Source organism: Ruegeria sp. H6 (assembly GCF_056532975.1).
Window position 1 is genome coordinate 1 of the sequence record NZ_JBQFOA010000015.1, and the last position, 102,413, is coordinate 102,413.

General features: G+C 55.1%; 115 protein-coding genes and 1 pseudogene. 67 read left to right on the plus strand and 49 right to left on the minus strand.

Annotation, left to right across the window (positions count from 1 at the left end; translation table 11 throughout):
- Positions 1 to 266 precede the first annotated feature (266 nt).
- Genes ACR0AG_RS19210 through ACR0AG_RS19225 form a run of 4 tightly spaced genes read left to right on the plus strand, consistent with a single transcriptional unit; the run spans position 267 to position 4,184 of the window.
- Positions 267 to 1,322: an ABC transporter substrate-binding protein gene (locus tag ACR0AG_RS19210; RefSeq protein WP_170602122.1), complete on the plus strand. Its 1,056-nt coding sequence runs from the start codon at positions 267 to 269 to the stop codon at positions 1,320 to 1,322.
- A 60-nt stretch (positions 1,323 to 1,382) separates the two neighbouring features.
- The gene (locus tag ACR0AG_RS19215; RefSeq protein WP_170417835.1) at positions 1,383 to 2,471 is read left to right on the plus strand and encodes an ABC transporter ATP-binding protein; all 1,089 of its coding nucleotides are present in this window, start codon (positions 1,383 to 1,385) and stop codon (positions 2,469 to 2,471) included.
- Complete coding sequence (locus ACR0AG_RS19220) at positions 2,468 to 3,370, plus strand: ABC transporter permease (RefSeq protein WP_170417832.1); 903 nt, start codon at positions 2,468 to 2,470, stop codon at positions 3,368 to 3,370. Before ACR0AG_RS19215 ends, ACR0AG_RS19220 begins: the two co-directional genes overlap by 4 nt.
- A gap of 10 nt (positions 3,371 to 3,380) precedes the next feature.
- Entirely contained in the window at positions 3,381 to 4,184 is an 804-nt protein-coding gene (locus ACR0AG_RS19225; protein ID WP_170417829.1) for an ABC transporter permease, read from the plus strand.
- Positions 4,185 to 4,192: 8 nt separating this feature from the next.
- Here ACR0AG_RS19225 and ACR0AG_RS19230 read toward each other — a convergent pair whose 3' ends face one another.
- Positions 4,193 to 4,900 (minus strand): IclR family transcriptional regulator, encoded by a 708-nt coding sequence (locus ACR0AG_RS19230; RefSeq protein ID WP_170417827.1) that lies wholly within the window; start codon positions 4,898 to 4,900, stop codon positions 4,193 to 4,195.
- 178 nt (positions 4,901 to 5,078) lie between these two features.
- Between ACR0AG_RS19230 and ACR0AG_RS19235 the strand changes: the two genes are divergently transcribed.
- The 8 genes from ACR0AG_RS19235 to ACR0AG_RS19270 are packed head-to-tail and all read left to right on the plus strand — an operon-like array spanning position 5,079 to position 12,459.
- The gene (locus tag ACR0AG_RS19235) at positions 5,079 to 5,756 is read left to right on the plus strand and encodes an arginase family protein (RefSeq protein WP_170474326.1); all 678 of its coding nucleotides are present in this window, start codon (positions 5,079 to 5,081) and stop codon (positions 5,754 to 5,756) included.
- A complete protein-coding gene (locus ACR0AG_RS19240) occupies positions 5,749 to 6,423 on the plus strand; it encodes a hypothetical protein (RefSeq protein WP_170417821.1) in 675 nt (224 codons plus the stop codon). The genes ACR0AG_RS19235 and ACR0AG_RS19240 overlap by 8 nt, the downstream gene beginning before the upstream one ends.
- The gene (locus ACR0AG_RS19245; RefSeq protein ID WP_170417818.1) at positions 6,423 to 7,298 is read left to right on the plus strand and encodes an arginase family protein; all 876 of its coding nucleotides are present in this window, start codon (positions 6,423 to 6,425) and stop codon (positions 7,296 to 7,298) included. Before ACR0AG_RS19240 ends, ACR0AG_RS19245 begins: the two co-directional genes overlap by 1 nt.
- Positions 7,295 to 8,305 (plus strand): agmatinase family protein, encoded by a 1,011-nt coding sequence (locus ACR0AG_RS19250; RefSeq protein ID WP_170417815.1) that lies wholly within the window; start codon positions 7,295 to 7,297, stop codon positions 8,303 to 8,305. Before ACR0AG_RS19245 ends, ACR0AG_RS19250 begins: the two co-directional genes overlap by 4 nt.
- Positions 8,302 to 8,997 (plus strand): hypothetical protein, encoded by a 696-nt coding sequence (locus ACR0AG_RS19255; protein WP_170417812.1) that lies wholly within the window; start codon positions 8,302 to 8,304, stop codon positions 8,995 to 8,997. The genes ACR0AG_RS19250 and ACR0AG_RS19255 overlap by 4 nt, the downstream gene beginning before the upstream one ends.
- A complete protein-coding gene (locus ACR0AG_RS19260) occupies positions 8,994 to 10,439 on the plus strand; it encodes an aldehyde dehydrogenase family protein (protein ID WP_170417809.1) in 1,446 nt (481 codons plus the stop codon). Before ACR0AG_RS19255 ends, ACR0AG_RS19260 begins: the two co-directional genes overlap by 4 nt.
- Positions 10,439 to 11,635 carry a CaiB/BaiF CoA transferase family protein gene (locus tag ACR0AG_RS19265; protein ID WP_170417806.1) on the plus strand — a complete coding sequence of 399 codons (1,197 nt, stop codon included), beginning with the start codon at positions 10,439 to 10,441 and terminating at the stop codon, positions 11,633 to 11,635. The genes ACR0AG_RS19260 and ACR0AG_RS19265 overlap by 1 nt, the downstream gene beginning before the upstream one ends.
- Positions 11,632 to 12,459, plus strand: a complete 828-nt coding sequence (locus tag ACR0AG_RS19270; RefSeq protein ID WP_170417803.1) for a citryl-CoA lyase — start codon at positions 11,632 to 11,634, stop codon at positions 12,457 to 12,459. The genes ACR0AG_RS19265 and ACR0AG_RS19270 overlap by 4 nt, the downstream gene beginning before the upstream one ends.
- A gap of 464 nt (positions 12,460 to 12,923) precedes the next feature.
- On the opposite strand, the gene ACR0AG_RS19275 is transcribed toward ACR0AG_RS19270, so the two are convergent.
- A complete protein-coding gene (locus ACR0AG_RS19275) occupies positions 12,924 to 13,835 on the minus strand; it encodes a homocysteine S-methyltransferase family protein (RefSeq protein WP_170417800.1) in 912 nt (303 codons plus the stop codon).
- Positions 13,836 to 13,919: 84 nt separating this feature from the next.
- Here ACR0AG_RS19275 and ACR0AG_RS19280 point away from each other — a divergent pair, with 84 nt between their 5' ends.
- Complete coding sequence (locus ACR0AG_RS19280; RefSeq protein WP_170417797.1) at positions 13,920 to 14,219, plus strand: MBL fold metallo-hydrolase; 300 nt, start codon at positions 13,920 to 13,922, stop codon at positions 14,217 to 14,219.
- Positions 14,220 to 14,701: 482 nt separating this feature from the next.
- Here ACR0AG_RS19280 and ACR0AG_RS19285 read toward each other — a convergent pair whose 3' ends face one another.
- The 4 genes from ACR0AG_RS19285 to ACR0AG_RS19300 all read right to left on the minus strand — a co-directional run bounded on the left by ACR0AG_RS19285 (position 14,702) and on the right by ACR0AG_RS19300 (position 17,317).
- Positions 14,702 to 16,108, minus strand: a complete 1,407-nt coding sequence (locus ACR0AG_RS19285; protein WP_174819503.1) for a DUF7986 domain-containing protein — start codon at positions 16,106 to 16,108, stop codon at positions 14,702 to 14,704.
- Between the two features lie 115 nt (positions 16,109 to 16,223).
- Positions 16,224 to 16,334, minus strand: a complete 111-nt coding sequence (locus ACR0AG_RS19290) for a DUF6429 family protein (protein ID WP_371732129.1) — start codon at positions 16,332 to 16,334, stop codon at positions 16,224 to 16,226.
- Positions 16,335 to 16,519: 185 nt separating this feature from the next.
- Positions 16,520 to 16,822, minus strand: a complete 303-nt coding sequence (locus ACR0AG_RS19295; protein WP_152460662.1) for an SH3 domain-containing protein — start codon at positions 16,820 to 16,822, stop codon at positions 16,520 to 16,522.
- Between the two features lie 102 nt (positions 16,823 to 16,924).
- On the minus strand, positions 16,925 to 17,317 hold the full coding sequence (locus tag ACR0AG_RS19300) for a GFA family protein (protein ID WP_152460663.1): 393 nt from the start codon (positions 17,315 to 17,317) through the stop codon (positions 16,925 to 16,927).
- Between the two features lie 251 nt (positions 17,318 to 17,568).
- Between ACR0AG_RS19300 and ACR0AG_RS19305 the strand changes: the two genes are divergently transcribed.
- The 10 genes from ACR0AG_RS19305 to ACR0AG_RS19350 all read left to right on the plus strand — a co-directional run bounded on the left by ACR0AG_RS19305 (position 17,569) and on the right by ACR0AG_RS19350 (position 26,839).
- Positions 17,569 to 17,820 (plus strand): WGR domain-containing protein, encoded by a 252-nt coding sequence (locus ACR0AG_RS19305; RefSeq protein WP_170418006.1) that lies wholly within the window; start codon positions 17,569 to 17,571, stop codon positions 17,818 to 17,820.
- Positions 17,821 to 18,347: 527 nt separating this feature from the next.
- A complete protein-coding gene (locus ACR0AG_RS19310; protein ID WP_152460664.1) occupies positions 18,348 to 18,752 on the plus strand; it encodes a DUF3768 domain-containing protein in 405 nt (134 codons plus the stop codon).
- Positions 18,753 to 18,970: 218 nt separating this feature from the next.
- A complete protein-coding gene (locus ACR0AG_RS19315) occupies positions 18,971 to 20,836 on the plus strand; it encodes a ParB/RepB/Spo0J family partition protein (RefSeq protein WP_480588532.1) in 1,866 nt (621 codons plus the stop codon).
- 115 nt (positions 20,837 to 20,951) lie between these two features.
- Entirely contained in the window at positions 20,952 to 21,245 is a 294-nt protein-coding gene (locus ACR0AG_RS19320; protein WP_170417791.1) for a type II toxin-antitoxin system RelE/ParE family toxin, read from the plus strand.
- A 5-nt stretch (positions 21,246 to 21,250) separates the two neighbouring features.
- Entirely contained in the window at positions 21,251 to 21,541 is a 291-nt protein-coding gene (locus ACR0AG_RS19325) for an addiction module antidote protein (protein ID WP_152460667.1), read from the plus strand.
- A gap of 22 nt (positions 21,542 to 21,563) precedes the next feature.
- Positions 21,564 to 22,106: a hypothetical protein gene (locus ACR0AG_RS19330; RefSeq protein WP_170417788.1), complete on the plus strand. Its 543-nt coding sequence runs from the start codon at positions 21,564 to 21,566 to the stop codon at positions 22,104 to 22,106.
- A 683-nt stretch (positions 22,107 to 22,789) separates the two neighbouring features.
- Positions 22,790 to 22,990, plus strand: a complete 201-nt coding sequence (locus tag ACR0AG_RS19335; RefSeq protein WP_170417785.1) for a hypothetical protein — start codon at positions 22,790 to 22,792, stop codon at positions 22,988 to 22,990.
- Positions 22,991 to 23,462: 472 nt separating this feature from the next.
- The gene (locus tag ACR0AG_RS19340) at positions 23,463 to 23,882 is read left to right on the plus strand and encodes a hypothetical protein (protein WP_170417782.1); all 420 of its coding nucleotides are present in this window, start codon (positions 23,463 to 23,465) and stop codon (positions 23,880 to 23,882) included.
- Positions 23,879 to 25,714 (plus strand): relaxase/mobilization nuclease domain-containing protein, encoded by a 1,836-nt coding sequence (locus ACR0AG_RS19345; protein ID WP_170417779.1) that lies wholly within the window; start codon positions 23,879 to 23,881, stop codon positions 25,712 to 25,714. Before ACR0AG_RS19340 ends, ACR0AG_RS19345 begins: the two co-directional genes overlap by 4 nt.
- An 87-nt stretch (positions 25,715 to 25,801) precedes the next feature.
- Positions 25,802 to 26,839 carry a hypothetical protein gene (locus ACR0AG_RS19350; RefSeq protein ID WP_170417776.1) on the plus strand — a complete coding sequence of 346 codons (1,038 nt, stop codon included), beginning with the start codon at positions 25,802 to 25,804 and terminating at the stop codon, positions 26,837 to 26,839.
- A 619-nt stretch (positions 26,840 to 27,458) separates the two neighbouring features.
- Here ACR0AG_RS19350 and ACR0AG_RS19355 read toward each other — a convergent pair.
- Positions 27,459 to 27,692 (minus strand): hypothetical protein, encoded by a 234-nt coding sequence (locus ACR0AG_RS19355; protein WP_480841935.1) that lies wholly within the window; start codon positions 27,690 to 27,692, stop codon positions 27,459 to 27,461.
- A 135-nt stretch (positions 27,693 to 27,827) separates the two neighbouring features.
- Between ACR0AG_RS19355 and ACR0AG_RS19360 the strand changes: the two genes are divergently transcribed.
- From ACR0AG_RS19360 to ACR0AG_RS19415, 12 genes are all read left to right on the plus strand, one after another.
- Positions 27,828 to 28,580 carry a Crp/Fnr family transcriptional regulator gene (locus ACR0AG_RS19360; RefSeq protein WP_170499212.1) on the plus strand — a complete coding sequence of 251 codons (753 nt, stop codon included), beginning with the start codon at positions 27,828 to 27,830 and terminating at the stop codon, positions 28,578 to 28,580.
- A gap of 445 nt (positions 28,581 to 29,025) precedes the next feature.
- Positions 29,026 to 29,334 (plus strand): hypothetical protein, encoded by a 309-nt coding sequence (locus tag ACR0AG_RS19365; RefSeq protein ID WP_170499210.1) that lies wholly within the window; start codon positions 29,026 to 29,028, stop codon positions 29,332 to 29,334.
- A gap of 3 nt (positions 29,335 to 29,337) precedes the next feature.
- Positions 29,338 to 29,691 carry a hypothetical protein gene (locus tag ACR0AG_RS19370; protein ID WP_010442293.1) on the plus strand — a complete coding sequence of 118 codons (354 nt, stop codon included), beginning with the start codon at positions 29,338 to 29,340 and terminating at the stop codon, positions 29,689 to 29,691.
- Positions 29,692 to 29,770: 79 nt separating this feature from the next.
- Complete coding sequence (locus ACR0AG_RS19375; protein ID WP_480841938.1) at positions 29,771 to 30,535, plus strand: hypothetical protein; 765 nt, start codon at positions 29,771 to 29,773, stop codon at positions 30,533 to 30,535.
- Positions 30,536 to 30,627: 92 nt separating this feature from the next.
- On the plus strand, positions 30,628 to 31,827 hold the full coding sequence (locus ACR0AG_RS19380; protein WP_480841940.1) for an N-acetyltransferase DgcN family protein: 1,200 nt from the start codon (positions 30,628 to 30,630) through the stop codon (positions 31,825 to 31,827).
- Positions 31,824 to 32,945: an alanine/ornithine racemase family PLP-dependent enzyme gene (locus ACR0AG_RS19385; protein WP_480841942.1), complete on the plus strand. Its 1,122-nt coding sequence runs from the start codon at positions 31,824 to 31,826 to the stop codon at positions 32,943 to 32,945. The genes ACR0AG_RS19380 and ACR0AG_RS19385 overlap by 4 nt, the downstream gene beginning before the upstream one ends.
- 165 nt (positions 32,946 to 33,110) lie before the next feature.
- Entirely contained in the window at positions 33,111 to 33,245 is a 135-nt protein-coding gene (locus ACR0AG_RS19390) for a hypothetical protein (protein WP_480841945.1), read from the plus strand.
- Positions 33,246 to 33,324: 79 nt separating this feature from the next.
- Positions 33,325 to 33,897 (plus strand): hypothetical protein, encoded by a 573-nt coding sequence (locus ACR0AG_RS19395; RefSeq protein ID WP_170743321.1) that lies wholly within the window; start codon positions 33,325 to 33,327, stop codon positions 33,895 to 33,897.
- 556 nt (positions 33,898 to 34,453) lie between these two features.
- Complete coding sequence (locus ACR0AG_RS19400; protein WP_170743320.1) at positions 34,454 to 35,086, plus strand: tyrosine-type recombinase/integrase; 633 nt, start codon at positions 34,454 to 34,456, stop codon at positions 35,084 to 35,086.
- 1,463 nt (positions 35,087 to 36,549) lie between these two features.
- Entirely contained in the window at positions 36,550 to 36,804 is a 255-nt protein-coding gene (locus ACR0AG_RS19405) for a hypothetical protein (protein ID WP_480841947.1), read from the plus strand.
- Complete coding sequence (locus tag ACR0AG_RS19410; protein ID WP_480841949.1) at positions 36,804 to 37,493, plus strand: hypothetical protein; 690 nt, start codon at positions 36,804 to 36,806, stop codon at positions 37,491 to 37,493. Before ACR0AG_RS19405 ends, ACR0AG_RS19410 begins: the two co-directional genes overlap by 1 nt.
- Before the next feature lie 74 nt (positions 37,494 to 37,567).
- Positions 37,568 to 37,816 carry a ParB N-terminal domain-containing protein gene (locus ACR0AG_RS19415; RefSeq protein WP_170452343.1) on the plus strand — a complete coding sequence of 83 codons (249 nt, stop codon included), beginning with the start codon at positions 37,568 to 37,570 and terminating at the stop codon, positions 37,814 to 37,816.
- Here the strand turns inward: ACR0AG_RS19415 and ACR0AG_RS19420 are convergent.
- The 3 genes from ACR0AG_RS19420 to ACR0AG_RS19430 all read right to left on the minus strand — a co-directional run bounded on the left by ACR0AG_RS19420 (position 37,808) and on the right by ACR0AG_RS19430 (position 39,994).
- Positions 37,808 to 38,875, minus strand: coding sequence for a fatty acid desaturase (locus tag ACR0AG_RS19420; RefSeq protein WP_480841951.1), 1,068 nt, complete (start codon positions 38,873 to 38,875; stop codon positions 37,808 to 37,810). The genes ACR0AG_RS19415 and ACR0AG_RS19420 overlap by 9 nt on opposite strands.
- Before the next feature lie 18 nt (positions 38,876 to 38,893).
- Complete coding sequence (locus tag ACR0AG_RS19425; RefSeq protein WP_170430361.1) at positions 38,894 to 39,100, minus strand: cold-shock protein; 207 nt, start codon at positions 39,098 to 39,100, stop codon at positions 38,894 to 38,896.
- Positions 39,101 to 39,604: 504 nt separating this feature from the next.
- Positions 39,605 to 39,994 carry a MerR family transcriptional regulator gene (locus ACR0AG_RS19430; RefSeq protein ID WP_170499190.1) on the minus strand — a complete coding sequence of 130 codons (390 nt, stop codon included), beginning with the start codon at positions 39,992 to 39,994 and terminating at the stop codon, positions 39,605 to 39,607.
- A gap of 98 nt (positions 39,995 to 40,092) precedes the next feature.
- On the opposite strand from ACR0AG_RS19430, the gene ACR0AG_RS19435 reads away from it, so the two are divergent.
- Entirely contained in the window at positions 40,093 to 40,416 is a 324-nt protein-coding gene (locus ACR0AG_RS19435; protein WP_170499188.1) for a hypothetical protein, read from the plus strand.
- 4 nt (positions 40,417 to 40,420) lie between these two features.
- Positions 40,421 to 40,639: a GDCCVxC domain-containing (seleno)protein gene (locus ACR0AG_RS19440; protein WP_480841954.1), complete on the plus strand. Its 219-nt coding sequence runs from the start codon at positions 40,421 to 40,423 to the stop codon at positions 40,637 to 40,639.
- 233 nt (positions 40,640 to 40,872) lie between these two features.
- On the opposite strand, the gene ACR0AG_RS19445 is transcribed toward ACR0AG_RS19440, so the two are convergent.
- The 19 genes from ACR0AG_RS19445 to ACR0AG_RS19535 form a co-directional block, all read right to left on the minus strand.
- Positions 40,873 to 42,765, minus strand: coding sequence for a type IV secretory system conjugative DNA transfer family protein (locus ACR0AG_RS19445; protein ID WP_170474331.1), 1,893 nt, complete (start codon positions 42,763 to 42,765; stop codon positions 40,873 to 40,875).
- A complete protein-coding gene (locus ACR0AG_RS19450) occupies positions 42,758 to 42,916 on the minus strand; it encodes a DUF4177 domain-containing protein (RefSeq protein ID WP_152460674.1) in 159 nt (52 codons plus the stop codon). The genes ACR0AG_RS19445 and ACR0AG_RS19450 overlap by 8 nt, the downstream gene beginning before the upstream one ends.
- 12 nt (positions 42,917 to 42,928) lie before the next feature.
- Complete coding sequence (locus ACR0AG_RS19455) at positions 42,929 to 43,942, minus strand: ATPase, T2SS/T4P/T4SS family (RefSeq protein WP_152460675.1); 1,014 nt, start codon at positions 43,940 to 43,942, stop codon at positions 42,929 to 42,931.
- 205 nt (positions 43,943 to 44,147) lie between these two features.
- Entirely contained in the window at positions 44,148 to 44,981 is an 834-nt protein-coding gene (locus tag ACR0AG_RS19460) for a TraB/TrbI/VirB10 family type IV secretion system protein (RefSeq protein WP_170575215.1), read from the minus strand.
- Positions 44,982 to 44,992: 11 nt separating this feature from the next.
- Positions 44,993 to 45,673 carry a hypothetical protein gene (locus tag ACR0AG_RS19465; protein ID WP_152460677.1) on the minus strand — a complete coding sequence of 227 codons (681 nt, stop codon included), beginning with the start codon at positions 45,671 to 45,673 and terminating at the stop codon, positions 44,993 to 44,995.
- The gene (locus ACR0AG_RS19470) at positions 45,673 to 46,488 is read right to left on the minus strand and encodes a TrbG/VirB9 family P-type conjugative transfer protein (RefSeq protein WP_152460678.1); all 816 of its coding nucleotides are present in this window, start codon (positions 46,486 to 46,488) and stop codon (positions 45,673 to 45,675) included. Before ACR0AG_RS19470 ends, ACR0AG_RS19465 begins: the two co-directional genes overlap by 1 nt.
- Positions 46,488 to 47,123 (minus strand): VirB8 family type IV secretion system protein, encoded by a 636-nt coding sequence (locus ACR0AG_RS19475; protein ID WP_170624898.1) that lies wholly within the window; start codon positions 47,121 to 47,123, stop codon positions 46,488 to 46,490. The genes ACR0AG_RS19470 and ACR0AG_RS19475 overlap by 1 nt, the downstream gene beginning before the upstream one ends.
- Before the next feature lie 26 nt (positions 47,124 to 47,149).
- Complete coding sequence (locus ACR0AG_RS19480; RefSeq protein ID WP_152460680.1) at positions 47,150 to 48,205, minus strand: TrbL/VirB6 family protein; 1,056 nt, start codon at positions 48,203 to 48,205, stop codon at positions 47,150 to 47,152.
- Positions 48,202 to 48,702: a hypothetical protein gene (locus tag ACR0AG_RS19485; RefSeq protein ID WP_152460681.1), complete on the minus strand. Its 501-nt coding sequence runs from the start codon at positions 48,700 to 48,702 to the stop codon at positions 48,202 to 48,204. Before ACR0AG_RS19485 ends, ACR0AG_RS19480 begins: the two co-directional genes overlap by 4 nt.
- Positions 48,699 to 49,445: a type IV secretion system protein gene (locus tag ACR0AG_RS19490; protein WP_152460682.1), complete on the minus strand. Its 747-nt coding sequence runs from the start codon at positions 49,443 to 49,445 to the stop codon at positions 48,699 to 48,701. The genes ACR0AG_RS19485 and ACR0AG_RS19490 overlap by 4 nt, the downstream gene beginning before the upstream one ends.
- On the minus strand, positions 49,445 to 49,582 hold the full coding sequence (locus tag ACR0AG_RS19495) for a hypothetical protein (RefSeq protein ID WP_170425207.1): 138 nt from the start codon (positions 49,580 to 49,582) through the stop codon (positions 49,445 to 49,447). The genes ACR0AG_RS19490 and ACR0AG_RS19495 overlap by 1 nt, the downstream gene beginning before the upstream one ends.
- Complete coding sequence (locus tag ACR0AG_RS19500; protein ID WP_170797136.1) at positions 49,579 to 51,945, minus strand: VirB4 family type IV secretion/conjugal transfer ATPase; 2,367 nt, start codon at positions 51,943 to 51,945, stop codon at positions 49,579 to 49,581. The genes ACR0AG_RS19495 and ACR0AG_RS19500 overlap by 4 nt, the downstream gene beginning before the upstream one ends.
- Positions 51,938 to 52,216: a VirB3 family type IV secretion system protein gene (locus tag ACR0AG_RS19505; protein ID WP_152460684.1), complete on the minus strand. Its 279-nt coding sequence runs from the start codon at positions 52,214 to 52,216 to the stop codon at positions 51,938 to 51,940. The genes ACR0AG_RS19500 and ACR0AG_RS19505 overlap by 8 nt, the downstream gene beginning before the upstream one ends.
- A 3-nt stretch (positions 52,217 to 52,219) precedes the next feature.
- A complete protein-coding gene (locus ACR0AG_RS19510; protein WP_152460685.1) occupies positions 52,220 to 52,501 on the minus strand; it encodes an HAD family hydrolase in 282 nt (93 codons plus the stop codon).
- Positions 52,498 to 53,142 (minus strand): lytic transglycosylase domain-containing protein, encoded by a 645-nt coding sequence (locus ACR0AG_RS19515; RefSeq protein ID WP_152460686.1) that lies wholly within the window; start codon positions 53,140 to 53,142, stop codon positions 52,498 to 52,500. Before ACR0AG_RS19515 ends, ACR0AG_RS19510 begins: the two co-directional genes overlap by 4 nt.
- Complete coding sequence (locus ACR0AG_RS19520; protein ID WP_152460687.1) at positions 53,139 to 53,564, minus strand: TSCPD domain-containing protein; 426 nt, start codon at positions 53,562 to 53,564, stop codon at positions 53,139 to 53,141. The genes ACR0AG_RS19515 and ACR0AG_RS19520 overlap by 4 nt, the downstream gene beginning before the upstream one ends.
- Entirely contained in the window at positions 53,561 to 54,193 is a 633-nt protein-coding gene (locus tag ACR0AG_RS19525) for a hypothetical protein (RefSeq protein WP_170686497.1), read from the minus strand. Before ACR0AG_RS19525 ends, ACR0AG_RS19520 begins: the two co-directional genes overlap by 4 nt.
- Positions 54,194 to 54,657: 464 nt before the next feature.
- Positions 54,658 to 55,071, minus strand: coding sequence for a thermonuclease family protein (locus tag ACR0AG_RS19530; protein ID WP_170417964.1), 414 nt, complete (start codon positions 55,069 to 55,071; stop codon positions 54,658 to 54,660).
- A gap of 48 nt (positions 55,072 to 55,119) precedes the next feature.
- Complete coding sequence (locus tag ACR0AG_RS19535) at positions 55,120 to 55,476, minus strand: hypothetical protein (protein ID WP_142638830.1); 357 nt, start codon at positions 55,474 to 55,476, stop codon at positions 55,120 to 55,122.
- 419 nt (positions 55,477 to 55,895) lie between these two features.
- Between ACR0AG_RS19535 and ACR0AG_RS19540 the strand changes: the two genes are divergently transcribed.
- The 3 genes from ACR0AG_RS19540 (at position 55,896) to ACR0AG_RS19550 (ending at position 59,152) form a co-directional block, all read left to right on the plus strand.
- Positions 55,896 to 56,354 carry a hypothetical protein gene (locus ACR0AG_RS19540; RefSeq protein ID WP_170624892.1) on the plus strand — a complete coding sequence of 153 codons (459 nt, stop codon included), beginning with the start codon at positions 55,896 to 55,898 and terminating at the stop codon, positions 56,352 to 56,354.
- 367 nt (positions 56,355 to 56,721) lie between these two features.
- Positions 56,722 to 58,011, plus strand: a complete 1,290-nt coding sequence (locus ACR0AG_RS19545) for a helix-turn-helix domain-containing protein (RefSeq protein WP_170417959.1) — start codon at positions 56,722 to 56,724, stop codon at positions 58,009 to 58,011.
- Positions 58,012 to 58,198: 187 nt separating this feature from the next.
- A complete protein-coding gene (locus ACR0AG_RS19550; RefSeq protein ID WP_480841961.1) occupies positions 58,199 to 59,152 on the plus strand; it encodes an autoinducer binding domain-containing protein in 954 nt (317 codons plus the stop codon).
- Between the two features lie 463 nt (positions 59,153 to 59,615).
- Here ACR0AG_RS19550 and ACR0AG_RS19555 read toward each other — a convergent pair whose 3' ends face one another.
- Positions 59,616 to 60,488, minus strand: a complete 873-nt coding sequence (locus tag ACR0AG_RS19555) for a bile acid:sodium symporter family protein (RefSeq protein WP_170642022.1) — start codon at positions 60,486 to 60,488, stop codon at positions 59,616 to 59,618.
- Between ACR0AG_RS19555 and ACR0AG_RS19560 the strand changes: the two genes are divergently transcribed.
- The 5 genes from ACR0AG_RS19560 to ACR0AG_RS19580 all read left to right on the plus strand — a co-directional run bounded on the left by ACR0AG_RS19560 (position 60,472) and on the right by ACR0AG_RS19580 (position 63,963).
- The gene (locus tag ACR0AG_RS19560) at positions 60,472 to 60,696 is read left to right on the plus strand and encodes a hypothetical protein (RefSeq protein WP_480725150.1); all 225 of its coding nucleotides are present in this window, start codon (positions 60,472 to 60,474) and stop codon (positions 60,694 to 60,696) included. The genes ACR0AG_RS19555 and ACR0AG_RS19560 overlap by 17 nt on opposite strands.
- Positions 60,684 to 61,694, plus strand: a complete 1,011-nt coding sequence (locus ACR0AG_RS19565; RefSeq protein WP_170642018.1) for an AraC family transcriptional regulator — start codon at positions 60,684 to 60,686, stop codon at positions 61,692 to 61,694. Before ACR0AG_RS19560 ends, ACR0AG_RS19565 begins: the two co-directional genes overlap by 13 nt.
- A gap of 161 nt (positions 61,695 to 61,855) precedes the next feature.
- Positions 61,856 to 62,722, plus strand: a complete 867-nt coding sequence (locus ACR0AG_RS19570; protein WP_170642016.1) for a cysteine hydrolase family protein — start codon at positions 61,856 to 61,858, stop codon at positions 62,720 to 62,722.
- A 48-nt stretch (positions 62,723 to 62,770) separates the two neighbouring features.
- A complete protein-coding gene (locus tag ACR0AG_RS19575; RefSeq protein ID WP_170642014.1) occupies positions 62,771 to 63,256 on the plus strand; it encodes a YHS domain-containing (seleno)protein in 486 nt (161 codons plus the stop codon).
- A gap of 137 nt (positions 63,257 to 63,393) precedes the next feature.
- Entirely contained in the window at positions 63,394 to 63,963 is a 570-nt protein-coding gene (locus ACR0AG_RS19580; RefSeq protein WP_170642012.1) for a carboxymuconolactone decarboxylase family protein, read from the plus strand.
- A 30-nt stretch (positions 63,964 to 63,993) separates the two neighbouring features.
- Here the strand turns inward: ACR0AG_RS19580 and ACR0AG_RS19585 are convergent, their stop codons facing one another.
- Positions 63,994 to 64,911, minus strand: coding sequence for a LysR family transcriptional regulator (locus ACR0AG_RS19585; RefSeq protein WP_170642010.1), 918 nt, complete (start codon positions 64,909 to 64,911; stop codon positions 63,994 to 63,996).
- A 118-nt stretch (positions 64,912 to 65,029) separates the two neighbouring features.
- Here ACR0AG_RS19585 and ACR0AG_RS19590 point away from each other — a divergent pair, with 118 nt between their 5' ends.
- Genes ACR0AG_RS19590 through ACR0AG_RS19600 form a run of 3 tightly spaced genes read left to right on the plus strand, consistent with a single transcriptional unit; the run spans position 65,030 to position 67,664 of the window.
- Entirely contained in the window at positions 65,030 to 65,656 is a 627-nt protein-coding gene (locus tag ACR0AG_RS19590) for a pyridoxamine 5'-phosphate oxidase family protein (RefSeq protein ID WP_170642008.1), read from the plus strand.
- Between the two features lie 60 nt (positions 65,657 to 65,716).
- The gene (locus ACR0AG_RS19595) at positions 65,717 to 66,697 is read left to right on the plus strand and encodes an alpha/beta hydrolase (RefSeq protein WP_170642006.1); all 981 of its coding nucleotides are present in this window, start codon (positions 65,717 to 65,719) and stop codon (positions 66,695 to 66,697) included.
- Positions 66,698 to 66,752: 55 nt separating this feature from the next.
- Positions 66,753 to 67,664 (plus strand): PhzF family phenazine biosynthesis protein, encoded by a 912-nt coding sequence (locus ACR0AG_RS19600; protein ID WP_170642004.1) that lies wholly within the window; start codon positions 66,753 to 66,755, stop codon positions 67,662 to 67,664.
- Positions 67,665 to 67,954: 290 nt separating this feature from the next.
- Here ACR0AG_RS19600 and ACR0AG_RS19605 read toward each other — a convergent pair whose 3' ends face one another.
- Positions 67,955 to 68,848, minus strand: a complete 894-nt coding sequence (locus ACR0AG_RS19605; RefSeq protein ID WP_170642003.1) for a LysR family transcriptional regulator — start codon at positions 68,846 to 68,848, stop codon at positions 67,955 to 67,957.
- 108 nt (positions 68,849 to 68,956) lie between these two features.
- Here ACR0AG_RS19605 and gstA point away from each other — a divergent pair, with 108 nt between their 5' ends.
- Genes gstA through ACR0AG_RS19620 form a run of 3 tightly spaced genes read left to right on the plus strand, consistent with a single transcriptional unit; the run spans position 68,957 to position 70,171 of the window.
- The gene (gene gstA / locus ACR0AG_RS19610; RefSeq protein ID WP_170642001.1) at positions 68,957 to 69,565 is read left to right on the plus strand and encodes a glutathione transferase GstA; all 609 of its coding nucleotides are present in this window, start codon (positions 68,957 to 68,959) and stop codon (positions 69,563 to 69,565) included.
- On the plus strand, positions 69,565 to 69,945 hold the full coding sequence (locus tag ACR0AG_RS19615) for a nuclear transport factor 2 family protein (RefSeq protein ID WP_170642061.1): 381 nt from the start codon (positions 69,565 to 69,567) through the stop codon (positions 69,943 to 69,945). Before gstA ends, ACR0AG_RS19615 begins: the two co-directional genes overlap by 1 nt.
- A 4-nt stretch (positions 69,946 to 69,949) precedes the next feature.
- Complete coding sequence (locus ACR0AG_RS19620) at positions 69,950 to 70,171, plus strand: tautomerase family protein (protein ID WP_170642000.1); 222 nt, start codon at positions 69,950 to 69,952, stop codon at positions 70,169 to 70,171.
- A gap of 314 nt (positions 70,172 to 70,485) precedes the next feature.
- Here the strand turns inward: ACR0AG_RS19620 and ACR0AG_RS19625 are convergent, their stop codons facing one another.
- Genes ACR0AG_RS19625 through ACR0AG_RS19635 form a run of 3 tightly spaced genes read right to left on the minus strand, consistent with a single transcriptional unit; the run spans position 70,486 to position 72,847 of the window.
- Positions 70,486 to 71,304 (minus strand): NmrA family NAD(P)-binding protein, encoded by an 819-nt coding sequence (locus tag ACR0AG_RS19625; protein WP_170641998.1) that lies wholly within the window; start codon positions 71,302 to 71,304, stop codon positions 70,486 to 70,488.
- Between the two features lie 18 nt (positions 71,305 to 71,322).
- A complete protein-coding gene (locus tag ACR0AG_RS19630) occupies positions 71,323 to 71,940 on the minus strand; it encodes an isochorismatase family protein (protein WP_170641996.1) in 618 nt (205 codons plus the stop codon).
- A 40-nt stretch (positions 71,941 to 71,980) separates the two neighbouring features.
- Positions 71,981 to 72,847, minus strand: a complete 867-nt coding sequence (locus ACR0AG_RS19635) for a pirin-like C-terminal cupin domain-containing protein (protein ID WP_170641994.1) — start codon at positions 72,845 to 72,847, stop codon at positions 71,981 to 71,983.
- Between ACR0AG_RS19635 and ACR0AG_RS19640 the strand changes: the two genes are divergently transcribed.
- Positions 72,846 to 73,877, plus strand: coding sequence for a LysR substrate-binding domain-containing protein (locus ACR0AG_RS19640; protein WP_480841978.1), 1,032 nt, complete (start codon positions 72,846 to 72,848; stop codon positions 73,875 to 73,877). The two genes, ACR0AG_RS19635 and ACR0AG_RS19640, sit on opposite strands and share 2 nt — an antisense overlap.
- A 738-nt stretch (positions 73,878 to 74,615) precedes the next feature.
- On the opposite strand, the gene ACR0AG_RS19645 is transcribed toward ACR0AG_RS19640, so the two are convergent.
- From ACR0AG_RS19645 to ACR0AG_RS19675, 7 genes are all read right to left on the minus strand, one after another.
- Positions 74,616 to 75,146, minus strand: a complete 531-nt coding sequence (locus ACR0AG_RS19645) for a gluconokinase (protein WP_170641990.1) — start codon at positions 75,144 to 75,146, stop codon at positions 74,616 to 74,618.
- 11 nt (positions 75,147 to 75,157) lie between these two features.
- Positions 75,158 to 76,291 (minus strand): Gfo/Idh/MocA family protein, encoded by a 1,134-nt coding sequence (locus tag ACR0AG_RS19650; RefSeq protein ID WP_170641989.1) that lies wholly within the window; start codon positions 76,289 to 76,291, stop codon positions 75,158 to 75,160.
- Between the two features lie 12 nt (positions 76,292 to 76,303).
- Entirely contained in the window at positions 76,304 to 77,044 is a 741-nt protein-coding gene (locus ACR0AG_RS19655; protein WP_170641987.1) for a sugar phosphate isomerase/epimerase family protein, read from the minus strand.
- Between the two features lie 63 nt (positions 77,045 to 77,107).
- Complete coding sequence (locus ACR0AG_RS19660) at positions 77,108 to 78,187, minus strand: ABC transporter ATP-binding protein (protein WP_170641985.1); 1,080 nt, start codon at positions 78,185 to 78,187, stop codon at positions 77,108 to 77,110.
- A 5-nt stretch (positions 78,188 to 78,192) separates the two neighbouring features.
- A complete protein-coding gene (locus tag ACR0AG_RS19665) occupies positions 78,193 to 79,098 on the minus strand; it encodes a carbohydrate ABC transporter permease (protein WP_170641983.1) in 906 nt (301 codons plus the stop codon).
- Positions 79,091 to 79,981 carry a carbohydrate ABC transporter permease gene (locus ACR0AG_RS19670; RefSeq protein ID WP_170641981.1) on the minus strand — a complete coding sequence of 297 codons (891 nt, stop codon included), beginning with the start codon at positions 79,979 to 79,981 and terminating at the stop codon, positions 79,091 to 79,093. The genes ACR0AG_RS19665 and ACR0AG_RS19670 overlap by 8 nt, the downstream gene beginning before the upstream one ends.
- Before the next feature lie 94 nt (positions 79,982 to 80,075).
- Positions 80,076 to 81,302 carry an ABC transporter substrate-binding protein gene (locus ACR0AG_RS19675; protein WP_480725144.1) on the minus strand — a complete coding sequence of 409 codons (1,227 nt, stop codon included), beginning with the start codon at positions 81,300 to 81,302 and terminating at the stop codon, positions 80,076 to 80,078.
- Between the two features lie 162 nt (positions 81,303 to 81,464).
- On the opposite strand from ACR0AG_RS19675, the gene ACR0AG_RS19680 reads away from it, so the two are divergent.
- The 3 genes from ACR0AG_RS19680 to ACR0AG_RS19690 are packed head-to-tail and all read left to right on the plus strand — an operon-like array spanning position 81,465 to position 84,711.
- Positions 81,465 to 82,517 (plus strand): LacI family transcriptional regulator, encoded by a 1,053-nt coding sequence (locus tag ACR0AG_RS19680; protein WP_170641979.1) that lies wholly within the window; start codon positions 81,465 to 81,467, stop codon positions 82,515 to 82,517.
- A gap of 23 nt (positions 82,518 to 82,540) precedes the next feature.
- Entirely contained in the window at positions 82,541 to 83,596 is a 1,056-nt protein-coding gene (locus ACR0AG_RS19685) for a sugar phosphate isomerase/epimerase family protein (RefSeq protein WP_170641977.1), read from the plus strand.
- Complete coding sequence (locus ACR0AG_RS19690; RefSeq protein ID WP_480725143.1) at positions 83,593 to 84,711, plus strand: Gfo/Idh/MocA family protein; 1,119 nt, start codon at positions 83,593 to 83,595, stop codon at positions 84,709 to 84,711. The genes ACR0AG_RS19685 and ACR0AG_RS19690 overlap by 4 nt, the downstream gene beginning before the upstream one ends.
- 413 nt (positions 84,712 to 85,124) lie before the next feature.
- On the opposite strand, the gene ACR0AG_RS19695 is transcribed toward ACR0AG_RS19690, so the two are convergent.
- Entirely contained in the window at positions 85,125 to 85,829 is a 705-nt protein-coding gene (locus tag ACR0AG_RS19695) for a helix-turn-helix transcriptional regulator (RefSeq protein WP_170641975.1), read from the minus strand.
- 107 nt (positions 85,830 to 85,936) lie between these two features.
- Here ACR0AG_RS19695 and ACR0AG_RS19700 point away from each other — a divergent pair, with 107 nt between their 5' ends.
- From ACR0AG_RS19700 to ACR0AG_RS19710, 3 genes are all read left to right on the plus strand, one after another.
- Positions 85,937 to 86,374, plus strand: a complete 438-nt coding sequence (locus ACR0AG_RS19700; protein ID WP_170641973.1) for a VOC family protein — start codon at positions 85,937 to 85,939, stop codon at positions 86,372 to 86,374.
- Between the two features lie 40 nt (positions 86,375 to 86,414).
- A complete protein-coding gene (locus tag ACR0AG_RS19705; protein WP_170641971.1) occupies positions 86,415 to 86,771 on the plus strand; it encodes a VOC family protein in 357 nt (118 codons plus the stop codon).
- 228 nt (positions 86,772 to 86,999) lie between these two features.
- Positions 87,000 to 87,476 carry a GNAT family N-acetyltransferase gene (locus tag ACR0AG_RS19710; RefSeq protein ID WP_170641969.1) on the plus strand — a complete coding sequence of 159 codons (477 nt, stop codon included), beginning with the start codon at positions 87,000 to 87,002 and terminating at the stop codon, positions 87,474 to 87,476.
- Between the two features lie 212 nt (positions 87,477 to 87,688).
- On the opposite strand, the gene ACR0AG_RS19715 is transcribed toward ACR0AG_RS19710, so the two are convergent.
- Positions 87,689 to 88,684, minus strand: a complete 996-nt coding sequence (locus ACR0AG_RS19715; protein ID WP_170641967.1) for an AraC family transcriptional regulator — start codon at positions 88,682 to 88,684, stop codon at positions 87,689 to 87,691.
- 137 nt (positions 88,685 to 88,821) lie between these two features.
- On the opposite strand from ACR0AG_RS19715, the gene ACR0AG_RS19720 reads away from it, so the two are divergent.
- Together ACR0AG_RS19720 and ACR0AG_RS19725 are read left to right on the plus strand one after the other, a co-directional pair.
- Positions 88,822 to 89,649: an NAD(P)H-binding protein gene (locus ACR0AG_RS19720; protein WP_170641965.1), complete on the plus strand. Its 828-nt coding sequence runs from the start codon at positions 88,822 to 88,824 to the stop codon at positions 89,647 to 89,649.
- Between the two features lie 13 nt (positions 89,650 to 89,662).
- Positions 89,663 to 90,100: a DUF4345 domain-containing protein gene (locus ACR0AG_RS19725; RefSeq protein ID WP_480841972.1), complete on the plus strand. Its 438-nt coding sequence runs from the start codon at positions 89,663 to 89,665 to the stop codon at positions 90,098 to 90,100.
- Positions 90,101 to 90,190: 90 nt separating this feature from the next.
- Here ACR0AG_RS19725 and ACR0AG_RS19730 read toward each other — a convergent pair whose 3' ends face one another.
- Both ACR0AG_RS19730 and ACR0AG_RS19735 read right to left on the minus strand, forming a co-directional pair.
- Entirely contained in the window at positions 90,191 to 90,697 is a 507-nt protein-coding gene (locus ACR0AG_RS19730) for an ATP-binding protein (protein WP_170641961.1), read from the minus strand.
- A 9-nt stretch (positions 90,698 to 90,706) separates the two neighbouring features.
- Complete coding sequence (locus ACR0AG_RS19735) at positions 90,707 to 91,612, minus strand: LysR family transcriptional regulator (RefSeq protein WP_170641959.1); 906 nt, start codon at positions 91,610 to 91,612, stop codon at positions 90,707 to 90,709.
- A gap of 97 nt (positions 91,613 to 91,709) precedes the next feature.
- Between ACR0AG_RS19735 and ACR0AG_RS19740 the strand changes: the two genes are divergently transcribed.
- Complete coding sequence (locus ACR0AG_RS19740; RefSeq protein WP_170641957.1) at positions 91,710 to 92,357, plus strand: class I SAM-dependent methyltransferase; 648 nt, start codon at positions 91,710 to 91,712, stop codon at positions 92,355 to 92,357.
- Between the two features lie 573 nt (positions 92,358 to 92,930).
- The gene (locus ACR0AG_RS19745) at positions 92,931 to 93,986 is read left to right on the plus strand and encodes a tyrosine-type recombinase/integrase (protein WP_170417862.1); all 1,056 of its coding nucleotides are present in this window, start codon (positions 92,931 to 92,933) and stop codon (positions 93,984 to 93,986) included.
- A 54-nt stretch (positions 93,987 to 94,040) separates the two neighbouring features.
- On the opposite strand, the gene ACR0AG_RS19750 is transcribed toward ACR0AG_RS19745, so the two are convergent.
- Positions 94,041 to 94,385: a type II toxin-antitoxin system RelE/ParE family toxin gene (locus tag ACR0AG_RS19750; protein WP_170417859.1), complete on the minus strand. Its 345-nt coding sequence runs from the start codon at positions 94,383 to 94,385 to the stop codon at positions 94,041 to 94,043.
- Complete coding sequence (locus ACR0AG_RS19755; RefSeq protein WP_170417856.1) at positions 94,382 to 94,639, minus strand: type II toxin-antitoxin system ParD family antitoxin; 258 nt, start codon at positions 94,637 to 94,639, stop codon at positions 94,382 to 94,384. The genes ACR0AG_RS19750 and ACR0AG_RS19755 overlap by 4 nt, the downstream gene beginning before the upstream one ends.
- Positions 94,640 to 95,475: 836 nt before the next feature.
- On the opposite strand from ACR0AG_RS19755, the gene repA reads away from it, so the two are divergent.
- The 5 genes from repA to ACR0AG_RS19780 all read left to right on the plus strand — a co-directional run bounded on the left by repA (position 95,476) and on the right by ACR0AG_RS19780 (position 102,116).
- Positions 95,476 to 96,660, plus strand: coding sequence for a plasmid partitioning protein RepA (gene repA, locus ACR0AG_RS19760; protein WP_170417853.1), 1,185 nt, complete (start codon positions 95,476 to 95,478; stop codon positions 96,658 to 96,660).
- A complete protein-coding gene (gene repB, locus ACR0AG_RS19765) occupies positions 96,660 to 97,628 on the plus strand; it encodes a plasmid partitioning protein RepB (RefSeq protein ID WP_170417850.1) in 969 nt (322 codons plus the stop codon). The genes repA and repB overlap by 1 nt, the downstream gene beginning before the upstream one ends.
- Before the next feature lie 177 nt (positions 97,629 to 97,805).
- Positions 97,806 to 98,861 carry a helix-turn-helix domain-containing protein gene (locus ACR0AG_RS19770; RefSeq protein WP_170417847.1) on the plus strand — a complete coding sequence of 352 codons (1,056 nt, stop codon included), beginning with the start codon at positions 97,806 to 97,808 and terminating at the stop codon, positions 98,859 to 98,861.
- 154 nt (positions 98,862 to 99,015) lie between these two features.
- Complete coding sequence (locus ACR0AG_RS19775) at positions 99,016 to 100,125, plus strand: Fic family protein (protein ID WP_170417844.1); 1,110 nt, start codon at positions 99,016 to 99,018, stop codon at positions 100,123 to 100,125.
- A gap of 329 nt (positions 100,126 to 100,454) precedes the next feature.
- Positions 100,455 to 102,116, plus strand: coding sequence for a caspase family protein (locus ACR0AG_RS19780; protein WP_170417841.1), 1,662 nt, complete (start codon positions 100,455 to 100,457; stop codon positions 102,114 to 102,116).
- A 122-nt stretch (positions 102,117 to 102,238) separates the two neighbouring features.
- Here the strand turns inward: ACR0AG_RS19780 and ACR0AG_RS19785 are convergent.
- Positions 102,239 to 102,322: pseudogene (locus tag ACR0AG_RS19785) on the minus strand (integrase); the annotation flags it as partial.
- Positions 102,323 to 102,413 lie beyond the last annotated feature (91 nt).

The window sequence follows — 102,413 nt, forward strand, 5'->3', positions numbered from 1 at the left end:
ATGGAGACTACGCAGCGCCGGGCCTGCTCAGCATCAAGGGGGTCAATATTGGGCGCCGATAGGGGGTCAGGTTTGAATGCCGATTGACACTCAGGAAACGGGAGTGTGAATCCTACGGGGCAAAAGAATCCTTGACCAATTCCAACATCAGCTCTAGTAAAACTGAAATGACGTTTTGCTAGATGAAACGATTGCGAATGATTATGTGGAGCCGCGCATGTCGCGAAGCCACAAACCAACCAACAGTTCGGGAGGAGCCTGACATGATGAAAGATAACCAAAAACTGAAGCTCACCACGGCGCTAGTGGCAGGTGGCCTGGCCATTGCTTCGCCTGCCTTTGCCGAGGGAGAGGTCGTGTTTGCGTCCTGGGGAGGCTCGTTTCAGGATGCCTTGCGCTCAGCCATGCTGGAACCTGCCGCTGGTGCGCTGAATATCACTGTCAAGGAAGATACGACAAACGGCATTCAGGACGTGCGCGCGCAGATCACGGCGGGTGCCGTTGCATGGGACGTTACAGAACAGGATTTGCCTTCGTGTGAAACCCTGAGCCGGGAAGGCAGCCTTGAGCCGATCGACTATTCGATTGTTGACACCACAGGCATTCCGAAAGAGCTGATCCATGACAATTACATCGGCTTCATCAACTTCACCAAGGTGATTGCCTATCGCAAGGATGCATTTGGCGACAATGGCCCGTCCAATTGGGCAGAGTTCTGGGATCTGGAAAACTTCCCCGGCAAGCGCGGTATGCACGGCAAGGTGAACTATAACCTCGAAGCCGCGCTCATGGCGGATGGTGTGCCGATGGCCGAGATCTATGACACGTTGGCCACGAATGAGGGCAAGGCGCGCGCATGGGACAAGCTGGGTGAGATTGCCCCCGAAGTTACCGTTTGGTATCGCGGCGGGTCGCAATCGGCGCAGTTGCTGCGTGACGGCGAAGTGGACGTGATCCATATGGGCCATAACCGCGTAGAAAGCGTGATCGCGTCGGGCATTGATGTGGCCTATGCCTTTGATGGCGGCACGATGGACGTGGACTGCTTGTTGGTTCCCAAGGGGGCTCCGAATAAAGACAACGCGATGCGCCTTATCAACGAATTGCTGAGCGCCGAAGCACAGGCGAGGCTGGCGGTGACCATGCCGTTGGGTCCGGTGAATTCGGGTGCCTTCGGCACCGGGATAATCTCGGATGAGATGGCAGTGAAGGTCAACACACATCCCGACAACTATGGCAAGCAGCTTCTGGTCGATCCGAACTTTTACATCGGCCAGCTGGGCGAGTTGACCGAAGAGTTTGACACGCTGATCCAACAGTAAAAAATATCTGGGCGCGGCACATCTTGTGCTGCGCCCATTTTTGTCAGGTTAGGAGCCCCCATGTCACCTGCAGCCCACTCCCTTCCCATCGATATATCCAACCTGTGCAAGGCCTACGGATCGGTCAAAGCGCTGAATGACGTGTCTTTGAACATCGCCGCGGGCGAGTTCCTGACATTGCTGGGGCCATCAGGCTCCGGCAAGACGACGCTTTTGATGGCGCTGGCCGGATTTGTGCGTCCTGATGGCGGGTCGATCCGGTTTGGCGAACAGGAAATGATTGCAACGCCGCCCCACAAGCGCGGCCTTGGCATGGTGTTCCAAAGCTATGCGTTGTTTCCGTTCATGACGGTCGCAGAAAACGTGGCTTATCCGTTGAAAATTCGCGGGGTGTCCAAAAGCGATCAGAAGGCCCGCGCCGAGCGCGCGCTGGAGACCGTGCAGCTGGGCGGTTATGGCGACCGGCGCATCACGCAATTATCCGGGGGACAAAGACAGCGCGTGGCCCTTGCCCGCGCCATGGTTTTTGAGCCGCAGATCATTCTGATGGATGAGCCGTTGTCAGCGCTCGACAAGAAGTTGCGCGAACATATGCAAATCGAATTGAAGGCGCTGCATGAAAAGCTGGATGCAACTGTCGTTTACGTGACCCATGACCAGCGCGAAGCCCTGACGATGTCGGACCGGATTGCAGTGGTCAATCATGGGCGGATCGAACAGATCGCGACGCCTGAGCGGCTCTATCGCCAGCCGCATAGTTTCTTTGTGGCGGATTTTATCGGGGAATCCATTTCCCTGCCGGTTAGTGTAGCGAATGACACGGCGCAGCTTGGCGAGCGCGTTCTGAAATCCAATACGCCTATTGCGCTGGGCAGCGGAGGCCATCGTCTGATCATCCGGCCCGAGTTGCTGGAAGTCACAGCAGGCGCGGTGCCAGACGCCGCCAATGACCTGTCCGGCCAAGTGCATGACATCATTTATCAGGGCGACAGCGTTCTAGTGATCGTTCAGCACGACAGCGCTGGTCAGATCAATGTGCGTGTGCCTGCCAATCGCGCGGGCCAAACCGGGTTGCCGTCGAAGGGAGAGCAAATCGGCCTTGCCCTGCATCCCGAAGATACGATCATCGTACCGGAACATGTGGCATGAGTATCGCCGAGACGTATGAAGGTGCTGGGACTCTTCAGAATGCCAGCACGCTCAAATCCGAAGAACGCCGCGAAAAACTGACGTTTCTTGGGCTTTCGATGCCTGCGGTTTTGACGATCTTGATCGTCGTCTTCCTGCCGATTTTCTGGCTGTCTTCGCTGTCGTTTTTCAATGCGGCAGGCGAACTGAGCACGGAAAATTACACGCGCATCTTTAGTAGTGCTCTCTATCGGCGAACCTTTGTCGTCACGTTTCAGATCAGCATTGCCGTGACGGTGATTTGCGTCCTTCTCGGCTACCCGCTGTGCTACTGGCTGACAAAGATGCCGAACAAAACAGCGGCCATTCTGATGGTGTTTGTGCTGGTCCCCTTCTGGACCTCGGTTCTGGTGCGGACCTATGCGTGGCTGGTGCTTTTGCAGCGCAATGGGATCATCAATTCGTCGCTGATGTCACTTGGCATTATCGAAGAACCGCTGCAACTGGCGCACAATCTGACCGGCTCCATCATTGGCATGGTGCATATCATGCTGCCTTTTTTGGTTCTGCCGCTCTACGCCACTATGCGCAATATTGACGGCGACCTGGTCCGAGCCGCCGTGGGCCTTGGTTCCAGCCCGCGCGGGGCCTTTTGGCGGGTATTTTTCCCAATGTCCCTGCCGGGCCTTTTTGCCGGCATCGTGCTGGTTTTCATCCTGTCGCTTGGGTTCTTTGTCACACCGGCTTTGCTGGGCGGTGGCCGGGTTCAGATGCTGGCGCAGCGTATCGAAAGCACCATCACAGTCTATTCGAACTGGGGGGCCGCATCAGCCCTGGGCGTGGTCCTGCTGTTGCTGGCGCTGGCGATGATCTGGCTGATGAACCGTGTCTTCGGGCTCGACAAACTGTTTATGCGCTGAGGATCTGAAAATGGAACAAGTCGGACAACGTAAAATCGACGGCCTGTGGCTGACAGTGGTCGGCATTGCTGTGCTGTTCTTTCTCATCCTGCCCACGCTGATCGTTATCCCGATGTCGTTTTCGGGGGCATCCTATCTGGAATTCCCGCCGACATCGCTCTCGTTTCGCTGGTACGTGGCCTATGTCACGTCGCCGGAATGGATGAGCGCAACAAAGACCTCGCTGATCGCGGCGGCGCTGACCACGGCAATCGCGACGCCCCTGGGCTCACTTTGTGCCTATGGTCTGCATTGCTCTGCGCCTCGTATCAGGAGCGCGGCTCAAATCCTTGTGATCATGCCGATTGTCGTGCCAGTGATCCTGATCGCTGTTGGAGTGTTCAGCCTCTATGCCAAGCTGGGGCTCAATTACACACTGACCGGGATCGTGATCGCCCATACTGCGCTGGCGCTGCCATTCGTGATCGTGACGGTGATGTCGGGATTGCAGAATTATGATTTCGATCAGGAGCTTGCAGCGCGCAGCTTAGGGGCGTCCCGTGCATACGCATTGTGGACAATCACCGTACCGCAGGTGAAATTCTCGATCCAGACAGGGGCTTTTCTGGCATTTATCACGTCGCTGGACGAGGTTGTGATCTCGATGCTGGTCTCGGGCGGGGAAAACGCCACAATCACCCGGCGCATGTTCAATTCACTGCGTGATCAGCTTGATCCGACAATCGCGGCGATCTCGACCTGTCTGATTGTCGTGTCCATCACGGCGCTTATCGGTGTGCAGATGATCGGGCGTCGGAAAGACAAGGCACAATGATGCGGGTCTTATTTTTCGCCAAACTCCACCCGAATCTGGCGGGCGGCATCAAGGACCGCCGCGCGATACTTTTCGACGGCTGTGTCATTGAAGCGGACGCGCAGGCCGGACAAGCTGATCGCGCCCAGCAATTCATCTTCGAACCCAAGAACAGGAACCGACAGTCCGGCGACGTCAGGATCGCGTTCACCAAGGCTGAGATAATACCCGGCCTTTCGGATGCTGGCCGCCTGTTTTCCCTGCCGGATGGAATAAGCATCCAGCACCTGACCCGAAGAGCCCATGCTCAGCGGAATGATCTCGCCCTCCTGAACGTGATCCCGCGCAAGCCTTGGCGAATTGACCCGGTAGAGGCACACGCCAGAGTTGCCGCGTTGCACATAAAACGACGCACTTTCGCCGGTCGCATTCACCAAATTCGCAAGCACCGGTCGCACAATTGGCCCCATCCGCAGGTTTTGGCGAAACACGGATCCAAGACGCCACAAAGACGGCCCGAGGTGAAACAGACCCTCGGCGTCTCGCGTAATATGACCAAACTTTTCAAGCGACACGCTCAGACGCAGAATTGTCGCCTTGTTGACCCCGCTGCGGTCCGCAACCTCCTTCAAAGAGAGGCCTGCATCGCCCGGCTCAAAGATGTCCAGCACACGCAATGCGCGCTCTACCGCTTCGACACCACCATTGGCGTCAGGGGATCGGGGCTTGTCGGGCATAGGCAGACCTTTCGACGCAAATCCGTCGCTTTTTATAGCCGGTTTGAGCGCAATTGGAAATCGCAAATAACGAAGGCGTCTGGCAATGAATAGCGCGCGGAAACAAATGATAACAGCTGGTTATGCGGACCTTCCTTTTGGCATTCATTCGCAATGTAAGGCTGATTGTGTTGGGGTTATGGGCGTTCCGAGCGAAGTTAACACCGGGCCCCGATCCGGCACCTCTCTGGCACCCGATGCGCTGCGCAAAATGACTGCCCAACTTGGGATCGGACTGCCTGTAGATGGTCGGGATCTTGGCAATCTGGACCTGTCAGGGGATTGGCCTGCCGCGTTGGAACAACTTGTGACGCAAATGGTGGATCACGGTGTTGTACCCGTTGTCTTGGGTGGCGCGTCTGATGTCGCCTCGGGTGTGCTGGGGGCCTTGCCTGATCTGCCAGTTGTCGCGGCCATGCCGTTGGCCCGGCGTGATATCGCGACGCGAACAGCCAACACGATCTGGGTGGGATTGAACGGCGATCAACCTGCTGGTGTCTGGGATCTGATCAGCCAGCGCAAGATGGATTGGCGCACCGCGCGGCAGTTGGATGAAGGGCACGGCGACTATTCTGACACGCCCGAGCGCGCTGTCTTGTGGATCGACATATCGGTCATTGATCTGGGGCATGCAGCTGGCAGCGTCGGCCTAAATCCCGGCGGGATGAAACCTGAAACGCTGGTTTCCGTCATTGGTGCCATGTCCTGTAAATGGCAGGCGATTGTGATCACCGGCCTTGCGCCTGCGCGCGACACCAGGGGAATGTCGGAACTGGCGGCGATCGAAACCCTGAACGCGGCGTTGCACAATGAGTGAAGCGGCGCAAATACAGTTTGACGCGATCCCCAGTTTTCTGGGCGCATCCATTGGCGATCTGGAAGATCTCGTGCCCGGTCAGGTCGCGATTGCAGGCTATTTTTGTGACAATCTCGCCCGGCCATCGGCAGGGCAACGCTATCTCGCGCGCCAGCTTCGGTATGCGTCCTGCCCCACAGTAACACCCGCGAATGCAATTGACCTTGGGGACGTGAACGTCTTTCCGCTAGAACCTGACAAGCATTTTCTCGCAGTTGCCTCGCAATGTGAATCGGTTCTTGAAACCGGTGCCCGCATGGTGTTGGTAGGCGGCGATTCCAGCGGTTTGGAAGCGCTTGACGTCGCCGCAAGACAGGTCACAGGTGCGGATGTTCCCATCATTGGGGTCAATGGCGGCGCAGTGAGCCATTTGCCCCGCACCCAACCGGTCATCCTGTCTGTGGATTTACAAGAGCTTGCGGGCAAATGGGTATCGCACCCGCATCGCCTGACGGGAATGTCACCAGCACAAATGATCGCGCAAATTGACGCCACCCCGGGCGATACCATCGCGGCTGCGGTTTTTGGGCTTGCCCCGGAACTGGACAACCGTGGCAAGGCTGAAACCCGCGCTGCACTGGCGATCCTGCAAGCGGTCACAGCTCGTCTTGAGAAAGGAGCAGGCTGATGCCTCTACGTTCGGCCCCGTTGCCGCGCATGGCAGGGCATCTGTCGTTCATGCGCTCTCAGACCAAAGCAATCGGCGACGTCCGGTCTGGAGATCTGGCCGTACTGGGCATCCCGTTTGAAGATACAAACGCACCTCATGCAGGGCAATCTCTGGCGCCGCGTGCATTACGCGAAACCTCGGTCTATTTCGGTTGGCACGCAAATCCACAATTCAGTCACCCCGTAGATATCGATGCGCGTCAGGATATCAGTACCGATGGCCTGCACGAGCGGCTTTGTGATCTCGGAGATATTGCACCGGGGTCCGAAGATGCGATCCACGCGGCCTTGAAGGCGGCCATGCGTCAGATCAGCGACAATGGCGCCTGTGCAATCTTTTTGGGCGGATCAGATCGCATGTCCGAGACGGCGCGGAGCGCGCTCCCTCATTGTCAGACAGTGCAGCTTGGCGGTACACCAGCCGATGCGCGCGATTTTCATATTGCGCCCTTGCCGAACGGAACGACCACGCCGGTAAATAGAGATACTGCCGCGCAGCGTGCCGCGTTTTCAGAGTGGCGGGATCCATCAAAGCCGTTGTTTGTTCGGTTTGATCTCTCGGTGTTTGAAACATCGCTCAGTGCGCTTTGTGATCGGCCCCGTTTGGGGGGCTGCGATCTTGCGACGGTGGTGCAATGGCTTGAGCTTTTGGGACGGCACGAGGTCAGCGCCATTATGTTGACCGGTCTGAATCCGAACCGTCCCGGAATGGGTGTCGTGAAGGTTGGCCAACGCCTGATGGTCACGGCTCTTCTGGCGTTTATCTATGCGCGCCTCGGCTTTGGGATTGATTTTCCGCGCCGCCAAACTTCCAAGGAAAAAGTACTGACATGACTGCAGCGATAACGACATTTCTCCCGCCTCTGGCACAACCGGGGTATCGGCTGTTTGATGGGCCTCTGCTCGATGCCGCCGACGTCCGTCCGGGCCAAATCGGTGTGGTGGGTATGCCCAGCGATTGGACACATTCAAGCCGGCTCGGAACCAGGTTTGGTCCCGAGGCGCTGCGTAAGGCAACGACGGTATTGCAATCCATGCGACCGCAGGGGGTCAGTTTTGATCCAGATACGGGCCAAAGAAGCGCAACGGCCAGCGACTGGCTCGTGGATTGCGGGGATGCAGTGATCACCCCTGAGGATGTAGACGCAACCACCGAGGCCATTGCCGCAATGACCGAGGCGCTGAGCGTTGGAGGGGCGATCCCTCTGGCACTGGGCGGTGATCACTATAATAGCTTCCCGGCCTGCCTTGGCTATTCCCGTGGGTTGGCCAAACGCGCACCAAATGCACGTTTTGGGTATATCCAGATCGACGGTCATCTGGATTTCTCTGACCGGCTTGGCGCGTGGGGCAGCCATAACCACGCAACCAATGCCCGTCGGATTTCCGAACTGCCCAATGTCGACGTGTCCAATATGGTTTGGGTCGGGATCACCGGTTGGGTCGACAGCGGTGAACTCGCCTTGATCGAAGAGCAGGGCGGTCGGGTGTTTTCGGCTGGCGACGTACATAAATTGGGGACGGCAGAGGCAATTCGTCAGGCGTTGGAGCATGCCATGAAGGGATGTGACGAACTGTATCTGTCAATCGACATCGATGCGATGGACGCTGGCTACCTCCCCGGCACCGGCTCAATCGTTCATAGCGGTATTACACCGCGTCAGTATTACGATCTGCTGGATGGGCTGGCCGAGGCCCCGTTGGGTGGACTGGATATTGTTGAGGTGTCCCCTCCTCTTGATCCGTCGGAGCGTACCGAATTTCTGGCTGCAGAAATGTTGTTCCGGATCCTGCGTCGCTTCCGCACACAACCTGTGACCGGGGCGGTGACAGAGCAATGATGGACTACAAAGGAACAGAGCAGCTGGGTGGGTTTTCCCATGCAGGAAAAACACTTGCGCCCGCGACACGGCCCTGGATCACAGACCTGTCAGCGCTTTGCCCTTACGAGGGCCTGCAACCCGGGAACCTACCGGAATTTGAACGCGACCCGAATTGGGACAACTGGGCGCTCACCGACAGTCCCAAAGACCCGAACCTGCGCCTGAACTGGCATCTATTTGAGGACGGTGGAAGAAGATTGATGGTCGCCGACCGGATGCTTATGAGCCGCGTCAGCTGGCAGGATCTGGATGATGCGGGGTATGTCCATGGCACAGAGCTGTCGATTGATGGACGCCTGTTTCGCTGCCGGTTGCTTACGGGGGGGGATACGCCCTGTAGTGACCCTTTTCAGGGGGCGACGCGCCCCAATGAATGGGATGCGCTGGTGGGGGGCAGCGGGGCGTTGAACGCTCCGCAACCGGACCCGGCCAATAGTACAGCACCGCTTTGCCCGGATCATCTGACCTCGCCTCATAACCGTTTGTGGAACTGGTTCGGCGCGGTCAGCTGGACCGCCGAACCGGTTGCCAGACGGGCCGATGGGCGGGTGTGCAGGGGCTATCATGGCCCGACCTATTTTTACGTGAATACTGTGGACCACCGGCATGAAGATATCGGGTGGCGACCAGTTCTTGAGGAAGCGCTATGACTGCAAACCCCTTTGCCAACTTTATCGCCGGATCATGGGTTGCTAGCAGCGACGCGGCCCCCAATGTCAACCCGTCCGACCTGAACGACACGATCGGCGAGTATGCCCGGGCAAGCGCCGATCAAACGGTTGACGCAATCGAGGCCGCGGCCGCGGCCCTGCCGAATTGGCGCAAGACATCGCCTCTGGTCCGGTTCGAAGCGCTCGACCGGATCGGGTCGGAAATCCTCGCCCGTGTAGACGAGCTGGGCGATATGCTGGCCCGCGAAGAGGGCAAAACCTTGCCCGAAGCCAAGGCCGAAGCGCATCGCGCCGGGCATTTGTTCAAATATTTCGCGGCTGAGGCGTATCGTGCGACCGGCGACACCTACCAATCTCTGCGCGAAGGTGTGTCGCTAAATGTTGTACGCGAGCCAATCGGCGTTGTGGGCGTAATCACGCCCTGGAATTTCCCACTGGCGATCCCCGCATGGAAAATCGCACCCGCTCTGGCCTATGGCAATACGGTTGTGTTCAAACCTGCCGAACTGGTGCCCGGATCGGCATGGATGTTGTCCGATATTATTGCCCGTGCGGGCGTGCCTGAGGGGGTGTTCAACCTTGTGATGGGAAAAGGCCGTGAGGTTGGGGAGGCAATCGTTACGCACCCCAAGGTGTCCGGGGTCACATTCACCGGTTCCACACCCGTCGGTCGCCATATGGGGGCGGCGCTGTTTGCGCGAGGAGCGAAAATGCAGCTGGAGATGGGGGGGAAGAACCCCTTGATCGTGCTGGATGACGCCGATCTGGATCTGGCGGTGCACTGCGCCGTTCAGGGCAGCTTTTTCTCAACCGGACAACGCTGCACAGCGTCTTCCCGCCTGATTGTGACCGAGGGCATTCACGACGCATTTGTTGACCGTCTTTGCGCGGCAATGAAAGACCTTCGGATCGGTGATGCGCGCGCTCCGGAAACCCAGATTGGTCCGGTCGCCAGTGAAGCGCAGCTCGCCATCGACAAACGATACGTGTCTCAGGCTGTGGATGACGGTGCAACGCTTGCCGCAGGTGGTGGCGAGGTCAAATCCAAAACAACCGGCCATTACTTTGCGCCTGCGTTGTTTACGGATGTGTCACCCGACGCAGCCGTGGCACGAGACGAAATCTTTGGGCCCATCGCCGCCGTGTTACGCGTGCCGGATTACGACGCCGCCCTGGCCACGTCCAACGACTGCGAATTTGGATTGTCCGCAGGAATTGTCACGCGGGATCCCGCCAAAATCGATCACTTCTCGCAGAACGCCGAAGCAGGCATGATACAAGTCAATCTGCCCACCGCCGGCATGGATTTCCACGCACCCTTTACGGGCCGAAAGGGATCCTCTTATGGTGCACCGGAAAAAGGCAGCTATTGCCGCGAGTTTTTCACGGCGGCCAAGGTTGTACACGCGGGGCGCGGATAATGTCGCAGACACCTTTGAAGGGCATTCGTGTTCTTGATCTGACCAATGTCCTTGCCGGTCCGTTCTGTTGTCATCATCTGGCGCATCTGGGCGGCGAGGTTATCAAGGTCGAAGCCGTCGGTCGGGGCGATCTCGCCCGCCAACTGGGGGCCGACCCAGAGCTGAACAAAGTCAACATGGGCGTGTCCTTTCTCGCCCAGAACGCGGGCAAGAAATCGGTCACGGTCAACCTCAAGAACCCACGGGGTCGAGAGATTTTTCTGAAACTGGTCGAAACTGCAGATGTCGTGGTTGAAAACTTCCGGCCCGGCGTCATGACGCGCCTCGGCGTGGGCTACCAGACCCTGAAAGAGGCCAATCCGACCCTCATCTATTGTGCTATCTCCGGCTTTGGCCAAGAGGGCCCGTGGATACGCCGCCCGGCTTATGACCAGATCATACAGGGAACCTCGGGTGTGATGTCGATCACCGGGGATAGCGACAGCGCGCCGCTGCGCGTTGGATATCCGGTGGCAGACACTGTGGGGGGCATCACCGCAGCCTTTGCGATTTCATCTGCTCTGAACGCCAATCCGCGCGGCACCTTTATTGATGTGTCGATGCTGGAATCGGTGCTGGCGACAATGGGCTGGGTGGTGTCGAACTATCTGATCGCCGGCGTCAATCCGACTGCCAATGGCAATGAAAACCCCACTTCGGCGCCTTCCGGTGCGTTTGAAGCGAAGGGCGGGTTGATCAACATTGCCGCAAACAAAGACCAGCAATGGGAGCTACTGACGGACCACCTGGGATTGGCCGCGCTGCGCGAGCGGCCTGAATATGCCACGCGCGAGGATCGCAAACGCAATAGGCTGGCTCTGAAAACTGAGCTGGAGACCGTGTTGAAGACCCGGTCACCGCGCGACTGGGCCAAGGAACTCAATAGCATTGGTGTGCCATCAGGAGCGGTTTTGACAGTGCCGGAAGTATTGGAAATGCCGCAGGTTGCAGACCGCGGTTTCCTCGACCAGTTTGAAAACGTCCCCGGCGTCGGACGCGACATTCAGGTTGCCACGACCGGGATCAAATTGGACGGCAGCGCGCCCACCGTCGATGCACCACCGCCCACATTGGGGCAGCACAACTCTCAAATCTGGAGCGAGTTAGGTCTTTCACCGGAAGACATTGAAAAACTGGCAAAGGATGGCGCGATATGACGGACCCCGCAGGACGCAATGACGCCGATGCCATTTGCCACTGGTGGCGCACCGAAATTATCGACATGGCTCCGGGGCGGATCGCCTTTCGCGGCCACCCGATCCAGGACCTGATCGGAAACGTCAGCTTTGCTCAGATGATCTGGCTCATGGTGCGCGGCAATTTGCCCACGCCAGAACAGGCGGCGCTTTTTGAATGCGCGCTGGTGGCGGGCGTGGATCATGGTCCGCAGGCGCCATCGATAGCCGCAGCGCGTATGGCCGCGACCTGTGGGCTGGGGCTCAACAACGTCATGGCCACCGGGGTCAACATGTTGGGTGACGTGCATGGCGGCGCCGGTGAACAATGCGCCGAGCTTTATTTCGACGTCGCCAAACGGATGGATGACGGCGCTGAACAGGAAGTTGCCGTCCGCGACGGTATCGCCGCCTGGTGTGAGGAAAATGGCAAGATCGTCTCGGGTTTTGGCCACCGTTTCCACAAGCCCGTCGATCCCCGCGCACCGCGATTGATGGCGTTGGTACGCGAGGCCGCGATGTCAGGCACTGTAGAAGGGCGATTTGCCGATATCGGTGAAGCTATACAGACGGAAATCGGACGTAAGCGCGGTGCCGATATCGCGATGAATATCGATGGGGCCACGGCTGTTATCTTTTGCGAATTGGGGTTCCCGGCACCGCTTTCCCGGGGATTGTTCTGTCTTTCCCGCTCGGTTGGCGTCTTGTCTCATGGCTGGGAACAGATTCAACAGGGCGGGCGGAACAAGGGGCCAATGCCGCCGCGTTATCTGCCGGAATATATTGGTGTCAAATCGGAGCGCTAACCCGATGACCATTGATGGTGCGAACGCCTAAATTCACACCGAACTTGGCATTGAAGCGCCACTGGCGTGTGGACTGTTTTGCCGGTCTCGGTCATTGGGCATCCCCCCCTAGAAGCAGACCCAACATGTTAGTCTGAACAAAGATTCACTTCTTTGGTGTTGTCTTTGAAGGTATTTCAATCCAGGCGAGAATCGATACATTTTCACGCTTGTTCTGACGTCAGCGAAGCGCACCGAGCTGCCATCGCGACAAGCGCGGCGAATTCACACTTGGTCCGCGATGCGTGAGTTTGTCGATCGCTGGATTTCGCAGTCGCAGCTAAAGTCCGGTCTGGTGGGCCGCACCGCAGCGATGCGCGCCCTCGGTCAACGGCAGGAATGGGCCGATCTCCTAACAAGTTGTGGAAAGAAATTACGGGATCACCTTAGATCTCAGCGTTATCGCTCAGATTGAACCAAGTTGGCTATGCTAGTTCGCTGATCATCGATTTCAGATGGCGCATGTCGGTACCGCAGCATCCTCCAAATACTTGGATCGACGGATTCTGCCTCGCAATCGCGGCAATCTGTTTACCAAGTTCAGCTGGATCGCCTTCGTCCAGCTCATCTGCTTCGTCAAGTTCCGCATGCGAGCAACTCGAAGCGTTCGCCACAAGGCCTCTCAGCCGGGGGTGGTTGCCAAGCGCTCCGGCGAAATGGGTAGGGTGAGCGCAGTTGACCATAAAAAACAGCGCCGCCGAGTCGGTTGCTGCGTCGATCTGGTCAATTCCGTCCACAAGTTTGGTCCCGTCTGCCAGGCACCCGTCTGTCTCAACAACCAGAGACATGATGATCGGCAGTTCAGCGTCCCGGGCGGCGAGGATGCATCCCGCTGCCTCGCTTGGGCGGTTGAATGTATAAGCGGTGACCAGATCGAGGCTTGTGTCTTTCAGGCTGTGCATTTGAGCGGCGTGGTATTGACGTGCATCTTCGACGGGTACCGGCGGGATGTCGGCGTAAGGATCATGGCGCGGGCCGATGCAGGCCGACACCAGTACATCATCGCGAGCGGCAGCTTGGCGCACGTCTTCCATTAGACTGACCGCATCTTTGTTTACTTCGGCGAGCCGCTCTGCATCGTACCCCAAGGGCGCTGCCCGGTCGGCGTTCGCCATCCATGTGGGCGCATCAAGGATGCATCCGACATTCATTTCACGGGCCAGATCGACAAGAGCCTGCATTTGACCGGCCAGTATCACCCTGGTGCCAGGTTCTTCCAGCAATGGAAACGACGCGAAACCGGGAAGCTCAATTCCATGATTGAAAATCAGGTCGGTGCCAGTGCCGGCGTAAACCAGAAAGGGCTTGTTACCTTCGAGTGGGAGCTGTCGCGCCATTCTGATCCACGCCTATTGCCGTTACCTCTGCACAAGAAACCTACTTTGTCTCGGGCCTCCTGTGAACCTTAGGACTGCGACAGGGTGTATTCCGTCACTCTGATCCCCACGCCAGGCCAAACACCAGGTCATGTCTCGGTCGAAATCACCAGTGGCGACCGGCGCGCTCTGATTACAGGTGATGCAATCCATACAACCGCCCAGTGCTGGCATCCCGAGTGGCATTTTATGTTTGATTCCGATGCTGAGATGGCCGTGACATCCCGTCGGAAACTGTTGGAAAGCGCCTCGGAAACGGGATGTATTGTGCTGGGAAACCACTTCGCTTTGCCGTCTATTGGTCGGGTGAAGGCGGACAACGACGCGTTTCGCTGGGAGGACTAGCCCAGGTTGTATTTTGATGTGCGCGGGTCTGTTGTGGGATGGCGGCTGACGTGAAAGTTCGACGCGCCGCGCAGCTTACAGGCAATGATCGGCGAAACTAAATCTCGAACCCATTGGGCTATGTCACATTCCCTTGAATTCTTGTTTCACAAGCTTTCTCTCTTCACCATTTTGTGAAAGCCTGAAGCAGTTATGAGTGACAGAGTGTGCAATTTTCAGAAAACAGTGGTTCTTTCTGAACTCCAATCAGCTCTCTTGGACGGAATTTGTGATCACTGCGAGGTGACAAGTTCGGAACTGGCCAAGAGTGGAGAGGTGCTGGAAATATGTGGACAAGAGTACTGTTTCGATTATGAAACCGGTGTGTCCACGGAGACTGAAATTTTGTTGTGCCCCAGCTGTCACGAGGCAAACCATCTGGACGCGCAGCGACAGCATAACCCTTGCCACATCTCTGCAAGACGCAGCCGGGAAAACATGGGTTAGTCGATGGGTTCAGGAGGCGAAGCTTTGGAACGGTTTTTGCAAGAACCATCGCTGGTCCAATTTCGGTAGTCTGACAGACCAAGCTCGTCCCACATCCAGCCGAAATCATACTCAGCCACCGGAGAGCCGGTCTGGCGCGCGCTGCGGTTTTCGATTGTCTTCAGCCAGTCTATGACTTTCTTCCTGCCCGCCGTGCTGCGAACGGCCTGGCGCGGGGTCTTGCCATCCAGGGCAGGAATCGGCTGGTCAAGCGTATCGCGGTAATGCTGTTCGAGATATTCGTGGGCCATCTGACGGGCAAGGGCACGGGGGATGTCCTCTTCTTCTGCCACTCCGTTACTCGTGCTGTCATCCGCCATCATCTGTTCGGCGGTCTGGATTGATGTCAGCGGAGATTTCACCAGGTCGCCCAGGAGGTCCCGGACCAGGGCTTCGCCGCGTTCAGCGCGCGCTGTAGAGCTCACAGAAAGTGTGAGTGTCCGACCTTTCAGATCTAGGGACCCAAGCACGGAGGCCCCTGACATTGATTTGTCCAACACGAGGCCGGTGCCGTGCTTGGTGCCGGACGGGGTGTCGAGGTCAAGCCAGGTCCAATCCTTCTGGCCTGAGATCACGAGTTCTGCGGACTGTGTTAGCTTTTCAGATACCTGGCTTTGCGTCACTTTGCTGGCGAGGGGGAAGCGCATGTCGTGAAAGAGCAGGTTGTCGCCATCGCTGTTGCTGATTTGTGGTGGTTCCGGATCCAGTAGGTTCGGCAGATGTGCGAAGAGCCAGGCATTGGTGAAGAGGGGTGCGGAACGGTGTAGCTGATCCTGTGTCAGCCTCAGTTCAACGTCGGGGTTCAATTTCAACACGGAGCGGAGCCCGTCTTCAAAAAACGCGACGGTGTCGGGGTCGAATGGGAGCAGCGCCCCCGAGATCACGTTATAATCCCCCTGTGCGACAACCCGAGCTGCGATGCGATCCCATCGCTGCAGCATCTGCGTCGCGCTGTGTTCCCGGACGGTAACCGGCTCTGCGTCCGAAAGCATGTTGCGCAAGACCATGGATCTGCCGGGGTCTACCTCGCTCACCTCATAAAGGCTGACCGACGCGTCCCGCAATCCTTTGATATAGGCGCGGGTCTGCGCACTCTCCTTGGAACCGCTCCCTTTCAGATAAGCATCCGCAGCGTTTTCGGCGTCCGCTCCGAATGTCCTGCCCAGCAAATCTTCCAGGCCACCACCCCACAGGACCATCGGCCAATCCTCGCCCAGCAAGTCGCCCAGATCCTCGAACTCAAGATCGAAGGCCTCGAGCGCTGGCAGAAAATGCTCGTCCAACACATCAGCGAGCCGCTCATGCCAAATCTCGTCACGGGTGATAAACCCGATGAGCCCACCAAGATCGTTCCCCGTTGTCATCTTCAGCTTCTCCCTGTTTGCCGGACAGGGGCGATTTAGCGCAGATTGCAACCGCCAGCCAGCCCACACGCGTATGCAGACCTGCGTTACATGGAGGGACTTGTCATGGCGAATGCTATGTCTTTGGCTCCCGCCCAAAAAGCTCTGTGAAAAGCTTTTCGGAGCGGCGCAGGCCTTCATCGGTCAGTACCACCGATTTTGCCTTTCCAACCGGGTCCAGGATCAATCCGTTACGGTGCAGGCGATCAAGCGCTCCCCAGTCAAAGCCTTAGGGCCGTCCTGAACCCAGCGAATTCGGGGATGTTGCGAGCCGCTTCGACGACGGGTGTGAGCCCAACTAGTGGATTCGTCAGGGCGTTTCCGCCGGTATTCTATGATTGCTAAAAGATGGTGGTGCTGATCGCTGTCGTATTAGATTTTCCGCAAATATGCCCAAGAGACGTATCCCTTAAGCTTGCGCGCGCGCTCCAAAGAGACGCGGCACCAACGGGTGCCACCGGTCTGCTCACAGCCGTGAACTCGTAGTGCGGTTCCATTTGGAAGACCAACGATCACATTGAACCCTGTTCCAGGCCCACTGCGCATTTTTAGCATGTCACCGTCTTCGACGCCAAAAACCTCATATGTTCCGAGTGACGCGGCCGCCGCCGGTTTAACGTCCATGACGACCCCCAGGAACAAAGCCATTAGGGGTAAAAAGATTGCATTGCGCATCGCGATGTCCTGCTTATTGCCTCAACGACAATCGTAGCAACTCGGGTCACCAAGAGGAACAACTCCAAGACAGAAATGTAGGTGATACCAAAGCTTCAAACGCTACATTTCTTCCAAATGGTGGGGAACCCTGGCCCAGTTGGGGGCATCTTTCACAAAAACCTTGCTCGTTGGCTTGAAGTTGTTTGGCTCATCCAATGTCCCAGCCGCAATGCTCGTCAATCCGAAGGCTGTCACGCCCCACAGGCCTGATCCGCAGGTGCCACAAAAATGCTTGATGACAGGTCGACCTTCCTTTGAGGTCTTCTCAAAGGTCCGTGGTTTGCCTTTCAGCAGCTGCAGGTCTTCCGACTTTATCATGTACCCGGCATAACCGTCCGTTCCGGTCATCGATAGGCAATCACTGCAAAAACACATGAGTTGCATTACTGCGCTGCCAGTGACCTGGTATCGAACCTCACCGCAAAAACATCCGCCTTCCAAGATTTCAGCCACGTTGCCTTCATCCTTCTATTTCGTTTTGCAAGATATGAGAAAACCGTACCTACTCTGGCCAGTGGTCACAACGGTTCCAGCAGCGGAATGTGGAATGGTGCCAATATGAGCTCCTGTACCTGGATGGGTACGAGGCAAGCATCAGACAGATTGAGTTGTCGAATGTTTTCATCACGGTTCTGAATCCTTGCCAATTGACTGTTCCAGCAAAGTCATTGGACAGACGAGCTTTATTGATCGACAATCGCGTCATGGAGCTGACAGACACCACACCTGTGCACCTGATCCATGTGGACCCTGAGATCAACATGGCGCGGTTCTATGGCATCGAGTTGCAGCCGACGTTGTTTGGGGAGGTTTCAGTGCTTCGTACCTGGGGGCGTATTGGCACGAACGGGCAAGCCATGATGGTGACGTATGATGACGAAGCCCTGGCTAGTGAAGCGCTCCACAATCTCGAAAAGCAAAAGCTCCGTCGAGGGTATGTTCCGGTCGGTGAGTGACTTCGGGCTGCAGTCTGTTTCTGTGGCAAATCCCGAGCCTTTCGGCTCGTGAGCAGGCTCTAGGTTTCAGCCGACGTATCGGCTTCCACCCAGAACACCCCAGAATGATCTCCCTGTCCCAGTAGCCCCTGACCCGTCTCTTGCGAGCCGGGGCAGGGGCTTTGGGTCATGGTCGGTCCATGCCGTGGTGATCTGCCCATTCGGGTGACGGTCCCTTTTGCGCTCACGCAGGATCAGAGATCCTTTGTCCTTTCCTTGTGGGTCAGGCGGGATTTGGACAAGCCAAACGCTACCTTCCGTAAGGGGGAAGGCGCGGCCTCCCCCCTCGGACAAGACAAATAGACAATACCGTGTCCTCGCGCGCCTGCGCTGCGGGCCGCACCACTCTTGTCGATTGGTCCTGTCTCGCCCCTCTCCGCGTTCGCCACGGGGCAGGTTTTAGAGACGACGCCCTTTCAGGGCTCGGCTCAAAACCAGCACCAAAGGGGATCAACCCCAGAGGTCGCACCACAAAAGGAGAGACGGTTTTGGACATTGAAAAGACAAAAGACATCGACACTGACACCAGCCTGCAGGCGGCAGAGATTGCGACCCAGAATGACCTATTTCGGAAAGCGCTGATCGATCCGACTGCGGCAATCGAGATGCATTCTAAGGGAATTCAGGGTCAGGTATTTGTCACGCCCGGCGTGTCAGGTGAAGGGATGGAGTTCCAGACTGCAGCTTTGGCAGCGGTGGCGTCGGATGACCAGTTTGACGAGGGCAATGACCCCTATGGCGATCACACCTTTGGGGCGGTGACAGTCCGTGACCAGAAGCTGTTCTGGAAGATCGATCTTTACGACACGGACTACACGTATGGGTCCGACCGGCCGTTTGACACGTCAGTGACGCGCCGCGTTCTGACCATCATGTGCCCCAGCGAATACTGATCTCAATCCCAAACCGGAAAGGAGGTGAACACCATGAGCAATGAAATCTTGCAGCAACGTATCGCAGAAGCGTGGGCGCTAATCAGGAAGGGCGACAATTTCCACATCGCGCGCCGCTTCCTGATCCAACACGCAGCCATCTAAACGGCTCCGCTCTACCCCGGAAGGGGTAGGGCACCCTTAACACGATCTCAAACACTCAAACAAGGATTTGCCCCATGAGCAAAGTCGAAACATTCACCGCACCGGAAACCATCGAAACCGTATCCCTGTCCGATCTCTACCTGTCTGACATCAACCCACGACAGGAGGTTGGTGAGGAAGGTATTGCACTTCTGGCCGACAGTTTGGTTATGTGTGGCTTGATCCAGAACCTCAGCGGGTTGCGCGATACCGATGGCAAAGTCGCAATCGTTGCCGGTGGTCGCCGCCTACGGGCTCTGAACATCGCCGTGACTGAGCGCGCTGATCTGGCACAGGTTCCCGTTAAGGTCACGGACAATCCCTTCGTGGCTGAGCAATGGGCCAATGCGGAGAACACCGCCCGTGAAGAACTGGACCCTGTGGACGAGGTCCGTGCTTATGGCAAAATGGCCGAGAAATCTCTGTCTATTGCCAAGATCAGCAATGCGTTTGGCGTGACCGAATCCCATGTGCGCCGCCGCCTCGCGCTTGCCAGTCTGCCCGCCGCCGTTCTGGATGCGCTCAAAGCCGGTGAGATCAGCATGGGGCTGGCCAAGGCCATGACCGTCAGCACCGAAGAAGAGAAAATTCTGGAGGTTCTGGAACGGGCCAAAGAATGTCGGTGGTTCAGTGAGCATGATGTCAAACAGGCACTGACGTCGGAGGCTGTTAGCAGCACTAGCCGCAAGGCCGTATTTGTCGGGCAGAAGGCTTATGTTGAGGCGGGCGGCACCGTCACCGCTGATCTGTTTGCCGATGAAACCCTATTCAATGAAGGCGCGTTACTGGATCGTCTGTTTGCCGAGAAACTGGCGGTAGAAGCGGAAAAACTGCGCGACGCGGAAGGCTGGGACTGGGTGGACACCCATGAGGAAAGCTACATTCCCTATGGGTTCTCGGGTACGAAAGACATGCACCGTTTGGACATGGTGAGCCGGGACTTCACCGAAGGACAGGCCGAACGGTATGACGAACTTGCCGAACTCTATGAGGGTGAGGCTCTGGACGCGGATGGTGAAAAGGAGCTGGCCGCGCTTGAGGACTATACGGCGCCGTTCTATTCTGACGCGCAGCGCAAGCTGTCCGGCGTGTTTGTCTATGTCACCAACAATGGCGAGATCAAAACATCCCCGGCCTATGTCGCGGCGGAACATGTTCAGGCTGCCATTGAGGCTGGTGTTCTGGCCCCGGTCAAAGAACCGGAGATCAAGGAAGAACCAAAACCGGCCTTTTCGCAGAAATTCATCGACGACATGGTGGCGATCCGGCTGGCAGCGGTTCAAACGGCCCTGCTGGACAAGCCTGATTATGTGTTGAGCCTGTTTGCTTTCTTTGCCACCCCGGCCTCCGGTCTGAGCAGCAATCTGTTTGGGTTTGGCTATGGTGGTGCCGAGCGGAACACACCCGAGATCGATGACCAGTTCATCCTCGACCCGCGTCTTGGCGGAGAACGGGATGAAGCGGCACAGGCAGCCTATGACCAGTTCCACGAGATTGCCGCACAAGGCAGCGTGGAAGCGTTCAAAGCGTTTCGCGATCTGGGCAAGAAGACCCGCAATGGTGAGATCACGGGTTTTCTGGCCCGGCGGTTTCTGACCCAACGCCCGGAGTTCATGGCGGAGATCGAGGCTGAGATCGAGGCTGACATGCGCGCGATCTGGACCCCTTCGGCTGAAAACTGCTTCAAGCGTCTGAAAGGCTGGCAGCTGGATGATCTCTACAAAGACCTGCTGGACCTGCACATCGACGCCGACATGTTCAAAGCCTTCGCGAAATCCAAAAAGGGTGCCAAGAACGAGGCGCTGCACAAGCTCTTCAATGATCCAGAGCATCAAAAGGCACTGGGCGTGACCGAGGCACAGAAAGCCCGGATCGATGCATGGGTGCCGGATTGCTTCTGAAACTGGCAGGGCAGGGCGCAACGCGCCCTGCTTTTCAGCAATGATTTTTGATTTTAGTTCAATGGTATAGGTTGTTTTGACTTGAAAGGTTGTAGCCTGTAGGCTACATATAGGTATGATAGAAATTCGTAAGACGGACCTGTTCGACAAGTGGCTCAAGGGCCTGAAGGACCAAAGGGCGAGAGCCAGGATCTTGGTTCGCATCACGCGGTTGAGCCTGGGCAATCCCGGTGATGTGAAACCGGTTGGTGAAGGTGTGAGTGAACTGCGTATCTCCGAAGGGAAGGGGTATCGCGTTTACTATGTGTCGCGCGGTGACGTTTTGATCGTTTTGCTGTGCGGGGGAGACAAGTCATCCCAGCAAGCCGACATCAAAACCGCCAAGGCGATGGCAAGAGAGTTGGAGTGAAAAACATGGGTGTCAAAACAACGAAGTTTGAAGCGGCTGACTATCTGGACAGCCCGGAAGCCATTCAAGCCTATCTTGAAGCGGCTTTTGAAACCAGCGACACGGCGCTGATCGCGTCGGCACTTGGCGATGTTGCCAAGGCCAAAGGTATGTCGAGTGTGGCCGACAAATCTGGTCTGTCTCGGGAAAGCCTCTACCGCGCACTTAGCGAAAATGGCAATCCCGAGTTTGGCACGGTGCTGAAAGTGCTGAGCGCTGTGGGTGTGACGCTCACCCCGAAAATGCACGTGAATTAACCCACTTTAAAGGCTATCCACCATGTCCACCGATGCAGCTCCGTCTACGGTTGAAAAAGCCGCCCGCCGCGTCTGGAAATCCGCGCAGATGTTCGTCGGGTTTCATACAGACCAGAAGGGCAAGCCGCGCACACAGCCGAAGCTCTGGCCGCCAAAAAACGGGAGCGCGTCGATCCATGGTGATCCCAGCGCGCAGGAGGCCATCGTGGTCGTCAAAGCCGCTGATCCGGACGAGGTACAGGACGTGCAGATCAAGCTGCACCCAAACCGCATTGTTGTGCGCCGCGATGCAGATGCCTGGTGGCAGGGTGTCGCTGTAGATGAGCATACCGTGACGGTCCGAATGGCCGACAACACGATCATCGAAATCCGCCATGACGGATCGGTGAAGCGGCGCTCGGCAGAGGACGAAACCCATGTTGAAGCAGATGGCAGCATCTTCAAGTTCACGGAATTTGCCGAGGCGCATATGACGGGTGACGGGGTGGAAATGACCCGCCGCACAGAGGATCGCATTGCCACGATCACAGCTGACGGTGTTGTCGATCGCGCGCGCAAGCGTTAGCCTGTAAAGAATACCTCCAGATTTTCCTTTGGTTAAACTCGTGGCCCGCTTCGGTGGGCCTTTTTCTTGGCGTACTCATCACTGTATCTGCCCGTGCGCCGGTCTCGCCCCGCGACAGCGCTTGAGAGAGTTCTTGCGGATTACCGGGGCGTCCTACCGAACCCGCCAATCCAAATTGAGTCCGGCTGTTTACCTGATCCGCACAAGCACGGACCAGGGCCGGACCGTCCGGTCTTTGGCCTCCGCCAGTTGGATAGGGCGGTTTGCACCGTCCGTCATTCTTCATCCTTTGCGACGACGGTCATACCGACCCAGAAGGGCAACCCCCAACTTAGAACTGAGCGCCGCGCCTGTGTCGGATCGAGGTGATGTTGCCGCCATCAAAGACATCGTTTTGTTCAGATGTTCCGCGCGCAGCGATCCCAGAAAGCCTTGCCTTTCACCAGGTCTGACAGTTTCAAGTACGTTGCCGGAGAAGATCCTCGGCTGCGGTGTTTCTGAAGGGATGAACATAAGCGGGCAGTCGGGGAAGACGCGCGGCGCCCGGGCCGGGCGCCGCGCTTCAACAAGGAATGTCCCCTGCGCCTGCGGCGCATTCCGCGCGGATCAAATTCCCTGCTGACATCCCCTTGATGCCCGCTTTTCCCTTGTTCATCGAAACACGCCATAGCGAGGATCAAACAATGGCAACTCAAACTCTGAAACTGAGCGTCAAGACCGGTGAAAAAGAAGGCAAGACATTCTGGGATCGATGCGGGGTGCTCTTCGTCAATACCGATGAGACCGGCACCATCACCTCGATCCAGGTCAAGCACAGCATGTTCCCTGGCGTTGAGATGGTGGCCTTCCCGAAGCGCACCGATGACGATCCCGTCACCGAATGACGGGAGGGCAGGGCGGCGCAAGCCGCCCTTTCTTCTGCTCCGGCCGCAGGCCGGACCACATATGCGCCACAGGTGGCGCGCGGTCCTAAGACCGGGCAGGGGTGCCGACCTGCCCCAATGCGGCAGCAGACAACCCTACCACACCCGCCGCGAAAGCGGCGGGACATTGAGCGCGCTGAGGCGCGCGGAAAATGCCATACTGACCTTGAACGTGCCGGTATGTGACGGGCGCTGTTCGGGCAGCTCCCGCTTTGCGTGATTGCCCTGCGCCGGTCCACCGGCACCCACGCCTGCTGGCTGGAAAAGGGGCAGGACCCTTTTCCCGGCGTGGAGATTGCCTCCAAGAGCAAAACTGTTCCGGGGGCAATTTGAGAAAATACGGATTTCTAAAATCACCCCCGGTTTCCTCTTGGAGAGTATGACAGGATAAGGTAGTTGTGTTACAAGTCATAAAAACAACCAGAGGTATACATTGAGCAAGCCCGGCGACACCACTGTCTTTTCCGTTCGATTGCCGTCAGATGCGTTGGTGCGTTTGGAGGAGGCCGTGCAGTCGCTTGGGGCCAAGAGCCGCAACCAGATCATCCAACGACTGATCTATCGTCTGATCGGGTATCTCGATCCTGACCCGGCCGTTGTCGATCTCTGGCAGACGCACTTGCGGCAGGTTCAGGGTGGATACACCAACCTCAATCAGCTCGCAAAATCGGCCAAACGCGGTTCGGTGATCTGGACCGATGACGACCGGCGCGATGTCGAAAACCTCCATCGTGCGATCATCCAGCACCGGCAAGACCTGAAGGCGCTGATCACCGCGGCCCGCCGAAACCGAGAGCCAGACTCCGCCATTCGCCGAATCTTGCGCGACGATGAGAGGACATCTGAAGCATGAACGTCGCGGCTCACAATTTGACGGCAGGGGACTTTCTGGAGCTAGCCTTCCGGGAAGCGCAGAAGGGTATCGATCGGTCCAAGCAGATCAGCCAGCAGCTGCAAACCGCCAAGCGCATGAAGTTCATGATCTCGCGGGCCTCATCCATCAAGGCGCGGCTTGGTGCTGTGGTTGGAAAGCCCGAGGCGGTTGTGAAACACGTCCGCAAAGGTGGGGTGAAAAAAGCGCATGAGCTGCGCCGCCAGATCAATTACCTGACCGTCAGGGCAGAGGGCGTGTTGGACATCCGCGACAATGGTGTGACCCCGCTCGATGCCGATCAGGTGAGTGATCTGATCGAGACCTGGGCCGAGGATTTCAACGGGAAAACCAACTATGGTTATACCCGTCACATGATCGTTTCTTTTCCCGAAGGCACCTATCCGGATGCCGCGCATGAGGCCGGTTTGGACTTCGCGGATCGCCTGTTTGGGAGCGGTGATTTTGGCGATACCTGGGACTATCTGACCGTGTTCCACAACGACACTGACAACCCCCATGTCCACATCGTTGTGAATAACCGAGGCGTGGAACATGGGCAGTGGTTGGCTATGGGTATGAGCAGCGACATGAACATCGACGTTCAGCGCTCTATCCAGGTTGAGGTTGCCGAAGGATACGGAATTGAGCTGACCGCAACGACCCGCCTTGAGCGCGGTTTGCGGCAGGAAGTTGAGACCGACACGTGGAAGGTTCAGGCCGGACTGTCTGTTGTTGAAAGCACTCCGGAGGTTGAAGTTACGGCCCGCGACATGGCCGGTGATGTGATGACACTCTCCATCGCAAGAATGTCGGATCTGTTTGATGAGCGCGCCAACGCTGTCAAAGACCGGATCGAAGAGTTTGCCATCCAACTCGTTGAAAGTGAGGAACCTATGGTATCGAGAATGGAACATCTGCTGGATCAAGCCCATCATTTTGATGATTACGGCGAGCCAGGAGACCCGTCTTATGTGTCGCCCGAAGTCATGAGCAACTTGCGGCGACACATCGAATTAGGCGGTTCTGAGGAAACAATCGCACCCGAGCTGAAGGCTCAGGTTGTTGCCCATATCAGCGACGTTCGGGACAACGAACAGAGCCATCCGTATCTGTCTGCCCTTGCTGATATTGTCGATGACAAGGCGTTCCAGTCGTCCGCTGATTATGCCCCGGCAGCACGCCGGTACGAGGTCTATATACAGGACACCTTGGGCAAGGGGGCCTATGAGGACTTCCAGACTCAGACCAAAGAATTGCTGCAATCCATCGACAAGATGGAAGGGCTGGCCCGTGAGGTTGACGACCCTCATCTGCGTGTCGCTATGGATATTCAAATTGGCGAGTTGAAGGGCGACGTTGCGGACCTGCGCACCAACGATCCGGACCTTCAAGCCTTCATCATCGAGGACCGCCGCTATTCAACGATGATGGGAATGGGCACTGCCGAAATGGATGTCTTGGATTATTCAGAGGCCGGCAAGTGGGCAGCGATCCGCAAAGAAGTCACCGACACGGCCAGCAGCTACGGCCTCGATGGCGAGGCGTTCGTTGCCCGCTTTGGCGATCATCAGAACGTCACCCTGGGTACAACAATGGGATGGCGCAGCGACGACATTTCGACCGCCGCGGCCCACTTCCAGGCGCAAGGATTACCCGACAGCCACGACCGCGCTGAGGCCGTTGTTGACGAGCTGCACCAGCTTGCGTCTTCCAGGATCATCGCAATCTCAGAAGAACTTTCAGACGTTCACGCCCACGCAACGCACCCGCTCTTGCAGGGGCGCGGTGACGATGACGGGCACAGCTTGTAAGGACTTTAACCGGTCTGCCTGATGCGCGCGCCAACGCCCCAGGCAGACCCATCACAGAGTTTTCCATCAACTCGCAAAGGAAAAACTATGGTTTCGCGTACAGACTATCTTTTGAACGAAGTCGAACACTTCGCACCCTATTCCAGATTTGATCAATCCGCCCCGCGTGAAGATCGCGTTTCAGAGCAGATCGACATCATCAGGAAAGAACAGCAGGCGATGGGCTTTGATCGTGCAGCCATCGCCTCAAACAGCTTCGACATCGAGGACCAGGCCAACCGCCGTGTTGACGAACATACTGCGCAACAAGATCTGGTCGAAGAATTCAAAATCGAATTTGAAGCTGCGGAGCGGTCAGGGGAGCCGGTTGATCTGAACGATATGCAGGCTTTGGTTTCTCAGCACATGAGTGATGCTCAGGAATACGATCTGTATCACCCTTACTATTCGTCCCTTGCGGATCTGAGTGGTGACAAGGATTTTCAGGAGTCCGACGACTACCAGTCGCCCGGTGATCGCTATGTTCAGTATATGCAATCCGCTTTGGGGGAGGCCATCTTTGAGAACTACGAGCAGCAGACCAAGGACATCGTGAACTCCATCGAGAACATGGAGGCTCTTGCACGAGAGGTCGAAGATCCACACTTGCGTGCCGCAATGGACGTTCAGATCGGGGAGTTGAAAGGCGATGTTGCCGAACTGCGCCCATATGACACCGACCTGCAGGCATACACTTTGGCTGATGACAGCTACACCACATCCATGAATGCGGCCGAGTTGGACAACCTGGACCCCACGGAAGCCGAAAAATGGCTGGCTGTGCGTGATGACATTGTGGCGACCGCGCACAGCTTCGGTCTCGACGGAAGCAAGTTCCTGGCCCGCTACAACGATCATGACAGCGTTTCAATCGGCACAACGGCGACTTGGAAAGACGCGGACATTTCCACCGCTGCCGCCCATTTCAACAGCCAAGGCGTTCCGGACAGCTACGAGCGCGCGGAGGCCGTTGTTGGTGAGCTGCACCAAGTTTCATCCAGCAAGATTGCCGCCGTGGTGCAAGAGATTGCCCATACCCGCGAACAGGCTACCCACGTCCATGAGTATGATGGACACAGTCTTTAACCACGGAGGACATGATAGATGATTGTTCGCGCCGGTGAATGTGTTGCCGGGAACAGCGAGACCACCGGGTTGGAGTAATGTGGGGTCTGTTCCGATTGGGACGGACTCTTGTCCTTGGACATTCCGGGCATTCGCTGCACCACGTTTGAATAGGCAAGAAGCGGACAAACCGGACTTGTGCGATTGCGGCAATTGCTGACGCAGCATTGATTTGCTGTCGCAGCACATTCATCGCTGCGTTGCAGCTGTTGTCGCCAGACCGGTCATTCAAAGCTATGATGATGCGATACTATCAGACTGTAGTTTCGAGGCACATAGGATCAGCAACTTAGACGCCGAACAAAGCCAACGTTTGCGTTGTCGCAGGCAGCGCAGCAGGACAGGCCATGCGGGCCTTCAGCCAGTAAGCAAATTCTCGTTGTGGCTCATGCAGGTGGCGGGGAAGAGGGAGTAATTCGCGGTCGTGGAATTTTTCATTAAGTTGAGATATTGCAGAGATTGGATCTTTGGTTCTTGCTTCGTGTTTGAATTGATCGGGAACGAAGCACCAATAGTGCTTCTATTTGTTGTTATGCTTTTTTGACGAGCGTAATCTTGTTTTTCTGACAGGAAATTAACGTTACTGCCGAACGCGATAGCCGGAAGCAATGATCTTGTTTATCAGAACAGCGGCGGCCTGGTGCATGTCCTTTTCATCGTTATTGCCGACCGCTGTTTCGTGGACAGCAGCTGCGTCATGCAGAACTCCCACAATTTCATTTTCGGGCAGAAGCTCACGATCTTTAATTGCAAGCAAAAGCGCTTCACAAATTGAGAGTGCGGCCATTCCTGAATGGTCTTGCCGGTCAGCCATGGTAGACGTCCTTTTCTAACAGGCGTCCAAGCATGGAAGCGCCACGATGAATTGCACCATACTGGCATAGATTGCTGTATACTTAACTGATCGAAAGCAGTCTTGGCGTCGGATAGTTTCGCGGGCTGCTCATCGATGAAGGAAGAACACTTGCGCACTATCAAAAATAGTCCACTCACCCGAAAGCTTTCAAACTTCGTCGCTCTGACTGAGGTTGAACTTGCGGTATTGGCACGCCTGCACAAGCGTCGCAGAACCTTTGAAGCCGGACGTGACCTTGTGCATCAAGGGCAATCAGAGCAGGCGGCCTACATTCTGGCCTCGGGCTGGGTTTGTTCCTACAAAACCCAGACTGACGGGTCGCGTCAGATCGTCGATTTCCAAATACCGGGTGACTTTCTGGGCTTGCGAAGCGTTTTATTGCACACCTCGGATCACAGCATAGAACCAATCATGGAAATCCAAGCCATTGAAGTAGTAGTGGATGATCTCCTGGAAGCATTTGCGCAGACGCCCCGGCTGGCGACAGCAATTCTTTGGGCGGTATCTCGAGATGAAGCGATGGTGGTTGAGCACCTGGTCAACATAGGACGGCGAGATGCGGGTGAGCGCATGGCGCATTTTCTTTTGGAACTTGGTGTGAGGTTGACTCAGGTCGGGATGGCAAACAAGACGGGATACACTTGCCCCCTGACACAATACCACCTTGCCGATGCGCTGGGACTGAGTGCCGTGCATGTTAATCGTGTCCTACGGCAACTGCGGGAGAAGGGGTTGGTTACTTTTCAATCCGGGCAAGTGGCATTTGATGATTATGACGGACTGGTGACGTTGGCCGGTTTTGACCCCACTTATCTGGATCAGGCCGGGCCACTGTTGAAGCAATAGGTTCACCCCTTCAGCGATGCCGGGATTTTGATGATAGTTGCCTGGTTAGAGACGCCATTCGCTTCGGCAGATTTTGGATTTCACCGAAAAAGAAGCGCAAGATAAATACAGTCCGATTGCGGTACTGGATTTCCTGCGCTTCTCAAATACTCGTTAAGAACACGCCAGCAAATATCCCGCCAACACACATCACGTTGCCGGAATCCAAACATCGTTGCACTGACGCAGGTTAGTCAATTTTTGGCAGTACCTGATCCTCGGGCACCAAATGCATTTAAGATTCCAATAAAATCTCAGGTCATTGGCGCAGACTAACATCGATCAGCGCGCGTCTGCCATTTGCACATTATTCTAAATTACAACGCCAGTACTACCGCAGCGCTTACGAGCGTGTACCGCGGCAGACTGCGCGGGGAAGATCCAACAAACTATATGGAGGACCAAGGTGAGCACGAGATCGTCCAGTTCTTTGGTGACGTTTTCAAATCCGTTCTCTTTGTCCGGCTACCCGGATGAACTTCCTGCAGGCGAGTATGAAGTAGTTGTTGTTGAAGAACTACTACAGGGCCTGAGTTTCGAAGCATATCGCAGAACCGGAACCTACCTGACAGTTCAGGGCAAAGGCAGCAAGCCAGGCCGCACGGAAATGCGCCCAATTGACCCAGAAGATTTTGAACTGGCGCTCAAGCAAGACCAAACCTTGGCCACATCTAACAATGACAGCGATGCGGCGCTTTCCCCGCAGGAGGAATAGATTATGAACACGCCCGAATGGCTTAAACCCGGAATCTACGGCGCCCTGATCGGAGGGGTTTTCGTAGGCGTCGTTGGATTTTCTTGGGGTGGATGGATGACCGGCAGTAACGCGGACAAGATGGCCAACGCCATGTCCCGCGACAATGTAATCGCCGCGTTGGTTCCGATCTGCGTCGACATGGCGAGAACTGACACCCAACGCGCCGAAAAAATAACGACGATCAAAGAAGCTACTTCTTTCAAGCGAAAGGATGCCGTTATGGCAGCCGGCTGGGCAACGGTACCGGGATCCCAAACCCCCAACAAAGATCTAGCACAGGCCTGCATTGAGGGGCTGAACCTGGATGGATCGTAACTCAATCACTCAACATTCGGACAACGTCGTTTGCACCAGGACAAATCGAAAAAATCAGCACTGGTTTTACTCTCACTTCATGACGGCGCTGTTTGTTGGCGTTTTCAGCTGCTTGACGGGCTCCCTTATCTCATCAAGTCCCGCATCGGCAGAAACAAATTCGATCCCGGATAACGCGCATCCCAATAAGTATGGCGACGGTTGGGAATGCGATTTGTCCTATCGGTTGGAAGGCGAAGAATGCGTGGCCATTGTCGTGCCGGGAAATGCATACCCCACAAACAGAACCTACGGCTCAGGGTGGGCATGTTTGCACGGCTTTGTTGAAGTTGGCGGCACCTCATGCACTGAAGTGATTGCGCCTGAAGGTGGATATCTCGATCCATCAGGTGAGAGGTGGCGGTGCCTGCGTGGATACACAAGAGTAGACGATAGCTGCCAGAAAATCGTGGTGCCGGATAATGCTTACCTGACGAATAGCACTTATGGATCTGCATGGCGTTGCAACCGTGGCTACGAAAAAAACGGAGAAGCATGCGTGGCAGTAGCGGTGCCGGAAAACGCTTTTCTGAACGCATCAACCAGCGGGCGTCCCTGGACGTGCGAGCGTGGGTATTTTGAGCGCGACGGACGATGCGATGCCGTCTTTGTGCCTGAAAATGCTTTCTACGATGACGCGATCCATGGAGTTGGATGGAAATGCGAACGTGGCTACGAGGCGTCCGGTGATCGCTGCAATGCAATCGAGCTACCGGCAAATGCCCATATCGACCGATCCGGCAATGGGTGGCAATGCCACAAAAACTATCATCGATCAGAAGGGCTGTGTGTTCTGAACCAGTGAGAATTCAGACAGAAAGCCCACTTTCCCAAACTTCACAATTTTTGCCCGTCCTTACCAAGGACGCGCGTTTCACAATCTAAAAAGGAACAAATATGAAACCCGTACCCATTGCGTCGGATGCCAAGCAGTTCATTGCCAGCGATGCGCAAAAGCTGGCGCCGGAACAAGCAGTTTTTCCAGAGCTTCACCGCAAGACACTCGTGACAGATACACCGACTGCAATTGTGTATTGCGAAGGAAACTTCGCAAAGATCGATGGCAAGACGGCTAATGGTCTCGTTCGACATTCACAGGCCTATCGCGTTCTTTCGGTGATCGACAGCACGTATGGCGGTTGTGACAGTGGCAAAGTGCTTGATAATATCGCAAATCAGGTTCCCATCTTCGATGATCTTGATGCCGCCGTCGCTAATGAAGCTACGATCCCCGACACTTTTATTTACGGAATGGCGCCGGCCAGCGGCAGAATGTCCCTTGAGGATCGCGAAGTTGTTGTGGATGCGATAACGCTCGGAATGAACATCGTCAGTGGGCTGCATGAATTTCTTAGCGATGACAAGGAGCTCGCCGGATTTGCCAAAATTCACGATGTCACGATACGCGACATTCGCAAGCCGCGGCCAAATCCCGACCTGCGCCTGTTAGATGGCAGTATTGGAGACGTCCAGGCGATCCGCATCGCGGTGTTCGGCACCGATTGTGCAATTGGAAAGCGTACGACCGCGACAATCCTGACAAACGCACTTAACACGCATGGGATCAAAACAGTTTTAGTTGGCACTGGCCAAACTAGTTTGATGCAGGGCGCCAAGTATGGTGTCGCGACGGATTCGGTGCCGCCGCAATTTTGTTGTGGCGAACTTGAGCGCGCTGTCGTTGCGGCATCCGAGGGTGAACACCCGGATGTAATAGTGATCGAGGGCCAGGGCGCGCTAAGCCATCCGGCTTTTTGCACATCAGCCTTCATTCTGCGAGGCAGTCAGCCACATGCAGTTATTCTTCAACACGCGCCTAAACGAAAACGTCGATGTGATTTCCCCAACATGACTATGCCCGACCCTTGCGATGAAATCACCCTGATCGAGGCTTTTGCGAACACAGAGGTAATTGGCATGACGATCAACCATGAAGGAATGAATGATGTTGAGATTTCAAAGGCCATCACAGACTACAACTGCAAATTGTATCTCCCGGTCACTGACGCATTGAACCGTCCTCCAAAAAACTTGGTGAATATGGTTCTATCTGCCTTTCCGCGCTTGCAACCCGTACGTGCTACGACGATTGAATGAGCAAGCTGCGTATCGACGTTGATCTGGACAAAATTCGGTACAACACACGGTTCCTGGTCGACCACCTTAGACCCCGCGGAATTACGGTGACAGGTGTGACAAAAGCCGTTTGCGGTCATCCTGAGATTGCGAATGCTATGCTTGAAGGTGGCGCGACAGGGCTGGCGGACGCGCGGATCAGCAATATCATGCGTATGCGCGATGCTGGAATCTCGTGCTCCATATCCTTGATCCGAACGCCCATGCTGAGCCAGGTCGCGCAAGTCCTTGATAACTGCGATGTCAGCTTCAACACTGAGATGGACATTATCGCCAGCCTGGCCATCGAGGCGCTGGGGAAGAACATTACTCACAATATTATCCTGATGGTGGAAATGGGGGATATGCGGGAGGGCATCTTGCCTGAACACCTTGAGGGCACTGTGTCTCAAATTCTTAGAATGGAAGGGATTTCTCTGAAGGGGATTGGCGCAAATTTTGCCTGTCTGGGTCATGTGGCACCCTCTGCAGGAGCAATGGAATTGCTTTCGTCGCTTGCCGCCGACACCGAACTTGCAAGTGGACCCGCTCTGGAAACAGTGTCAGGCGGCGGTTCTGCCAGTTTGCCATGGGCGCTTGGCAAGGGGGCGACCGGAAAAATCAACAACCTGCGTCTGGGTGAGGCCATCCTGCTGGGTACTGACCCCATTTCGGGGTACGCGATCGACGGGCTTTACACAGATGTTTTCACGCTTTGGGCGGAAGTGATCGAAACGAAGACCAAATCAAATCCAAATTCCTTGCAATTGAATTATCCTATACCTTCTATGCAGTGTGTGACTTTAGACAGTCCTTCGAAAACTCGGTCGATCCTTGCCATTGGACTCCAGGACACCGATGCAGCGGGTCTAATATTCCCTGCTGGCGTCACGTTCGTCGGAGCCACCAGTGATCATATCGTTGTTGAAAACACCAATTGTCTGCTTCGCCCTGGTGGCGAGGTAAAGCTGAAATTGAACTATAGCGCGCTCTCGCGCGGCATGGCTGCACCTGATGTAGCAAAAGTCTTCCATGGTGATGGCGCATTGGTTGACTGCACCCCAGCGAACACTGATCGCCCATATTCGAAGCGAAAGTAGCGCGCCAGGGTTGCCGCCGCCTCGGTTCTGCTTCAGCCACCCGTCTTATTCTACGGCTTTACCTAGTAAATGAGGCACCCAATCCCTATATTGGATGTAGCCGCATTCACTTTTCACACCCTATCTGGGCTTGTGGGTGGTGCGGACAATCAAAGGATCAAAATGATGTCTTTCAAAGACCTGACGACCAGAGCGGCTGCCGCACTGAAGGAAAACGATGCGGACGCGTCAAAAAAAGAAGTGACGCCGAAAGGGCAGGACGCCGTCCCCGAAAAATCAAAGCCTAAACCTCAAAACTGATAATACCCTGCCGGGAGCGGGTGGCTTGTTCTTGTTTACATCTCCGAGCGAGCGGTATCAGCAAAGGAGAACTACCCAAATGAACCAACTAATCAGCAAGACAATCGCAGTCTTTTCCAGGCCGTTTACTTTCCCTGGCTTTGACGAATTACTCCCGGCGGGCGAATACGACATAGAAACTGAGCTTTCCGCACCACCAGATTATTTGGATCCAGAAGCCTGGAAAGCATCAGTGCTAATCTTTCTGCTTCCACGGAAATCTCACCCCGGTCTGGCGCGAACCTTGACCGTTTCTCTTACTGATTTGGAGAGAGCCCGCGCAAAGGATAAATTGTCTTCAAAGCAGTTGTCGCAGTTCTTGCTCGACCAACTTTTGGCCGATCCCATGGTGCAATTGATTATGGAAGCGGATGGTGTGTCTGAGACTCAACTTCGGCACCTCTACTCGGAGTCGCTCATTTCTGAGGCAGACGACGGATCATCAGATCAACGAGCCATACCACGAGGATGCGCAAGCGGTTCTCGGTATGCTTTCGCTGTCCAAGCTGCTGAGAACGAAGGAATGCCAGTTCGTCCTATTAAAACCCCTCGGATTACAGGCCGTCCCATCGGACAGTCTGAACCAGGCAGCTCCTTCAATCTCAAGGCTTAGGGCTCGGAACTTTCTTTTCCAGTCGCTGTATAAACCAAAACAGAAATCGAGGCTAAGAACTGATGGAAGACTTCGACAATGACGCAGATACGATCATGGCTCGCGCCCACAATGACGTGCCGCAAGAACGCCCGTGTCTTCGTTGCAGAACGCCATTCTGGAGCGAAGGGTTCGGAGAGCGGATTTGTCGACGCTGCAAGGGGTTGAGCGCGTGGCGAAATGGCGTATCAGTAAGCCCTGGGTTAGCTCGGCGTCGCTGATAACCTGACGCCGGTCTTACCAGCTTTTCTGATCATATCTCATTTTATCTTATTGGTGCTGACCCGGGCCTTTAACGTGGAACCCGATCGGTAATCGGTGCTGAAGACGAAGCGTACGCGCGGTTTGGATTCGAACCGTTCTTATGCGTAGTGATATGGGCTCAAGCCGCCGAATGCACAAACTTAAACCATGCCAGTATTCATAATCGGACAGCAGGCATTCACGCCGCTTGTACTATACGGTGGTCAGCGCGGTGCTGTTGCTTGGGTGCGGAGGGTGGATCGGAGTGCAAAATATGCCAAGAGTCCAACTACCTGCAGTCACCCCAAAACCCAGAGCTTGGAACAAGGGGCGGATCATCGGTCAGAAACGACCGCTACTCCCAAAACAGGTCTGGGCGATCCGTGCCCGGCTCGAACTTTCTGGAAATCTGCGTGATCTCACAATGTTCAACGTCGCGATTGATAGCAAGCTACGCGGCTGCGATCTGGTCAAACTCGCTGTGACCGATCTTGTCAAAGACGATCGCGTCCGTGAGCGTGTTTCGGTGATCCAGAGCAAAACCAAGCGATCTGTTCAATTCGAACTGACGGAAAACACGCGAGAAACTGTATTGGTATGGGTAAAATCACCGGAAATGTTTGCTAGCCGGTTCATGTTTCCAAGCCGATTCCATGATCGACCACACATCTCGGCGCGCCAGTATGGCAGGCTGGTTCGAGACTGGGTGACCGCAATCGGATTGGAACCGAGCGGATATGGCACGCATTCGCTTCGCCGAACCAAAGTAGCTGAGATCTACCGCAAGACAGGAAATCTCCGCGCGGTCCAACTTCTGCTTGGGCACACAAAGGTCGATAGCACCGTGCGATACCTGGGCGTTGAATTGGAAGACGCGCTAAGCATTGCAGAGCGCATAGACATCTGAGACAGTTTGGCGAGCGGCGCTGTCGGTCGCCAATCCATAGTGGTTCTAGTTCTTTTACGCAGGAGTGGGACGTAGCGTGCCCTGAGCGGAAGTGTCAAAATCTTGTTGCGTACGCTCGCAGCACAGTTTTCTCGGCTCAGGCGCAATTTACAGGGTGCGGGACCGAGCGGCCATTTGATCACGCCGCGAGTACTTGTGCAGAAGCGGCGCGAACATCCCCGCGTTGCAGCCAATGTCCTCCGGCCAGTCATTCCTAGTTACGAGGAAGCCTTGATCACATACTCCTCTTTCGCCGCACTCAGGCCCGACAATTGAAACGCGGACTTAAACTGCCACCCGCTGCTAGTCTGGCCCCAAATCGATACAACGAAAAACTAATACCAGACAATTTCTTTCGGTAGTTCACCAGGAATCTTGGTCACCAGCAGTTCCAAAAACTATCTGCCCTAGTGGTGCTAGCGTTGCGACGAGGGAAACTTCCTTGACTCTATGCTGGCTAAGGACCACAAAAAGTGTATTGGTGAAAATTACTCGTCGCCGCGATGCTGCCGGTTTCGATGATCCAATGGCCTTCAGACTAACTGTAGCATGTACCCCAGCAAAGGAACGGGTTTCGCTGGGGTCTTCGTGATGAGCTAGTTCCTCGCAAGCATACACAACTGTCACCTGACAAGTCCCAGTCGTCGAGTGACTCATGAAAGAAGGCGCCGTATGAACAACACGTGGCTCATAAATTGCGTGCTTGATGCCCGATAGATCAGGCCCCAGGCTTCGCTTCAATCTGTCATTCATCGTGTTTTCGAACCGCGTTTTTTGTTTGATCCCGACACTCTTGTTGTTGCTCACAGGGACGCAGCTTCCTGCCCAAGTCACAGGCAATGCCGACGGAATGGTTTGTGAGGAAGGTTTCGAAAACAAAAACGGATCGTGTCAAAGAGCAAACGCACCTGAAAATGCGCATTTGACCGGCAGTTCCTATGGCAGCGGCTGGGAATGCAATCACGGCTTTCAGAATGTCGGAGAACTCTGTGAGGAAATAAGAGTTCCTGAAAATGCCTATCTTGCATCAACCGGAGATCGATGGGAGTGCAATCGGCTGTTCCAGCGTGTTGGAGAAGAATGTGAAGAAGTGATTTCGCCTCAAAATGGGTACGTCGAAACCCGGTTTGGCGTGCAGGAAATACACTGCAACTGGGGATTTCGTAAGGAGAACCAGGATTGTGTTACAATAGAGGTCCCAGAAAACGGTCGTCTGAGCGACAGAAGAAGCTCGGATGGATGGGTATGCCTCAGAGGTTACAGGGAAGCTGAGAGCGGCTGTGAGCCTGTGGTTGTTCCACAGCATGCATATCTTGCACCTGAAACTTATTCCGGATGGAAATGCGAGCGTGGTTTTCGCGCAAACCGGGACAGGTGCGTTGCGATCCTTGTCCCTTCAAACGCTCATTTGAATCGAAGAGGTGATGGATGGGAATGCAATCGCCCGTTCACACGACAGAACGATACGTGCACCGAAAATGTGCCGCGACAATAGGTTGGTGGAAATCAATATCGCCCGACATATCCGGAAGGACCAAGCCGTGAACCATAACTCGATTGACGAAAACTTGGGTAAAAGCCTCAAGGCTGAAAAGGCGCGTCGCCGGTCCTACGGGATTAAAATATCTGTGGCGTCGGCGGTGCTTGTTGCGGCCATAATTGTGGCGGTGTTTCTCTGATGCGTAAAAATGCCCCTCAAGTAACCCTTCCCGGTTCAAAGATGTCAGCTCGTGGTCTGGAACAAAGAGCATTTCAGGACCGCAGTGTTCGTAAAGCGCGGAACGCGGACGTGGCAGGAGTGATTGAAGAAGAATTTGGAAAGTACTTGATTAAGGCCGGCATTCTGAGCGGTAACAGTGTTGCGCGCGCATTCCCCAAGCCACCAGCCAAAACGCAGGCAATGATTGCTGATGCAGTCGGCGAAACACCAGCATTGGCCATTGAAGCCTTAAAAGAAATTCTCGAAGAACGAGACAGGAAGCGTAGCGGTCAACGCCGTTTGGAGGGAAACTCCGGCACCCTCGTTCCCAGTGAAAGAGAATATGCCGAAGCATTGCGACAGATCAGGCTCACCCCTGCGCAGGTCACAATGCTCAAAGCACTTACTATCGCTGGCAAGGACGGTCTGACCATTGGTCACTTGTCTCAGGCGGCCGGTTACAAATCGCGCGAGGCGTCCATCAAGGTCTTCAAGAAAATTGGGCTATTGATCGCAGAATATCTGGAACTCGAACTTCCCGAAGGCGGATCGGTACAGAATGATGGTGCCGCTCAGGTCCTGGCATTTTCTCACATCGAAAGTGACGACGAGCCAGCAACTTGGATTATGCATCAGGAATTGCGCGACGCTGTTCGTTCGGTTCTATGACGTACGTTCCAGCCCCAGCTCTTGTAGCGAACTTCGAACCGGAACAAATGCACGAAAGGTTGCTCACGTAGCTTATGCTGGAGAAGAAACCATACCCGCTCGACCTGATCTATGTACCTGTGAAGCGTGCAAAAACACTTGATCAGCAAAAAGTCCTGACGCTGGCCGAAGATATACTGAAGAACGGCCAGAAGACCCCGATTCAGATACGCGCGGACAACAAGAGGTTCGTGCTGATTGAAGGCCTTCACCGACTAGAGGCCATTCGCGCCCTCGGCGGTGATACTGTCGAAGCCTTTTTGGTGCGCGCCAGATTACACTAAACTCTTGTTGGGATTGGCGTTCGACAAAGCCTGAGAAAACGTCAGCAGGCGCTGACTTTCTTCATCCCAAAGATGCAATCGTGCGCAATGAAGGCTCTCATATAGAGTAATACGCTGGCAATTTTCCAACTCGGAATGGTCACGCAAAACCTCGTTTAGCCGATAAAACGGTATGCGGCTGGCAAGGTGGTGAACATGGTGCACACCGATATTGGCAGAGAACCACCGCAGGATGCCTGGCAGGGCATAGTGAGAACTTCCATAGAATGCGGCGTTCTGAAGATTCCACACTTCTTCCCGCTCCCAAGTCGTGTGTTCAAACTGGTGTTGAATATAGAATAGCCAAATACCAATCGACGCGGCGACGATCATGGTTGGAAGGAATACAAAAACCAGTACATCCAGGCCTCCGGTCCAAAAAATCAGAGCCAGGACCACCGCAATCGCGGCGTTTGTTCCCATTGCACTTGCCCAATACAGCCAGCCCGACCGCATGAAACCAAAGGGCAAGCGATTTTGAAAAAAGAACGTGTAGACCGGTACGATACAGAACAGGAAGAAGGGATTCCGGATTAACCTGTAAGCGGCACGCCCCAACCAATTCCGTTTCAGGTATTCCTCAATGGTCAATGTAGGAATGTCACCCATACCACGCCGATCAAGGTTACCGGTTGAGGCATGGTGAATCGCATGGCTTTGCCGCCAGACGTCATAGGGTGTCAGGGCGAGAACACCCAGAACCCGGCCAGTCCAATTGCAAACATTGCGGCTTCTAAAGAAAGATCCGTGACCACAATCATGCATGATGATGAAGATACGCACCAGAAATGCGGCGTTCAGGATGGCCAGTAGAACAGTGACCCAGATACTAAGGGATAGCGCAAACCACGCTGCGCCCCATAGCGCGAAAAAGGGGATGACAGTGATTGTCAGTTCAAAAACGCTACGCTTCGTATCGGGCACACGGTATTGCGCGAGCGCCCGGGTCAATTCCTGCTGTTGCAACTGACTTGTTCTCCAAGGGCTTTTAGCAGCCCGTTGTGCAAACGAGCACCCCATAAGGGTGCCCGTAAAAGGTCAGGCCAGTGCCAGATTGGCGGCGCTGTCGCGTCCGTCACGGCCAGCTTCGACGTCAAAAGTGACCTTCTGGCCGTCTTTCAATTCGCTGATGCCGGAACGTTCAAGTGCTGAGATATGCACGAACACATCGCGCTTACCATCTTCAGGCTCGATAAAGCCAAAACCTTTGGTCGAGTTGAACCATTTTACTGTGCCATTTGCCATGGTGGAAGTCTCCTAATACTTGCCGCCCGCATCATTGCGGCGACTCGGCGTGGTCGGTCTGAATCGAAAGACTGAACGCCGAGTTTGGGAGACAGCAGGTCGAAAAAGAAAAACGTAAGCCTTGTGTATATGGAATTTGAGTACACACGATACAAGCCTTGATACAATGGAAAGCAACAGAAGATCTGAGTCTGCCTAGCCCAATTTGGGACAAAGATAGGCAGAACGCATTGCTCTGCGTTTCGGAAATCAGAGGTCGGCTTCTGATAAAACCTGCCGAATGCGTATGCAGCAAATTGATTGCTCAGGCACGGCAGGTAGGGCTCACTGTCCGAAATCGCCGCGTGCTTCAAGAACACCGCGGCCAGGCACAAATGTTCATTGATTGATTGAAACATTACTAAATCAACGAGTTGACCTCTCTAACGAACGGTAGATTCTGCGCGGCCCGAATCTTGGGTCATGCTGCGTTGGCATAGGGCGACTGCGAGCCTCAAAGTGCCATTAGTAGGTCCGTATCTGCGTAAGCATCGGGCAAGAAACGTTACCGATGTTACAGTTGGCCGTAAGTTCATTCAGGGCGGCCTCCAATCGCTTAAGTTCGATTATCTTCATACGCACATTGGAGATATGAAGCTCGGCCAGTTCCTTAACGGATTGGCAATCCTCGCTATCACCTTCGGACAGGTTGAGAAGCACCTTTGCATCGGCAAGCGCAAAACCCAAGTCTCGGCACTTCCTTAGAAAACAAAGCCGTCCCACATCGTGCGCAGAGTACATGCGTCGATTATTCGATGCCCTTTCTGGTTTCGGCACGATCCCTTCGCGTTCGTAGTAGCGGATAGTTTCAATTCCGACACCGCTTTGCCGGGATGCCTCCCCAATCGCAAACATGTGAGATTTCCTGTCTTGATCCTGTAGTGGCTACAGAAGTTATTCCAGAGGTTGTTGTCTCTACAACTCCGCGCGACGTAGTCCATCAGGGAAACAGAATGCAGAAGTACCTTAGCCTCAGCTATTTGGGATCGCTATCAGCGCTTGGCGTCGCGACTTGCTGCGTTTTGCCCATGATGATGATGTTACTGGGGCTGGGCGGCAGTTGGTTGGCAATCTTTGGGAAGGTTGCGGCAGCGAGTTACTATGTGCTGACGATTTCAACGGCGCTTGTCGCGATATCGTGGCTGGTATCTTATCGGCGCGGTTCCTTACCGACGTTAAAATGGCGGCTTGCAGGAACAACTCTAATCACCGGCGTGGCTTGGGTCGTTGTGTTTAACGAGGCACGGATTAACGATTACCTGATCATGCAGATGTGAGACTATGACAAAACAAACTGTAGTCCTAGAAAGCACCCTGATTTGCCCGAAGTGCGGCCACAGCGAAACCGAGCAAATGCCAACGGATGCTTGCCAGTGGTTCTATGAATGCAAGTCGTGCAAAACAGTTTTGAAGCCGTTGGAAGGCGACTGTTGTGTTAACTGTTCATATGCCACGGTCCCGTGTCCACCAATTCAGCTAGGCGATAGCTGTTGCGGATGAAGTGAAGGACGGCTTTGTTGAGCAAACTGTGAACTGCCGCCGCGAGCATCGCTGCTATTTGCATGAATGACAGTTCTTTCCGCTACTTGGCCGCACAAGATATTCGGCAGTTGCAATGTTGTTACTGCTACAAGCGCATGCAGCAATAAAATCCAGGGTACAGGTTGGGCTCTCTCCTGCCGTTCTCTGCATATTGAAGTAAGGTCCGGTTCGGCCGCGTCCTGTTACCCCCGTCAAGTGAAGGCGCTACTTTCAGCCCGTTTGGCTTTCATTTTCTCCATCGCCATATCTTTCGCTGACCGACTTTTCCGCTTTGCGACCGTGCGCTGCGCATCAAATGCCGCCTGAAGTTCCTGGTCTTTTTCAGAAACCTCTCTGTCCGGGGCAGGGGCCGGTTTCGCATCAGCCACTGCCTTTGCCGTGTCCCTGGCTTGCTCTACAGCCAGATCGAGGTGTGTGCCTTTGATCTTCGGACTTTCGCCACCCAAGAACTGCATGAAATACGGATCTTCGAAGTATCGGATCTTGTTTGCAATCACCGGCATCTTGCCTTCGCGGATCAGCACAACCTCGTTTTCCGGCAGACGACCAACGTGCTCTGGCCGGAGCAGCCGAATGCCTTCTTCACGCTCTGATATGCTGCCCATTTCCATCTTGCCGAGTGCTCGAGACTTCGACTTGCTTATGACCGTTTTGTCCCCGATGGACCTGGACACATGTTCGCGTACTTCGGAATCCTCTGAGGCGGCAAACATCTGGGTTCCAGCGTTTGCCAGCATCGCCCGCACACCCTCGTGCCCATAAATGTCCTGTAGGCGCGACAGTGTTTGCGAAATCACCACGAGCCTGCCCCCGAACGATCGCATGGTGTCATAGGCTTCAACAACGCGCTCAAGATGGCCGAGGCGTTGGAACTCATCGAGCAGCATCAAAACCTTGAACGGCTCATCTTCGCCCGGCTCAACAGTTTCGATGGTGTTCACCAGATCGAGGAAGAACAGGCGAATGAGCGTCCGGAACTCTTTGACCTTTTTCCCTGGCACGGAAAAGTAGATCGAGCTGGGGCGCCGACGCAGATCTTCAAAGTTGATGTCATTGCCCTGCGTGGCTCTTGCTACCGACGGGTTGCGCCAGAGCTGCAGGCCGGAGTTCAACATAACCGAAATCGTTGACCGCAGGATTTTGGATTCTTCGGCTGCAAGATTCAGAAACTCATCTGCAGCTCGCGCATATCCAACTTCTTCAGCCATTTTCTCATAGTCCTTTTGCTTGGTCGTTTTGACCAGGCGCAGGACTTCGGAAATGTATGGCCGCTTTCTTTTGATCGCCAGCATCGCCATTGCGCAGAACATGCCTTCAACACCACCCATAAAGCCCTGCGCGGACGAGCTGGGCGTGTCGAACATCTGAGTTGCAACCTGAATCACTTCTTCCCATCGCCGGTCCAGATTGTCGGCACGTGCTGCGCGGCGCAGAGGGTTGTAGCTGTGGCTTTTGTCGGGGTTCTCGGGGTCGAACATAAAAACCTCATCGCCCATTGCTGCCCGACGCGCGCCGGTTGTCTGGAAAATCTCGCCCTTGATGTCCAGGACGACGCAAGACCCATTGAAACGCAGGACATTCGGGATCACAAAGCCGCTGGTTTTGCCCGAACCAGACGGGGCAATGAACATCGCGTGCGGCTTTTGGACACCGGGGCCGGGCTTATAGTAGATCGCGTTTTTGTCCTTTGGCTCACCAAATTTGGCAAACACGATTTCACTATCCAATTTGTCTTTGAGCTTCAGAACCGACGCATAGCCTTCCTGGACGAGCTGAGGGGCCTTTGCAAAGGTCGCATCACCGTATTTCGTTGAGGGACCACGCAGCGCAGCCGCCACAAATGCAAAGGTCAAAACACCCACTGCGACCACCGCCACCAGACCCATGATCTGCTGCGTCTCTGCAGGCTGTGCCATGAACTTCTCTGGGATCGCCCAGATGTCCAGCCCGCGAAAGCCTCTGGTGTTGATGTATTCGAGAGCCAGCCCGACCACCAACACCGCGCAAGCCGAGGTAGCGATAAAGCCCATAGTACCGGCTATCGCGACCTTCTTGCCTTTGGGTAGATCCTGAAACTCAGCCATCGGTCAGCTCGCGTTTGAAGAAGCACACGATGCCAAACTCGGCAGGTACGACGCCGACCATTTCCCAACCGTCTTGCCCGAGCTTCGCAAACTTCTCGCCTGCATTTTCCTCTACCCGCATCAAGACATTACGATACTCAAATTTTTTCATTCTATTTCTCCTTCAGATAAGTTGATCAGCGGTCATCAGGGGTGGGAAGATCACTCCGTTGACCTTCCGTTCGTCACCGATTTTCTTCATGTGAACGATCATGTGAATGGTGGCCCGGATGTCATCGACCACTTCTGACTTTTGAACGGTCGGAGATCCGCGACGCACCATCTTGCTCATACGTCCAATGGCATCTACTGGTGAGTTGGCGTGCATGGTACAAACAGAACCATCGTGGCCGGTGTTCACCAGTTCCAGGAACATATTTGCGTCGTCGCCCCGAATTTCACCGCAGACGAGGCGGTCAGGCCGTAACCTCAGCGCCGATTCCAGCAGCTTTGTTGGTGATCGAGGGCCATCTTCTTCGGAACGGTCAGCAAGTAGATCGACAGAATTGGGTTGCTCGATGTCCAGCTCGGCCACTTCTTCAATCGTCACGATCCGTTCGCCAGGATCGACGCGCTTCAGCATTGCATTGAGAACAGTGGTTTTGCCAGACGAGGTGCCCCCGGCAATGATCACGTTCCATTTGCTTAGCATCGCAAGGTCGGCCAGCTCGTCAAAGTTCATTGTTCCGGCAGCGAGAGCAGCCCGAGCCTTTTCAAGCGCGCTGTGATCATTGTTTTCTGCCAACGCCGCCTCTTTGCTGGCGAAGCTGAACGCGCCCAGATCGACGGTTTTCACGCGGAGCAGGCGGATCGCCACGGACCCCACGCCGGTTGTTGCTGGCGGAATCACAACCTGCACCCGCGCTTTACCCTGCTGTGTCGGCACGTTGGCCGTCGCAATCGGCTTCTTTTCTCCGAATGTCACATCGCTGAATCCGGCCACGCAGCGCCCGATGTTTTCCACATCATCTCTGTTCAGAGTAATGTCTGTCCTGGTCATGTGTGTTGTGCCCATTTCTTCGACCCAGACCGATCCGTCAGGATTCACAGAAATTTCGCTCAGGCTTTCATCGTGCAACAGATGCTCGATCTTGCCTGTATAGTATTCCAGAAGGCTATTGCCGTTCCGCCCGCTCATGTTCTTGTCCTTGGTAGAGCACTTTTTTGAACACTGGAGGTTGCCTTCGCTGCATCTCGGCTTTGCCTCGAACACGAAGGCATCCACATAAGATTCATTGCTTCCAAAAAGTGCTGAATTTGCTTCAAAAAAGGCCGCTACCGCACTCGATCATGCTGGCAGCGGCCGGAAAGACTGCTGAGGCGGTCGGCTCATTGGCTCGCGCTCAGAAGCTATCGAACACAACGTCGCGCTGCAGGATGGCGTTGATGCGACTGCCCTGATCGACAAAGACTGTCGGAGTAATGCGCAGGTATTCATCAAGCGCCGCTGCCGTAGCGTTCTGCAGGTTAGACCCCACTTGCGTTGCCAGATCAGTGCGAACCGAGTTGTTGCTATCGTTGTCAGAGACCAGTGCCACCGGCGCAATGCCGATGATGGACAACAGCGCTGCAGTTCCGAACCGTTTCCCAAAGTGTGTGTTCACCCTGCCGGTCGCACCAGTCCGGCCTTGACCGTCCGTACCAGCCGATCCGACCTGAGTTGACAGGCCGTCAGGCGTGATGACACGGCTCCAAACGATCATGATGCGCGTTTGCGCCAATGTCGTGTCCGCTCGATACTCGCCAAAGAGCTTCGATCCGCGCGGCAGAAGCAAACGCGTGCCGTCCATCGAGTAGACGCCACGTGTAATCGTCGCCACGACACTGCCGGGCAACTCCGAGCTGACCGCGCCACCGAACACAGCCGACAAAACCGTGCCTTGCGTCAGGGTGCGCGACGGATCGTCAATGATCGAGGCCCCGACGATGGGGGGATATTCTTCGACCAGATTGTTTTGCCATGTCGTGTTTTGGTTTTCCTGATAGCCGCGTTGATCTTCAGGCAGGCGGGTGTCGTCTGGCTGGACTTGAACCGGCTGCGGCGCTGCAGGGAAGGGTTGGAAAATGACCGGCTGCGATCCACCATTGATCGGCTGGTAGTTTTGACCGGGTGCGTCCTGTGCCATCGCGCTTGAGGCCAACGTGACCAGGGCGAGGGTGAGTGCTGTTCTGTTCATCGTCAGCTCCATCAGTTTCTGCCGTATGGGTTTTCATCGAACACAATGCCGTCCGACTGGTTCTGCCGCTGGCGCATCTTCTTCAGTTCTTCGAGTCTGCGCCGCTCGTCATCGGTCAGACCTTGCGCCTGAAGGTGGCTTACGCTGGCAAGTGCCCGGGCCTCCGCATCTGCGATGGCCTGGGCAAGTTCCGTCTGGAACTTCTTCTCTCGCTCATCATATCTGACCTGAAGGCGTTCATTGGTCAGGTTCAGCGTTGCGATTTCACCGTCTTTTTCGGACAGCGAAACTTTGGCGTCCGTCAGCTCGTCTTGCAGATCGGAAATCCGACCGTTCTGTTGCTCGATAGTTTTCAAGGCTTGTTTCAGCCCTTCGGAATCGACCTGCGGCACTGTTGCCGGTGTTGCCACCTCAATTTCCTCGGGCAAAGCCTCTGGTTCCGGCTCATCGGCCTCTGGTCCCCGTGCGGTCAAAAGCCCGTATCGCTCGCCACCACCTTGTTGCAAAGCGTCAACGCGGACACCCGTGTTCGTGCTTTTGTTTTCATGGCCCATGACAAACCATACAAAGCCCAGGAACACCGCTCCTGCGATCGCAACGGTTATCAGCTTCTTTGGGTCGAACTTCTTCCGGACACGTTGCGACGGCTGTTCAGCCGCCGCCCGTGCCGCAATTGTCTGATTGCGATCCATTACTTGCTGCCCCCCGGTTTAACTGTCTGTGAAGTAACGGGCCTGCCCGTTGCACTCGCCTGCTGAAACGCGTCGCCATCGTTTCGTACACAGATCGAAGTGTCTTCGATGCGCAGTGTCCAAAGGTCGGAAAGGCCCTGCACCTGGATAATGCCGCGCTCTTTGACTGTGGTGTTCACCATCAGCTCGCGGCCATCAGGCAGGACACGGAAAATCCCCGGCAACTCCGCATCCTGCGGGATTTGCATATAGGTGTGAACGCCATCATCCCACACGGCGGTGGGCGCAAAGTCCGCTTTGCCCGAGCGCGAATAGTTCTGGTTCACAAACCGGCCAGTTGGCTTCGGCTCGCTCCGAGCGACTGTGCCGCGACGCGTTGTGGTCCCGCCGCTGTTGTTTTTGTTGTAGAACGTGACCCGAAATGGAACACGTTTGCGTTCGGCGGCGCTCTCGGCCGGAACCAGATAGAAGTTGTATGTCCCGCGATTGGTCAGGACGGTCAGGTTTGAATCCGAGTTCAGGATTTCTGGCTTGAACGCAATAACGCGACCTTCCTGCAGGCGGGTGATCTGAAAACTCTCAGTGTCGCCCGCGCCAATGCTGCGGACGGTCTCGCCCTGCGGAAAGTGAACATAGGTAATCAGGCGTTCACCTACAGTGATGCGGTACACCTGGTTCTCGACGTAATGGAAATGCGTGATGCGATGATCCGCATTCTTTCCGTCTGGCGTCGGTGTGATTTCAGCGAGCAGAGGCGTAGAGAATGCCAAAACTGCTGCGGCGGTGGCGGTGAGTGTTTTGAAAGAACGCTGCATCAGACCTTCCCTATGGCGTCTACGCGGTAGTTGGTGACGACGAAGCCGAACGGATTTTCCAGAAGCTCATCCATCGACGTCACGATTTTTTCCTCAAACCCGTAGGTCACAGTGACCACGTAGCGGGCTGAGGCCGTTGCTTGGTTTGGCACGATCAGGGACTTGCGGATCTCGACCTGGACCGTCTCGTCATTGACCGGCGACACACCCAGAATTTCGGTCTGCACCTTTGTCTTGGGCGTATAGATTTCGTCAGGATGGTTGTCGTTCGAACCGTCCCACAGTTCGCGGTAGGACGTTTCGGCCAGCTCATCAGAACGACGCAGCACCGATTTCAGGCGCTCGTTGTTGTCCTGGACATCATAGGTTTCCCGGTCGCGCACATAATTTGCGACTTCACGGAAGGCCATCGCCTCAGAAGGTTCCAGTTCTTCGACTTTTTCAGTCAGCAGGACCGGCAGTTTCGTGTCCGGATCAATGGAGAATGGCACCGCGCGGATTTCCTTCAGGGGAAGGAGCATCGCCCAGCCAATCATAGAGGCCACGCCCATTGCCATGCCGACCATGCCGAATACCTGCCATTTGAAGGCATCGCGGCGTGCGCCCAGAAAGAGTTCTTTTTCGTGATCTGTCACGTGTGACATTTGCTCTGTACCTCGATTTATGAAGATTTATTGGCGCGAGCTTGTCGAATGCTCTGCCGGTAACGGTCAGCGGCGTAGCTCTGACGAGCTGCCCCATCCTGATTTCGGGCTCTGTGCGCTATGTCCCGACGCGCTTGCATTGCGCGAGACGCGCTGTCACGAACGCCAGTCCCGTCACGTGCTGCGGAAGCCATAGCAGCGGCAGTTTTCCCACCGGCTACTGCACCCCTTGCGCCGTCGCTTGCAGTGCCCAATGCACTTCTTGCGGCTGCTGCAGCACCAGTTGCCACGGCAAGACCCGAGGATGCCGAAACGATTGCACCCGACATCCCGCCCGCGAGCGACGGGATCTGCGTGAGCATCACGATTGAAACAATGCAGATCGCCAAAAACCGGCCACTGGCCTCCATATTGTTCACATCCTCAACAGCGGTCAGTTCGGAGCTGAAAAGGGCCTGAATAAGAGAAACGATGCCTGTCAGAACGACGATGACCATGATCAGGCCAACAGTCGTTTTCGCCCAGGCTGCGAAGATATTGGCTGTTGCCGAGCTGAGCAGCGTTGCGATGAAAACAGGCGCTAGACCCAGCAGGACCGCTAGACCGCCTTTTGCGATCAGCGCCATGCCGGTGCCAAAAGCAACGATGACAGCCCCAACAACCCAGAGAATAGCCCCGGTGATGCTCAGACCCCAGGTTGCGTTTTCAATAGCCTGCTGGCCCATCAAGAAACACTGAAGCGCAATGTCATCGAGTGCTTCCCAGACATTTGTTGTGCCGGTCAGTTCTCCGGCAATCGTGTCTGGGAGGCTCGAAATGCCCTGATAAATGGGTTGAAAGAAGCTCCAGCTAGAAGCCATACCAATGATGATCGTCGCCCGAATGATCCAGCCGACATAGCCACCAAACCCGATTTCTCGGATTTGAAGCACACCGTTGATCAGCATTGCCACGAAGATCAGCGCGGCTATTGCCCAGAGGGCGGATGCTAGATCCGCCGCCAGGCTGTTGTATGCTTGCTGCGAGAAGTTATTTAGCGCAGCCTCAATCGAGCTGACGAAATCTTGGATCACGGCCCACAAGCCTCCTCAATTGCAGGGCGCAGAGCTTCCAGACGGGTCCGTTGCTCTTTTTTCAGCGCGGCAAGATTGTCGGACGGTTGGGTCCAAAACTCGTCTTGGTCAGCTCCGACCTTTTGGGCGGCGTCCTCACGGCTTAAACCGCCCAGCGGACATTCGGTGCTGAAGGTCTCGCCAGATTTGCGCAGAATGCATTGCTCGATGGTGGCCTCGTGCGCAGCGATGACCTGTTCATTCAGGATCACCACCGACCAGTTGGTCACAAGAGGCTGCTTGTCTGCGGATTGGCCCGCTTCGGCCATGCGCGCTTGATCGTTTTTGACGAATTGACGACCGTACTCACGCGCACCCGAGTACCCAAGGCACTTACGATATTCACCGAACGGCATATCGACCTTGGGTGATGGGCGCAGCTTCACCTGTGCCGATGCAGCCCCCGACATAACGGCGGCGGCTGCAATGGTCAGGATGAGAGTTGAGCGGAGTTTCATTGTGAGGTTCCTCGTACATAGTTGCTGAGTGTCGAAAGATCGGCAGCGGTTGCAGCCAGATCCGTGCCCGACGCCAGAGCATTAGCCGAGGTTGCGCGTAAGATTTCAATTTCAACCTGAAGGAGTTTAAGGAGAACCGCCGTGTTGTAGTCGATTGCATCCTTCAGATCTTCTTGCTGACCGATTTCACCGCGCAGCTTTTCTGCATCTTCGGAGAGCTGACCGGCCATGTCATAGCCATTCTCACCCAAGGCCGATGCCATCAAGCCAGCGCCACCTCGCTCCGAGAGAATGCGCCGGGCTGGCACGTCTGACGTACTGAATTCTTTAAGGATTCCATTGTTCAGCCCCAGGCTGATTGATCGGCGTTCCATCGCGAGTCCGGCGACGCCTGGAAGATCGCCAATCGTATCTTCGGTCGCGTTCAAGGCGTATCCAAGCGTGTCAGCTGCCGTTGCCAGTTTCAGAAAGCTGCGGCTGTTGAACTGGTCCAGATCCGTCAGACCACTGATGGTTTTGAGGGAGTTTTCGAGCAGTGCCCTCTGCTGCTCGAGCTTCTCATATTGTTGCATCAGCTGTTCGTATTGGCGGACCATTTCCGCGACTTCGCGGGCCGAATTGGCTGCGTCCTGTGCAATGGCCGTGGCGTCGATGGTCGGAACACCTTGGGCTGCCGTCATAACTGGCAGGGCGGCCAGAACCGAAACAGCAATGGTTGTGCGGAATTTCTTTGAAATATCCATCAGACAAACTCCAAGTTTTCAGGGGAGGTCATGCGCTCAAAGTCACAGGCGCATTTGCTGCGATAGCCCGAATAGGTGCTGGTGCAGGCCGAGACAGCGGCCAGAACTACAAGGGTGATGACAAGGCGGGCTTTCATGTGATTTCCTTCCAGAAGTTGGGGTTTTTTCGCCAGTCAGGATCAGGGAACGATTTTCCGTCTGATCCGCTCAGAACACGAAGAAGCGGGCCGAGCGCGCCGACATCGACATCGAGCCAAACACTCTCATCACCTTTCTTCATGAGCATTACGCGGTCGCCAAAATGCGCCCTCAGCGCGCCCAGCTCTGAATCGTTCAAGCCGATTGCCCGGTAGTCTGCTTCATTGCCGGATCGAGAGGGGAACAAGAGTTGCGTGCTGGTGTTTTCCAGGATCGACTTACTTGCCGCTGACGACAGGAGGTGATCGGGGATCTGCGTCATCATCATCATCATGACGTTCAGCTTCCGATACGTGGTGTAGGCATTTATGAGGATGCCAGCGCCATAAGGGTTGCCAGCAATTACCCATGCTTCATCAATCACAAAGACAGTGGGTATCTTGGTGGCGCAGCGGCGTTCAATCTGGCGCATGACGTAGCTGATCCATGCCAGCCGCACCAATTCGTCATCCAGAACCTCAGAAATATCGAACACAAGATGACGGTCGCCAGCAGCAAACGGATCTGAGCCACCCTCGCCAAACATCCAGGACAAGCGGCCTTCGCCCGCCCATTCACTTGCACGCTTGTACAGGTTCTTGTCATCGTCAAAGGCTCTGAACCGTTCCACCAGTGAATCGAAGTTCTGAAGCGCAGGCGGCAAAGTGGCATTGGCTTGGCAAGCCCTTGTGATTTCATCCTTCTGATCGGTGGTCAGTGGTTCGTCATAGCTCAACAGGGCAATGACCCAATTGGCGAGCCAGCTTTGCCCAGCCTCATCCGTCTCGGTCTGAAAAGGGTTCATGCCGGTTGGCTCACCAACTCGGACGCGGATGTACTGCGCACCGAGCGCCCGCATTGGAGCCTCCATTGCCCGGTCTTTGTCAAAAGCGATGATCCGCGCGCCCTGTGCAACCGCCATTGTTGCCAGCAGCATCGCGATCACAGTTTTACCCGAGCCGTTCGGTCCAAGAACGATCGTATGCCCGGAGGGCAGGTTTTCAGGGTCGTTACTGGTCTTGGGAAGGTGCAGCGAAACATCGTAGCTGTCCCCGTGTGTCGTCGGGAAAGTCGCCAATGGCCCCGGCCAAGGTAGCTTTTCCGCATCCAACCCTTTGGGGCGCATGTGGAACGCAACCATATCCGCAAAGTTCTGGTCCGTGATCAGTTCTTCACGGGCGCGGAACGCGAAATTGCCGGGGTGCTGTGCGAAGTACACGGCACGGGCCGACATCGCTTCGCGCTTCACCGTGCCACCCGAAATCTGGATTTCACCGATGATGTGTTTTTCGGCGGTTTTCAGATCTTCCTCGTTCCCAAACACGCAGATCGACAGGTGGTGCTTGCCGAGTGACATGGTGCCGGAGGCAATGCCGTCCGCCAGAATGGACAAATCCTCTTCAAGCGACTTTGCCTTGTCGCCTGCCGAGCGCATTTGTCCCGACTTGCGGCGTTCCATTTCCTGCGCCTGGGCGCGGCTGATCGGCAGGAAGGATTGCGAAATCACGACATCAACCGGCAGGTCTAGCCCGTCGAAAATGCCGGGGAACGAAGCCATCGGGTAATTCTTCAGGGAATAGACACGGATGGAGCGTTCCTGATCGTCGCCCGTGACCAGTTTGCCGCGCTTGCCCTGAAACAGCACATCCTCTTGCGGCATGTTGAAGGCGATGGGTTCTGCAATGTTCGTGTGAATGATCGGCTGATACCGACCGTTCAACAGCATTCCATAATAGCCGAGCCAACGCCCCTCGCTGAGCTTCAGCCGGCGCATACGGGCCTCGCCCAGCGTGCCCGCCAGTGTTGTGAACACACCGTCGAGCTGTTCCATCATTTCGCGGCGTTCCTCGTCTATCGTTCCAGACGACATGCCGAACATCTGTTTTGCCCGCTCATCCTGCCGCTTTTGCAGAATGGCGCTGATGATGATCTTGCGTTCTTTCAGCTCTGCATCGACGGACGCTGAGCGCATGGCCTGCGCCACTGCACCGGCAAAGCCGGTTGGATCTGTGATGACATGACCAGTCTCAGCTGGGACGGTCAGTCGATGAACATAAAAGGCCACCTCATTGGGTGTCGTGCGCAATACACGCTCAAACCGTTCGGCCAGGAACTCGAACTCGTTTTCGTCCAGCGTGTTTGCGTTGATTCCGGTGATTTCTGCAGCGGCGATGAGGCCACCGTTGCGTGTAGAAATGACCTCATCGTCCACGACATAGCCATACGGCAACATCTGAAAGAGGCTCATTTCATCCTTGCGCCAGCTCGGCTCGATCAACGAGCGGGCAAGGGTCCACAAATCCTGTGCAGCAGGCTTAGGCACTATAGTAATCTCCCCCATGATGCTGGCGGTTTTTGGTGCGCGGAGTTTTGGAAAGGGTTACGGACAGGACGCGGAAGAAAGCCGGTTCCCATTCGTAAAAGAGGCGAAGCCCGGTGTAGAAAACAAAACCCGCAATGATTGCTGGCGCTATCCCGAACATGAAGAACGAAAGCATGGTCATCCCGAGGATCACCAGCAGATAGATCACGGGTAAGCCGCCCCATTCTGCGGGGCGGCTCAGGCCGCGAAAGACCGTATTGCGGCGCGGCATCAATCAGCCTCCGATGAATGTATCAGCGAGGCCGATAACAGCGCCGACGACGATAGCGATTACCGGGCCTTTCAGCGAACCCCAGCCGAACACGTAGGCGAGACAGCCCCAGATGAAGCCGACAGCGGCAAGGCTGACGCCAACGACCTTCGAGTCGGCCAGCGTTTCGTTGATGAAATCGCCAATGGCATCTTGCAGCCAGCCAGCGGAGGCGGGCGCTGCTGTGATGATGAACGCAGTGATCGCGAAAAACGCCATCTGCTGGTAGAAGTGGGTTCTTTTCATGAGGAAGTGCTCACTTTGCTTAGGATGATCCGCACGTAATTGCGGGTTTCGGTGAAGGGGGGGACGCCGCCGTATTCGACGACGCGGTGAGGCCCGGCGTTGTAGGCGGCAAGCGCCAGCTTCCAGGTTCCGAACTCGCGGTACTGCGCCGCCAAATAGCGGGCACCACCGTCGAGATTTTCTGCAGGGTTCTTTGGGTTCACGCCCAGGTCTTTCGCCGTTCCGGGCATGAGCTGTGCGAAGCCATAGGCACCCTTGGGTGACAGAGCGTCAGCCCGATACCGGCTTTCCTGCCAGACCAGCGCCATGAACAACTCGGCCGGAATGTCATGGCGTTCCGCCGCTGCGTGGATTTCTTTGACGATCCGCTCCTGCGACCAGCCGCCCGAGGATCTGCGAGGCCGCGGTGCCTTGCCCGCAATCTCGATCTTTTCCTGTGGCTTGGCCTTCGGCGCTTCCGGTTTTTCGTCAAGCGTGTACTCACGCATCCGGATTGGCCGAACGACGCCATTGACGATTTCTGCCCGCGCACCGTTCAGAAACACGCTGCCATCCGGCTCGTATTCGATGACCTGGGCGCTTGCGCCGGTCGCCACAAATGCCGTGGAGACGAGCAGAAGGGGCCGCATTGCTGCGATCATTCGGATTTCTCCTTTGCTTGAGTTGGCGAGGAATTGGAGGGGTTCTGTTCGTCGCCGGTCGCGGCCACGTACTCATCAGTCCAGGACGGCGGAATGCTGACAGCATCCACCAACCAGCCTGCGAGACTTGCGTATTCTTCGCCACCAAGGGCCGAAGTCTTGCGAGCGATAGAGCGCGACAGAAACGAAGCTGCTACGCCGTGCTGCAGCAACAGCGAAATCAGAACGCACAGATCATGCAGATGGTATTCGAGGTCGCTGCCAGAGCGAAAACCGCCGCTATAGAACACTTCACGGGGTTTGATTGGCGACGCCGGATCATACCCGATGGTGACAAAGGCAGTGTGCCCTTGCGGAGTTTCAACGCGGCGTGTTTCAGCCAGCCGACGATCAGGAAGAACTTTGCGCGCAGGCTTGTTCATGACAAAGCTCCCTGCGCATCAAGTTCCGCTTGTCGGATTTGCATTGCGAAATCCACTTCAAGGCGCAGCTCAACGACCACTTCAAGCGGCATAACGATGTCCAGCCAGACACCCTCACGGATCAGGTGAACGTGATAGGTGGCGTTTGGGTAAACGAACCAAAGGGCTTCATGCCGGTTCAGAACGTCGCGCGCGGTGTCGGCGTCGATTGTGCCTGACAGGTCGCAACCGAATTTCAGGGTTGCGTATGAGTTGGCATAGTTTGCTCGGCTGCTGCTTTGGATGAGCGCAGCGGCCTTTTCCGGTGAAGCAAAGCGGAACAGCTCTTTCGGACCCAACGCCTTGTTAACGTCTGCGTGCAACTTCAAGGCTTTGTAGAGCCGATTTGCACGGACATACTCAAGATCATTGAGGACATGGAACATTTCGAGCGCGATTCCGAAAGCCGTGGCGCGGGCATCGCTTTCCAGCCAGTATTCGCGCATTCCGCGCTTGATGGTTGACCGTTCTCCGGCAAGGTGGCGGATTACGGTGAGAATGTCCTTACGGGCTTGCTCGAAGCTCTGGGCGGCAGGCACCCAGCGCCGATCAATCTTGCTTTCGATAGTGTCGAAGGCCACTGTGATCACCTTTCCGCCTTTCAAAAAATAGGTCAGTAGTTTTTACATAATTACTATTATGGGGTTCGACATCAGGTCATCTGGGCCGTGGGAAAAGGGTGCTGGGACACAGCACTGAACCTTCAGTGGCGCCGCAAAAGACCAATGTCTGGTTCGGATCTCTTAGTCAGATGTTTTGGCTGGAACGTTCGGATGTCCCGCGCGCCTCAATCGTCAGACAGCGCTAAGGGATCGGAGGTGCAGACGCGTTGTCTAGGTTTGCACCCATTGACTCTGTCGCGGTGCTGCCCAATCTAGGACCGGCATCTCGGACTACTGTTTTTACCATAGTACAGTTCTCTCTTGATGTTGGAGAAATGCCCGGATGGATTAAGGGCGTTTCTTGTCCTGTCGATTGTTGGCGCAATCGGCAGGACTGCTTATTGCTTAGTCGTTTCTCTCTGCTGTCATAAATCGTTGTTTTATCCTTTCTTTCAGCCGCACCAGGACTGGCGCTTGCCACCCGAGTACGGGCGCGCCAGACCTTCAGAAATCAGGATGGCCCCGACGTTCTGTCCAGACACGCGCCCAAGCGCCAAGAAGCGATCGTGGACGTCAAAGTGCAGCTCAATCTCAAGTTCAATTACGCCCGCGAAGTTGATGAGCTCCGTCAGCCGGTCCTTGGCTCGTAGACCCAAAGCTCTCTCAGCATCGCACTGAGCCCGGAATGTCTCAGGCGTATCAAACCCAATAAGCCGGTATCGGTCGTCACCATGGTCGATCGTGTCACCGTCAACGGCAATCACCTCGGATGCGCCGAGAGTCTTTGTTTTCCTAGCTGGTTCAATCCAAACTGCAGCAATGAACAAGGACGCGAGTGCAGCGCTGAGAAACAAGAGCCGTTTCATGCGCCCTGCCCCAGCATTTTGATGAGCCGGGTTCTCGAACGTGACCGATCAGGTTTTGGATTTCGCGTCCAGGGCCTGAGCTGCTTCGAGACCCTCTGGGGTAATCGACTCGATCGTATAGTCTGATTTGACGCAGAGAATGCGCCCATCACCAAATTCCTGATGATGCTTGAAGAGGCCCGGCCAAAGATCGAACTCTCTGGGCTCAGCGCCCGCTCGAGAGATCTTCGACTTGCACAAGGCCCCGACATAGTTCGGCGAGCTGTAAATGCAGTGGTACTTAGGTCGTCCAAGGGAAGCGAGTCCGATAAATTCGTAGCGGCATGTAAAGGGAACCTGATCCTCTTTCAGGCCCCGGACCATCTCGATGGTTACCACAGTGTATTGTCTCTTGTTGTCCGCCATGACGACCCCCTATGGGCCGTCTTCTACATCCAAAAGTTGTGGACTAAAACACAATCTACGTCAATATAAGAAAACCCGCCAATATACGATATTGGATTGTCAGAAATATATTGGCCGGATATTGCTTAGGCGATTCGCAAGCAGGAGAGACCATCTTGAAACACTCAAAATCCGGAAATCGAACTCGCGCGAAGGCCCTTGCAGTTGCACTCGCTGCACTGCCAGCCACGCAGGCTCGTGCCTATCCAATTGACTGTGCCATATTCCTTTGCCTCGCCGGGGGTTGGCCAAGTTCGGCTGATTGCGTCGCAGCCAAGGCGGAGTTCATTCGGCGCATCACACCCTACCCGGTCGAACCGCCGCTTCAACTCTGGCGCTGTCCGATGAATACGTCACACAGCCCCTCGGACTTGGGTCCTATGGAACGGTTGGAAGCCATCAAGCGCACCAGTGCTAGCCCAGTTCCAGAGCTTCCATCGGATGACACCGCTAAGCCAATACTGGTAGACGCAGCGATCTCGATAGGAAGGATCGATGCACATCACGGCCAATACGGTGACGGTTTCCAAGCCACCCCGATCAGCGTCGATCTTTCTTCTTCCGATTTCGACGTTGTGAGATCCATCAGGGTTTGGGATGTGCGCCACTACAGCTATCGCCGTCGTTCAAGGGAGGGAGATTGCGAGCGTTCGCTTGATCTTGTGGTTGGCACCTACGACGATAATACGAATTTTCGCTGGTCCGAGCGCGCTCCTGCCCCAATCCCTTACTGGCTGCCACTGGGCAATCGCTGTGAACCTCCCAGCTACTTCCGCGGCGTTGGCGTCGAGTGGACCGACACATTCGGGTTCAGCGACTACGAACTCATCCGATATTGAGGTGCTGACCTGCGGTACAACGCGTTGCTCCTGGCTATGCCACCAAAAATCGCCAGCTGCATTTTTAAACCAGGCCGATTGGCCCGGAGGAAAAACTTAATCCCAGAAACAAAAACCCCCGCAAGGCGGGGCCTCAGCGGGGATCTTCTTAAGTCACGTTTGATCACCTGATTTATAGGAAACTCCAAAATTACTGACAAGGACAAACGCATCTGTGCGAACGGTTTTTCTGTGTCTTTTTGCTGAGGTTCGAGCCGCCTTGCTTCCCCAATGAGAAGCAGACCATGAGACCGTTGAACCATTCCGAACACCCTGCCCCGCGAAGCCGCGATATCAACACTGACCTTTGCCAAATGAGGCCAAATCCATGAGCTTTCGGCAGATCGCATCCGCCCATCACCACGATAATATTCGCTTTCACAACGGCCTTCCTGAGGGCTGGAACCGTGACAGGTTACGTCAGCTCTGCGTGGGATATGCGCAGATCAGAGGCGCATCAGCCCAGTGTATTCGCACCTTAGAGATCATCATCGATATGATTACGCCATGTGCTTTTCGAGACCCGTCTCAGGAACCCTTTTGCTACGCGCGCCAGGAAACCCTCATTGCCGGGCGAGGCGTGACAGATCGGACAATCCACAATCACGAACGTGAGCTGGAAAGGATTGGTCTGATCGAACGCAGGCTTGGCGCAAATGGCGCGCGCTGTAAGCGCAAGAAGCTTGGACTCTTCCTGACCCCTGCCCTGAACCTCATTCCCGAGATGCGCGACGCGGACGTGCGCAGCAAGGCCGAGAAGAAAGAACAGGACGAGCTGCGCGGGGATCGATCACGGCTTTACCGATATGTGAAACATAGTCTGGCCGTGCTTCTCTTACTCCCCTGCCCTCCTGAAAGTCTGGAAGGCATGAAGGAGGAACTTCGATCCTGGCCGCGCGCCGACAAGTTGAAATACATGACGCTGGAGGCGCTCAAGCTACATGTTCAGGCGGCTTACGACCTTTGGAGCCGGATCGAAGAGCATGTCGCAAAACCCGGTGAAATTTCGGGTGAACCCGAAGCTTGTTTCGGGTGCCATATACAAGACCAAATTGAAGAAACAATTCTGTCCTGTAACGCCGATGGCGAGAGTTCAATGTCCTCGGCAAAAGCCTCGGAACCAGATTGTTCCGGCTCCGGGCCTGACGGCCCTCCGCATTGCTTAGAAAGCAATCATCCGACAGATACGGCATCGCGCAAGGCCCAAAAACTACCGCGGGTGAATAACCGCATCCTATATGAACTGGCCTCACCCGAGCTGCGCATGCATATCGATATCGCGGGTGGCGGAGATCAGAATTCCAGCCCGTCGCTCTACGCGATTGAGACCGGCGTTTGGTCGCGATTGTCGGAGATCGGCGCCAATGCCTCGGCTTGGCGTACGGCGATTGACCGATTGACCGTGATGGGTGCAATCCTGGCCGGGTTGATCACAGACGCGAGGCTGAGCGATCCACGGTTGCCGCCAGTGGTTAATCCGGGCGGATATCTGCGCGGTATGGTGCACGCAGATGAGCGCGGTGAACTGAACCTGATTTCCAGTTTCATGGGGCTTTTGGCGCGTAGAGCCCGAGAGGAGGAAGACGGGCTTCCGCAAGATCACTGCAGCGGGTTTTAGCCGTGCCGGGTTATGAGCCGCCAGCTTCTCCAATTCATGTGTCTCATCGGCAGGTTTTCGCTCCGTTTCCGCCTCCAGAACAGAACTGTATTCAAATGCATGATTGGCTACGGGAATTCCCGAGTGGTTTGTTCAGCTTTAGGTTGCTAAGCGGCCTCGACGGCAACGCGGAACAGAAAGACGATCTATGAAAATCGCGGACATTGGCAATTCTGAACTGGATTTCAGGCAGACCGGGGAGGCGCGCCTTCAGGAAATTTGTTCGAGGTTCGGACTGGAGAATGCGTCCTACGCCCATATCGACAAGCATCACAACGTTGTCCACGGCTGCACCACGTTCCCGGCCGAATGGGTCAGGCACTACGTCGACAACGACATGGTCCTGGTCGATCCCCTCATCCGGTTTGGCGCCGCAATGATCGCACCAATTGATTGGACAGCATTCGACAACCAGACTGACTATGCAGCGCTTTTTGAAGCTGCCAGACGGTTTGGCGTTGGTCGCAATGGCCTGACTATTCCGGTCATTAATCCTTTTGGTGAGCGTGGCGTGTTTACCGTCACATCCAATGCGCCTCGTGCCGAATGGGAGGCATTGATCGCGACAATGCTCCCTGCCCTGCGCCACGAAGCCCAGATATTGCACTTGCTTGCGCTGGACGTCATCGAAACCGTCTTCAACTTTCCATCGGACTCCCTGTCTGGTGACGAATTGGATGTCCTGAAGATGCTTGCGTCGGGTTTGATACCGTCTGTCATTGCCAAACAGACGGGAAACTGCTCTCGAACGGTGGATGCGCTGATATCTTCGATCACCACCAAGCTCAAAAGCCGGACGATCGAACAAGCGGTTGCGCGGGCTGTCAGTACAGGGTTTCTCAAATGGAGCGATTTCTTTGCCGATCCCGTGGCAGAATTGGTCGATATGGAACATCGGACGCTCTGCGGCGGGATCGTCCGTTGGTCTGGCAAATCTCACGAGCTAATCGCCTTCGAACAAGGCCGACTGGCGCGAAGTCTCGATAGCTTCCACTCAGTTCAGGTCGAAGATCTGGTGGTGGAATTTGGCCTCAACCCAGCTGAAATCACCGAAGTGGTCGGAGATTCAGACGATCGGGCCCTATGGATCAGATATCTGTGAACCAGGTCGGCCGAGCCCCTCTTCGCTCTATTAGAAACTGCGGATTTGCAGACTTCACATAATTGCAATTACGCCGCTCTAACCAGCGTTTGTAAGAGTGTTTTGCCTACGGTTTTTTGCGTCTGTCATGCACAAAGAAAATTGGTGTGATGCACAGACGGCCGTCGGCGCCGCAAAAAAGAAGGGCCCTTTTGCATCATTTTGACGGGAGCGGTCTTTCGCTGCACCCGTCTTCAACAATCGAGACGCGGACGAACTGATCTTGGATTTTAAACTCTCGTTGATGCAGCATCCTTCTACACTCGCGGCAACAGTTTTTTCTTGATAGCGAAATTCGCCAAGGCGGCCATTCCAGAGAGGGATTGGATGTTCCACAACCGCTCTTTGGCCAGATGGCGCTCTGGCATGGAAACTACGGGACTTGGCCCAGCCCATAACCAGAGCTAGCAAATAGGCGGCAGGATCATGAAATTGGGCTTCTTCGCGCAAGGAAAGCGAAGACAGGCAACATTGTTACGATCCAGACCACGCTATAAATTGCGGATGGGATGGCATATTCGCTTAACCCATTGGTGTTAGGCAATAGCAAGGTGGCAATTGCGATCCCCAAAGCTCCGTTTTGAACGCCGGTCTCAATTGAAATCGTCTTCGCCTCGATGTCTGTGCATCCGAGCATCCCTGAACTCATGATGCCAATAAACGTGAGTGACGCACCTACAACAAAAAGTGCGGGTCCAAGCCTAAGGTAGTTATCCGCGACCACCACCCAGTTTGAAATGATCGCGCCTCCGATGACCATCGCAAAAAGTAGCAAAGAGACCTTGCTAAAGACTGGTTCGACAGCGGCTGCAATTCGCGGCGCCAATGACCGCGCCATCACACCGACTAGGATCGGTGAAGCTGTTAAAAAAAACATTGCTAAAGCCGTCGAAGAGATGTCGATAGCGGGCGCAGTTGCCCCCATGAACATCTGCATCGAAAACCCCAGGATAAGCGGTACGGTAACGACACAAGTCAGACTGAAGACTGCTGTGAGAGTAACGGATAAAGCGACATCCCAATTCGAAAGCTTGGTCACGATGTTACTGATCGCCCCGCCCGGACAGGCTGCCAAAATCATGATACCAACGGCTGTCTCGGCAGAAATTCCAAAAACAAAGATCACCATCAAAGCGATGCAAGGCAGCAAAATGATCTGGTTGAGAGCGCCGACACAAAAGGCACGTGGACGTCGTCCGATGCGTTGAAAGTCAGCCGCTGTGAGTCCGAGGCCAAGGCAGAACATGATTGCAACAACTGCGAGCGGCAGCAGCACAGATATGAAAACTTCGCCCATTTGCTTTGACCTCGGTGTCTGCATGCTTCTCACGCGCTATCCAAAGATACCGTTTCGCAAATCCGATGACGAGGTTTATCAGTCTGGCGCCTTTTTCCTCATACGCCTGCTGATCGAGACAGTATTAATGTGCGATGCAGATCGCGGGCATGGGCGATCTGGCGCAGAAGAGCTTTCCAATGCTATTTGTGGTGAATGGCAAGTGTGACCTATGTATTCGCGCGCGCGATGGCCAATGCCGCCGGGATGACGCTAAACGACGATGGCGCTCTGATTTCGAATGGCGCTGTCCTGCTGCGTTTGCCAGAGGCTCAAGACGGCCAATTGGCGGATGATGCCTATTTCGATCTGATCGATTGGATTCGTGCGCAACAAGCGGATGAGGTTGCTTTGGTTGAGGCCTATGCGAACGCGATTGCGACCGATGATCTCGGCGTCCTTGGCCTGGCCGTAAAGACAGCTCCGACCTTGCGGCAATCTTTGCAACGGATCGAGCGTTATTTTCGTCTCGTCACGGACACCGCAGTTTACAGACTTGATGAAACCGGCGATCCTGTCCTTTGGATATTTGAAGGGCAAACACCGCATCGCGCCGCCTTGGAATTGCGCAACGAATGCGCGCTTGCCGCCTTTGCACGGAATATGCATCGGTTTGTGGGTACTGGATTGTCGCTCGAATATGTCGCGTTCAAACATGTGTGCCGACAAGAGCCTGAACGTTACGCCGAGCATTTTGGTTGTCCGGTGCAATTTGGTACTGACCATAACGCCATCGCGATGCGCCCTGCTATGCTCGAATGCGAAAATCGTCTTGGCGATCCGGGCTTGTCGGATTTCATGACGAAACATCTGGATGAGGAATTCAATTCCCTGGATGATGACACTTCACTGAGCAACGCACTTGTTCATCGACTTACACCAGCCCTAAGTAACGGCGCACCGCAGGCGGCGCATGTCGCCCAAGAGATGGGAATGAGCGAGCGCACACTTTACCGCAGGTTGGCCGAAGAAGGGATGACCTATCGCGACGTTCTCGGTCAGGCGCAAGTTGCACTTGCTCGTGACTTGCTCCGTGACGGTAAGGCTTCCATCGCCGAGATCGCCTTTATGACCGGGTTTTCGGAACAGAGCACGTTCAGTCGTGCCTTCAAGCGTTGGGTCGGCCAAGCACCCGCTCGTTTCCGGCAGCAAGCGACCTCCGACTAGGCGCACACCTCAAGACCACATGGCAGGTTCGGTCAAAACCTTGGCAGGGCCTGCCAATACCTCGGCCAATGTGGCGCCTAATTTCCTCTTTGTCAGATCCACTTGGGGCGCTGCCGAGTAAGGCAGACCGCTTTGCCCCTCTCAGACAAAGGAAATTTGCAATGAGCAATCACGACCACAAACATGAAGCCGGCTGCGGCTGTGACGTCACGCCCGAACGCGTTGACATGGCGCGCCGCCGTCTTCTGACGCAAGCCGCTGGGGCTGCTGCAGCGGGTACAACAATCGTTGCCGGTGGGCAGGCCCTTTCAGCAACCGAAGAGGCTCGTGCCACTTACGCTGACCCGGAGAACCCAGGCCTTCCCCAAATCGACATGACTATCGAACCGGGGCGCACCGCGCTTGTGGTGACCGACCCCCAGATCGATTTTCTGTCCGAGGACGGTGTGACGTGGGGCGTCGTTGGTGAAAGCGTGACCGAACAGGGCACCGTCGACAATATCGAACGGCTTTTCATCGCCGCCAAAGCAGCCGGGATGCCGGTCTTCATCTCGCCGCACTATTACTACCCGCATGACCATAAGTGGGAGTTCGAAGGCACGCTTGAAGCCACGATGCACAGCATCGGCATGTTTGACCGTCTCGGGCCACTCAACCTGGACAACTTCGAAGGCTCTGGTGCCGACTGGATGCCGCAATACAAAAAGTACATCGAGGATGGCGAAACCGTCGTCTGCTCGCCCCACAAGGTTTACAGCCCCGCTCAGAACGACCTGAACCTGCAGTTGCGCAAGCGCAAGATCGACAAGGTGATTCTTGCGGGGATGTCCGCGAACCTGTGCACGCAAGCGCATCTCTACGAGTTGCTGGAACTGGGCTACGAGGTTGCTGTCGTTCGCGACGCGACGGCCGGGGCCAAAGTGCCTGAAGGTGACGGGTATCTCGCAGCCATCATCAATTTCCGCATGGTCGCCAATGGCGTCTGGTGGACCGATGACGCGGTGAAGCGCATCGGCCAATCTGCCTGACCCGAACCAACTTTCCAGTTTGATCCTGACATCCTGAAAGGAAATATCATGACACGTATCTTTACACTTCCCGCACTTACAGCAGCGCTGACTCTTGCCCTGGCGGCGGCCGCACTGGCTGAAGATGAATACAACGTCTCAAACAGTTTTACCCTGAACGGGCATCCGCTTGGCATGCACGGTGTCGATCCTGTGTCGATGTTTGATGCCGAGAAACCCGAGATGGGCAACGCCACCTACACGTCGACCCATGATGGTGTGGACTACTACTTTGCGTCACAGGCAGCGCAAGCAACATTCGAAGCAGATCCGATGGCCAATTTGCCCCAATTCGGCGGGTTCTGCGCTTTTGGCGTCTATGTAGGCAAGAAGCTTGATGGAGATGTTCGGTATGCCGATATCGCGGACGGCAAGCTCTATCTCTTTGTGAATGAAGACATCTTCAAGAAGTACCTTGAGGACAAAGAGACAGTGATCCAAGGCGCCCATGCGAAGTGGGCAGACATCCACCACACGCCTGTCGGCACCCTTTGATCGAGGAATTTGGTGGCTTTTGCCGGTCGGAGCCACCGCTGCCTCTCCCCTCCCCAAAAGACCGGCATTTCTCCAAGACGCCCTGTCCGCAATGACAATTCGCGTGCGTCGAAAGCTCTTCCCAAAGGAAACCAGACATGACTGATTTTGAGACATATACAATCGCCTCAGCCCCTGATGCCGCGAAACCAATTTTGGAAGCATCGCTGAAAGGGTATGGTTTTGTACCCAATCTTTATGCGGCCATGGCCGAAGCGCCCGCAATTCTGGAAGGCTATACGACACTTTCCAACATCTTTGGAAAGACCGGCCTGTCAGAGACTGAGCGTCAGATCATCCTGATGACCAACAACCGGCTCAATGGGTGTAAATACTGCATGGCCGCCCATACCACGCTTTCGCAGATGGCAGGTGTCCCCGAGGACGTCATCGCAGCATTGCGCGATGGCAGCCCTATCGCCGACCCAAAATTGGAAGCACTACGCAAATTCGCCATCGTGATCAACGAAAGCCGAGGCTGGCCCAGCGACGCACAGGTCGAGGCGTTTCTGACGGCTGGCTATACCCGCCAGACCATGTTGGAAGTCATCCTTGGCACAGCGTTGAAAATCCTGTCGAACTATACGAACCATGTGGCGGAAACGGCTTTGGATGATGCATTTGTCCCAAATGCATGGACCGCCTCATCCGCGGCGGCGGCTGAATAGCGCAATTTTGCCTAGTTGTTGGTCTTGCGCTTAGGCCTGAGTTTGGTTCTGGCTAAGAAGGCGATCCGATTTGAGACGATCGACCGCAAAATCAACAAAGGCGCGTACCTTCGCAGACACGGTTCGACCCTCTTGATGCACAAGGTGGATGGGAACCTCGGGTGGCTCATACGACTTCATGACAGTCTTGAGCCGCCCATCTGCAATGTAGGGCGCCACCTGATACGACAAAAGCCGTCCAATCCCATGACCTTGCAACGCCAACTCAATCACGGCGTCATTAGTATTCATGCTGATGCGTGGGTTCACTCGTTTGACTATGCTCTTTCTACCGCTTTGAAAATGCCATTGGGCGGATGCATTCAGGGCAGTAGAATTGATGATCGCGTGGCGGGACAAATCATCCGGAGTTTCAGGTTTGCCATGCGATTCAAGGTAAGCTGGCGACGCAAATAGCATTTGCTTCACAGATCCGCATCTGACGGCCATCAAACTGGAATCAGCGAGGTTGCCAATTCTGATACCAACGTCGAGACCCTCATCAATCAGATTGACTACGCGGTCCACATAAAGCGTGCGTGCCGATAGCTTCGGATAAAGATCCAGAAATTCGCCCAGGATCGGAGTGACAAACATACGGCCAAACAAGACCGATGCAGTTATACTGAGTTCCCCGGTTGGTTCACCGTAGGACCCAATGGCGGCACGTTCCGCCTCTTCAAGATCAGCCAGAATGCGCCTGGCATCTGCAAAGAACCTCTGTCCGCTATCCGTTAGCTTCACCGAGCGCGTGGTTCGCACTAAGAGACGCAGCCCAAGGCTGTCCTCAAGCATGGACACCACACGGGTTACTGTTGGCGGAGACATGTTGAGGTGGCGCGCTGCCGCAGCGAAGCCATTCAGCTCTGCTACTTTCACAAAGACGTTGAGTGCGTGAAATCTGTCCACAGCATTATTCCGCTTTTTGGAATAATATATTGCCAAGTATCTGAATTCCGCAACATTGAAGCTCTGATTAACTTCACCTCAGTCCCAGGGCATCGCCCAAACCGAGATGGAGAATTCGATGGCACGACCCTTTGCAGAGATCAGCTTCACGCCTTCCGTGCGCGAAACGCAGGCCAAAAATGGTTCAGCGAACGGTTATGCGAAGTTTCTGGAAGGCACCCGTCACGAGGATCTGATCAGCCCGGTTGAGGCCAGCTTCATCGCGCAAAGGGACGGCTTCTATCAGGCCACAGTCTCGGAAACCGGCTGGCCTTATGTGCAATTCCGCGGTGGACCCGTGGGTTTTCTGAAAGTGCTGGACGAACGGACGCTTGCCTATGCCGATTTTCGTGGCAACCGGCAGTATCTCAGCACCGGTAACCTGCTGCGCAATGACCGCATCTCGCTGATCCTGATGGACTATCCTAATCAGAGACGCCTTAAAATCTGGGGTCGGGTGATGATCATTGATGCCGAGGACGATCCGGCCCTGATGCAGCGCCTGAGAGCGCGGGACTATCGCGCTCACCCGGAGCGGGCGGTTGTGATCAAGCTTGAAGCGATGGACTGGAACTGCCCGCAGCACATCCCCCAACGCCTGACGTTTGAAGAGTTTGAAGAGCATCTGGCCCCAATTCGAAACGAGCTGGCCGCGCTGAAGGCTCAAAACGCAGGACTCGTAGAAGCGCTCGAACAGCAACGCTGAGCAGCGCTAAACACCGCGCGTTCTGACGCGCTTTCCAAAACCCAATGAAAGGATATACCGATGTCACATAATCTGAAATCCATCCTGAGCGCCAGCATTCTCGCGCTTTCAATCGCTGCGCCTATTGCACCAGTTCCGGCAATCGCAGCAGGGACCGAAATTGAGGCCACGCAGGCCGTCTATTTCCGCACCGAACAAATCGACGAAGTCAGTATCGCCTATCGTGAGGCCGGAGATCCAAGCAGGCCCACCGTCCTGCTGCTTCATGGCTTTCCGACTTCCTCGCATATGTTCCGTAACCTTATCCCGGAACTGGCGAAGAGCTACCACGTGATCGCGCCCGATTTCCCCGGATTTGGCGCGTCGGACATGCCGATGGCCGAAAACTTCGAGTATTCCTTCGCAAATATCTCTGGAATGATGACATCGCTGCTCGACCGTAAGGGTATCGATCAATACGCGGTCTATCTGATGGATTACGGTGCCCCGGTTGGTTTCCGTATGTTTGCGGAACAACCCGAACGGGTCACTGGCTTCATCATTCAAAACGGGAATGCCTATGAGGAAGGGCTGCGCGAGTTCTGGGATCCAATCAAAACCTATTGGGCCGAGCCATCGCAAGAGAACGGTGACCAGCTTCGGGGATTCCTCACTCTGGATGCTACCAAATGGCAGTTCACCCACGGAGTTCAAAAACCCGAATTGATCAGTCCGGATAACTATTGGCACGTCCAATACCTGCTCGACCGCGAAGGCAATCAAGAGGTGCAACTCGAACTCTTCCTGGATTACGGCACCAACGTTGCAGAGTACCCAAAATGGCAAGCGCTGTTTCGCGAGCATCGACCCCCGGCACTGCTGATGTGGGGGAAAAATGATCACATCTTTCCGGCCGAAGGTGCCTATCCCTATAAACGCGATCTGAATGATCTCGAGTTTCATCTGCTCGATACAGGACACTTCGCGCTGGAAGAATATGGGTCTGAGATTTCGGCGCAGATGACCGCCTTTCTGAACCGCATCACCACCGCTAGCAACTGACGTGGAACTGGCCGCACCACGTTTAAAGGTGCGACCTCATGCATGGAGTAAGTCAATGAATACGCAAGCAAATACTGCCGTAAAGGTAACGGTTGAAATCGTACACGGCTTTGTCGACGGTGGCGCCGGAGGAAATCCCGCAGGCGTCGTTCTGGACGCCGATGAATTGAGCGAGCAAGATATGCAAGCCGTTGCGGCAAGGGTTGGATTGTCCGAAACGGCCTTTGTCTCTCGGTCTGAGACCGAAGGCTTCAAACTTGATTTCTTCACACCAAACCGGCGCATCGCTCATTGCGGTCATGCGACAATTGCCGCCTTCTCGCACCTTGATGCGCTAGGCCGGATTCCCAATCCCAACACCTCGAAAGAGACGGTTGATGGGCCAAGGCGCATACTCATGAAAGAGGGTGCCGCTTATATGGAACAACTGGCCCCAAAATACGCGATACCAGAGGAATGGTCGGAAAAGGGTGTTAGCATCGACGATGTACTGAACTCCCTTGGGATCAGCAGACATCAACTTGATCGACAGATCCCACCGGTTTTGGTCAATACCGGCAACAGTTTCATTGTTATCGGCCTCGCTTATGCCGAAAGTCTTGCCAATGTGAAACCAGATTTTGCCAAAATCACGCAATTCAGCGAACGACTGGATTTGATCGGCTATTACGTCTTTACAAGAGACCCATCGGCGACCAACCGAGACGCGACAACCCGCATGTTTGCGCCCCGATACGCGATTGAAGAAGAAGCCGCGACGGGGATGGCTGCGGGGCCTTTAGCATGTGTATTGCACGACTTTGGCGGATCATCTCAACGATCATTTCAAATCGAACAAGGGGTGTTTATGAACCCGGCAAGTCCGAGCTTGATAAAAGTCGATCTGGAAATCGATAATGGCACAATTTCCGGCCTGATGGCGGGTGGCTACGGCATGGTTAAGCGCTCCCTTCGAATTGCTTTCTAGCGTTAGACAGCTAGTCAAATGTGATGTTTGCTTGCTGCCAATTTCGCGTACGGTCTAATTAGGCACTGAATTCATCCGTTGGCGGAACGTCTGGTTTTCCATAGCAATGTGAAACGAATACTTGCGTGCCTAAAGAATGCTGAGACGCGCACCTAGGTGATCCAATGAATGAGGCTTTCGACAAGCCTAGCCTAACGACGGTGACCTTGTGCCAATTTAGAAGCCGCTCACGTAGGTCCCAATCTGCCAATGGATTCCTTCTTTGTCGGTTCTTGGTGGATAAGATCGGACTACCCAACAAGGTTTGATTGGCGGGCGGCCAAAAGCTCCCAGATCTCCGACATAACCTTGCCCATCGCTTTGTCACGCCGACGTACAGCGAATATCTCAGTGTGCCGAGGCGGGAAACCATCGACGTTCAAGGGAATCAATTCGCCCGCGTCCAGTTCCGCTTGCATCAAGTGTTCTGGGACACCGCCCCAACCCAGGCCAGCCTTGATAATCGACTTCTTCGCCTCAAAGTCCGACACGATCCAGTGTTGGCCGCCAGATAGAACATCTCTGCTTTGATCGAAATCCTTGCTACCGCTTCCGGCCACAATAACCTGAGTATAGCCCTGCATTTCTCGTTTGGAACGCACGCCCCGTCTCTTGGCGGCGGTAAATTCGGGGCTTGCAACAGGTCGGATCGTGATCGAGCCAAACGGGAGTGTTTCGACCTCGTCGATCGGAACGTCTTGAAGCCCCGCTATGATCATATCAGCACCACCATCCATCAGCCTTGCGAGGGGCCCACCCATCATCTCGGAGGCAACGTTGATGTTTGTTCCGGGATAGACCTGCCTGACTCTGGCCAAGAGATCGAGGACAGGTTCCAGCGACATAGTTGCAGTAATTGCGATGGAAACCACTGGCTCTTGAGCACTTCGCAGTCCAGCGACAACAGATTTTAACGTGCTCACTTGCTCCAGCACCCGCGCTGTTTCCCTGAAAAATATCTCACCTTCGGGTGTCAATTCCGGTCTGTAACTGTCCCGAGAGAACAGGTCGAACTCCAGTTCCGCCTCCAGTTTCCTGATTTGATGGCTGACGGCTGACTGGGCCTTATTTAGGCGCTCTGCTGCAGCACGAAAGGTTCCGGTGGCGACAATCGCATCCAGGGCGACGAGTTGATCTAAGGTCATGTCGATCTCATATGATCTGTTTTTTAGATCATTATACTGAGAAATCGATATTATCAATTGTCCCTCATGGCAGCTACTTCAGGTTCACACCCAAGAAAGGAGCCTGAAATGAAACTCTATTACAAACCCGGCGCCTGCTCACTGGCCAGCCACATCATGCTGTACGAGGTCGGAGCCGAATTCGAGATCGAAGCTGTTGACACCAATGCCGGATTGACCGCCAGCGGAAGCGACTACCGCGACATCAACCCCAACGGCTATGTGCCTTCGCTGACGATCACTGGCGACGAAACCCTGAGTGAAGGCGTCGCCATTCTTCAGTACATCGCAGACAACAACGCAGAGCGCGCCTTTGCCCCCGAACCTGGCAGTATTGCGCGCGCAAGGGTGCAACAGCACCTCAACTATGCCGCTGCCGAATTGCACAAATCATGGGGCCCGCTTTTCGCCAGCAATGCGACCGCAGCAGAGCAGCAGGCCGCCGAGACAAAAGTTCGGTCGAAATTCGACTATCTTGAAACCGTTTTGTCCGATGGCAGGGCGTTTTTTGTGAACGAGACCTTTTCAGTCGCGGATGCCTACACATTTGTTCTGGTCAACTGGGCGAACTTCAAGTCCATTGACCTGTCGGGCTGGCCGCATCTTGCAGCCTATGTCGCGCGGATTGCCGAACGTCCGGCTGTAAAATCGGCGTTTGCCGCGGAAGGGCTGGCATGATGGCACAATCGGAACACCCCGAAATCCAAGAGCTGATGAAAGGTTACTTTGACGGTCTCTATCACTCTGACAGCAATGTGCTGAGGGCCGTTTTCCACAAAGACCTTGCTTATGTGAACGGCACCTCTGGCACCTACGAGTTCATGGGGTTGGAGGCCTATATGCAAAGGATCGACGGGCGCACCCCGCCCGCCTCGCGCGGCGACCCCCGACAAGAGGTGATCGAACGGGTCGCACTCAAGGGTGATCGCATTGGTATTGTCGAGGCTCGAATGACCATGATGGGGCGGAACTACCAGGATCTTCTGACACTGATCAACACAGGCGACGGCTGGCGTGTTCTGACCAAGGTCTTCTCGTTCGTCGAGCGAAAGGAATAATCCGATGCCTTATGTGAATATCAAAGTAACGCGGGAGGGCGGCCCCGAGGGTAAAGGCCCGTCTGCAGAAGAAAAGGCACGGCTTATCTCGGGTGTCACTGAACTGCTTCAGAAGGTCTTGAACAAAAATCCCGCGACGACCTTTGTGGTGATTGAAGAAGTCCCGCTTGAAAACTGGGGTATGGCAGGCCGTTCAGTCCGCCATATCCGCGCCAAGATGTCCTGAACTCTCTTCGATACCCAAAACCAAAACTGTCGGTGCGCCTGATGGCGCACCGGTTCAGAAGAAATATCTCAGGGACAACCCGAAACACTATTACTTGCGCAGGGGCAGCCCGACCTTACCACAGGCTAGCGCGGGGCTGACACCCGATGTTTTTTCAGCTTTCACACTCAATTGGATCTAATTTGAGAAGATAGGGCATTCTCTCTTGAATTTGCGTGAAAGTTGGGAGCAGGGACATGCTTGACCTCTATTTTTGGATGAGGAATGGCGGGAAGCCAATTGCTTCCCGTAGATTGCCTTGGACATCACACTCTTCATGACCAAGCACCAGTAGAGGCAGCCTTTACCGCATAGTCATTAAAATCGCGCGGCGCTCGGCCTAGGGCACGTTGCACGCCATCGGTGAGGTAGGCGTTATGACCGTCCAGGGTTTCGCGGGCGATCGCTGTAAAGACATCGGCGACAAAATCGTCTCCGACTTGAGCGACATTAGCGTGGAAGTCTTCGAAGGTGATCGGCACGTACTGAACAGGACGCCCTATAGCTTTGGTCAACGACGACGCCATCTCGGCGAAGGTCATGAGGCGCGGCCCAGTGACTTCGTAGCGTTCGCCCATATGCCCGTCTTCAGTCAACGCCGCAACGACCACATCAGCGATATCGTCAATGTCGATGATCGGCTCAGCGATGTCACCGCCGGGCATGGGCAACACGCCGCCAAGGATCGGGTCACGTAAATAACCCTCCGAAAAATTCTGCGCGAACCAGGCAGACCGCACGATGGTGAACCCAACACCCGAGTTGCGGATCACCTCTTCGCCCTTAGTGGCGAAATGTTCGCCCCTGCCGGACAGCAAAACGATGTGCTGCAGCCCGGTGTCCAAGGCCACCTTAGCGAAGGCTTCCAACTTTTCGATGGCACCAGGGAAGGCCAGGTCAGGGAAATAGGTCACATAGGCTTTGGAAACGCCAGTCAGGACCGGCGTCCAGATCGTTGGGTCCTCCCAGTCAAACGGCGTGTCCGAGCGGCGTGCGCCACGGCGAACCGGTAGGCCTTTCGCTTCGAGTTTCCTGGCGACGCGTGATCCGGTTTTTCCGGTGGCGCCGATGACAAGGATTGGCTGGTTAGTCATTTTTGCATCCTCCGAAAGCTAAGCCGCGCTTGCGCGGACTTGGCCGACCAGGATCGACCAATCCATGCCCAGGGCACCGTAGACATCCCAGGCCTGGTTGCTTGCATTGTCGGCGAGGATTTCGATCATCAGGCTGGCACCATCGGCGACAACAACCCCGGCCTGGGTCAGGCGGACCAAAGCGGTCTCGCGCTTTGTCATATTGAAGGTGCCGCTGGCATCTACAGCGACATAAGCCTCAAACCCCTCGCGCACCGCCCTCATTGCAGGAAATGCCGCGCAAACTTCGAGGGAAAGACCCGCGAAAATCAGCTTGCTCCGCCCGGTTGCGCGAATGGCCTCTTCAACCCTTGGATCGTCCCAGGCATTGACCGTTGTGCGGTCGATAAAAGTCTGGTCAGGCAGAGCATCCTGCAGTTCAGGAATGGCAGGCCCCCATAACGTCTCTGACGAGGTGGTGGTTGTGACAATCGGCAGGCCAAGCGTCTTTGCAGCTTTTACCAGACCGACGATATTGTGTTTCAGATCGGCAATCGAATAGTCGCGGATGCCTGTCATCAGCCCGACCTGATTGTCGACAAAGACGACGGCGGCATTGTCACGGGTCAACGGTTCGGGGTTGTGCAAAGGGGTCATGTTCTTCTCCTTTCTGGATGGGTCTATGGTGATGATGATTTCAGTCGATTGATCCGAGGCGACCGGACCGATAGGCCGCCTCGACTGCATCAAGCTCTTCCGTGCTGCCCATGGCGAATGGACCTCGTTGGACAAAGGCCTCGCGAAGAGGTTGGCCCCGGAACAAAACGACGTGGGCGCCCTCCTCCGAGGACAATGAGATGTCCGTGGCCTCGGCGAATGCGATAGCCATCCCGGGCTGCAGATCGGTAGATCCTGTATTCCACGTCACGCGGGTGGTGCCCTTGATGGCGAGGATCCAGGCGTTGTGGTCATTGATGCCCGTATGAGTAAACTGGCCACCCGGTTTTATGTCGACATCAAGTAGCGTCAGCGGATTGTCCGGCGCAACAGCCCTTTGAAATCCGTCGCATTCACCAAGAACAAGCCGCGCGGTGGCCCTGTCGCCAGCAATCCGTGGAATGTCCTTGGCTTTCACGTGAAATGCGGCAGGCGCGTCATGCCGGTGCTCTGCGGAAAGGTTGACGAAGACCTGCAGCGCATGGGTCCTGGCCCCGGGGCGGACGGCTTCGTTGTGCATTGCCCCGCTCGCTGCCTTAAACCAAAAAAGATCACCGGGTGCCAGATCGAGGTCATTGCCAAGGGAGTCGCGATTGTGAAACGTGCCTTCGCTGTCCTGGAACATAACCGTCAAGGCAGACAGCCCGGCATGGGCATGTGTCCCGAAGGTGGGCTGCGTCATGATGAAATGATCCACCATGATCAGCGGGTCCATCAGCCCCCGGAAGTCTGAGTACTGATAGCTTTGGGCCTGAAAGCCGTCGCCAATCGTCAGCGGACGACCGCCGCTTTGGGCATGGGTTTCGCAAGGGACGCCTGCGAGCTTGTCGATGGGTTGCGTGTTCATGTCAGTTTCTCGCTTTTGTTGGATTGATAATATGAGCGAGACAATTGAACGAAAATCAGCCAAAATCAGAACCTATCGTTCTATCAATGGAACAACGAGGAAGATCAGGATGGATCTCAACGACGCATTCTACTTTGTTCAGGTTGTTGAAAAGGGCGGCTTCTCCGCCGCGGCGCGATCGCTGAACGTCCCGAAATCTCGCCTCAGCCGCCGTGTGAGACAGCTCGAGGATGACCTCAATGTCCGCCTTTTGCAGCGAACATCGCGCATCGTAACAACGACAGAGGTTGGCAAAGAATACTATCGCCATGCCAGAGACGCGTTAGCACGGTTCGAGATCGCCGAGACCGCCGTCCGACGCAAAACCAACATCATTGAAGGCACCGTCACAGTGTCTTGTTCTGTGGGCATGGCGCAATTCGGTCTGGCTCAGATCCTGCCTCGCTTCTTGCAGGACAATCCCGGCGTGACGGTGGTTCAGCGGGCGTCAAATCAGATGGAGGATTTGATCAAGGGCGGCATCGACGTGGCCATTCGCGGCCATTTGGACACTCTGCCGGACTCAAGCCTGATCCAGATGCGGTTGGCGCGGGTGGAATGGCACCTGTTCTGTTCGCGTGAGTTCAATGACACTTTGGATCAATGTGGCGATCCTACTGCGCTGGCGGATCACCCGGCCTTGGTCCTTGGTCGGCCTGGAAAAACACACCAATGGGTACTAACGGACGGAGATGGGCAAACCGCATCGGTTCCGTGCCGCGTGCGGTTCGCGAGTGATGACATGTCGACGCTCAAGAAAGCGGCGGCTTCATCCTTGGGGCTTGTTGCCCTTCCAGCCTATGTTTGCCGATCCGAAGTGGAAGCCGGTTCGCTTGTGCGGGTCCTGCCGGGTTGGACAGCGGGCCGCCCGCAGATCAGCCTCTTGATGCCATCACGTAAAGGCATGCTGCCGGCATTTAAAGCGCTCCTAAGTTTCTTGAAACAGGAATTGCCGACCGTTCTGGCTAGCGATCTACCTGCAGCGGCATAACAAATTATCAATCGGTCGCAGTGCACTCGAATTGCACCTGTGCACTAAAACGGTGCAAATCAGTTCATCGACTTTCAGAGTATATGGGTTATTCCTCCCAAGGCTGTTTCCATTTCACCTCACATCCTTCCATAGTTGCGACTTCTGTATCACCCTAGGTCGCTGCGTTCGCCTGCATGACAACCGGCCCATTCCGGCATTGGGGTCTGCTCCGGGAGAGGGCAGGATAGTACGTTAACGCCGAAAGCCCTGTCCGAAAGAGGATCGTTCTGTGTTACTGTTGCTCGCCACATTGAAGCACAGGAAAATAGGCGACTTTCATGTGTCATTTAGCAGGTACGAAAAAATCTCAGAAGGCCCACCGCATCCGCACACCTGCCGTTCGCCGGTGCAGTTTCGACCGGCAATGACGCGGGACACAGCCGCCATTTGCTCATGCAGCTATTGCTGACGCAGCATCCGCTGGCAGGTGAAGCACACTTTTCGCCGCGTTGCAGCCGATGTCGCCGGAGCGGTCATTCAGGTGCATAGATTTGGCTGGAAACGAAACTACACTTTCGCGGTGAGACAAGTCATTACGATCTTGTACTCAGAGCATTCGCTGACCGTCTCTGAGGCGCCGGAAAACCTCACAAAGTCGCCATCACGGCCGTCGCCCGCAAGCCTGTGATCATTGCCAGCGCTCTCGTCAAGTCAGGTCAGGAGCGGTCATCGCAAACCGCTGGAGAGATACAGTTGCTAGCCACAAACCGATTTGGCAGCTGCTTCGACGGCATCCTCGACCGTCGGCATAGGAGCAGCGGCATCTATCACGATAGCGCCTTCATTTTTGAGCGGCCGCTCCAGATTTGCGAATTGGGCATCCAGCAAAGATGCTGGCATAAAATGGCCCCTGCGCGACGCCATACGCTGTGCAATGGCATCGCGACCGGCATCTAGAAATATGAACTTTAAATGCCCCACGTGGGTGCGAAACAGGTCACGATACTGCTGTTTGAGGGCAGAGCAGGCCAGAACGACATGCCCCTGACGTCGGGCGGTTTCAGCGGCCTCACACAATGCATGAAGCCACGGCAATCGCATCTCATCATTGAGCGGGATACCCCGTTTCATGGCCCTTCGATTGGCGTCCGAATGGTAATCGTCGGCTTCAATGAATTGAGCGTCCAATCGCTCCGCGAGACTGCGTGCGATAGTGGTTTTGCCAACACCGGACACGCCCATAACAATAAAGACATGATTTCGGGTGGCCTTTGGGGGTTCAACCATAAGAGTGCAATTCAAATGAGTAGAGCGCGGGCTTGATCCGGGAGCAACGCATCCGGACGTTCGCAAGCAGTGACCATATCGATCCAGCGTCGTTCTTCAGCGGACTGAAGGATTGCGGTCATTATCTCGACCACGTGAGTCGCTAGTTCCAAGCTGCAACGATGCGGCCTTCCCGTGGCGACGGCCACGGCCATATCCGCAAGTCCTGCACAGCGGTAGTTGGCACGGTCATTCCCTTGCCCGTCCTTGGCATTGGGGATCTCAAATGCATGATTGCGAGACGCAATAGCGGTAGTATCGCCGTCCTGCTTGGCTAGATAAACCTCTCCTCCAAAGAAATTTGGATCAGGAAGGTACAGCGAACCGTCAGTTCCATAAAGTTCCATATTCTCATGGCGATGGGCGCAAACATCCCAACTTGCGCCAAGGGTGATCAGCGCGCCGTTTTCGAATTCAAGTACGGCGTGAATATTGGTCGGCGTGTCCACAGGCACGGTTTCGCCCTCGCGCGGGCCATTGCCGATGGTGCGGCTCGGAAAGCTGGCCGAAGCCATGGCTGTCACCGCTTTCACCGGCCCAATGAGTTGCACCAGGTTGGTCACATAGTAGGGTCCTAGATCAAGAATGGGCCCGCCACCGGGCTGGAAAAAGAAGTCCGGATTGGGGTGCCAAGCCTCCATTCCGCGCGACATTACGTGACAGGTACCACCGATGATGTCCCCGACCAGATTTTCGTCAATGGCCGCACGAGCAAGTTGATGGGCACCGCCTAGGAAGGTGTCCGGCGCCGACCCGACGCGCAGACCTTTTTCCGCCGCAAGGCTCCGCAGGGCTTCGCCTTCTTCCAGGGTCAGCACAAAGGGCTTTTCGGAATAGGCGTGCTTGCCTGCCTCTAGAGTCCGTTTGGTCACATCGAAATGCGCCGCCGGGATCGTCAGGTTGACGATAATCTCTATGTCATCGGCAGCCAGCAGATCGTCGATCGTATCGGCGCGAACCGAAAACTCTTCCGCTCGCAACTTGGCGGCATCCATGTTCAGATCGGCAACCGCCCGCACCTCAAGCGCCTTAAAGAGCGGCGCGAGCTTGAGGTAAGAGGTCGAGATATTGCCGCAGCCGATGATGCCGACACCAACAGTCTTCATGTCTGTGATCCCTCAAAATGCCTGAACGGTGGCCAGCGACCGGGTGGCCATGCGGACATGGTCATTGGGGTTGTCATGTTCGATGACGTAACGCTCGACCCCGGCGGCATCCATGGCCTGCTTGATCGCGGGCCAGTCCATGATGCCGTGACCCACATCGGCCCAGCCGCTTTCATCGGCATTCTCGCCTTCGGGCGCGCGGTCCTTGACATGCACGGTGGTGATGCGGTCGGCATATTTCGTCAGCCATTCCGCCGGATCGTGACCGGCCACTTTGACCCAGGCCAGATCAAGCTCAAGCATGATGTCATCAGAGGCTGCCGCGATGATATCGAGCGGCATTTGCCCGTCAACGGGCACCAGCTCGAAATCGTGATTGTGCCAGCCGTATTCCAGCCCGGCAGCGATGATCGGCTCGCCCGCCTTGGCCAGACGCGTCGCGAAGTCCTGCCAACCGGCCAATGTGGTCGGGCGCTCGGCAGGCGGGATGAAGGGCACGATCACCGATTTGATCCCAAGGGCCTTGGCAATCTCGATCGCCTTTTCGGGCTCGTTTTCGACCAGATCAGGCGCGAAATGGCCCGTCGGCATGGTCATGCCATGCGTCTCGAGCAATGCTTTGGTCTTGGCCAGGTCTTCATAGTAAGGGCCGACGCCTTCGACCTCTTTTACGCCCAGCTCTTCAAGCATCTTGAAGGTTTCTCCAACGTCCCAATTGCGCGACGAATAGAGCTGATAGGAAATAGAAGGCATGATCTGTCCTTTTAGATCAGGTTAAGGGTTGGCCATTCGGCCCTTTTTGGGATTGGAAAGCGCTTAGAGCCGCAATTCCGATTGAATATCGAAGAGCGAGGATTGTGACAGGTCGAAACCAAGTCGCAGTTTCTCACCGACCTTCACATCGGCCTGCCCCTCCATGCGCACGCGGAAATGGTTGCCCGCAACAACACAATCCACGAGCTTGTCTGAGCCAGTTGGTTCAATCAGGTCGATATCCACGTCGATCTGATAGGGCGCGTTCTGCACAAGCTCTCCGGTGACCACATGTTCGGGGCGGATACCCAAGGTCGCAGGGCCTTCGACCGAACCTTCCGTAGAGAATTCGTAGCCGGACAGCGGGATCTTCTGCTCGCCCACTTCGAAGTGACCGTCCTTGATCTGGCCATCCATGAAATTCATTGACGGCGATCCGATGAAGCCCGCCACATATTTGTTGACCGGGCGGCTGTAGATTTCATCAGGGGACGACAGCTGCATGATCTGACCGCCCCGCATGATCGCGATCCGATCGGCCAGCGTCATCGCTTCGATCTGGTCGTGGGTGACGTAGATCATGGTGTTTTCGAGGTTCTGGTGCAGGCGCTTGATTTCGACCCTCAGATCCGCGCGTAGTTTCGCATCGAGGTTCGACAACGGCTCGTCAAACAGAAATACATCGACGTCGCGCACCAACGCACGCCCGATGGCCACACGCTGACGCTGACCACCGGACAGGGCGGCAGGTTTGCGTTTCAAAAGCGGCTCGATTTGCAGGATTTCCGAAGCGCGTTTGATCCGCTCGGCGATCTCAGCCTTTGGCAGGCCCGCATTCTTAAGGCCGAAGGACAGGTTCCCCTCGACCGTCATCTGCGGGTAGAGCGCATAGGACTGGAACACCATACCGATGCCACGTTCGGACGGCTCGGCCCAAGTAACGTTCTGACTGTTGATGTGGATCTGCCCTGCTGAGATATCCAGCAGGCCTGCAATACAGTTCAACAGGGTGGACTTGCCGCAACCGGACGAGCCTAGGAGCACCAGGAATTCGCCCTTTCCGATATCGAGATTGAGGTCTTTGAGGACTTCAACTGATCCAAACCGCAGGTCGAGATTTTTGATTTCTACTGAGTTTTCCATGATGTTCAGCCTTTCACCGCGCCTGCGGCGATGCCGCGCACAAAGAGTCTTCCCGAGACGAAATATATGGTCAGTGGCACCAATCCGGTGAGGATCGTAGCGGCCATATTGACGTTGTATTCCTTCACGCCTTGGGTCGTGTTGACGATATTGTTCAGCGACACAGTCATCGGATAGCTTTCCGGGCCGGTGTAGACGACGCCGAACAGGAAGTCGTTCCAGATGCCTGTCACTTGCAGGATCATCGCAACCGTGAAGATCGGCAGGGACATGGGCACCATGATGCGGAAATAGATGCCCCAGAAGCCCGCCCCGTCGACGCGTGCAGCCTTGAACAGCTCTTCAGGCAGCGACGTGAAATAGTTGCGGAACAGCAGCGTCAGGATCGGCATCCCGAAGATCGTGTGAACAACGACCAACCCCGATAACGATCCGTATAGGCCAATCTCGCGCAGCATGATCACAATCGGATAGAGCATCACCTGATAGGGGATGAAGGCGCCAAAGATCAGGATGGTGAAGAACAAATCCGCGCCTTTGAACTTCCAGTTGGCCAAAGCGTAGCCGTTCACCGATGCGATGATAATCGACAGGATCACCGAGGGGATCGTGATCTGGACCGAATTCCAGAACCCAGTACTGAGACCGTTACAGGTCAGACCGGTACAAGCCTCGGACCACGCTTTGACCCAGGGCTGAAAAGTCACCTCCATCGGCGGGGCAAAGATATTGCCCATCCGGATTTCCGGCATGCCTTTCAGCGACGTCACGATCATGATGTAGAGCGGCAGAGCGTAGTAGGCAGCCACTACAAAGAGCGTGCCGTAGAGAAAGATATTGCGTCGCGAGAAGGCCTTTTGCGGTTTTGGCCCATGTGGGCCGGTGAAAGCGGAAGCGGAAGTATCAGCCACGGTTCTTGCCTCCAAACTCGAGGATAGCCCAGGGGATCACGATGATTGCGACCGTCACCAACATCATGGTCGAGGCAGCAAAGCCCTGACCCAAATTGTTGGCCTGGAACATCATGTCATAGACGTATTTGGCGGGAACTTCGGTGGCGATGCCCGGACCCCCGCCCGTTTGCGCCACGATCAGGTCATAGAGTTTCACAATGCCCGTCACCACCAGTACAAGGGTCGTGATAAAGACCGGGCGCATCATCGGGATGACAATGAAGATATAAGTTTTCCAGGCGGGGATACCGTCGACACGGGCCGCCTTCCAGACCTCTTGATCGATACCGCGAAGACCGGCGAGCATCAGCACCATAACGAGCCCGCTACCCTGCCAGAGGCCGGCAATGAGCACGCCGTAAATCGCGATATCGGGCGTATAGAGCGGGTCGAAGGTGAAGCTTTCCCAACCCAGACCACGCACGATATTTTGCACGCCAAATTCCGGGTTCAGAATCCATTGCCAGACCAGACCGGTGACAACGAAGCTGAGCGCGTAGGGGTAAAGGATGACGGTGCGAATTGTATTCTCAAATCGGATCTTTTGGTCAATCAGCGCAGCCAAAATGAAGCCGATCACAAACATCAAAACCAGCATACAGAAGCCATAGATGGCAAGGTTCTCGATTGAAACGAGCCATTTACGCGTGGCCCACAAGCGTTCGTACTGATCTAGGCCAACCCACTGCAAACGCGGCAGAAGACCGGAATTGGTAAAACTGTAAACGACAGTCCAGATCGTGCCGCCAACAAAAACAAAGAGTGCGGTCCCGATCATCGGGATTGCTGCAATTTTTGCCGATTTGTTGCGGAACAACTGGTTCGGGCGTGTTGATGACATGATCTTTCCCCCGCGCTGACCTGCATCCGAAATGCCGCGCCAAACACCTGAATAACGCCGGCCCGCGTATTCGCGGACCGGCCTAAGTTGCAGATTACTGCGCTGTCGCGATGATGCTCGCGAATTGAGCCTGCGCATCCTCGACTGTGATAGATGAGTCAGCGAAGAACTCAATGAACAACGTGCTGATCTGGTCCGCTGTGTCAGGAGTGACCAGTTGAGCTGTGTCTGGCAGAATTGCACCATCAGCCAGAAGGGCCAGGCCCTTTTGCATGCAGTCATTGGCTGACGACAAATCGATGTCACCACGCACCGGTAGGGAACCTTTAGCGAGGTTGAACGCAACCTGCGTGTCCGGACGGAGCATCAGAGCTGCAAGTTCGGACTGTGCTGCGATCTGCGCCTCATCCGTCAAGACTGGGAAGTAGAAAGCATCGCCGCCCGTGCTAAGCAGCTCGGTTACACCGAGACCCGGCAGACAGGTATAGTCGACCCCCGCAACTTGTTCGGCAACGGCGAATTCACCCTGAGCCCAGTCTCCCATGATTTGGCCGCCAGCCTGGCCGGTGATAACCATGTTGGTTGCGTCGTTCCAGTTCTGAATTGTGGAATTGGCCGCCATATCGCGGGCATCCGCAGCTGCCGCGAAAACACGTGCAACTTCGGGTCCCGCCGCAACGTCCGCATCCTTGTCGTCATAAACAGCAAGGAACACGTCATTGGGCACCAAGGCAGCAAACAATGTGTTGAACAGTCCGCGCTGCTGCCAGCCTTGCTGACCCAATGCAAGCGGGAGCTTGCCAGCCGCTTCGAGCGCACCGGCGGATGCAACGAATTCATCCCAGTTGGTCGGCACGTCGAGGCCTGCATCTTCATATGCTTTGTGCGACAACCAGAGCCACTGCCAAGAGTGGATGTTGACAGGCGCGCAATAGATTCGGCCGTCAACCGTGCAAGAGTCCAGCAAGGATGATGGGTTTATGGCATCTCTCCAACCCTCTGCTTCGGCAATGTCAGTAATGTCGCGAAGAAGTCCGGCCTCGATCAGCTCTTCGGCCTGACGACCGTGGTTGAACTGGAACGCGCCCATTGGGTCGCCACCTGTCAGGCGGCTCACCATAACAGCGCGCGCGGCGTCGCCTCCAGCGATCGCGCCATCAACCCAAGTATTGCCCGTGGCATTAAAGGCATCGGCGAACTGCTGGACCGCTACGGCCTCACCGCCCGACGTCCACCAGTGCATAACTTCAAGCTCAGCGGCAGAAGCGCTGGATGCGGCGACAATCGCCGTTGCTGACATCAGCATTTTAGTCCGGTTCATGGTTTCCTCCCATCTGAAACGTTATAGAAAAACTCCTATAACGTTATAGATTGTCCTTGCAAGTGTTTTTTTGCGCCCCCTATACTTGGTGTATGGCCATTTGTAGACGAAGGCGAAACAAGGATTCCCAAATATGTTTAGGTCTGTCTGAGGTGTAAAACTATGAAACGAAGTGCAGATGAAATCACTGGATTGAGCAAGAATGAGCTGTCGGCACTGGTTCACCCAGGAGAGCGACCGACCTTGAAGACCATCTCGCGAATCAGCGGTCTGGCCGTCGCAACAGTCTCGCGCGCGCTGGGGGATGCTCCGGATATCGGCAGCGACACCAAAGAGCTTGTCCGTAAAATCGCCGATGCGGTGGGCTACGTCCCAAACCGTGCCGGCGTCCGCCTCCGGACCGGTCGAACAAATGTTATCACTCTCGTCGTGCCCGCAGAGGGAGATGTCATCAGCAGTGCAACCCGGCTCACGAGTTCGATCGCACTTGAGTTGCGCGGGACACAGTTTCACCTTAACGTTTTGCCATGGTTTCCGGACGAAGATTCTTTGCGTCCGATCAAGTATATAGTCGAAACCAGATCAGCCGATGCGGTCATCTTCAACATGATCGAACCGGAGGACCAGCGCGTCGCCTATCTGATGGAGCGCAAGTTTCCATTTGGCACCCACGGGCGCTCGAAATGGTGTGCCGATCACGCCTATTCCGACTACGACAACGCTGCTTTCATGCGCATCGCGCTGAACCGGCTTGCAGAGCGCGGTCGCAGAAACATCCACGCAATTCTGCCGCCGCTGCATCAGGCCTATGCCACGGACATGAAGCGCGGCCTGGTTGAAACCGCGCCGCGCCTGAATCTGAGCTATCGGATTGCCGAGAAAATATCTAGCGACGATTCTTCCGATGACATCCGGCATTGGCTGATGAACAGGATTGAAAAGTCACCTGATATCGATGCCGTAGTCTGCGCTTCTCCCAAAGTGGCCATTGCGGCCATCGTTGTTCTCGAAGGCATGGGGCGCGAACTGGGCAAGGACATCGATGTGTATTCGAAAGAAACCGTGCCATTGCTTAAGACCTTCCGCGACGAAATCCTCGTCGAAACTGAAGATGTAGGTAAGAGCGGCCAATTCCTCGCGAAGGCTGTCATGAGGCAACTTATCGAACCCGATGAGCCGTTGATGCAACGGCTGGAAATTCCATCTGGACACTAACAACCCATCGTAAGGAGAAACCGATGGCATCTCAAATCAAAGGGCCCGCTCTTTTTCTGGCTCAATTCGCGGGCGATGACGCGCCCTTCAATTCACTGGCCGAGATCGCTCGCTGGGCTGCAGGGCTGGGCTACAAGGGCGTGCAGATCCCAACCTTCGACGCACGTCTGTTCGACCTTGAAAAGGCCGCGACGAGCCAGACTTATTGCGACGAGGTCAGAGGTTTATGCGCGGATGCGGGTGTCGAGATCACCGAATTGTCCACGCATCTGCAGGGTCAATTGGTGGCCGTGAATCCCGCCTATGACGAAGCCTTTGACGCCTTCGCGCCTGCGGCTGTGCATGGCAATCCCAAGGTACGGCAGCAATGGGCCGTGGATCAGATGTTGAAGGCCGCCGTCGCCTCAGAGCGGCTTGGCCTCAAGCACACGGTGAGTTTCACAGGGTCGCTGGCATTCCCCTATCTCTATCCCTGGCCGCAACGCCCTGCAGGCTTAATCGATGAAGCTTTTGCCGAACTAGGTCGCCGTTGGATACCGATCCTGAACCATTACAAGGATCACGGGCAGGATATCGGGTTTGAAATCCACCCCGGCGAAGATGTCTTCGACGGCGCCACCTTCGAGATGTTTGTGGATGCCTGTGACGGCCATGAAGCGGCGATGATCAATTACGACCCGTCGCATTTCCTGCTGCAGCAACTGGATTACCTGCAGTTCATCGACCTCTATCACGACCGCATCAACGCGTTCCACGTCAAGGATGCCGAGTTCAATCCGACCGGGCGTCAGGGCGTCTATTCTGGCTATAAGGGGTGGACGGATCGCGCCGGGCGGTTCCGGTCGCTTGGCGATGGCCAGGTCGATTTCGCGGGCATCTTCTCGAAACTGACCCAATATGGCTATGACAGCTGGGCCGTTCTTGAATGGGAATGCTGCATCAAATCACCGGAACAGGGTGCGGCCGAAGGAGCGCCCTTTATCGAGAAACACCTGATCGAGGTGACCGGAAAAGCCTTTGACGACTTCGCCGGCGCAGAGCGCGACGATGCGCAAATCAAACGGATGCTAGGACTATGAAAAAACTAAAACTTGGAATGGTCGGCGGCGGCCAAGGCGCGTTCATTGGCGGTGTCCACCGCATCGCCGCGCGTATCGATGGCAAGTGGGATCTGGTCGCGGGCGCGTTGTCATCCAACCCCGAACGCGCGGCGACCTCGGCTGTGGAGCTGGGCATCGCGCCGGAGCGGTCTTACGACAGTTTCGAAGTCATGGCCGAGCAGGAAGCTGCACGTGAAGACGGGATTGATGCAGTTGCGATTGTGACGCCAAACCATATGCATGCAAGCCCGACGATCGCGTTTTTGAATGCTGGGATTAACGTGATCTGTGACAAACCCCTTGCCGCGACACAGGAAGATGCTGAGGCAATCAAAGCTGCCGTGGACACTTCAAATGCAAAATTCATCCTCACTCATAATTACACAGGTTACCCTCTCATGCGGCAAGCCCGAGAGATGATTGTACGTGGAGATCTGGGGAAAATACGTGTGGTTCAGGCTGAATATGCCCAGGATTGGCTTACTGAGGACGCCCAGAACAAACAAGCCGACTGGCGCACTGATCCATATCGCTCTGGGGCCGGCGCAATCGGTGATATCGGCACGCACGCCTTCAATCTGCTCTCTTTCGTATCGGGGCTTGGTACGGAAGCGCTGTGCGCAGACCTGCATAGTTTCGTAGATGGGCGTAAGGTCGATGACAATGCCCACATCCTTCTACGTTTGGATGGTGGTGCCAAGGGTATGATTTGGGCCAGTCAAGTTGCCGTTGGTTGCGAAAATAGCCTGACATTGCGCATCTATGGCGATAAAGGCAGCATTGAGTGGAACCAAGAGAACCCAAATCAGATGAGTTTCACCAGATTTGGGGCGGCCACACAAATCCTCACACGGGGCGGCTCTCATTTAGGCGATGAAAATGACCGTTGGACGCGCATCCCTCCTGGGCATCCCGAGGGGTATCTAGAGGGGTTCGCCAATCTCTACAGTGACGCAGCCGATCTTATCAGCGAATCTAGCGATGGGCTTCTCCTCCCAGGGATTGACGCTGCTATGAACGGGATGTGGTTTATCGCAGCGTGTCAGGCAAGCTCCAAAAATGACGCGTCTTGGGTGCACAATAAATCAAACTAAGGCTTTAAGTGCTTGGGGTAAGCTAAATTGCAGCCGTTAGAATATATATAGCGAAAGCCCGCTTCGTCTCGCGTTCTGTAAATTACCGCCTTAAAAAATGCTGCGTCGCTCACGAAGGGTCGAAATCGCTGCTGCACCGCGTCATGGAATTTCGTGCTTGTGCAGAATATTTGCCACTGCGCGCACTCGCTGCATGAAATTAAAATGACAGGCATGGGGCTCTTTCGACACCTTCGCCTCGTTTTGCATGAATAGCGGTTCTCGCTAACGTACTATCCTGCCCCCTCCCGGAACAGACTCCTCACCCTAAGTCGCTGCGTTCGCCTGCATGACAACCGGCCCATTCCGGCATTGGCCATCCTTCTATCGCTGCTCTGCAGCTTCCCCAAAACAATCCTTCCGCAAGCCCCGTTTTAAGCCCCCTCTTCATAGCGCTTCCGTTCCGCATCGGTCGCATCGCGCCACTCCGCGCGAAGGAGGTCCATTCGCCGAGGAATACTGTCTTCAAGGACCTCTGCCTCAACAATTCGTTCTGTCCGAAAGTAACGAAAGCCTTCTCGCATCTCACACCATGCGGCAATGATGCGGCTGGTGTCCCGATAACCCAGAAGTATCGGCCAGATCACACGGTGGGTCTTTTTGCCTGAGTTGTCTGAGTACTTCAGGTCTATCTTTTTGCGACGCCGAATGGCCAGACGAACGGCGGCGGCGCCAAGAACCTCGTCCGGCTGAGCGACGGGCGCTACGCTGACGGCCGGCTGAAGAAACGATGTCCGGTACTTGTCTGGTGCAACAGCTTCCAGCTTTGTGATCAGTTTTTCAGCCGCCAGCGCTAGCTCGGGCTCGCCTCGGGTTTGAACCCAAAGAACTCCGAGTGTCACCGCCTCGATCTCGTCCGGGGTCAGCATCAGCGGCGGCATGTGAAAGCCGGGCTCCAACACATAGCCCACCCCGGCCTCGCCATTGATAGGCACGCCTTGACCGATCAGCGCAGCGACGTCGCGATACACTGTGCGCTTGGTCACGCCCAACTCTTCTCCAATGGACTGGGCCGAGATCGGGCCTTTGGTACGTCTCAGAATCTCGATGACTTCAAAAAGCCTGTCTCCACGCCGCATGTGATCTCCTTTCGATCGAACAGACCATACTGACACTATGCTGACAACACGCTGTCAGCATAGGCGCGGTAGAAGCAGGAAAGACATCAAAAAAAGGAGATCAGAACATGAGACGTTTCATTGCCATCGCCCTCGCCGCAGCCCTGCCCACAGCACTTTTTGCGGAGTCGGCGGAGCAGCGGGGGACTGCGCCGATCATGGCCATGGGCGCCTATGTGCCGACCGACGACATGGAGCGCTCGGAAGCTTTCTATCGCGCCCTATTCGACAGCGAACCTGCAATCGGGCTACCGGATTTTGTGGCCTTTGAGGTGGCGGGCGGATGGTTCGCAATCGTGTCCCGGGACAAATACGCACCTGGGTCTGAAGCGGGATCGGGCGCAGTCCCTTACCTGCAATCGGCCGATCTGGAAGCCATGCAAGCCCGCGCCACGGTCGCCGGTGTAGCTACGCCCAAGATCATCAAAGAACCGGGTATCCAGCTGCTCAAGATCACCGATCCCAACGGTCAGTTGATCGAGTTTTTCAGACTGACCGGTCAGTGACCCTCACAGTACTCAACGCAATCTCACAGGACATTGCATCATGCAGATGAACTACTTCGTCGTTGGGACCAACGACATGGGCGCCGCAACGCGCTTCTATGACCAACTTTTTGAGCAATCGGGCGTCGAGCGCGTCTCGCCCAGTGACAGAATGACATACTGGCTTGGGCCTGGTTTTGCATTCGCAGCGGCCATCCCGTTCGACGAAAAACCGGCCACAAATGGCAACGGAATCATGGTTGGGTTTAGCGTTGGATCTTCTGAAGAGGTCCAGAGGCTGCACGCTCTGGCCATCGAGCTCGGTGGCAGGAGCGAAGGCGCACCGAGCCAACGTGGTCCACGCTTCTCGGCCTATGTTCGGGACCTGGACAGCAACAAGATTTGCTTCTCCGCCTGAGGCAGGTCGGAGCAGCCCTCTTGCCTTAATAGGACCTACCTCGATTGGATCTTGACCTGCGTTGGGTATCTCAATGAAGTTCGCGTGGCTCTGGATCGTGCTCAAAATGATGCGCCACCTGAACACGCAAAAGCGATTTCTAGGATAGGCCTAGCAATAATTTCTGGTTGATGCCATTGAAGGCCCCGAAACCAAAGGTGTGGCAAACAGCATGGCGCAAACGAGCACATGACAAAAATCACCTTCACGCGCCTATCCGAGATTGCGGTCGAGAATATTGCGGAACATATGTCCGATCCAGTTCTGACTCTGCACATGCCTTTGCTCCAAGGCAATTGGGATGAGCGGCGCTCAGCTGACTTCGTGGCAATTAAGGAAGATAAGTGGGCGCAAGACGGGTTGGGCCATTGGGCAATTCTGGCGGACGGCGCCTATGTGGGATGGGGCGGCTTTCAGCGCGAGGGTCCTGACTGGGACTACGGCCTCGTGCTGAAAACCTCGGCCTTCGGTTTGGGGATGAGGATCACCGCGCAGGCACTAGAATTCGCGCACGGCGACCCGAGAATCCCATCCGTCACACTCCTGCTTCCGCCCACCCGCACAAAACTAGGAGCTCTAAAGCGCATGGGCGCAGAGTTTGAGGGCGAGATGACATACGATGGAGCACAATTCCGAAAATACCGCCTTGCAACAAGTGCGGCTTGAGACCGGTCCGAAGGTGGTGAGACATCACAGGTCGCGCAGGTGCGCGGCCTACTCAAACAAAAAAGCGCAAATGGAGCTTGGTTCAAACTCAGCTGAAAGACCAATCCCGATGTAGAGCTCGCAAAAAAATGGAACGAACTCTGCGCGCGATGCAAGTACTACTTATGGAAGCTTTGTAGAATTCAACTGAGTTCTCGGACTTCGCGGTCGCTTCAAGCAACCTGCCTTCTTTCGACACCTATCTTTCGCATCTGACCCGGTGGCATCTGGAACACGCGTTTGAACGCTTTGTTGAATGCAGGTTCGGAAAGATATCCTATGTCAGCAGCGATTTGCGAGATAGGCCGATCTGTTTCAGTTAACCGTTCTCGCGCCAGATACATGCGCCAGGTCGCCAAATACTGGATTGCCGGAACGCCGACCAGTTCAGTAAACCGTGCTGAGAAAGCGGATCGCGACATTCCTGCGATCTTGGCAAGCGACTCGACCGTCCAGTCTGCAGCAGGAGCGCGATGGATAGCGACAATCGTGCGACCAATTTGGGCGTCTCTGGCTGCCTTCAGCCACCCGCGGTTCGCATCAGGTGCATTGTTGAGCCACCGACGAATGGCCTCAATGACGACCACGTCGGCCAGACGGGTGATAACCGTCTCGCCACCCGGCCGAAGTTCACGTGCCTCTTTCGCGATGAACTGCAGTGTCGCCTGCAACCAGCTTCCTGCGTCCTGTTCCCAAGGATCGATCTTGAAAACATCGGGAAGCAAACTCATCAACATCCCACTTGCCGCGTGATCTATTCTGACCAAGCCGTACATGATGCCAGTCTCGGCGCCACCGCCACCGTACTCCAGCGTTTCATAAAGCTCGGTTACTTTTTGTATGGGCAGCTCTTCCAGTGTCAAAAGAGGCGTGTCTTCCGAGCTGAAGAAACCGATCGGTGCGCCATCGGTCATCAGTACCAAATCGCCCTTCTCAAGTTCAAACGGATCACCGTCACCAACCTGCATGAAGCAACGCCCATGCGTGATGACCGCAAAGCTCAATATGTCGGGAAAGCCCGGTATGGAAACACCCCAAGGCGCGGACATGCGAGACTGGCAGTAGAAGGTGCCGGTTAGTTTCAAAAGATGGAGGATCTCCCCGAGCGGATCGCCAATCGGCTGCGCGAGCGCATCAGGGTCGGGGACGTGATGATCAATCTGGTTCATGTCCCAATCTTGATGGGAATTAGGGTGTTCGTCTATAGCTTCTGGACGATTGGACAATTATTGAGGATTTTCAAGAATAGTTCGTCTCATTTTGTTCCTTATGTTCGGGTCATCAACTGAATTCATGGAGATGATCAATGACAACCCAATCCATTCTCGTACTTGGCGCTACAGGCAAAACCGGATCTCGCATTGCAAAGCGTCTGGAAGAAAAAGGTCACACGGTTCGGCGCGGGTCGCGCCGTAGCGAGACCCCCTTTGACTGGGAAAAACCGGACACTTGGGACGCCAACTTAGACGGCGTTTCGGCCGCCTACATTTCGTACTTTCCGGACATCGCCTTCCCAGGCGCGGTCGAGCAAGTTGAAGCTTTCACGTCTCTGGCGCGAAAAAAAGGACTGCAGCGTGTTGTCCTGCTGACGGGGCGCGGAGAGTTTCACGCCCAGCGAGCAGAAGAAGTAGTTCGAAACTCCGGCGTACCGTTCACGATCGTACGTGCTGCATGGTTTGCCCAGAACTTCTCGGAGGGTGCCCTGCTTGATCCGGTGATGGCGGGCACCTTGCCCATGCCCGCGGGCGATGTACGCGAACCCATTGTCGACGTCGACGACATTGCTGACGTTGCAGTCGCGGCGCTGACAGAAGAGGGACACGACGGCGAGCTTTACGAAGTTACAGGACCGCTTCTCATGACATTTGCCGAAATGGCGGTGGAACTTTCGCGCGCCATGAGCAGGACGGTGCAGTACGTGCCGATTTCCTTTGAAGCCTTCCATGCGGAAGTCAAAACCGCGAATGGTGAGATGATCGCGGATGTCATCACGGACATTGCACGGGAGACGCTTGATGGACGCAATGCGAACCTCGCAGACGGTGTCCAGCGCGCGCTCGGCCGCACGCCTCGCGACTTTGCTGAATTTGCAGAAAAAGCCGCGATGTCAGGGGCATGGACCAAAGCCGCTTGAGGCAAGCCAGCAAATGATGGAGACGACCGTGACAATTGACTTCAAACACAGACTTGTCCTTGGCTTTTCCGGTTTAGTGGCAGCCAGCATTGGTCTGGCGATCACACTTGATCCGCAGGCCTTCTACACCGGCTACGGCATAGCATTGACGCCGCAGCCAAACCTCATGAGCGAATTGCGCGCACCTGCAGCCAATCTCGCAGCACTTGGCCTGATCATACTGGCGGGTGCTCTTTACAAGAATTTGGCGCGCTCAGCTGCTTTGCTTGGAACAACCGTTTTCTCGGCTTTTGCCGTGGGGCGCATAATCAGTCTGGTCCTCGATGGTCGGCCATCTGCCGGCGTTCTGGCTGCGCTCGGACTAGAGGTTGTTCTTACGCTGTTGTGTGCGTGGGTTGTGGTCCAAGAGAGGCGAAAGAAAGCAGGGAACATACCTCAAGTTACGGCATAGCCTGACGAACTACACCACTGATCTTGGGTATACGGCCATCCGCTACTGGCGATCGGGTGGCCGCATCATTCTCTGTGCCGCAGGGTGAATTTACTTTAGCCTGGACTTCGGGGGGTGAGTTAAGATTTGAAAACCCTCGTCAGGTGATGGCGGTACAAAACGCCGCGCGATACGTCGAAACTGTTCATCGGTTGCGGCAAAGGCATGGGCGCCTTCTTTGTTGCGCCCGTGCAGCCTGTCCAGACAGACCTCATCCGGTACATCCAGAAAATGGAGTATCTGCGCCGCCCCTGTACCTTTGATCAGCCCACGCGCCCACCTTCGGTTTTCGAGGGTATTTGCCGGGAAATCGAGGACGACCGAAACCCCGGCGACCAGCATTGATGTTACATGTGGGCCCATGATCTGACCAAGTTTCGATGCGCATCTCACATAGTCCTGTAGTGAAGACATCTCGTCACCAAACAGGGCGCTCAGCCATTGATCTTCGGATATGAGAACTGCTGAATTTTGGCGCGACAGCTCCGCCGCCAGAGTGGATTTTCCGGAAGCGACTTTGCCGCACAGCAAGTGGAGTGTTGGGACCGCGTGTGACATTGAGGTTTCCTATGTGTTTCTACTTGTCTGATCGCCTAACCGCGCCGCAAGCTGGTCGAATACCAGTCGGATCCGCTTTGCGGTGTGCAATTCCGAGTGCGTCGCTAGCCAAATCGGAAACCTGAAGGGCTCGCGGTCTGGCAAGACTCTCTCAATACCGGGTGTTAATGCGGCTATATCATCCGACATCACACTGACACCAAATCCGTGACGCACCATCTCCCACGAAACGATCCCGCTTTGCGAACCGATCCGGAAGTTCTGCCTTGTGACGTCGATGCCGGCCGGGTTTAGAAAGCCGATCATTGTGTCCACATCTCCAAACCCAACGAAGTCCAGCTTGGCGAGGTCGTCTGCGTTTCTGGGGCGCCCAACATGGTCAAGATACGAAGGTGCCGCATAGAAGTTTGCTGTTGCCTCCGCCACTAGCTTTGCGATCAGATCGGGTTGCGTCGGGCGTACATGTCTGATGGCAATATCGGCTTCGCGCCGCTGAATATCACGTATATCATTTGCAGCGACAACATCGATCTCAAGACGTGGCGCCGCAAGCCTGATCTGCTTCAGGATCGGCGGTAACTGAAACGCTGACATCACGTCGGACGCGGTTATCCTGACTTGCCCTTCGATAGCTTGTGACTGGCTTGTCGCGGTCAGTGAGATCCTGCTCGCAACATCTGCCATTTCCCGGACGTGCAACAAAAGCTCGGTGCCGGCAGCTGTCAGTTTCAGCGATTTACCAACCCGTTCAAACAAGGTGATGCCGAGTGACTGCTCCAGGTTGGCAACCTGGCGACCTACTGTAGGCTGAGTTTGCTCAAGCACACGTGCCGCCGCGGAAAACGAGCCTTCTTCCGAGGTCGCGAGAAAAGACCGCACCTGGTTCCAGTCGAAGTTGATGGCCTTCCAATTCATGCATTTATGCATAACAATTCTGCGAACTTTGGCAATTCCATAAGGCCGCGTTTGAAAGTATCGGGTGCATCAACCACCTATTAAAGCGAGAAATACAATGGCTACTTTGTCCAAGGACGCCGCATTCTGGAGCAAGATATCGCGCAAGTACGCTGCTGATCCTATCCGGAACATGGAAGGATACCTGAACACGCTCGAGCGCACGAAGTCTTATCTTAAAGCGGAAGACAACGTGTTGGAAATTGGCTGTGGGACGGGTTCAACGGCGCTTCTACTTGCGCCGCACGTTGCCCATGTTACCGCGACGGATCTTGCGTCAGGTATGATCGAGATTGCCAATGAAAAGCGCGCGGAAGAAGGATTGGAAAACGTCACCTTCAAAGTGGCCGAAATTCTTGAGCATAGACTTGATGAGGGATTGTACGATGCAATTCTGGCACACAACCTGCTTCACCTCGTGCCTGACCTCGACGATACGCTCGTGCATATATTTTCATTGACGAAACCCGGCGGGGTTTTCATTTCGAAAACCGTTTGTGCTCCAGAGAATTGGGGCGTCAAATATGCGATGATCCGTCGGATCGCGATCCCGATCATGCAGGCTCTTGGGAAAGCGCCTTTTGTCAACTTCATCTCAGCGCAAGTACTCGAGCAGAAATTTGTCACCGCCGGCTTTGAGGTAATAGAGACCTCGGATCAGGCCGGAATGCTGCCTAGTCGATATGTCGTTGCGAAAAAGCACTGAGTACGTTGCAACCAAGTTTCGAGACGCTAAATACAAACGCCCAAATGGAAAACAGATAGGGATTTCAATCGCTTTGTAAATATCTGTAATTACCTGTTGTCTCGCTGAGTGAACCAGATTGCATGAGGCCTCCACGGGCTTCCAGTGGGGTACAAATCGCGGTCATAACTTTGCCCATGGGTCGGTCACTTCTTCGAATTGTAATAATCTCGGTATGCCTGGACGGGAAGCATTCAACGTTTAATAGGACGAGTGCACCGGACGCAAGGTCCTCACTCATCATATGTTCTGGGATGCCTCGGGCACACCACTCAAAAGGATCGGTCCAACGCACAGCCAACCACAAAACAATCGTGATGTCAGTTGCTGACGTCAAAAGGTTGCAGTGAGATCCGAATGTTAGTCTATGCCAAAAACTCTATCAGTTTGTCAGTCCCCTTGCACATTTAACGCGCAAAAGTAACTCATTTTGCTTTTTACATTCGCCCCAACTCAAAATCTCTATTATAACCGATAAGTATCCCTTATCAAGTATAATTGATTTTGCGGGAAAATGGGCGCAGAGTGGGCCGTATGAGCACCCCTGAGCCCTATCTCCCCGCCCCCTCCCCTGCCCTGTCGCAGTCTGACCAGGACGCCCTGACCGATCTCTATGTCCGCGGCACACCCGCCAACACGCTCAGGGCCTATGAGCGCGATTTGCTCTATGTAACGGCCTGGAAGGCAGCACGGTTCGGAGTGCCGTTGGACTGGCCCGAGAGCGAGGCCACAGCGCTGGCCTTCATTCTCGATCACGCCCGCGATCTGGGAGATGCCGCGCCCGAGGATGTCGCGCGTCAGAGTGCCGAGATGTTGATCGCGCAAGGGCTACGCAAGTCCCTCGCCTGCCCGGCCCCTTCTACGCTGGACCGGCGCATCGCCTCCTGGCTGGCCTTTCATCGAATGAAGAACCTGACCAGCCCTTTTGATGCGCCGCAGGTGAAGCAGGCCCGTGCCAAGGCGCGCCGCGCCGCCGCCCGGCCCCCTGCCCCAAAATCGCAGCAACCGATTACCCGCGATGTGCTCGAGCAGTTGCTGTCCACTTGTCGGGGGTCCCGGCGGGATTGCCGCGACCGCGCCATCTTGATGCTGGGTTGGGCTTCGGGTGGTAGACGGCGCTCGGAGATCACCGGGTTGATGTTTGAAGACGTCTCGCTGAAGGAGTTCGACGAGAAAAGCCTGGTTTGGATTTCACTGCTGGAGACCAAGACGACAACCAAAGGTGAAACGCCGCGGCTGGTGTTGAAAGGCCGCGCAGCCCAAGCGCTGGCCCATTGGATCGAGGTGGGTGAGATTCAGGACGGCCCCTTGTTCCGGCCTGTTTCAAAAGCCGATCGGGTGTTAACCCGCCGCCTCAGCCCGGATGCCATCGCGCAGATCGTCAAGCGTCGGGCGAAACTGGCGGGCCTGCCGGACGGGTTCGCTTCCCCCCATGGGCTGCGCTCGGGCTTCCTGACCCAGGCCGCGCTGGACGGCGCCCCGATCCAGGCCGCGATGCGCCTCTCCCTGCATCGCTCCATGGCCCAGGCGCAGAAATACTACGACGATGTGGACATCGCGGATAACCCGGCGACTGATCTACTGGGGTGAGTAGTTACTGACTATTTAATAATCCCCGCTTGAGGGAAACTCCGGCTGCTGTGCCTATGTCTTGTTTCCTGTCGCATCTGTTAACGTGGCCAGCGCGGAAACATGTCGCGGCAGATCGCAACGGGAATGCAGGATATCAACAATGATCACCGCGTCCGGCTGATCCAGATAAACCAGGAAATGCTCTCCTGCGCGCACATATCTGAGATCCGCCGCCTCTTCGACCAATATAGAACAACTTCGGCTGGCCACCCTGCCCTCTGTGATGGCCTGACAGCGCGCTATTAGTTCTTGTTCATAAAGATCGGCTTGATGCGATCCAAACTTGTCGATGGTCCATCGGGCAATTTCCACCAGGCTGGATTCAGCGCGGCGTGTCAGTCGAAAGGGTCTGGTCACGCCTTGGCTCGTGCCCTTGCAAAGGCACGACGGATCGCATCCGAACCCCTGCCTTCTGCCAAATCTCCGGCCTGAGCCTGCGCTACACCCTCCTGCAAGCCTTGTTTGAGAGACTCCAGCCCCGCTTCTTCCCGCTCCAAAAGCCGAAGGCCGGCGCGCAACGCTTCACTGGCGTTCTGATATCGACCGGACGCAACCAGATTCTGCACCAGTTGATCCTGCGATTCTGTAAGTACAACATTGCGGGTTACCATGGCGTAAGCCTCCTTTTTGGCAATATATGCCAACGAGACCGTCTGTTCAACGATTGAGGAGCCCAAAATCACTAATTCGAGCAAGCTGGTTTTATGGACGCTAATGGGACGTGAACACACGGATCATGTCTGTGATCCCATATGAATCCAATGACGGTAGAGACTTGCGTCAAAAGCCGCGCCGCGCAAGCACAGCTGCACTGGATCGAGGACAGTTCCGTGTTCCGTCGCAACTTACAGGCGCACAATTCCCGAAACCCCGCCCTCACGGTATGCCATTTCTTGGGCAATTGGCGAGCGGCTGACTCTAGCCGGAATGTTCGCGTGTTTTCCTCTGCGCACGGGCTGAGCTCGGTGTATCTGACCCAGATCGCCATGCCATTCTCACCGCATCGTACTCCCGTACTGGCGCAGAAGTATTGTTACGAAGTTGGTATCGCAGAAAACTCGATAACGAAATTGTTGGTGAGAGAATTTGACCAATCAGCTCAACTAGCTCCCTGCCCTTCCCAATTGCGCAATTTGCGCCAAAAGCCGTTCGGCCTTCACTCCAACTCCATGCTAGAGGCGTTCTACTCAAAGCGGAGCATAGGGAGGAGTTTTACAGGAATGCCTTCGCATGCCTACGTTAGAACTTCATCGACTGAAAGAACCCATGATCCCGCTCAACCGAGTTTACAACTGTAAACCACCCTGCTCTGATGCAAAGCGTATGTAGTCCTCCGCGTTGGAAAACCTACAATATAGGCGAAAATCCTTGACTTAGTGCTATGAATCACGGCTGTTTATCTCAAGTGGCGCAAAAATGACCACATTCTTTAATTTGAGGCAACTACATGATTCCCGTGACACCACTTGCGGCAGAAAGACCATCGGCACTCGCCACGGAAATATCTGAGAGATTAAACTCGGCTATCCGGGAACATCTACTTGCTGCATTTGCCCCCGACAACACCAAATCACTGCGAAATTTTGCAGCGCCAGAAGCTGCTGAACTCTTAGGAGTCTCAGGTCAATTCATGCGCAAAGTCCACGCAGAGGGAACGATTCCTGAACCGAATGACGTACGCAGCGGTAGGCGTTACTATACTGCCCAAGAACTTTGGGAGGCTCGCGAAACGCTTGAGAAAACCTCACGCAAAAAAGGGCGCTATGTCCCTCGCCGGACTGAAGGAGAAAAGCTCCAAGTCTGGCAGTTGATGAACTTCAAAGGCGGCAGCAGTAAGAGCACCACAACAATTCACTTGGCTCACTATTTTGCGCTTCGCGGTTACCGTGTGCTGGCTGTTGATCTGGATCCTCAAGGCTCTCTTACATCCATGTGCGGCATAAGCCCCGAAATAGAGTTTGACGGGCTGACGATTTACGATGCTATTCGATATGAAGATCCGGTAGATATGGCGGACGTCGTGCTTCCGACGTACTTCCCCGGTCTCTCTGTGGCTCCGTCACGGCTTGTTCTTTCCGAATTTGAGACAGAATCTGCCGTTCACTCCAACCCAGACCATCCGTTCTTTACAAGAATACGGAATGCCCTGGCCCAGGTGGAAGGAGATTTTGACCTTGTTCTGATTGATAGCCCACCTCAGCTAGGATTCTTGACAATTGCTGGGATGGCGGCCGCCAGTTCATTGCTTGTGCCACTTACACCTTCGATGCTGGACGTGTCTTCGACGGCTCAATTTCTCGAACTCGCTGGTGCTTACATGGCAGTCATTGAAGATGCCGGCGCTACGCTCGAATACGACAACTTCAAATTCCTGATAACGCGTGACGAGCCAACAGACGTACCGTCTCAACAACTGGCTTCGTTCATGCGGGCACTGTTTCAGGATCGCGTTATGTCAGCCACAGCCCTCAAAAGCACCGCGGTCAGTGACGCCACAATGCTCAAACAATCAATTTACGAAGTCGTGCGGTCAGAAATGACACGCGCAACTTATGATCGGGCAAAGAACTCAATGGATGCGATCGGCTCTGAGGTAGAGCAAATGATCCATCAAGCATGGGGACGCAGCTAATGGCTAGAAAGTCGCTTCAGGAGATGTCGGGGATCGCAAACACCATCGCGCGCTCTGGCCCCAAGGCCATCGATAAAACTCCAAAACCCAATGCCCCTGCTCTTGGTGCGCTTCAGGGCTCTCTTGCCGCAATCAGGGAAATTGACCCTGCTCTGATCGACGACTGGGGGCCTGCCGATAGGCTCGGTGAGTTTACAGCTGTAAACATTGACGAAGAAGACGATAGTTTTGAAAGCTTGATGTCGAGTATACAAGACGGTGGCCAACAAGTTCCCATTCTTGTCAGAAGATCGAAATCCGACGGTCGATACGAGGCAATTTATGGACGGAGGAGGCTCAAAGCCTGTCGTGAACTTGGTATTAAAGTCCGCGCCAATGTTCAGGATATCGACGATGCTTCAGCGCTTCTCGCCAAAGGGCTTGAGAATGCTGCGAGGCGCAATCTTTCCTTCTACGAGAAAGCACGTTTCGCCGAGGCGATCCTGACTTCCGGGCATGACACGGCAACGGTGCGGCAAGTATTGAACGTTTCGAAATCAGGGCTGTCTCACCTGACAAAAATTACGCAACATGTTCCTGCAAAGATTGGTGACATGATCGGCGCAGCCCCAAAATCAGGCCGCCCAAAATGGACCGTGCTTGCAGAGCACTTCGTTGCAGGCAAGCTAGCGGAAGATGAAGCTGCAAATCTTCTTGCAACCATTGAGCCATCGATGTCGTCAGATGATCGGCTGGAAATGCTCCTAAAAGCAGCTGCCAAACGCGGTGCAAGACAAAGAGAAGGTGCAGCCGAACTCAACCCAATCGAAGGCGTTACAATCAAATCTACCAACGGATCACTAACTGTTTCGGTCAAAAGGACCGGAGCTAACGCTGGCTTCGCTAGCTGGTTGGACGAAAACATGGCTGAAATCATTAAGCGCTCACACGCTGAGTTTACAGCTGTAAACGCCAAGAAAAAGAACTGAGGACGAGCAGAAAGGAGGAAGGCAAACAAACAAAACCCCCGAAACCGGAGCTTCGAGGGCTGCTGCGCAAAGCGCAATTCTTAGATTAGACACCTAGAATCTAGCAGCACCCGAATCGCCACACAAGAAAAAACGCTCTTGAGCGAACGGGTAATTTTTGTCTGCCGATAGATAATCATGAAAACACTAACAGCATTGGCTCCAATTGGAGCGACCTTGTCGGGAACGGCAGGGCAGGGGAACAGTACGCCCAAAAAATGGATACTTCTTCGCGCCGTTGAAGAGGCCAGAGAACCTCTTGGGTTAAAATCCACAACTCTCAATGTCCTGAGAGCGATGGTTTCCTTTATGGGCGGTGATCAGATTGCTGCGGACCAGGATGATCATCACATCTGTTTCGCGTCCAACGCGGCGATAGCCAAACGAACTCATGTCAGCGTGCAGACAGTTGAGCGTCATATCTCGACGCTGGTGGACCTTGGACTTATCCGCCGCGTCATGAGCGCAAACGGTAAGCGATGGGCGCGCCGGGATCGCCAGGGCAGGGTGGTCACCGCAACTGGGCTCTCCTTGATGCCTTTGTCTGAACGGCACGCTGAGTTCATTCAGGAAGCCCAGAGGCATGCTGATCGCGTTCTCGAGTTCACTGTACTCCGTGACAAAGTTTCCGCCGCTCTGGCGCGCCTTAAGGAACTCGTAGCAAATGACACCGCGATCTCTGATTTGGTGACCACCGTACGCAATGCTCTGCGTCGCAAACCAGATGCGAATGTACTCAGCGAGCTGTTGGCAGAAATCTCTGTGGAAATCTCCGAGATAACACAGACTGATACAGAAAATTTGAGGGCCAGTGACAGTGAAATTGAGGGGCACAAAGAGGACTCTTTGAATCCGGAAGTTAAGAAAGAAAAGCTTTCTCAGATTCAGGTTTCTCCAGACCAAATGGAGCGCAGTTTTCCACGGCTATGCTCAGAACTACGCTTTGCAAAAGATCAGCACCACTGTGATCGGCTTATGGATGATATCGCCGAGTATCTACGGCTTGGCCAAACCTGGTATGCAATGAAATCAACTTTTGGCCCAGCTATTCGCTTCATTGTTCTCGGATACATCTTTCAACGTGCTGAGAACATACAATCTCCAGGGGCTTACCTGATTTCGTTGCTGGCCAAGATCGAAAAGGGCGAATTGTCTCCAAAGGCAATGCTCTCGCGGACATCCAATGCTACGTAAATTTGGGGAAACAGGATGAAATTTACCGTTTTCAGATTACACCTCCAAGTGATGACTGGATCGAAGGGTCTGAAAAAGGTGAGCTATAGGATTGACCTCTATAAATCACGCAACCATAAATAGTGAGTTATAGAAAGGAAGCTTATACCTCACGATGTGGAACTGGCAGAACCCTGACTGGCCTACCTTTCGTTACGACGCCGCAAGACTCGAACCATACGAGCAACAGTTCCTGTTGTCCTCAGGGGAAGTTCTTGGAGCGGTTCATCATGTGAACACATCGGATCGAGATCAATTGCGTATCGACCTGCTAAGCGAAGAAGCAATGAAGACCAGCGCGATCGAAGGTGAGATGCTGGATCGTCTCAGCGTGCAATCTTCCTTGCGCCGACATCTTGGACTGGCTCCCGACAGCTATCCATCCAAACCGCGCGAGCAGGGCGTTTCTGAAATGATGGTGGATGTTTATTCCAACTATTCGGAACCACTGTCACACGACACCCTGTTTCGGTGGCATGACATGCTTCTGTCCCATGACAGGCATCTGGAAACGATTGGATCATACCGGAGCCATGAGGATGCGATGCAAATCGTCTCAGGCAGGCTCGACCGCCCAACGGTGCATTTCGAAGCTCCACCTTCACATCAGGTTCCGGCTGAAATGGACCAGTTCGTAGCCTGGTTCAACCGGACCGCACCGGATGGTCCCGAACCATTGCGCGCACTGATCCGGGCCGGTTTGAGCCATCTGTATTTCGAGAGCATTCATCCCTTTGAGGACGGCAATGGCCGGTTGGGTAGGGCGCTGGCTGAAAAGTCCTTGGCCCAGAATATCGGTCAGCCAAGTCTGATTGCCCTTGCTTTCACGATCGAGCGAGAGCGGAAGGCTTACTACGACCAACTCGAACGCCATCAAAAGACGCTGGAAGTCACACCGTGGCTCGTCTGGTTTGCCGAAACTGTCCTTACAGCACAGCAGGTGACGCTTGAGCGGGTTGGTTTCTTTATTTCCAAGACGCACTTCTATGATCGGTACCGTGATCAGTTCAACACTCGCCAAAGCAAGGTAATCGCCCGTTTGTTCAAGGCTGGGCCGGATGGGTTCACAGGGGGATTGAGCGCTGAGAACTATATCTCGATCACGGGAACATCGCGCGCCACAGCAACGCGGGATCTCCAGAACCTGGTAGAGAAGGGCGCTTTGATCCGAACGGGTGAACTCCGGTACACGCGATATTGGTTAAAGCTAGATCGGGACGGGTAGGGGGCTGAAGTACGGCACGAAGGGCGGGAAGTGGAAGTTCGCTGCAGTCGCTACGCATGCTCGCAGGAAATGCGGAAGCTGACGTTTAGATAGCTTCCCAAGCGAGCATCTTTCTGTCCCGCCGCAAGGCGGCTCCGAGTTCGTACTTCATATGAATGGTCCATGCCGAAACTGGCGCAATGGGCGGGAAACGAACCTTCGTCGTGTCAATCCCGAACTCCGCTATGCGGCCTAAGCCGAGCTAGAGCTTGTCCACGCCGGTCATATTGATTGAATTCCGAAAGTGTGGAAACGTTCATATGGTAGACGCGTTAACGGCGATATTTCACATGAAGCGTATCCTGTTCTCAGTTGTGTTTTGTTTTCTGCCTGCGATGGTGCTGGCGGACAAAGTTGCCTTGGTAATTGGCAATGCGAACTACCAACATGTCAGCAATCTCAAAAACCCGTCGAATGATGCGATCGACATTGCAGAGGCATTGCGCAGGATCGGGTTTGAGGTCACAACAGGTCTTGATCTGGATTACCGCGACATGCGCCTTGCCATACGTGACTTTGGAGAAAAGGCAAAAAACGCCGAGTCGGTCATCGTATACTTCGCCGGCCACGGCATCGAGTTGGACAACACGAACTTCCTGATCCCTGTCAGTGCGGAACTGCGGAGCGACCGTGACATCGAACTCGAGGCAATCCGCCTCAACACATTGATTAGCTCCATCGCGGGCGCACCCGGCTTGAAGATCGTGTTGGTTGACGCCTGCCGCAACAATCCATTCCTCGCGACTATGGAGCGCACAAACAGCACCCGCTCAATTGGACGCGGACTTGCACGTATCGATCCGGGAGGTGTGTTGGTTGGATATGCTGCAAGGAGCGGAACGCTGGCGCTTGACGGCGATGGCCGCAACAGCCCCTATGCTCAGGCTCTGCTCAACCACATCGAGGAACCCGGACTTGAGATTGGCAAGTTGTTTCGGCGAGTCCGCGACAGGGTTTACACTCTGACAGAAGGCTATCAGGAGCCATTTACTTATGGCTCGCTTCCCGCCAGAGACATTTTTCTTGTTCCAGATGCGGCTGCAGGCTCGACGCCAGAGGAAGAAATTGAGCGTGTCGAAGACCAGATTTATGCGGACTTTGAACTTGCGCGTTCGCTCGGAAGGCTTGATGCGATCGAGATGTTTCTGGAGCGATACGAAGGCGAAAGGGATCATTTTGCAGTCGCGCTCGCCCTTTCGTTGCGGGACGACTTGCTTGCTGAGCACCAGAAGGACGAAGTGCCGGGCAACAGTAGTACTGCGCGAGACAAAGTAGCAGCTCTTGTGCCGACATCGCCTCAAAGCGCGAAGGATGATACAGAGACGCGCAGCCTGATCCGTGATATACAAACTGAGCTAAATCGCGTTGGCTGCAGCGCTGGCACAGCGGACGGTGTTGCGGGCCCACGCACGAGATCTGCTTTCTCTCGGTATATCAGCGCTAGAGAGAATCTTGGACTGACGCCTGAGAGCCTCGAGACCAGTGAAACTCTTGCCGCACTTCGAGGAGAGCAAGGAAGAGTCTGTAATCAGTTGGTCGCGCCGTCTTTCGCGACTTTTGATGGTGACTACATTGTCTTAATCAGACGCAGATGGGACGATGATTATTGGCAAACAACCAGTCGGCCCGACAAGGCCTATTTCCCCGGAAAAATCGAGCCACTTGCAGCCTTGCGCATCAATCGCAATGGAGACAAGCTGACCTTGCTATCTGCCCAAGGCTTTGCGGCCGAAGGGCCTTGGTTTAGGGACTTCACTGGCAAATTCGATGACTCCGGTCAGTTGAAATTGCGCTTCACATTGAGTTCGCATTTCGGGCAGGCGACACCCTATAAGGTCAATATAAGCGTCAAACTGCCCGAAGGACTTTCGCCAGGAAGAAGGCTTGTCTACGAGCCGCGCAGGATTGACGGGCAGTTTTTTCTGAATTTTCTAATACGCCGTGTCAGTTGAAACTTTAAAGCGATGTCCTTGCCTGCTCCGCAAGAAGACCGTCGCTCTGGGCTCCTCGTCGCTGTTCGCCGCAGATTTCGCCAAGGTCTTGTTTGGGCCGTCCGCGAAGACGGCCCAAGTTGTTAGATTTCAATGGCCTCTGCGATCGCAAGCGCATCTTCCAGCTCAACACCGAGATACCGGACGGTGCTGTCCATCTTGGTGTGTGTGAAACGGCATGCAAAATTGACCCCTGTATTGGGGTAATCGGCGTCCAAAAGTGACCCCCCTGATATTTCTGTTCAGAAGCTTCCTCAA

Excerpts from the sequence above, each read along its gene's own strand:
- ACR0AG_RS19210 (WP_170602122.1), top strand. The coding sequence starts at position 267 with ATGAAAGATAACCAAAAACTGAAGCTCACCACGGCGCTAGTGGCAGGT.
- ACR0AG_RS19215 (WP_170417835.1), top strand. The coding sequence starts at position 1,383 with ATGTCACCTGCAGCCCACTCCCTTCCCATCGATATATCCAACCTGTGC.
- ACR0AG_RS19220 (WP_170417832.1), top strand. The coding sequence starts at position 2,468 with ATGAGTATCGCCGAGACGTATGAAGGTGCTGGGACTCTTCAGAATGCC.
- ACR0AG_RS19225 (WP_170417829.1), top strand. The coding sequence starts at position 3,381 with ATGGAACAAGTCGGACAACGTAAAATCGACGGCCTGTGGCTGACAGTG.
- ACR0AG_RS19230 (WP_170417827.1), bottom strand. The coding sequence starts at position 4,900 with ATGCCCGACAAGCCCCGATCCCCTGACGCCAATGGTGGTGTCGAAGCG.
- ACR0AG_RS19235 (WP_170474326.1), top strand. The coding sequence starts at position 5,079 with ATGGGCGTTCCGAGCGAAGTTAACACCGGGCCCCGATCCGGCACCTCT.
- ACR0AG_RS19240 (WP_170417821.1), top strand. The coding sequence starts at position 5,749 with ATGAGTGAAGCGGCGCAAATACAGTTTGACGCGATCCCCAGTTTTCTG.
- ACR0AG_RS19245 (WP_170417818.1), top strand. The coding sequence starts at position 6,423 with ATGCCTCTACGTTCGGCCCCGTTGCCGCGCATGGCAGGGCATCTGTCG.
- ACR0AG_RS19250 (WP_170417815.1), top strand. The coding sequence starts at position 7,295 with ATGACTGCAGCGATAACGACATTTCTCCCGCCTCTGGCACAACCGGGG.
- ACR0AG_RS19255 (WP_170417812.1), top strand. The coding sequence starts at position 8,302 with ATGATGGACTACAAAGGAACAGAGCAGCTGGGTGGGTTTTCCCATGCA.
- ACR0AG_RS19260 (WP_170417809.1), top strand. The coding sequence starts at position 8,994 with ATGACTGCAAACCCCTTTGCCAACTTTATCGCCGGATCATGGGTTGCT.
- ACR0AG_RS19265 (WP_170417806.1), top strand. The coding sequence starts at position 10,439 with ATGTCGCAGACACCTTTGAAGGGCATTCGTGTTCTTGATCTGACCAAT.
- ACR0AG_RS19270 (WP_170417803.1), top strand. The coding sequence starts at position 11,632 with ATGACGGACCCCGCAGGACGCAATGACGCCGATGCCATTTGCCACTGG.
- ACR0AG_RS19275 (WP_170417800.1), bottom strand. The coding sequence starts at position 13,835 with ATGGCGCGACAGCTCCCACTCGAAGGTAACAAGCCCTTTCTGGTTTAC.
- ACR0AG_RS19285 (WP_174819503.1), bottom strand. The coding sequence starts at position 16,108 with ATGACAACGGGGAACGATCTTGGTGGGCTCATCGGGTTTATCACCCGT.
- ACR0AG_RS19295 (WP_152460662.1), bottom strand. The coding sequence starts at position 16,822 with ATGCGCAATGCAATCTTTTTACCCCTAATGGCTTTGTTCCTGGGGGTC.
- ACR0AG_RS19305 (WP_170418006.1), top strand. The coding sequence starts at position 17,569 with ATGGAGCTGACAGACACCACACCTGTGCACCTGATCCATGTGGACCCT.
- ACR0AG_RS19315 (WP_480588532.1), top strand. The coding sequence starts at position 18,971 with ATGAGCAAAGTCGAAACATTCACCGCACCGGAAACCATCGAAACCGTA.
- ACR0AG_RS19320 (WP_170417791.1), top strand. The coding sequence starts at position 20,952 with ATGATAGAAATTCGTAAGACGGACCTGTTCGACAAGTGGCTCAAGGGC.
- ACR0AG_RS19325 (WP_152460667.1), top strand. The coding sequence starts at position 21,251 with ATGGGTGTCAAAACAACGAAGTTTGAAGCGGCTGACTATCTGGACAGC.
- ACR0AG_RS19330 (WP_170417788.1), top strand. The coding sequence starts at position 21,564 with ATGTCCACCGATGCAGCTCCGTCTACGGTTGAAAAAGCCGCCCGCCGC.
- ACR0AG_RS19335 (WP_170417785.1), top strand. The coding sequence starts at position 22,790 with ATGGCAACTCAAACTCTGAAACTGAGCGTCAAGACCGGTGAAAAAGAA.
- ACR0AG_RS19345 (WP_170417779.1), top strand. The coding sequence starts at position 23,879 with ATGAACGTCGCGGCTCACAATTTGACGGCAGGGGACTTTCTGGAGCTA.
- ACR0AG_RS19350 (WP_170417776.1), top strand. The coding sequence starts at position 25,802 with ATGGTTTCGCGTACAGACTATCTTTTGAACGAAGTCGAACACTTCGCA.
- ACR0AG_RS19355 (WP_480841935.1), bottom strand. The coding sequence starts at position 27,692 with ATGGCTGACCGGCAAGACCATTCAGGAATGGCCGCACTCTCAATTTGT.
- ACR0AG_RS19360 (WP_170499212.1), top strand. The coding sequence starts at position 27,828 with ATGAAGGAAGAACACTTGCGCACTATCAAAAATAGTCCACTCACCCGA.
- ACR0AG_RS19370 (WP_010442293.1), top strand. The coding sequence starts at position 29,338 with ATGAACACGCCCGAATGGCTTAAACCCGGAATCTACGGCGCCCTGATC.
- ACR0AG_RS19375 (WP_480841938.1), top strand. The coding sequence starts at position 29,771 with ATGACGGCGCTGTTTGTTGGCGTTTTCAGCTGCTTGACGGGCTCCCTT.
- ACR0AG_RS19380 (WP_480841940.1), top strand. The coding sequence starts at position 30,628 with ATGAAACCCGTACCCATTGCGTCGGATGCCAAGCAGTTCATTGCCAGC.
- ACR0AG_RS19385 (WP_480841942.1), top strand. The coding sequence starts at position 31,824 with ATGAGCAAGCTGCGTATCGACGTTGATCTGGACAAAATTCGGTACAAC.
- ACR0AG_RS19390 (WP_480841945.1), top strand. The coding sequence starts at position 33,111 with ATGTCTTTCAAAGACCTGACGACCAGAGCGGCTGCCGCACTGAAGGAA.
- ACR0AG_RS19395 (WP_170743321.1), top strand. The coding sequence starts at position 33,325 with ATGAACCAACTAATCAGCAAGACAATCGCAGTCTTTTCCAGGCCGTTT.
- ACR0AG_RS19400 (WP_170743320.1), top strand. The coding sequence starts at position 34,454 with ATGCCAAGAGTCCAACTACCTGCAGTCACCCCAAAACCCAGAGCTTGG.
- ACR0AG_RS19405 (WP_480841947.1), top strand. The coding sequence starts at position 36,550 with ATGGATGGGAATGCAATCGCCCGTTCACACGACAGAACGATACGTGCA.
- ACR0AG_RS19410 (WP_480841949.1), top strand. The coding sequence starts at position 36,804 with ATGCGTAAAAATGCCCCTCAAGTAACCCTTCCCGGTTCAAAGATGTCA.
- ACR0AG_RS19415 (WP_170452343.1), top strand. The coding sequence starts at position 37,568 with ATGCTGGAGAAGAAACCATACCCGCTCGACCTGATCTATGTACCTGTG.
- ACR0AG_RS19420 (WP_480841951.1), bottom strand. The coding sequence starts at position 38,875 with ATGGGGTGCTCGTTTGCACAACGGGCTGCTAAAAGCCCTTGGAGAACA.
- ACR0AG_RS19425 (WP_170430361.1), bottom strand. The coding sequence starts at position 39,100 with ATGGCAAATGGCACAGTAAAATGGTTCAACTCGACCAAAGGTTTTGGC.
- ACR0AG_RS19430 (WP_170499190.1), bottom strand. The coding sequence starts at position 39,994 with ATGTTTGCGATTGGGGAGGCATCCCGGCAAAGCGGTGTCGGAATTGAA.
- ACR0AG_RS19435 (WP_170499188.1), top strand. The coding sequence starts at position 40,093 with ATGCAGAAGTACCTTAGCCTCAGCTATTTGGGATCGCTATCAGCGCTT.
- ACR0AG_RS19440 (WP_480841954.1), top strand. The coding sequence starts at position 40,421 with ATGACAAAACAAACTGTAGTCCTAGAAAGCACCCTGATTTGCCCGAAG.
- ACR0AG_RS19445 (WP_170474331.1), bottom strand. The coding sequence starts at position 42,765 with ATGGCTGAGTTTCAGGATCTACCCAAAGGCAAGAAGGTCGCGATAGCC.
- ACR0AG_RS19450 (WP_152460674.1), bottom strand. The coding sequence starts at position 42,916 with ATGAAAAAATTTGAGTATCGTAATGTCTTGATGCGGGTAGAGGAAAAT.
- ACR0AG_RS19455 (WP_152460675.1), bottom strand. The coding sequence starts at position 43,942 with ATGAGCGGGCGGAACGGCAATAGCCTTCTGGAATACTATACAGGCAAG.
- ACR0AG_RS19460 (WP_170575215.1), bottom strand. The coding sequence starts at position 44,981 with ATGAACAGAACAGCACTCACCCTCGCCCTGGTCACGTTGGCCTCAAGC.
- ACR0AG_RS19465 (WP_152460677.1), bottom strand. The coding sequence starts at position 45,673 with ATGGATCGCAATCAGACAATTGCGGCACGGGCGGCGGCTGAACAGCCG.
- ACR0AG_RS19470 (WP_152460678.1), bottom strand. The coding sequence starts at position 46,488 with ATGCAGCGTTCTTTCAAAACACTCACCGCCACCGCCGCAGCAGTTTTG.
- ACR0AG_RS19485 (WP_152460681.1), bottom strand. The coding sequence starts at position 48,702 with ATGAAACTCCGCTCAACTCTCATCCTGACCATTGCAGCCGCCGCCGTT.
- ACR0AG_RS19490 (WP_152460682.1), bottom strand. The coding sequence starts at position 49,445 with ATGGATATTTCAAAGAAATTCCGCACAACCATTGCTGTTTCGGTTCTG.
- ACR0AG_RS19495 (WP_170425207.1), bottom strand. The coding sequence starts at position 49,582 with ATGAAAGCCCGCCTTGTCATCACCCTTGTAGTTCTGGCCGCTGTCTCG.
- ACR0AG_RS19505 (WP_152460684.1), bottom strand. The coding sequence starts at position 52,216 with ATGCCGCGCCGCAATACGGTCTTTCGCGGCCTGAGCCGCCCCGCAGAA.
- ACR0AG_RS19510 (WP_152460685.1), bottom strand. The coding sequence starts at position 52,501 with ATGAAAAGAACCCACTTCTACCAGCAGATGGCGTTTTTCGCGATCACT.
- ACR0AG_RS19515 (WP_152460686.1), bottom strand. The coding sequence starts at position 53,142 with ATGATCGCAGCAATGCGGCCCCTTCTGCTCGTCTCCACGGCATTTGTG.
- ACR0AG_RS19520 (WP_152460687.1), bottom strand. The coding sequence starts at position 53,564 with ATGAACAAGCCTGCGCGCAAAGTTCTTCCTGATCGTCGGCTGGCTGAA.
- ACR0AG_RS19530 (WP_170417964.1), bottom strand. The coding sequence starts at position 55,071 with ATGAAACGGCTCTTGTTTCTCAGCGCTGCACTCGCGTCCTTGTTCATT.
- ACR0AG_RS19535 (WP_142638830.1), bottom strand. The coding sequence starts at position 55,476 with ATGGCGGACAACAAGAGACAATACACTGTGGTAACCATCGAGATGGTC.
- ACR0AG_RS19540 (WP_170624892.1), top strand. The coding sequence starts at position 55,896 with ATGGAACGGTTGGAAGCCATCAAGCGCACCAGTGCTAGCCCAGTTCCA.
- ACR0AG_RS19545 (WP_170417959.1), top strand. The coding sequence starts at position 56,722 with ATGAGCTTTCGGCAGATCGCATCCGCCCATCACCACGATAATATTCGC.
- ACR0AG_RS19550 (WP_480841961.1), top strand. The coding sequence starts at position 58,199 with ATGAAAATCGCGGACATTGGCAATTCTGAACTGGATTTCAGGCAGACC.
- ACR0AG_RS19560 (WP_480725150.1), top strand. The coding sequence starts at position 60,472 with ATGAAAACTTCGCCCATTTGCTTTGACCTCGGTGTCTGCATGCTTCTC.
- ACR0AG_RS19555 (WP_170642022.1), bottom strand. The coding sequence starts at position 60,488 with ATGGGCGAAGTTTTCATATCTGTGCTGCTGCCGCTCGCAGTTGTTGCA.
- ACR0AG_RS19565 (WP_170642018.1), top strand. The coding sequence starts at position 60,684 with ATGGCAAGTGTGACCTATGTATTCGCGCGCGCGATGGCCAATGCCGCC.
- ACR0AG_RS19570 (WP_170642016.1), top strand. The coding sequence starts at position 61,856 with ATGAGCAATCACGACCACAAACATGAAGCCGGCTGCGGCTGTGACGTC.
- ACR0AG_RS19575 (WP_170642014.1), top strand. The coding sequence starts at position 62,771 with ATGACACGTATCTTTACACTTCCCGCACTTACAGCAGCGCTGACTCTT.
- ACR0AG_RS19580 (WP_170642012.1), top strand. The coding sequence starts at position 63,394 with ATGACTGATTTTGAGACATATACAATCGCCTCAGCCCCTGATGCCGCG.
- ACR0AG_RS19590 (WP_170642008.1), top strand. The coding sequence starts at position 65,030 with ATGGCACGACCCTTTGCAGAGATCAGCTTCACGCCTTCCGTGCGCGAA.
- ACR0AG_RS19595 (WP_170642006.1), top strand. The coding sequence starts at position 65,717 with ATGTCACATAATCTGAAATCCATCCTGAGCGCCAGCATTCTCGCGCTT.
- ACR0AG_RS19600 (WP_170642004.1), top strand. The coding sequence starts at position 66,753 with ATGAATACGCAAGCAAATACTGCCGTAAAGGTAACGGTTGAAATCGTA.
- ACR0AG_RS19605 (WP_170642003.1), bottom strand. The coding sequence starts at position 68,848 with ATGACCTTAGATCAACTCGTCGCCCTGGATGCGATTGTCGCCACCGGA.
- gstA (WP_170642001.1), top strand. The coding sequence starts at position 68,957 with ATGAAACTCTATTACAAACCCGGCGCCTGCTCACTGGCCAGCCACATC.
- ACR0AG_RS19615 (WP_170642061.1), top strand. The coding sequence starts at position 69,565 with ATGGCACAATCGGAACACCCCGAAATCCAAGAGCTGATGAAAGGTTAC.
- ACR0AG_RS19620 (WP_170642000.1), top strand. The coding sequence starts at position 69,950 with ATGCCTTATGTGAATATCAAAGTAACGCGGGAGGGCGGCCCCGAGGGT.
- ACR0AG_RS19625 (WP_170641998.1), bottom strand. The coding sequence starts at position 71,304 with ATGACTAACCAGCCAATCCTTGTCATCGGCGCCACCGGAAAAACCGGA.
- ACR0AG_RS19630 (WP_170641996.1), bottom strand. The coding sequence starts at position 71,940 with ATGACCCCTTTGCACAACCCCGAACCGTTGACCCGTGACAATGCCGCC.
- ACR0AG_RS19640 (WP_480841978.1), top strand. The coding sequence starts at position 72,846 with ATGTCAGTTTCTCGCTTTTGTTGGATTGATAATATGAGCGAGACAATT.
- ACR0AG_RS19635 (WP_170641994.1), bottom strand. The coding sequence starts at position 72,847 with ATGAACACGCAACCCATCGACAAGCTCGCAGGCGTCCCTTGCGAAACC.
- ACR0AG_RS19645 (WP_170641990.1), bottom strand. The coding sequence starts at position 75,146 with ATGGTTGAACCCCCAAAGGCCACCCGAAATCATGTCTTTATTGTTATG.
- ACR0AG_RS19650 (WP_170641989.1), bottom strand. The coding sequence starts at position 76,291 with ATGAAGACTGTTGGTGTCGGCATCATCGGCTGCGGCAATATCTCGACC.
- ACR0AG_RS19655 (WP_170641987.1), bottom strand. The coding sequence starts at position 77,044 with ATGCCTTCTATTTCCTATCAGCTCTATTCGTCGCGCAATTGGGACGTT.
- ACR0AG_RS19660 (WP_170641985.1), bottom strand. The coding sequence starts at position 78,187 with ATGGAAAACTCAGTAGAAATCAAAAATCTCGACCTGCGGTTTGGATCA.
- ACR0AG_RS19670 (WP_170641981.1), bottom strand. The coding sequence starts at position 79,981 with ATGTCATCAACACGCCCGAACCAGTTGTTCCGCAACAAATCGGCAAAA.
- ACR0AG_RS19675 (WP_480725144.1), bottom strand. The coding sequence starts at position 81,302 with ATGAACCGGACTAAAATGCTGATGTCAGCAACGGCGATTGTCGCCGCA.
- ACR0AG_RS19680 (WP_170641979.1), top strand. The coding sequence starts at position 81,465 with ATGAAACGAAGTGCAGATGAAATCACTGGATTGAGCAAGAATGAGCTG.
- ACR0AG_RS19685 (WP_170641977.1), top strand. The coding sequence starts at position 82,541 with ATGGCATCTCAAATCAAAGGGCCCGCTCTTTTTCTGGCTCAATTCGCG.
- ACR0AG_RS19690 (WP_480725143.1), top strand. The coding sequence starts at position 83,593 with ATGAAAAAACTAAAACTTGGAATGGTCGGCGGCGGCCAAGGCGCGTTC.
- ACR0AG_RS19695 (WP_170641975.1), bottom strand. The coding sequence starts at position 85,829 with ATGCGGCGTGGAGACAGGCTTTTTGAAGTCATCGAGATTCTGAGACGT.
- ACR0AG_RS19700 (WP_170641973.1), top strand. The coding sequence starts at position 85,937 with ATGAGACGTTTCATTGCCATCGCCCTCGCCGCAGCCCTGCCCACAGCA.
- ACR0AG_RS19705 (WP_170641971.1), top strand. The coding sequence starts at position 86,415 with ATGCAGATGAACTACTTCGTCGTTGGGACCAACGACATGGGCGCCGCA.
- ACR0AG_RS19710 (WP_170641969.1), top strand. The coding sequence starts at position 87,000 with ATGACAAAAATCACCTTCACGCGCCTATCCGAGATTGCGGTCGAGAAT.
- ACR0AG_RS19715 (WP_170641967.1), bottom strand. The coding sequence starts at position 88,684 with ATGAACCAGATTGATCATCACGTCCCCGACCCTGATGCGCTCGCGCAG.
- ACR0AG_RS19720 (WP_170641965.1), top strand. The coding sequence starts at position 88,822 with ATGACAACCCAATCCATTCTCGTACTTGGCGCTACAGGCAAAACCGGA.
- ACR0AG_RS19725 (WP_480841972.1), top strand. The coding sequence starts at position 89,663 with ATGATGGAGACGACCGTGACAATTGACTTCAAACACAGACTTGTCCTT.
- ACR0AG_RS19730 (WP_170641961.1), bottom strand. The coding sequence starts at position 90,697 with ATGTCACACGCGGTCCCAACACTCCACTTGCTGTGCGGCAAAGTCGCT.
- ACR0AG_RS19735 (WP_170641959.1), bottom strand. The coding sequence starts at position 91,612 with ATGAATTGGAAGGCCATCAACTTCGACTGGAACCAGGTGCGGTCTTTT.
- ACR0AG_RS19740 (WP_170641957.1), top strand. The coding sequence starts at position 91,710 with ATGGCTACTTTGTCCAAGGACGCCGCATTCTGGAGCAAGATATCGCGC.
- ACR0AG_RS19745 (WP_170417862.1), top strand. The coding sequence starts at position 92,931 with ATGAGCACCCCTGAGCCCTATCTCCCCGCCCCCTCCCCTGCCCTGTCG.
- ACR0AG_RS19755 (WP_170417856.1), bottom strand. The coding sequence starts at position 94,639 with ATGGTAACCCGCAATGTTGTACTTACAGAATCGCAGGATCAACTGGTG.
- repA (WP_170417853.1), top strand. The coding sequence starts at position 95,476 with ATGATTCCCGTGACACCACTTGCGGCAGAAAGACCATCGGCACTCGCC.
- repB (WP_170417850.1), top strand. The coding sequence starts at position 96,660 with ATGGCTAGAAAGTCGCTTCAGGAGATGTCGGGGATCGCAAACACCATC.
- ACR0AG_RS19770 (WP_170417847.1), top strand. The coding sequence starts at position 97,806 with ATGAAAACACTAACAGCATTGGCTCCAATTGGAGCGACCTTGTCGGGA.
- ACR0AG_RS19775 (WP_170417844.1), top strand. The coding sequence starts at position 99,016 with ATGTGGAACTGGCAGAACCCTGACTGGCCTACCTTTCGTTACGACGCC.
- ACR0AG_RS19780 (WP_170417841.1), top strand. The coding sequence starts at position 100,455 with ATGAAGCGTATCCTGTTCTCAGTTGTGTTTTGTTTTCTGCCTGCGATG.